The 115,044-nt window shown below is 66.8% G+C and carries 78 protein-coding genes, 27 pseudogenes and 1 riboswitch (2 of these 106 only partly in view); of the genes and pseudogenes, 55 read left to right on the top strand and 50 right to left on the bottom strand.

The features are described from left to right. Positions 1-203: the 3' end of a HoxN/HupN/NixA family nickel/cobalt transporter gene (locus tag ACPEE0_RS18290; protein ID WP_424574999.1), read on the top strand. Its footprint begins 847 nt before the window's first position; only the last 203 of its 1,050 coding nucleotides appear in the window; its start codon lies off the left edge, out of view; its stop codon occupies positions 201-203. 86 nt (positions 204-289) lie between these two features. On the opposite strand, the pseudogene ACPEE0_RS18285 reads toward ACPEE0_RS18290, so the two are convergent. Continuing rightward, positions 290-2,199: pseudogene (locus tag ACPEE0_RS18285) on the bottom strand (adenylyl cyclase). A gap of 354 nt (positions 2,200-2,553) precedes the next feature. Here ACPEE0_RS18285 and ACPEE0_RS18280 point away from each other — a divergent pair. The 6 genes and pseudogenes from ACPEE0_RS18280 to ACPEE0_RS18255 all read left to right on the top strand — a co-directional run bounded on the left by ACPEE0_RS18280 (position 2,554) and on the right by ACPEE0_RS18255 (position 10,031). Beyond that, the gene (locus ACPEE0_RS18280) at positions 2,554-3,846 is read left to right on the top strand and encodes an ABC transporter substrate-binding protein (protein ID WP_424574998.1); all 1,293 of its coding nucleotides are present in this window, start codon (positions 2,554-2,556) and stop codon (positions 3,844-3,846) included. Positions 3,847-3,848: 2 nt separating this feature from the next. Next, positions 3,849-4,841, top strand: a complete 993-nt coding sequence (locus ACPEE0_RS18275; protein ID WP_424574997.1) for a carbohydrate ABC transporter permease — start codon at positions 3,849-3,851, stop codon at positions 4,839-4,841. Continuing rightward, positions 4,838-5,764, top strand: coding sequence for a carbohydrate ABC transporter permease (locus tag ACPEE0_RS18270; RefSeq protein ID WP_424574996.1), 927 nt, complete (start codon positions 4,838-4,840; stop codon positions 5,762-5,764). Before ACPEE0_RS18275 ends, ACPEE0_RS18270 begins: the two co-directional genes overlap by 4 nt. Then, positions 5,761-7,243 (top strand): annotated as a pseudogene (locus ACPEE0_RS18265) (glycoside hydrolase family 1 protein). The gene ACPEE0_RS18270 and the pseudogene ACPEE0_RS18265 overlap by 4 nt, the downstream one beginning before the upstream one ends. Further along, the gene (locus ACPEE0_RS18260; protein ID WP_424574995.1) at positions 7,243-8,295 is read left to right on the top strand and encodes a LacI family DNA-binding transcriptional regulator; all 1,053 of its coding nucleotides are present in this window, start codon (positions 7,243-7,245) and stop codon (positions 8,293-8,295) included. Before ACPEE0_RS18265 ends, ACPEE0_RS18260 begins: the two are co-directional and overlap by 1 nt. Before the next feature lie 296 nt (positions 8,296-8,591). Then, positions 8,592-10,031, top strand: coding sequence for an MFS transporter (locus tag ACPEE0_RS18255; protein ID WP_424574994.1), 1,440 nt, complete (start codon positions 8,592-8,594; stop codon positions 10,029-10,031). 2 nt (positions 10,032-10,033) lie between these two features. Here the strand turns inward: ACPEE0_RS18255 and ACPEE0_RS18250 are convergent, their stop codons facing one another. The 6 genes and pseudogenes from ACPEE0_RS18250 to ACPEE0_RS18225 form a co-directional block, all read right to left on the bottom strand. Further along, positions 10,034-10,486 (bottom strand): DapH/DapD/GlmU-related protein, encoded by a 453-nt coding sequence (locus tag ACPEE0_RS18250; protein ID WP_133349451.1) that lies wholly within the window; start codon positions 10,484-10,486, stop codon positions 10,034-10,036. Between the two features lie 99 nt (positions 10,487-10,585). Next, positions 10,586-12,864: pseudogene (treS, locus tag ACPEE0_RS18245) on the bottom strand (maltose alpha-D-glucosyltransferase). Between the two features lie 148 nt (positions 12,865-13,012). Then, a complete protein-coding gene (locus ACPEE0_RS18240; RefSeq protein WP_407710433.1) occupies positions 13,013-13,672 on the bottom strand; it encodes a GntR family transcriptional regulator in 660 nt (219 codons plus the stop codon). A gap of 113 nt (positions 13,673-13,785) precedes the next feature. Beyond that, positions 13,786-14,817 (bottom strand): transketolase family protein, encoded by a 1,032-nt coding sequence (locus ACPEE0_RS18235; RefSeq protein WP_424574993.1) that lies wholly within the window; start codon positions 14,815-14,817, stop codon positions 13,786-13,788. Then, positions 14,817-15,710 (bottom strand): transketolase, encoded by an 894-nt coding sequence (locus ACPEE0_RS18230; RefSeq protein ID WP_424574992.1) that lies wholly within the window; start codon positions 15,708-15,710, stop codon positions 14,817-14,819. Before ACPEE0_RS18230 ends, ACPEE0_RS18235 begins: the two co-directional genes overlap by 1 nt. A gap of 35 nt (positions 15,711-15,745) precedes the next feature. Further along, positions 15,746-17,082 (bottom strand): annotated as a pseudogene (locus ACPEE0_RS18225) (MFS transporter). A gap of 181 nt (positions 17,083-17,263) precedes the next feature. Between ACPEE0_RS18225 and ACPEE0_RS18220 the strand changes: the two are divergent. The 6 genes from ACPEE0_RS18220 to ACPEE0_RS18195 are packed head-to-tail and all read left to right on the top strand — an operon-like array spanning position 17,264 to position 21,968. Then, the gene (locus tag ACPEE0_RS18220; RefSeq protein ID WP_009358772.1) at positions 17,264-18,088 is read left to right on the top strand and encodes a sugar phosphate isomerase/epimerase family protein; all 825 of its coding nucleotides are present in this window, start codon (positions 17,264-17,266) and stop codon (positions 18,086-18,088) included. Between the two features lie 35 nt (positions 18,089-18,123). Then, the gene (locus ACPEE0_RS18215) at positions 18,124-18,897 is read left to right on the top strand and encodes an SDR family NAD(P)-dependent oxidoreductase (RefSeq protein WP_009358771.1); all 774 of its coding nucleotides are present in this window, start codon (positions 18,124-18,126) and stop codon (positions 18,895-18,897) included. Between the two features lie 41 nt (positions 18,898-18,938). Beyond that, a complete protein-coding gene (locus tag ACPEE0_RS18210; protein ID WP_407710437.1) occupies positions 18,939-20,690 on the top strand; it encodes a dihydroxyacetone kinase family protein in 1,752 nt (583 codons plus the stop codon). Further along, a complete protein-coding gene (locus ACPEE0_RS18205; protein WP_407710438.1) occupies positions 20,687-21,178 on the top strand; it encodes an RpiB/LacA/LacB family sugar-phosphate isomerase in 492 nt (163 codons plus the stop codon). Before ACPEE0_RS18210 ends, ACPEE0_RS18205 begins: the two co-directional genes overlap by 4 nt. A 27-nt stretch (positions 21,179-21,205) precedes the next feature. Then, a complete protein-coding gene (locus tag ACPEE0_RS18200; protein WP_407710439.1) occupies positions 21,206-21,475 on the top strand; it encodes a hypothetical protein in 270 nt (89 codons plus the stop codon). Between the two features lie 52 nt (positions 21,476-21,527). Further along, positions 21,528-21,968 carry an SRPBCC family protein gene (locus tag ACPEE0_RS18195; protein WP_133349431.1) on the top strand — a complete coding sequence of 147 codons (441 nt, stop codon included), beginning with the start codon at positions 21,528-21,530 and terminating at the stop codon, positions 21,966-21,968. A 102-nt stretch (positions 21,969-22,070) separates the two neighbouring features. Here ACPEE0_RS18195 and ACPEE0_RS18190 read toward each other — a convergent pair. Both ACPEE0_RS18190 and ACPEE0_RS18185 read right to left on the bottom strand, forming a co-directional pair. Beyond that, positions 22,071-22,985: pseudogene (locus ACPEE0_RS18190) on the bottom strand (carboxylesterase family protein); the annotation flags it as partial. Positions 22,986-23,119: 134 nt separating this feature from the next. Continuing rightward, positions 23,120-23,497 (bottom strand): annotated as a pseudogene (locus ACPEE0_RS18185) (carboxylesterase family protein); the annotation flags it as partial. A 103-nt stretch (positions 23,498-23,600) separates the two neighbouring features. On the opposite strand from ACPEE0_RS18185, the gene ACPEE0_RS18180 reads away from it, so the two are divergent. Then, positions 23,601-24,341 (top strand): ANTAR domain-containing protein, encoded by a 741-nt coding sequence (locus tag ACPEE0_RS18180; protein ID WP_407710441.1) that lies wholly within the window; start codon positions 23,601-23,603, stop codon positions 24,339-24,341. Here ACPEE0_RS18180 and ACPEE0_RS18175 read toward each other — a convergent pair. After that, positions 24,326-24,616 (bottom strand): hypothetical protein, encoded by a 291-nt coding sequence (locus tag ACPEE0_RS18175; RefSeq protein ID WP_009357781.1) that lies wholly within the window; start codon positions 24,614-24,616, stop codon positions 24,326-24,328. The two genes, ACPEE0_RS18180 and ACPEE0_RS18175, sit on opposite strands and share 16 nt — an antisense overlap. A 187-nt stretch (positions 24,617-24,803) precedes the next feature. On the opposite strand from ACPEE0_RS18175, the gene ACPEE0_RS18170 reads away from it, so the two are divergent. From ACPEE0_RS18170 to ppsA, 3 genes are all read left to right on the top strand, one after another. Then, positions 24,804-25,094 carry a hypothetical protein gene (locus ACPEE0_RS18170; RefSeq protein WP_424574991.1) on the top strand — a complete coding sequence of 97 codons (291 nt, stop codon included), beginning with the start codon at positions 24,804-24,806 and terminating at the stop codon, positions 25,092-25,094. A gap of 161 nt (positions 25,095-25,255) precedes the next feature. Beyond that, the gene (locus ACPEE0_RS18165; RefSeq protein WP_009357779.1) at positions 25,256-26,074 is read left to right on the top strand and encodes a pyruvate, water dikinase regulatory protein; all 819 of its coding nucleotides are present in this window, start codon (positions 25,256-25,258) and stop codon (positions 26,072-26,074) included. Positions 26,075-26,222: 148 nt separating this feature from the next. Continuing rightward, positions 26,223-28,622 (top strand): phosphoenolpyruvate synthase, encoded by a 2,400-nt coding sequence (ppsA, locus tag ACPEE0_RS18160; RefSeq protein WP_407710442.1) that lies wholly within the window; start codon positions 26,223-26,225, stop codon positions 28,620-28,622. A gap of 134 nt (positions 28,623-28,756) precedes the next feature. On the opposite strand, the gene ACPEE0_RS18155 is transcribed toward ppsA, so the two are convergent. Both ACPEE0_RS18155 and ACPEE0_RS18150 read right to left on the bottom strand, forming a co-directional pair. Beyond that, positions 28,757-29,056, bottom strand: coding sequence for a DUF4193 domain-containing protein (locus ACPEE0_RS18155; protein ID WP_009357777.1), 300 nt, complete (start codon positions 29,054-29,056; stop codon positions 28,757-28,759). 126 nt (positions 29,057-29,182) lie between these two features. Further along, positions 29,183-30,040 carry an SDR family NAD(P)-dependent oxidoreductase gene (locus tag ACPEE0_RS18150; protein ID WP_407710488.1) on the bottom strand — a complete coding sequence of 286 codons (858 nt, stop codon included), beginning with the start codon at positions 30,038-30,040 and terminating at the stop codon, positions 29,183-29,185. Positions 30,041-30,188: 148 nt separating this feature from the next. On the opposite strand from ACPEE0_RS18150, the gene ACPEE0_RS18145 reads away from it, so the two are divergent. Both ACPEE0_RS18145 and ACPEE0_RS18140 read left to right on the top strand, forming a co-directional pair. Further along, complete coding sequence (locus tag ACPEE0_RS18145; protein WP_407710443.1) at positions 30,189-30,785, top strand: TetR/AcrR family transcriptional regulator; 597 nt, start codon at positions 30,189-30,191, stop codon at positions 30,783-30,785. Further along, positions 30,782-31,897, top strand: coding sequence for a DMT family transporter (locus ACPEE0_RS18140; protein ID WP_407710444.1), 1,116 nt, complete (start codon positions 30,782-30,784; stop codon positions 31,895-31,897). Before ACPEE0_RS18145 ends, ACPEE0_RS18140 begins: the two co-directional genes overlap by 4 nt. Here the strand turns inward: ACPEE0_RS18140 and ACPEE0_RS18135 are convergent. Next, positions 31,853-32,026: pseudogene (locus ACPEE0_RS18135) on the bottom strand (DUF3040 domain-containing protein); the annotation flags it as partial. The gene ACPEE0_RS18140 and the pseudogene ACPEE0_RS18135 overlap by 45 nt on opposite strands. A gap of 109 nt (positions 32,027-32,135) precedes the next feature. Between ACPEE0_RS18135 and ACPEE0_RS18130 the strand changes: the two are divergent. Then, positions 32,136-32,435: a hypothetical protein gene (locus tag ACPEE0_RS18130; RefSeq protein WP_152419555.1), complete on the top strand. Its 300-nt coding sequence runs from the start codon at positions 32,136-32,138 to the stop codon at positions 32,433-32,435. Positions 32,436-32,453: 18 nt separating this feature from the next. Here the strand turns inward: ACPEE0_RS18130 and ACPEE0_RS18125 are convergent, their stop codons facing one another. Further along, a complete protein-coding gene (locus ACPEE0_RS18125) occupies positions 32,454-33,500 on the bottom strand; it encodes an aldo/keto reductase (RefSeq protein ID WP_009357772.1) in 1,047 nt (348 codons plus the stop codon). Between the two features lie 178 nt (positions 33,501-33,678). Here ACPEE0_RS18125 and ACPEE0_RS18120 point away from each other — a divergent pair, with 178 nt between their 5' ends. The 4 genes and pseudogenes from ACPEE0_RS18120 to ACPEE0_RS18105 all read left to right on the top strand — a co-directional run bounded on the left by ACPEE0_RS18120 (position 33,679) and on the right by ACPEE0_RS18105 (position 37,822). After that, positions 33,679-34,413 (top strand): GAF and ANTAR domain-containing protein, encoded by a 735-nt coding sequence (locus tag ACPEE0_RS18120; protein WP_009357771.1) that lies wholly within the window; start codon positions 33,679-33,681, stop codon positions 34,411-34,413. A gap of 153 nt (positions 34,414-34,566) precedes the next feature. Beyond that, positions 34,567-36,846, top strand: a complete 2,280-nt coding sequence (gene malQ, locus ACPEE0_RS18115; protein WP_354176633.1) for a 4-alpha-glucanotransferase — start codon at positions 34,567-34,569, stop codon at positions 36,844-36,846. A gap of 258 nt (positions 36,847-37,104) precedes the next feature. Continuing rightward, positions 37,105-37,260: pseudogene (locus tag ACPEE0_RS18110) on the top strand (SDR family oxidoreductase); the annotation flags it as partial. Between the two features lie 46 nt (positions 37,261-37,306). After that, positions 37,307-37,822 carry a hypothetical protein gene (locus tag ACPEE0_RS18105; protein WP_424575343.1) on the top strand — a complete coding sequence of 172 codons (516 nt, stop codon included), beginning with the start codon at positions 37,307-37,309 and terminating at the stop codon, positions 37,820-37,822. Between the two features lie 76 nt (positions 37,823-37,898). On the opposite strand, the gene ACPEE0_RS18100 is transcribed toward ACPEE0_RS18105, so the two are convergent. After that, positions 37,899-40,886: an alpha-amylase family glycosyl hydrolase gene (locus ACPEE0_RS18100; protein ID WP_354176631.1), complete on the bottom strand. Its 2,988-nt coding sequence runs from the start codon at positions 40,884-40,886 to the stop codon at positions 37,899-37,901. 451 nt (positions 40,887-41,337) lie between these two features. Then, positions 41,338-42,384, bottom strand: a complete 1,047-nt coding sequence (locus tag ACPEE0_RS18095; protein ID WP_009357769.1) for a lactonase family protein — start codon at positions 42,382-42,384, stop codon at positions 41,338-41,340. Positions 42,385-42,707: 323 nt separating this feature from the next. Between ACPEE0_RS18095 and ACPEE0_RS18090 the strand changes: the two genes are divergently transcribed. Continuing rightward, the gene (locus ACPEE0_RS18090) at positions 42,708-43,478 is read left to right on the top strand and encodes a methyltransferase (RefSeq protein WP_009357768.1); all 771 of its coding nucleotides are present in this window, start codon (positions 42,708-42,710) and stop codon (positions 43,476-43,478) included. A gap of 128 nt (positions 43,479-43,606) precedes the next feature. Here ACPEE0_RS18090 and ACPEE0_RS18085 read toward each other — a convergent pair whose 3' ends face one another. Beyond that, positions 43,607-45,583, bottom strand: coding sequence for an HNH endonuclease signature motif containing protein (locus ACPEE0_RS18085; RefSeq protein WP_009357767.1), 1,977 nt, complete (start codon positions 45,581-45,583; stop codon positions 43,607-43,609). A 175-nt stretch (positions 45,584-45,758) separates the two neighbouring features. On the opposite strand from ACPEE0_RS18085, the gene ACPEE0_RS18080 reads away from it, so the two are divergent. Continuing rightward, on the top strand, positions 45,759-46,349 hold the full coding sequence (locus ACPEE0_RS18080; protein ID WP_009357766.1) for a DM13 domain-containing protein: 591 nt from the start codon (positions 45,759-45,761) through the stop codon (positions 46,347-46,349). A 170-nt stretch (positions 46,350-46,519) separates the two neighbouring features. Here the strand turns inward: ACPEE0_RS18080 and ACPEE0_RS18075 are convergent, their stop codons facing one another. The 7 genes and pseudogenes from ACPEE0_RS18075 to ACPEE0_RS18045 all read right to left on the bottom strand — a co-directional run bounded on the left by ACPEE0_RS18075 (position 46,520) and on the right by ACPEE0_RS18045 (position 54,109). Further along, a complete protein-coding gene (locus ACPEE0_RS18075) occupies positions 46,520-47,053 on the bottom strand; it encodes a hypothetical protein (protein WP_009357765.1) in 534 nt (177 codons plus the stop codon). A 121-nt stretch (positions 47,054-47,174) separates the two neighbouring features. Beyond that, on the bottom strand, positions 47,175-47,441 hold the full coding sequence (locus ACPEE0_RS18070) for a GlsB/YeaQ/YmgE family stress response membrane protein (RefSeq protein WP_009357764.1): 267 nt from the start codon (positions 47,439-47,441) through the stop codon (positions 47,175-47,177). A 133-nt stretch (positions 47,442-47,574) separates the two neighbouring features. After that, entirely contained in the window at positions 47,575-48,408 is an 834-nt protein-coding gene (locus tag ACPEE0_RS18065) for an aldo/keto reductase (protein ID WP_424574990.1), read from the bottom strand. A 29-nt stretch (positions 48,409-48,437) separates the two neighbouring features. After that, positions 48,438-50,988, bottom strand: a pseudogene (locus ACPEE0_RS18060) (rhamnogalacturonan lyase). A 248-nt stretch (positions 50,989-51,236) separates the two neighbouring features. Further along, positions 51,237-52,259, bottom strand: coding sequence for an SDR family oxidoreductase (locus ACPEE0_RS18055; protein WP_424575303.1), 1,023 nt, complete (start codon positions 52,257-52,259; stop codon positions 51,237-51,239). Further along, positions 52,256-53,227, bottom strand: a complete 972-nt coding sequence (locus ACPEE0_RS18050) for an aldo/keto reductase (protein ID WP_424574989.1) — start codon at positions 53,225-53,227, stop codon at positions 52,256-52,258. The genes ACPEE0_RS18055 and ACPEE0_RS18050 overlap by 4 nt, the downstream gene beginning before the upstream one ends. A gap of 60 nt (positions 53,228-53,287) precedes the next feature. After that, the gene (locus ACPEE0_RS18045) at positions 53,288-54,109 is read right to left on the bottom strand and encodes an aldo/keto reductase (RefSeq protein WP_424574988.1); all 822 of its coding nucleotides are present in this window, start codon (positions 54,107-54,109) and stop codon (positions 53,288-53,290) included. 197 nt (positions 54,110-54,306) lie between these two features. Between ACPEE0_RS18045 and ACPEE0_RS18040 the strand changes: the two genes are divergently transcribed. Continuing rightward, entirely contained in the window at positions 54,307-55,350 is a 1,044-nt protein-coding gene (locus tag ACPEE0_RS18040) for a helix-turn-helix domain-containing protein (protein ID WP_424574987.1), read from the top strand. Further along, a complete protein-coding gene (locus ACPEE0_RS18035; RefSeq protein WP_424574986.1) occupies positions 55,347-55,556 on the top strand; it encodes a hypothetical protein in 210 nt (69 codons plus the stop codon). The genes ACPEE0_RS18040 and ACPEE0_RS18035 overlap by 4 nt, the downstream gene beginning before the upstream one ends. A gap of 75 nt (positions 55,557-55,631) precedes the next feature. Here ACPEE0_RS18035 and ACPEE0_RS18030 read toward each other — a convergent pair whose 3' ends face one another. The 7 genes and pseudogenes from ACPEE0_RS18030 to ACPEE0_RS18000 all read right to left on the bottom strand — a co-directional run bounded on the left by ACPEE0_RS18030 (position 55,632) and on the right by ACPEE0_RS18000 (position 62,614). Beyond that, positions 55,632-55,844 (bottom strand): dodecin, encoded by a 213-nt coding sequence (locus ACPEE0_RS18030; protein ID WP_009357757.1) that lies wholly within the window; start codon positions 55,842-55,844, stop codon positions 55,632-55,634. A 109-nt stretch (positions 55,845-55,953) separates the two neighbouring features. After that, positions 55,954-56,349 carry a hypothetical protein gene (locus ACPEE0_RS18025; RefSeq protein WP_424575302.1) on the bottom strand — a complete coding sequence of 132 codons (396 nt, stop codon included), beginning with the start codon at positions 56,347-56,349 and terminating at the stop codon, positions 55,954-55,956. Beyond that, positions 56,274-57,248: a hypothetical protein gene (locus ACPEE0_RS18020; RefSeq protein WP_424574985.1), complete on the bottom strand. Its 975-nt coding sequence runs from the start codon at positions 57,246-57,248 to the stop codon at positions 56,274-56,276. The genes ACPEE0_RS18025 and ACPEE0_RS18020 overlap by 76 nt, the downstream gene beginning before the upstream one ends. 36 nt (positions 57,249-57,284) lie before the next feature. After that, positions 57,285-59,303, bottom strand: coding sequence for a pectinesterase family protein (locus ACPEE0_RS18015; RefSeq protein WP_424574984.1), 2,019 nt, complete (start codon positions 59,301-59,303; stop codon positions 57,285-57,287). A gap of 90 nt (positions 59,304-59,393) precedes the next feature. After that, positions 59,394-60,300 (bottom strand): annotated as a pseudogene (locus ACPEE0_RS18010) (carbohydrate ABC transporter permease). 9 nt (positions 60,301-60,309) lie between these two features. Beyond that, entirely contained in the window at positions 60,310-61,263 is a 954-nt protein-coding gene (locus tag ACPEE0_RS18005) for a carbohydrate ABC transporter permease (protein ID WP_424574983.1), read from the bottom strand. A gap of 46 nt (positions 61,264-61,309) precedes the next feature. Further along, a complete protein-coding gene (locus ACPEE0_RS18000; RefSeq protein ID WP_424574982.1) occupies positions 61,310-62,614 on the bottom strand; it encodes an ABC transporter substrate-binding protein in 1,305 nt (434 codons plus the stop codon). Positions 62,615-62,910: 296 nt separating this feature from the next. Here ACPEE0_RS18000 and ACPEE0_RS17995 point away from each other — a divergent pair, with 296 nt between their 5' ends. From ACPEE0_RS17995 to ACPEE0_RS17980, 4 genes and pseudogenes are all read left to right on the top strand, one after another. Continuing rightward, a complete protein-coding gene (locus ACPEE0_RS17995) occupies positions 62,911-63,777 on the top strand; it encodes a PmoA family protein (RefSeq protein WP_424574981.1) in 867 nt (288 codons plus the stop codon). Beyond that, positions 63,774-64,667, top strand: a complete 894-nt coding sequence (locus ACPEE0_RS17990) for a glycoside hydrolase 43 family protein (RefSeq protein WP_424574980.1) — start codon at positions 63,774-63,776, stop codon at positions 64,665-64,667. The genes ACPEE0_RS17995 and ACPEE0_RS17990 overlap by 4 nt, the downstream gene beginning before the upstream one ends. Beyond that, positions 64,625-64,948, top strand: a pseudogene (locus ACPEE0_RS17985) (glycoside hydrolase 43 family protein); the annotation flags it as partial. The gene ACPEE0_RS17990 and the pseudogene ACPEE0_RS17985, both read left to right, overlap by 43 nt. After that, positions 64,866-66,382: pseudogene (locus ACPEE0_RS17980) on the top strand (LacI family DNA-binding transcriptional regulator). The pseudogenes ACPEE0_RS17985 and ACPEE0_RS17980, both read left to right, overlap by 83 nt. Before the next feature lie 15 nt (positions 66,383-66,397). Here the strand turns inward: ACPEE0_RS17980 and ACPEE0_RS17975 are convergent. Further along, positions 66,398-67,101, bottom strand: a pseudogene (locus tag ACPEE0_RS17975) (FadR/GntR family transcriptional regulator). 170 nt (positions 67,102-67,271) lie between these two features. Between ACPEE0_RS17975 and ACPEE0_RS17970 the strand changes: the two are divergent. From ACPEE0_RS17970 to ACPEE0_RS17940, 7 genes and pseudogenes are all read left to right on the top strand, one after another. Continuing rightward, positions 67,272-68,755, top strand: a pseudogene (locus ACPEE0_RS17970) (four-carbon acid sugar kinase family protein). A gap of 83 nt (positions 68,756-68,838) precedes the next feature. After that, positions 68,839-69,737, top strand: a pseudogene (locus ACPEE0_RS17965) (NAD(P)-dependent oxidoreductase). A gap of 179 nt (positions 69,738-69,916) precedes the next feature. Next, the gene (locus tag ACPEE0_RS17960) at positions 69,917-71,335 is read left to right on the top strand and encodes a GntP family transporter (protein ID WP_424574979.1); all 1,419 of its coding nucleotides are present in this window, start codon (positions 69,917-69,919) and stop codon (positions 71,333-71,335) included. Then, positions 71,335-72,186: a class II fructose-bisphosphate aldolase gene (locus ACPEE0_RS17955; protein WP_424574978.1), complete on the top strand. Its 852-nt coding sequence runs from the start codon at positions 71,335-71,337 to the stop codon at positions 72,184-72,186. The genes ACPEE0_RS17960 and ACPEE0_RS17955 overlap by 1 nt, the downstream gene beginning before the upstream one ends. A gap of 48 nt (positions 72,187-72,234) precedes the next feature. Further along, positions 72,235-72,638 (top strand): annotated as a pseudogene (locus ACPEE0_RS17950) (DUF1304 domain-containing protein). 129 nt (positions 72,639-72,767) lie between these two features. Further along, a complete protein-coding gene (locus ACPEE0_RS17945; protein ID WP_009357742.1) occupies positions 72,768-74,072 on the top strand; it encodes an acyltransferase family protein in 1,305 nt (434 codons plus the stop codon). Beyond that, positions 74,041-74,370 (top strand): GNAT family N-acetyltransferase, encoded by a 330-nt coding sequence (locus ACPEE0_RS17940; RefSeq protein ID WP_035752594.1) that lies wholly within the window; start codon positions 74,041-74,043, stop codon positions 74,368-74,370. The genes ACPEE0_RS17945 and ACPEE0_RS17940 overlap by 32 nt, the downstream gene beginning before the upstream one ends. Before the next feature lie 36 nt (positions 74,371-74,406). Here ACPEE0_RS17940 and ACPEE0_RS17935 read toward each other — a convergent pair whose 3' ends face one another. Further along, positions 74,407-74,730: a hypothetical protein gene (locus tag ACPEE0_RS17935; protein WP_354176614.1), complete on the bottom strand. Its 324-nt coding sequence runs from the start codon at positions 74,728-74,730 to the stop codon at positions 74,407-74,409. Positions 74,731-74,915: 185 nt separating this feature from the next. After that, positions 74,916-75,197 carry a hypothetical protein gene (locus ACPEE0_RS17930; protein WP_424574977.1) on the bottom strand — a complete coding sequence of 94 codons (282 nt, stop codon included), beginning with the start codon at positions 75,195-75,197 and terminating at the stop codon, positions 74,916-74,918. 343 nt (positions 75,198-75,540) lie between these two features. Here ACPEE0_RS17930 and ACPEE0_RS17925 point away from each other — a divergent pair, with 343 nt between their 5' ends. From ACPEE0_RS17925 to ACPEE0_RS17905, 5 genes and pseudogenes are all read left to right on the top strand, one after another. Beyond that, a complete protein-coding gene (locus ACPEE0_RS17925; protein ID WP_424575301.1) occupies positions 75,541-77,142 on the top strand; it encodes a pyridoxal phosphate-dependent decarboxylase family protein in 1,602 nt (533 codons plus the stop codon). Then, positions 77,139-78,535 (top strand): annotated as a pseudogene (locus tag ACPEE0_RS17920) (lysine N(6)-hydroxylase/L-ornithine N(5)-oxygenase family protein). Before ACPEE0_RS17925 ends, ACPEE0_RS17920 begins: the two are co-directional and overlap by 4 nt. Beyond that, positions 78,532-79,095 carry a GNAT family N-acetyltransferase gene (locus tag ACPEE0_RS17915; protein ID WP_424574976.1) on the top strand — a complete coding sequence of 188 codons (564 nt, stop codon included), beginning with the start codon at positions 78,532-78,534 and terminating at the stop codon, positions 79,093-79,095. Before ACPEE0_RS17920 ends, ACPEE0_RS17915 begins: the two are co-directional and overlap by 4 nt. An 86-nt stretch (positions 79,096-79,181) precedes the next feature. After that, positions 79,182-80,976 (top strand): annotated as a pseudogene (locus ACPEE0_RS17910) (IucA/IucC family protein). 31 nt (positions 80,977-81,007) lie between these two features. Next, on the top strand, positions 81,008-81,781 hold the full coding sequence (locus ACPEE0_RS17905; RefSeq protein ID WP_133349355.1) for an SDR family NAD(P)-dependent oxidoreductase: 774 nt from the start codon (positions 81,008-81,010) through the stop codon (positions 81,779-81,781). On the opposite strand, the gene ACPEE0_RS17900 is transcribed toward ACPEE0_RS17905, so the two are convergent. Continuing rightward, entirely contained in the window at positions 81,749-82,870 is a 1,122-nt protein-coding gene (locus ACPEE0_RS17900; protein ID WP_424574975.1) for an FUSC family protein, read from the bottom strand. The two genes, ACPEE0_RS17905 and ACPEE0_RS17900, sit on opposite strands and share 33 nt — an antisense overlap. A gap of 250 nt (positions 82,871-83,120) precedes the next feature. Further along, positions 83,121-84,705, bottom strand: a pseudogene (locus tag ACPEE0_RS17895) (MFS transporter); the annotation flags it as partial. 611 nt (positions 84,706-85,316) lie between these two features. Here ACPEE0_RS17895 and ACPEE0_RS17890 point away from each other — a divergent pair. Beyond that, positions 85,317-85,571, top strand: coding sequence for a hypothetical protein (locus ACPEE0_RS17890; RefSeq protein WP_424574974.1), 255 nt, complete (start codon positions 85,317-85,319; stop codon positions 85,569-85,571). A gap of 125 nt (positions 85,572-85,696) precedes the next feature. Here the strand turns inward: ACPEE0_RS17890 and ACPEE0_RS17885 are convergent. Then, positions 85,697-88,212, bottom strand: a pseudogene (locus tag ACPEE0_RS17885) (ATP-dependent DNA ligase). A 40-nt stretch (positions 88,213-88,252) separates the two neighbouring features. Here ACPEE0_RS17885 and ACPEE0_RS17880 point away from each other — a divergent pair. The 3 genes from ACPEE0_RS17880 (at position 88,253) to ACPEE0_RS17870 (ending at position 90,759) form a co-directional block, all read left to right on the top strand. Continuing rightward, the gene (locus ACPEE0_RS17880) at positions 88,253-89,398 is read left to right on the top strand and encodes a Ku protein (RefSeq protein WP_009357732.1); all 1,146 of its coding nucleotides are present in this window, start codon (positions 88,253-88,255) and stop codon (positions 89,396-89,398) included. Positions 89,399-89,515: 117 nt separating this feature from the next. Next, on the top strand, positions 89,516-90,361 hold the full coding sequence (locus tag ACPEE0_RS17875) for a class I SAM-dependent methyltransferase (protein WP_354176609.1): 846 nt from the start codon (positions 89,516-89,518) through the stop codon (positions 90,359-90,361). Then, complete coding sequence (locus ACPEE0_RS17870; protein ID WP_424574973.1) at positions 90,361-90,759, top strand: SRPBCC family protein; 399 nt, start codon at positions 90,361-90,363, stop codon at positions 90,757-90,759. The genes ACPEE0_RS17875 and ACPEE0_RS17870 overlap by 1 nt, the downstream gene beginning before the upstream one ends. Positions 90,760-90,904: 145 nt before the next feature. Here ACPEE0_RS17870 and ACPEE0_RS17865 read toward each other — a convergent pair whose 3' ends face one another. From ACPEE0_RS17865 to ACPEE0_RS17845, 5 genes and pseudogenes are all read right to left on the bottom strand, one after another. Further along, positions 90,905-91,183, bottom strand: a complete 279-nt coding sequence (locus tag ACPEE0_RS17865) for an HPr family phosphocarrier protein (RefSeq protein WP_009359677.1) — start codon at positions 91,181-91,183, stop codon at positions 90,905-90,907. Positions 91,184-91,246: 63 nt separating this feature from the next. Further along, positions 91,247-93,327 (bottom strand): annotated as a pseudogene (locus ACPEE0_RS17860) (PTS fructose transporter subunit IIABC). Positions 93,328-93,329: 2 nt separating this feature from the next. Further along, the gene (locus tag ACPEE0_RS17855) at positions 93,330-94,322 is read right to left on the bottom strand and encodes a 1-phosphofructokinase family hexose kinase (protein WP_009359612.1); all 993 of its coding nucleotides are present in this window, start codon (positions 94,320-94,322) and stop codon (positions 93,330-93,332) included. Further along, the gene (locus ACPEE0_RS17850) at positions 94,319-95,125 is read right to left on the bottom strand and encodes a DeoR/GlpR family DNA-binding transcription regulator (protein ID WP_133349337.1); all 807 of its coding nucleotides are present in this window, start codon (positions 95,123-95,125) and stop codon (positions 94,319-94,321) included. The genes ACPEE0_RS17855 and ACPEE0_RS17850 overlap by 4 nt, the downstream gene beginning before the upstream one ends. A 302-nt stretch (positions 95,126-95,427) precedes the next feature. Beyond that, positions 95,428-95,685 (bottom strand): DUF6458 family protein, encoded by a 258-nt coding sequence (locus ACPEE0_RS17845; protein WP_009359610.1) that lies wholly within the window; start codon positions 95,683-95,685, stop codon positions 95,428-95,430. A 160-nt stretch (positions 95,686-95,845) separates the two neighbouring features. Between ACPEE0_RS17845 and ACPEE0_RS17840 the strand changes: the two genes are divergently transcribed. The 3 genes and pseudogenes from ACPEE0_RS17840 to ACPEE0_RS17830 all read left to right on the top strand — a co-directional run bounded on the left by ACPEE0_RS17840 (position 95,846) and on the right by ACPEE0_RS17830 (position 100,088). After that, positions 95,846-96,463 carry an alpha/beta hydrolase gene (locus ACPEE0_RS17840; RefSeq protein ID WP_009359609.1) on the top strand — a complete coding sequence of 206 codons (618 nt, stop codon included), beginning with the start codon at positions 95,846-95,848 and terminating at the stop codon, positions 96,461-96,463. Between the two features lie 425 nt (positions 96,464-96,888). Further along, positions 96,889-97,625: pseudogene (locus ACPEE0_RS17835) on the top strand (HAD family hydrolase). Between the two features lie 118 nt (positions 97,626-97,743). Further along, positions 97,744-100,088, top strand: a pseudogene (locus ACPEE0_RS17830) (glycoside hydrolase family 65 protein). A 39-nt stretch (positions 100,089-100,127) separates the two neighbouring features. On the opposite strand, the gene ACPEE0_RS17825 reads toward ACPEE0_RS17830, so the two are convergent. From ACPEE0_RS17825 to gcvP, 7 genes and pseudogenes are all read right to left on the bottom strand, one after another. Beyond that, complete coding sequence (locus ACPEE0_RS17825; RefSeq protein ID WP_407708847.1) at positions 100,128-101,426, bottom strand: MFS transporter; 1,299 nt, start codon at positions 101,424-101,426, stop codon at positions 100,128-100,130. Between the two features lie 59 nt (positions 101,427-101,485). After that, positions 101,486-102,500, bottom strand: a pseudogene (gene lipA / locus ACPEE0_RS17820) (lipoyl synthase). A gap of 23 nt (positions 102,501-102,523) precedes the next feature. Further along, positions 102,524-103,980, bottom strand: a pseudogene (locus tag ACPEE0_RS17815) (L-serine ammonia-lyase). Between the two features lie 78 nt (positions 103,981-104,058). Next, positions 104,059-105,381 (bottom strand): serine hydroxymethyltransferase, encoded by a 1,323-nt coding sequence (gene glyA, locus ACPEE0_RS17810; protein WP_009359670.1) that lies wholly within the window; start codon positions 105,379-105,381, stop codon positions 104,059-104,061. Beyond that, entirely contained in the window at positions 105,378-105,761 is a 384-nt protein-coding gene (gene gcvH, locus ACPEE0_RS17805; RefSeq protein WP_009359669.1) for a glycine cleavage system protein GcvH, read from the bottom strand. Before gcvH ends, glyA begins: the two co-directional genes overlap by 4 nt. 85 nt (positions 105,762-105,846) lie before the next feature. Beyond that, positions 105,847-106,980 carry a glycine cleavage system aminomethyltransferase GcvT gene (gene gcvT, locus ACPEE0_RS17800; protein WP_354176598.1) on the bottom strand — a complete coding sequence of 378 codons (1,134 nt, stop codon included), beginning with the start codon at positions 106,978-106,980 and terminating at the stop codon, positions 105,847-105,849. A gap of 67 nt (positions 106,981-107,047) precedes the next feature. Continuing rightward, positions 107,048-109,900, bottom strand: a complete 2,853-nt coding sequence (gene gcvP / locus ACPEE0_RS17795) for an aminomethyl-transferring glycine dehydrogenase (RefSeq protein WP_424574972.1) — start codon at positions 109,898-109,900, stop codon at positions 107,048-107,050. A gap of 160 nt (positions 109,901-110,060) precedes the next feature. Continuing rightward, positions 110,061-110,161: riboswitch (glycine riboswitch) on the bottom strand. A 206-nt stretch (positions 110,162-110,367) separates the two neighbouring features. On the opposite strand from gcvP, the pseudogene ACPEE0_RS17790 reads away from it, so the two are divergent. Together ACPEE0_RS17790 and ACPEE0_RS17785 are read left to right on the top strand one after the other, a co-directional pair. Continuing rightward, a pseudogene (locus ACPEE0_RS17790) lies at positions 110,368-111,176 on the top strand (hypothetical protein). Beyond that, complete coding sequence (locus ACPEE0_RS17785) at positions 111,160-111,909, top strand: LamB/YcsF family protein (protein WP_424574971.1); 750 nt, start codon at positions 111,160-111,162, stop codon at positions 111,907-111,909. Before ACPEE0_RS17790 ends, ACPEE0_RS17785 begins: the two are co-directional and overlap by 17 nt. A 37-nt stretch (positions 111,910-111,946) precedes the next feature. Here the strand turns inward: ACPEE0_RS17785 and ACPEE0_RS17780 are convergent. Beyond that, a pseudogene (locus ACPEE0_RS17780) lies at positions 111,947-113,294 on the bottom strand (DUF445 domain-containing protein). Between the two features lie 49 nt (positions 113,295-113,343). Here ACPEE0_RS17780 and ACPEE0_RS17775 point away from each other — a divergent pair. Together ACPEE0_RS17775 and ACPEE0_RS17770 are read left to right on the top strand one after the other, a co-directional pair. After that, complete coding sequence (locus tag ACPEE0_RS17775) at positions 113,344-114,243, top strand: glycerophosphodiester phosphodiesterase (RefSeq protein ID WP_424574970.1); 900 nt, start codon at positions 113,344-113,346, stop codon at positions 114,241-114,243. A 7-nt stretch (positions 114,244-114,250) separates the two neighbouring features. Beyond that, on the top strand, positions 114,251-115,044 hold the 5' portion of the coding sequence (locus ACPEE0_RS17770; protein WP_354177390.1) for a CoA transferase. 553 nt of this gene lie beyond the right edge of the window; 794 of the gene's 1,347 nt are visible here — the first part of the coding sequence; it begins with the start codon at positions 114,251-114,253; its stop codon lies off the right edge, out of view.

Here is a 115,044-nt window from a genome sequence, read left to right as displayed (position 1 = left end):
CCGGGATTTCGGCCGTGTCCGCGCTGTTCATTGCCGTGGTCACGCTCGGCGGCTTTGTCCATGCCGCGTTCGCGCTGGAGGATCCGGTGACCGCCTGGCTCGGCTCTATTGACCTGGGCGACGCCGGCCTCCTGCTGGTGGCACTGCTGCTGGCGGTGTGGGGTGCGTCGGCACTCCGGGAGCAGGGCGTTCGGAAGGGGTAATAGCTCATGGTGATCCGGGAACAGCAAGGTGCGGTGCCTGCCGGATGGCCTGCACCGCACCTCCAGAAGTCCGGATCAGAAGCTGCCTAGCCGCCGAATTCCGGGACGTAGCTGGGAACCCCGACGGCGTCCGTGGAAACCGGTGCGCCGGTGTCATTGATGACGTGGTCCAGCGTGCCGGCTCCCAGGTTGACCGTCAGCAGGCTGTGCAGCTTCACGCCTGGCGTCACCGGCACCTCGAAGCCGCGGGTTGCGTGGATGGTGGGGTCCACGTTGTTGTAGACATAGCTGCCGCCGCCCCACAGTTCGTGGGTTTTGACGGTGTCTGCGATCTTGTAGCCGGCCCAGCCCAGGACCCCATCGTGCTGCCAGGCGGCCTGGTTGGGGGCGTCATAGGGAAGTTCATTCTGGAAGAAGATGGTCTTGCCGTTTTCACCATTCCAGATGACGTTGTACTCCTGGTAGTGCTCCACGAACAGGCCTGTGGCAGTGACGTTGTCGCCATTGATGATCACGCCGTTCTTACCGGTGTTGGTGGTCCATCCCACGCCGTTGCCGTGGTCTGCACGCCAGGCCCAGATGTGGTCCAGGAGGACGTTGTCGCTGTTGACCTCGAGGCTGTTTGACGCCTTGCCCACGTGGGGACCGCCGATGCGGAAGAACACGTCGTGGAGCGTGGTGGGGTTGGCCGGATCACTGCGCACGGAAGAGTTGGCGGCGCCGCTGCCCTCACCGTCGCGGTCCTTGCCGATCCGCAGCAGGGCGGGTGAATTGACCTCGCCGGCATCTATTGTGACTGCGGCGATGTCCACGCCGGGAACATCCGCGACAGCCAGCGGGACGGCTCCGTTGAGCGCCGTAAGGGTGGCGATTCCCATCCCGAGGACGACGGTGTTTTCCCGTTTGACCTCGATGCTCTCATCAATGCCGTAGACCCCCGGGGTGAGCAGGAGGTTCTTGCCGCGTGCCAGCTGGGCGTTGATGGTCTTGGCGGAGTCCGAGGGGGTGGCCACGTAGAACTCGGACAGGGGGAGGCTGCGGCCCGCCGTCGGGCCGTTTTCCCAGGTGGTTCCTGACGAGTCCGTGCGGACGGACGGAACGAACACACTGTACCGGCCGTCGCCGTCCACTGTGAGGTAGGGCTTCTCACGGCTGATGGGAGTGCTGGCCAAGGTGGTGTACGGCGGGTTCGGGAAAGACTGCGCCGGCGCCCCGTCCACTCCGGAGAAGACCTGTTCCAGACCCCGTTGGACCAGTTGCCGATGCTGCTGTCGCGCACGAAGTACTGCTGCTGCGACCCGTTGATGACGTCGCCCGTCTTCGAATCGGAAATGAAGCCGCCGCTGGCGTACTGCGGTCCGGCGGTGCAGTAGTCCATGAGGGAGAGGTTGCCGCCGGTGATGTTGACCCGCCGCATGGGCGACGCCTGCGAGGCCGCCCAGAAGTTGGCCGAGCTGCGGCAGCCCTCGAGGCCCATGACGTTGATGGTGAGGTTGGACAGGGACCGCCAGAAGTTGTTCAGTGCGATGCAGTTCTCCGCGGTGAGGCAGCGGTTGTACACGTCCACGTGCCCATTGATGGTGACGTCCGTGGGAGAAGCCCCCAGGCCCGCAACCTCCGTGGAATAGCCCACCTGGATGATGAGCGGCTCCGCCGCGGTGCCGTAGGTTCCCGGCTTGAACAGCAGTGAGTAGCGTTTTGAGCCCATTTCATCGTCCACCTGCTGTGCGGCGATGGCATCAACAGTTGCCTGGATTTCCGCCACGGGCATGCTGGGGTCGAAGATCCGGACGTTGGGGCCGAAGTCCGGCTCCGTGCCCTCGGGAACAGCCGGAGGAGCGGCGGGAAAAGCAGCCGGTGCGGGGGCCTGGGGTGCCGATGCCTGGGTTGCGGCCGGTGCTTGCAGCGCGACCGGCGCAGCGGCGGCCAGGCCTCCGCCGCTGCCAATCAGCCCGGCAAGGAGGACCATCGTGCCGGCGGCCCGGCGGCCCTTCATGCGCCGCACGTGGGGGTGGTCCGGGCGGTCGGCGCGTGGCGGATGGGGAGGGTGGGCTAGCGGCATTGCTGGTCCTGTTCGTCGGTGGGATGCAGTGAGACGGCTGGACGGCGGCGAAAATGATGGGCCGTGGGAGCGCTCTCGTCGGGGAAGCGTAACACCGTGACGAAGCACCGGCAAGGGTGGTGGGAGCGCTCCTACTCTTCCTTGACAAGTTGCTGTGAGGTGGGACACCATGTGGTGAGAGCGCTCCCACCATGGACTGCCACCCGGTCCAGCCCGGCTGCTCCACCTCCCGCCTCCGGCCGTCCATGCGGACCGATGGGGCATCTTTTGACGAAGGAGTCTTCCCCTGTGAAAAACCCCAGTAAGTTCTCCGTGCTCTCGGCTGCCGCCGCCTGCCTGGCCCTGTCCCTGACGGGCTGCGGATCCTCATCCGCAGAGAAGGCCGGCGTGAACGGCGCCACCGGATCCGAGCCCGTGACGCTCACGGTCGGAACGTTCAATGAGTTCGGCTACGAGGCGCTCTTTGAGGAATACGAGGCGCTGAACCCGAACGTGACCATTGAGCACAAGAAGGCGGCAACCACCAACGAAGCACGGGACAACCTCACCACCCGCCTGGCCGCCGGCTCGGGGTTGTCCGATATCGAGGCCGTGGAGGTTGACTGGCTCCCCGAACTCCTGGAGTACCCGGACCGTTTTGCGGACTTGAGCGACCCTGCAGTGGAAGGCCGCTGGCTGGACTGGAAGGCCGAGGCCGCCACCACCGACGATGGCAAGCTTCTTGGCTACGGCACCGACTCCGGCCCCGAGGCCGTCTGCTACAACGCCGAACTGCTCAAGAAGGCCGGCATGCCCTCCGAACGCGGGGAAGTGGCCAAAATGCTGGGCACCACCTGGGACAGCTACTTCGAAGCCGGTAAGGCCTTCAAGGCCGCCAGCCCGGATTCCGCCTGGTTCGACTCCGCAGGGGCAATCTACCAGGGCATGAGCAACCAGCTGGAAAAGGTCTACGAGGAGGAAGACGGCACCGTCATCGCCACGGAGAACCAGAAGGTCAAGGACACTTATAACCAGGTCCTGAAAGCCTCTACCGAGGACGGGTTGTCCGCCCACCTCAGCCAGTGGAGCGATGACTGGGCTTCCGGCTTCCAGACGGGTGCCTTCGCCACAACCCTCTGCCCGGGTTGGATGCTCGGTGTCATTGAGGGCAACGCAGCCGGGGTCACCGGCTGGGACGTGGCCAACGTCTTCCCCGGCGGCGGCGGAAACTGGGGCGGCTCCTACCTGACGGTTCCCACCCAGGGCGAGCACCAGGCGGAGGCCAAGAAGCTGGCAGGCTGGCTGACAGCCCCCGAGCAGCAGATCAAGGCCTTCACCGCCAAGGGCACCTTCCCCAGCCAGAAGGAGGCGCTGGAAAGCAGCGAGCTGCTCGGCCAGACGAATGCGTTCTTCAACGGCGCGCCCACGGGCCAGATCTTCGCCGAACGTGCCAAGGCTGTTGAGGTCACGCCTTTCAAGGGAACCAAGTACTTCGCCATCAATGACGCCATGCAGCAGGCCCTTACGCGTGTGGACGTTGACAAGTCGGACGACGCCGCTTCCTCCTGGGAGAAGTTCGTCGCCGCCGTGAAGTCCCTCTAGGCATGGCTGTCACCGACCGGGTCAAGCCCCGGAGCGCCGGGCGTCAGCCCCTGCCTCCGGCGGACACGAAGGGTGTCCGGCGCCTGGCTTTCTCGCAGCAGGCCTCCAAGTGGGACGTGAAAGTGTCCCCCTACCTCTACATCTCACCGTTCTTTATCCTGTTTGCCCTCACGGGGCTCTTCCCGCTGGTGTACACGGCATGGGTTTCCCTGCACAACTGGAACCTCATTGGCGGGCAGGGCAAGTTCACGGGCCTGGAAAACTACGCCTTCGTTGTGGCCCAGCCCTACTTCTGGAATGCGGTGGGCAACACCTTCAGTATCTTCATCCTGTCCTCCGTTCCCCAGGTTGTCATCGCCCTGGTGATCGCGGCGGTGCTGGATGCGAACCTGAGGGCAAGGACGTTTTGGCGGATGGGTGTCCTGGTCCCGTTCGTCGTTGCGCCGGTGGCGGTGGGCCTGATCTTCAACAACCTCTTCGCAGACCAGTTCGGGCTGATCAACGAGATGTTGAAGGCGGCAGGGCTGGACCCGGTCCGGTGGCATTCCGACTCGGTGGCCAGCCACCTGGCCATCGCCTCCATGGTCAACTTCCGCTGGACCGGCTACAACGCGCTGATCTTCCTTGCAGCGATGCAGGCCATCCCGCGGGATGTGTTCGAGGCGGCAACGATCGACGGCGCCGGCCGGCTGCGGCAGTTCTTCTCCGTGACCGTCCCCATGCTGCGGCCAACAGTGATCTTCGTGGTGATCACCTCCACCATCGGCGGCCTGCAGATTTTCGACGAACCGCGGGTCTTTGACCAGTCCGGCCTGGGCGGCGCGGACAGGCAGTGGCAGACGCTGACCATGTACATCTGGGAACTCGGCTGGGGCCAGCGCAACTTCGGCAGGGCTTCTGCCGTGGCGTGGCTGCTCTTCCTGATCATCGTCCTGATCGCCCTGCTCAACTTCCTCATCACCAAGCGCATCGCAAGCCAGGGAGGCCGCAAGTGAGCTCCATTCCCATGATCGAGCAGACCGCCGGGAAGGGGGCCGCCCGGGCGGCAGCGCGGCGGGGACCGGGTGCCAGGGGTGGCAGGGGTGGCAGGTCCGGCCACGGAAGTGCCCGCAGGCCCGGCTTCCTTACTTACGGATTCCTGGGTGCCGTTCTCCTGGCGTCCCTCTTTCCGCTCTATTGGTCCTTCCTGGTGGGCAGCCATGACAACACCGTGCTGAGCCGCGGCATTCCGCTGCTGCCCGGCGGGAACTTCCTGGCGAACGCAGCGAAAGTCTTTGACAGCATTCCGTTCTGGAAGGCGATGGGCAACAGCCTCATCGTCTCGTGCGTGACCGCGGCATCCGTCGTCGTGTTTTCCACCCTTGCAGGATTCGCCTTTGCCAAGCTCCGCTTCCGCGGCAGCAAGGGGCTGCTGGTGTTTGTCATCGCAACCATGGCTGTTCCTACCCAGCTCGGCGTGGTCCCGCTGTTCATCGTGATGTCCAAGCTCGGGTGGACCGGCTCACTCTGGGCCGTCATCGTCCCGGGCATTGTTACGGCCTTCGGCGTGTTCTGGATGACCCAATACCTGCGTGACGCCCTTCCGGATGAACTCATCGAGGCCGTGCGGATGGACGGGGCGTCCATGATCCAGGCCTTCTGGCACATCGGATTTCCGGCGGCCCGTCCGGCTGCCGCCATGCTCGCGCTGTTCACCTTCGTGGCCACCTGGACGAACTTCTTCTGGCCGTTCATCGTCCTTGACCCGTCAAACCCCACCCTCCCGGTGGCCCTGCAGTTGCTGCAGGCGGCCCACTTCGTGGACTACTCCGTGGTCCTGGCCGGCGCCGTCCTGGCCACCATCCCGCTCCTGCTTCTGTTCATCGCGGCAGGCCGGCAACTCGTATCTGGAATCATGCAAGGAGCAGTTAAAGGATGAGTCCCACCCAACGTACGTTTCCGGAGGGTTTTCTCTGGGGCGCGGCAACAGCCGCCTACCAGATCGAAGGCGCAGCACACACCGGGGGGCGGCAGGACTCCATCTGGGACGTGTTCGCCCGGGTGCCCGGTGCCGTGGCGGACGGCCACAACGGCGACGTGGCCTGCGACCACTACCGGCGCTACAAGCAGGACGTGGCACTCATGGGCCAGTTGAACATGAAGGCCTACCGGTTCTCCACGTCCTGGGCCCGCTGCATGCCCGACGGCGTCACGCCCAACCCGGACGGGATCGCGTTCTACTCCCGCCTGGTGGATGAGCTGCTGGCTGCCGGAATCACACCATGGCTGACCCTCTACCACTGGGACCTGCCCCAGGCGCTGGAAGACCAGGGCGGCTGGGCCAGCCGGGACACGGCATACCGCTTCGCCGACTATGCGGCCCTCATGCACAGCGTGCTGGGGGACAGGGTCCGCATCTGGACCACCCTCAACGAGCCGTGGTGCTCCGCGTTTCTCGGCTACGCGGCGGGAATCCACGCGCCGGGCCGGCAGGAACCCGGGGCCGCCCTTGCTGCTGCACACCACCTCCTGCTCGGCCACGGCCTGGCAGCCGGGGAACTTCGCCGGCGGGACGCCGAGGCATCGCTGGGCATCACCCTGAACCTGACCGTCGCCGATCCACGCGACCCGGCCAGCAACGGCGACCGGGACGCAGCGCGGCGGATCGACGGCCAGTTCAACCGGATCTTCCTCGACCCGCTGTTCCGGGGGGGAGTACCCGGCCGACCTCCTGGCAGACGTTGCCCACCTGGAAATGGCTGACCTGATTCACGAAGGGGACCTGGACATCATCTCCACGCCCCTGGACCTGCTCGGCGTCAACTACTACCACGGGGAATCCCTCACAATGGACCCGGCAGACCCCCGGGAACAGGCGGCGCCGGAAACGACGTCGGTTCCCGGACAGGCAGCCCGCCCGGTGTCCTCCCCGTTCGTGGCTGCCGACGGCGCGCGGTCGGTGCCCCGTGGCCTTCCGGTGACGGGAATGGGCTGGGAAGTCCAGCCGGAGGGGCTGCGGCGCCTGCTCAACCGGCTGCAGGCAGAGTACACGGGCCCCGCCGGAATCCCCGTCTACATCACCGAGAACGGCGCAGCCTACGATGACGTCCCGGACGGAGCGGGCTTCGTGGACGACCAGGAGCGGCTGGGGTTCTTCGCAGCCCACCTCGAAGCTGTCCATGGCGCCATCGCGGACGGCGTGGACGTCCGTGGATACCTGGCCTGGTCCCTGCTGGACAACTTCGAGTGGTCCTTCGGCTACCACCAGCGCTTTGGCCTGGTCCGCGTGGACTATGCCACCCAGGAACGCATCCCGAAAGCCAGCGCCTTGTGGTACTCGGCGGTGGCGGCTTCCAACGCAATTCCGGCCGGCAACGCCGTGTCGCCGGCAGGGCAGGGTGTCGTATTGTCGGTGTGATGAACGAAAAGTCCCGCCGCTCCGCCCTCCTGCAGGCAGGGCGGCCCAGCCCCACGCTTGAGGACCTCGCCACGGCGGCCGGAGTGTCCCGCTCCACCGCGTCCAGGGCGATTAATGGCGGACTGAAGGTCAGCCCGGAGGCCCAGGCCGCCGTCGACGCCGCAATCGTTGCCCTTGGTTACACACCAAACCGTGCGGCCCGCAGCCTGGTCACCAGGCGCACCGGATCCATTGCGCTGGTCATCCCCGAACCCGATGCAAGGGTGATGATGGACCCCTTCTTCGCCGCCGTCATCACCGGCGTCAACGAGGCCCTCAGGGACACTGACATGCAGCTGGTGCTGCTGATGTCCCGGGCGGGGGACGATTCCGCCCGGACCATGCGGTACCTGCGCGGCGGGCACGTCGACGGCGCGATCGTGGTCTCGTTCCACGAGGCGGACGGCTGGGCGGAGACCCTCGGCACCACCGGCCTGCCCACAGTCTTCATCGGCAGGCCGTGGGCCGCGGGCTTCGGTGTCCCTTACGTGGACCTGGACAACCGCGAGGGCGGCCGGCTTGCCGCGCGGCATCTGGCAGCCATCGGCCGCACCCGGCTCGGCACCGTGGCAGGACCCGCCGACATGACCGCGGCAGTCGACCGCCTGGACGGATGGATGCAGGGCGTCCGGGAAGCGGGACTGCAGCCCGGTCCGGTCATCCACGGGGACTTCACGACGGCGGGTGGCGCCGAAGCGGCACGCAACCTTTTGGCGGCCGCGCCGGAACTTGACGGAGTTTTCGCCGCCTCGGACCTGATGGCGCTGGGTGTCATTGAAACGGTGCGGGGAATGGGCCGGAGGGTTCCGGAGGATGTCGCCGTCGTGGGGTTCGACAACCATTCCCTCCTCGCCGCCAACGGCCTGGGCCTCACCACGGTGACCCAGCCGATGGTGGATATGGCCGTGACGGCAGGGCAGCTCCTGATCCGCGCGATCGAAAACCCGGACCAGCAACTGGAACCGGTGATCTACCCCGCCGAGCTGGTAATCCGCGAAAGCACCCGGGCGTGATGCGAGATCGATGATTATTACGCGATAAGTTGCTTCTATTGCAACAGTCCTGAGGCGGACTAACCACGCGGAAAATGGAGGCTCAGGTCACAACCGGGTGCCGGGGCGGCCGGGCTGCCTTTGCCTTTCTGGCACAATACTTACCAGCCTCCCTTGGGGGATTCCGGTGTCGCCGCCGGTACTCCTGCCGATCCGTCATCCGGTACATAGACAGGACGAAGATGCTCGAACCGTCGAAAGAACAGCGCTCAGTGCGCCCAAAAACTGCCCGAAGGCTGAGGGTGGAAGACTGCATCGTGGTTGATAAGGGCGAACTGCGGAAGGCCCAGGTGGGCGCAGGCGTCGGCAACTTCATCGAGTGGTACGACATCGGGGTCTACGGCTACCTCGCGGTGACCATGACTTCTGTCTTCACGGAGGGCATGGACGAGCGGATGGGGCTGCTTGTCACGCTGCTGGGTTTCGCAGTCTCGTTCATCGTGCGTCCCCTCGGCGGAATGATCCTTGGCCCGCTGGGCGACAGGATCGGCCGCCGCAAGGTGCTCTTCGCCACGATGGCCATCATGGCCGCCGCCACCACCGGAATTGGGTTGCTGCCCACCGCAGGCGAGGTGGGACTGTGGGTCATCATTCCCCTCTACTTTCTGAAGATGCTTCAAGGGTTCTCCACGGGCGGAGAGTATTCCGGTGCCGCCACGTACATCTCCGAGTTCTCGCCCGACAAGAACCGGGGTTTCATGACCTCGCTCCTGAATTCGGGATCCATGCTGGGGTTCGCCGCAGGCGCCAGCATGGTGGCCGTCACCACGGCCGTCACCACTTCCATGTGGGGCAGTTCCGCCATGCTGGACGGGGGCTGGCGGATCCCGTTCCTGATCGCCCTGCCCCTGGGCATCGTGGCGATCGTCCGCCGCCGCCGCCTGCCGGAATCGCCGAGCTTCGAAGTGGCCCACGTGAAAGCCGGTACCCAGGAGGTCGACCCCATTTTTGTCCGGCATAACCTGCCAAACATCATTAAGCACTACTGGCCGCAAATCGTTATCGGCTGTGCCCTCATTGCCGCCGACGGCAGCTCCGGCTACATGCTTACGAGCTACATGCCTACCTACCTGGAAACGCAGGTTGGATCGGACGCTGTGCATACGGCCATTGCCGCTGTGGTGGTGCTGGTCCTCCTGGCCGCCATGATTCCACTCGTGGCACGCCTGTCTGACCGCATCGGCCGCCGTCCCATTTATGCCGTTGCGACTATCGGCAACCTGGTCCTGCTGGTTCCGGCGTTCGCCCTGATGCAGCTAGGGACGCTGTGGTCGATTTACCTGGCAATGTTCATGGTCGCGCTGCCGTGCGCCTTTTTCCTGGCGCTGACCGCCGCCGTCATGTCCGAGCTGTTTCCCACGGCATCGAGGTTCGGTTCTGTGGGCGTCACCCACAACCTCTCCATTTCCATCTTCGGCGGTACCACGCCCCTGGTCAGCCAGATCCTGGTCGAAACAACGGGCAACCTGTACGCCCCGGCGTTCTATGTCATGTTCTTTTCCGCGGTGGCGCTGGTGGCCCTGGTGAAGATGCGTGAGACCGCGGCACGCCCCCTCCTGGGATCGGTGCCCGTGGTCACCAGCCGGGCCGAGGCGGAAAAGCTGGTGGCGGGCCAGGACTCCGATGACCGGATCGACACCTCCACCATGATGCTGACCCAGGAACCTGCGCCGTCCGAGCCTGTCGGCGCCCGCTAAGCTCAGGCGGCAATCCTGCCTTTGCTCCTGCGGTGTTGCCGGTGCCTGGCGCGGGCCGCGGCCGGCGTGCGGGCGTCAACGAGTACCTGCTCGCCGTCCGCCACCATGGCGTCAGCTTCCAGGTGGACACCGTGCTCGATGAGCACGCTGGATCCGATCCGGGAGTGGCTGCCAATGTGCACGCGGTTTCCAATGACCGTGCCGCGTCCGATGCGCACGCCGTCGCCGATCACCGTCCGGTCGCCGATGGTGGCGTCACGGTCAATCCAGCTGCCGTGCCCGATCCGGCACCCGTGTCCGATCCGCGCACCGTTCTCGACGTACGTCATGGAGCCGATGCGGGTGCTGTCGGCAACCGTGGCGCCCGGAGCCACCAGGCCGCCACCGTTGGCACGCCGGACGTAGCGGGTGACCTTGCCGGCGTCGTCCTCAACTGATTCAAACTTCGCGTTCATGAAATCCCTCAGTACCACGCGGTAACTTACCGTACAGTCAGTTAACGGTCCGGAACCCAAACAGATTCCCGCGCTACCCGTAAGCACGCCGGCGCCGCATCAGTCGTCCGCTGCGGCCGCCTCCGCTTCCGTCAGCAGCAGCGCCGTCCCCTGGAATGCCGGCAACTCCAGGAAGAAGCTGCCCAGGTCATCCACCTGGCCGATGGCCTCGCCGCTGAACAGGTCCTGCACCGTGGAGCCCGGCACCAGATGGCTTGACTGGATGCTGCCGGCCACGTCCTGGTCGGAGAAGTTCAGCACCGTGACCTCAAGCGCGCCGCTTCCCAGCCTGGTCACCTGGACCAGCAGGCCGCGGTGGGACACGTCGGGGACGTCGACAAGGGTGCCGGTGGCGATGCCGTGCTCCTCCCGGACAGCCAGGACCCGCTGGAGCCGCCGGGCAAACGAGTTGGAGTCCTGCAGCTGCTCCGGCAGCCCACCGTACAGGCTGCGTGCCCGCGGCATGCCCGACGACGAAGACTTCGCATCCGGGCTGGTGCCCATGATGTCGTGGGCGCCGCGGTTGATCCAGCGGGTATCGCCCTGCGCCGTCAGCTCGGCAACGCTCTCCCGGTCAAGGGCGGTGATCCCGGCAAGGTCCCAGCCGGACAGGGCAAAGACGCCGGGCTGCAGGGCGTTGTACATCGCCAGCAGGATGTGGGCGTCCCGGACCTTCGCTTCCTGCTCCGGCGTGATGGACTCCGGATCCCGGATTCCCAGCGCCGCCATGATGAAGCTCACCGTGGTGCAGGCAATGCCGTTGGTGGTGAACACCGCGTTGTAAGGGCCGTTCTCCCCGGTCAGGCGCTCGCGCATGGTCTGCTGGACCTTCTCGGCCAGCTCGGCGCCCGTGAGCTCTTCGCCGGCAAGCTCGAACATCTCGTCCCGGTGGCCCGAGGCGAAGTGCATCAGCTCATAGGTGAGTTCGTCATGGTTCTGCAGCGCGTGGACCAGTGACGCCTGGTCCACGCCGATTTCCATGGACAGCCGCATCGTCAGCCGCAGCAGCTCGGTGTCTGCCGTGACCAGCGCGTAGTGGTAGGCGGGCCGGGTGATGAAGTCGTAGGACAGGTCAGGGCCGGCTTCGGACGTTGCCTTGATGTCGTCGATGGTCAGGTTGAGCTCCTGGAAGGAGAACCCGCCCACCTTGCGGATCATGGAACCGATGAGCTGGTTGGCAGCCTCGGACAGCGGGTGTCCCTCGGACCAGCCGGGCTGTTCCTCGGCACTCTTTTCCACGCCCAGGAATCCGTTGGCATCCAGCCGCAGCGCCCCGGTGCCCAGGTCGAGCAGCGAGTGCAGGGCATCGCCCACCACCAGGCGCATCCCGGCGAAGGTGGGGTCCAGCCAGTTGATGGACGGCTGGCCGGCCTTGAAGTAGTGCAGGTAGACCCAGCGGCGGGTCTTGCCCGTGGTGTCCACCACCGGACGGGTGGCGCTCCAGTTGGTTTCCTTGACGCCGGGCTCGTAGAAGATCACCCGCTGCAGCCGGCCGATGATGTATCCGGCCTTCTGCAGCGCCTGTTCGGATTCCGGGCTGAGGTTTACCGAGTCCTGGCCGTCGGGAACGTCCGGCAGCAGGTGCCAGTCCTCCTCGGGGATGTCCACCATGTGGTAGATCCCCGGGTAGTCCCGGAAGTTCATTTCGGCGAGGCGGAAGTCCGCGCCCTTGCCGGTGTGGCCCGGCACGATGTCGTCGATGATGGTGCCGCCGTGGTCCGCGGCCACCTCGCACATCCGGCGGAATTCCTCCTCCGTCCCGAAGACGGGGTCGATGGCCATGCTGATCCGGTCGAAGTGGCCGTCAACGCTGGGCGTCTGGGTCCAGCCGCTGATGCCGCCGGCCAGCTTGACCGGGCCGGTGTGGATGGCGCGGATACCGATCTCGCTGAAGGCGTCCCACATGTTCTTGTCGCCGAGGGCGCTGAGGAAGGATTCGCCGGGCCGCGTGATAAAGGACAGCGGATACGCGGTGAACCACACCGGCGCGCGCTCGACGGCGGCACGCGGGTTCGGGTGCGCATACGAGTTCTGCCACATGCTGGCCTGCCCGGAGAGCTGCCGCGCAAGGGTATTCGCGTCGCCGAGCATTGCCTGTTCCGCAGCCACTCCACGTAAGCGGTGTTGCGGCCGTCGAACTCGAAGGACGGCCGGGTGGCGAGGTACTGCCGCCGGCGGGCAATCGGCCGGAGCGCCTTGGGCCGGGCAGGGTAGAACTGTTCGTCGTAGGTGATTTCCGGCTCTGCTGCCGGTTCGGCCTCGGCCGGAACTGCCTGTTCATCCTCGCCGGCAACGGTGTCCGCTTCAAGAAAACCGTCGCTGGCACTGACTTCCCGCATAGATTCCTCCTACAGGTTGTTCCCATGGTCCCTGGGCATCATTCCAGGTCACCCTGCTCCTGCCAACGTACCCCAGAGGGCCGGGAGTATTCGCGCGGAGGGAGCAGCCGGCGCCAAAAAAGACGCCGGCACGCCAGGCCCGCGGGAGCTAGGAGACGAGGTTTGCGGCCGCCGTGTCCATGTGCTCGAGGATGGTTTTCCTGGCCAGCGCGGCGTCCCCGGTGTCGATGGCGGTGACGATGTCCCGGTGCCGGTCCACGCTCATGTTGCTGACGCCCTTTTCCAGCCCGGCGAACATGATGGACATCCGGATGGAGCCTTCCAGGGACTCCCAGGAGTGCAGCAGCGTCTCGTTGCCGGTGAGCCGGCAGAGGGTGCGGTGGAATTCGAGGTCGGACTCGATCCGCTCCTCCAGGGTTCCGCTGGCGGCCGCGCCCATCGCGTCGATGGCCTGGTGCAGGGAGTCCGTGACCTGCTGCCGGTCAGGCAGTTCACACAGGGTCCGGGCGGCGAGGGACTCCAGGGCGGCGCGGACCGCGTAGATGTCGCGGATTTCCTTTTCGTCCAGGTGGCGGACGGAGAGCCGGCCGCGGGGACCGGCCGAGACCAGGCCTTCCTGCTCCAACTGGCGGAGGGCTTCGCGGAGCGTGCCGCGGCTGATCTGCAGCATCTCGGACAGCTCGGTTTCCACCAGGTGGCGCCCGGGTTCCAGTTCGCCGCTGGTGATGGCGGTCCTCAAGGCCGAGAGTGCCTGCTCGCGCAGGCTCTTCTTTTGCAGTCCCAGCAGCGGGGCGGTCAGTCCGGCCATGGCCTCTGTCCTCAATGTTGTACGTTGACTGTTTACAGTCGGTGGTTTCGATAGTACGGCAGAAAGCACGGCTCCGGCCGGGACCGGAACCGTGCTTTTGCCAGGGCGCTGACTCAGCCGAGTTCGGCGAGCACCTTCGCCACGATGCGGTCGGAGGCCAGGCCGTAGCGGTCGTGCAGGGTGGGCAGCGCGCCGGCGTCGAGGAACTGGTCCGGCAGCGCGACCGGCACCACGCGCTTGCCAAGGCCTGCGGTGACGACGGCGGAGGCGACCGTTTCGAACAGGCCGCCCACCACGGAGTGGTTCTCCAGGGTGACGGCGAGCCGGTCCGTGTTGATCTCCTTGAGGACGGTTTCGGCGTCGAACGGCTTGATGGTGGGGGTGTGCACGACGGCGACGTCCACGTTGTGTGCCGCCAGCGCCTTGGCTGCCTGGAGGGCGCGCATGGTCATCAGCCCGGAGGAGATGAAGACAACGTCGTTGCCGCCGCGCAGCACCTTGGCCTTGCCGAGTTCGAACGTGTAGCCGTATTCGTCCAGGACAGTGGGCACGTTGCCGCGCAGCAGCCGCAGGTAGGTGGGCCCCTCCGAGGCTGCGAGCTGCGGCACGGCCTGCTCGATGTCCACCGAGTCACAGGGGTCCACGATGGTCAGGTTGGGCATGCCGCGGAAGATCGCCATGTCCTCGGTGGCCTGGTGGCTGGGACCGTATCCGGTGGTCAGGCCGGGCAGGCCGCCCACGATGTTGACGTTCAGGTTCGGTTCCGCCGCGTCCAGGCAGAGGAAGTCGTAGGCGCGGCGGGCGGCGAACACGGAGTAGGTGGACGCGAACGGCACCAGCCCGGTTTCGGCCAGGCCTGCGGCTGCACCAAAGAGCAGCTGCTCGGCCATGCCCATCTGGAAGAACCGCTCCGGGAAGGCCTTGGCGAAGATGTGCATGTCCGTGTACTTGCCCAGGTCCGCGGTGAGGCCGACGATCTTGTCGTTTTCCTGCGCAGCCTTCACCAGGGCGTGCCCGAACGGCGCGGATGCAGTCTTCTGCCCGGGGTCGGCGAACGACGCGATCATCGCCGACGTCTTCAGCTTCGGTTTGGCAGGTGCTGAATAGGCTGCTGTGGTGTTGGGTGCCTCGGTGGTGGTGCTCATCAGGCAGCCTTTCCTTCAAATCCGGCGGTGAGCTGCTCGCGGCAGATCTGCCATTCGTTCTCTTCGATGCGCATGAAGTGCGCCTTCTCGCGGTTCTCGAGCAGCGGCACGCCGCGGCCCACCTTGGTGTCACAGAGGATCACCGAAGGACGTCCGACGGCGGCGGCCTGGGCGGCTGCGTTGTCGAAGGCGGCCAGGAGCGCGGCGACGTCGTTGCCGTCCACCCGCTGGGTGTACCAGCCGAACGATTCCCACTTTTCGGTGACCGGTTCTGTGCGGAGCACCGTGTCGGTCTTGCCGTCGGCCTGCAGGGCGTTGATGTCCACCATCGCGGTGAGGTTGCCCAGCTGGTGGTGGTGCGCGCCCATCGCCGCTTCCCACGTGGAGCCCTCGTCCAGTTCGCCGTCCGAGAGGAAGTTGAACACCCGCGAGCCGGAGCCCTGGTAGCGCAGCCCCAGGGCCATGCCGACGGCGATGGTCAGCCCGTGGCCCAGGGAACCGCCGGAGATTTCCATGCCCGGGGTGTAGGTGGACATGCCGGACATCGGCAGCCGCGAATCGTCCGAGCCGTAGGTTTCGAGTTCCTCCACCGGGACGATCCCGGCCTCTGCGAGGGCGGCGTAGTGGCCGATGGCGTAGTGCCCGGTGGAGAGCAGGAACCGGTCCCGGCCCTCCCAGTGCGGGTCCGCGGCGCGGAAGCGGAGCTGGTCCCCGTACACCGTGGCGAGCATGTCCGCGGCGCCGAGAGCCTGGCCCACGTAGCCCTGGCCCTGCACCTCACCCATGTTCAGGGCGTGGTGCCGGATCCGGTACGCGGCTGCGCTGATCTTTTCGATGCGCTCCCGCGTCACCTGGCTTTCCGCAGCCCGGTCCTGGACGGTCTCTACTGGCATTGCTGACTCCGTTTTTGTTTCGTGCGTGACGGTCATTAGACGCTTACGGTGTTGGGCGTGCTTTTGGTGGCTTCATCCGCCAGCTGCCGCTCCCGCTTGCCCAGGTTTCCCGCGTGGCGACGGCGGCCCACAGGCCTACAGCGGCGTAGAGGCCGAAGAGCAGTGCCGGGCCCATCCAGCCGAAGCTGACGAAGAGCAGGGTGGTGACGAACGGGGTGAAGCCGGAGACCATGGCGGAGATCTGGTACGCCAGGCTGGCACCGGAAGCGCGGGTCTTGGCCTGGAAGAGCTCGGGGAACCAGGCACCCTGGGCGCCGGCGAGGGAGTTCTGGCAGACGGCGTAGGAGATGGCGATGGTGGCGATGACGAAGAAGAACAGGCCGGTATTGACCATCAGGAACATCGGGACCGCGAACAGGACGGCGAACGCGCAGGACCAGATGTAGACGGGACGGCGGCCAATCCTGTCCGTCAGGCGGGCCCAGGCTGCGGTGGCGAAGATGCCGATGAAGGATGCGATGCAGAGGGCGACGAGGGTCTGGGTCTTGTCCGCCAGCTGCTCGGTGTGCAGGTAGGAAATCATGTAGGTGATGGACACGGCGTAGCCTGCAGTCTCGGCGACGCGCAGGCCGATGCCGCGGACGATGTTGCGCCAGTCGGTCTTGATGACCTCGACGATGGGCGACTTGACGATGTCGCCGCTGTCCTTGACCTCGTCGAAGACCGGGGACTCGGGAACCTTGGAGCGGATGATCAGGCCGACCACCACCAGCACGATGCTGGCCAGGAACGGAACGCGCCAGGCGAGCTCGCCGCCAAGGTTCACGCTGACCAGGAAGACCAGGTTGGCCAGCAGCAGGCCTACCGGGAAGCCGGCCTGGACGATGCCGGTGTACTTGCCCTTGGCCTTCCACGGTGCATGCTCGTAGCTCATTAGGATGGCGCCGCCCCATTCGGCACCGAACGCCAGGCCCTGCACGATCCGGACGAACACCAGCAGGGCGGGGGCCAGCAGCCCGACCTGGCTGTAGGTGGGCAGCAGGCCGATCAGGAAGGTGGCCACACCCATCAGGATCAGCGACGTGACCAGCACGGGCTTGCGGCCCACCTTGTCGCCGAGGTGGCCGCCGATGATGCCGCCCAGTGGGCGGGCCGCGAAGCCGACGCCCAGCGTGGCGAAGGCGGCCAGCGTGCCCGTGACCGGATCGCCGGTGGGGAAGAAGGCAGTGCCGAAGTACAGCGCGGCGGCGGTGCCGAAACCAATGAAGTCATAGGTTTCGATGACTGCGCCCACACCGGAGCCAATGGCAACGCGCTTGGCGTCCTTGGTTCCGTGAACCGGACCGCGCATGTTCAGAGCATCTTTGCTCATGGTGGTTCCCTTTCGGAGAGCGGCTGAAGGGGGAGTCGCCGCTGTCGACGGTTAACAAATGATAGACCCAGTGTGACCGTCGTCATGCTCAATGTCAACAGTCGACTTCAGGGGTTGACTGTTGACAGTGAATCCGCATACTGTGGTCGGCATCACTACTGCACGAACCAAGGGATCAACGATGTTCCATTCCAGACTCGGGTGCTCATCCATCAGCTTTCGGCACCAGGAGCTCGCCACTGCGCTGTGCACCATGGCCGGACTGGGGTTCGAGGAAATCGACCTGGGCGCCCTGCCCGGTGTCTGCGACCACGTCCCGTACCAGCTGGACGCAGCCGCCGTTGCCGCCGTCTCGGAAACCGTCCGGGCATCCGGCCTCCGGGTGCGTTCGGTGAACGGAGACATCGGGGACCTGAACGCCGTGCTCGACGGCGACGGGCGGGCAGCACGGCAGGGCCACCTTGACGCCCTGCTCACCCTGGCGGCAAACACCGGCGCCAAGGCCCTCGTCCTGCCGTGCGGCGCGCTGGACCACAACCCGGTGCGCAGCGTCGAAGCGGACCTCGACCGCATTGCTGCCGAGCTCACGGGTGCGGAACGGCGGGCGTCGGAGTTCGGCGTCGAACTCTGGACCGAGTCGCTGCACTTCCTCCGGTTCTGCTGGAACCTGGACCGCGCGGGACAGCTGGCCGACCGGCTGGCGGGATCCAGCGTCGGAATCGTGATGGACTTCAGCCACGTCACGGCCGCCGGCGAAGACATCCAGGCCTACCTGGACCGGCACCGCGGCCGCATCAGCCACGTCCACCTGCGCGACGCCGTGCCGGGAAACATCAACCTCAGCATCGGCAACGGCGTAGCCGATTTCGCCGGCGGCCTGAAGCGGCTCGCCGCGGACGGGTACACCGGCCACTACTCCCTCGAACTCGAGACGCGGGACGTCACGCACGACGAGCGTCCCGCCGCGGCAGCGAAAGCTGCCAGCTTCATCACCGACCTTCTCTAAGGCACAACCCACCACCAGCCACAAGGAGTACCACCATGAGCACCATCCAGCGCACCGCAGTCCTCACCGGGGCCACCTCGGACCGGGGCATCGGCCTCACCACCGCACGCCGCTACGCCAACGAAGGCTGGGCAGTGGTAATCCTGGACCTCGACGGCGAGAAGTCCGCCAAGGTCGCCGCCGAAATCGGCAACGAATTCAACGTCCCCGCCTTCGGACACGAGATTGACGTCGCCAGCGAAGCATCCGTCACGGCTGCCCAGGCCGCCGTCGCAGCCGAAGTCGCCGCAGGAAACCTGCCGCCCGTCGGGGCACTGGCGAACATCGCCGGCATCACCTCGCCCGTGCCGTTCCTGGAGACCACCCTCGAGCTGTGGCACAAGGTCATGGACGTCAACGCCACCGGCACCTACCTGGTCACCAAGGCCTTCCTGCCGGGCATGATCGACAACGGCTGGGGCCGCATCGTCAACATGTCCTCCGTCTCCGCCCAGCGCGGCGGCGGCGTCTTCGGCAAGGTTCCCTACTCCGCCGCGAAGGCCGCCATTCTTGGCTTCACCAAGGCCCTGGCCCGCGAGCTGGGCACCACCGGTGTCACCGTCAACGCCATCACCCCGGGCGCGGTGGACACCAACATCCGCGTGGGCAGCACCGAGGAACAGGAAGCCGCCATCAACGCCGGCATTCCGCTGGGCCGCAACGCCACCACCGAAGAGGTCGCCGCAGCCATCACCTTCCTCTCCTCCGAGGACTCCGCCTACCTCACCGGCACCACCCTCGACATCAACGGCGGAAGCCACATGCACTAACAGCCCTGCCAGCGAAACATCCGGACGCCAGAGAGCCCACCATGACAAAGATTTTCAACGACCCCTCCGACTTCGCCGAGGAAGCCCTCGCAGGTTTCTGCGACGTGCACGCCGGCCTGGTGCGCCAGGTCCCCGGCGGCGCCGTCCGCCGGTACCGGCCCACGCAGCCCAAGGTTGCGGTGCTGGCCGGCGGCGGCTCCGGGCACTACCCGGCTTTCGTCGGACTGATCGGACCCGGCTTCGCTGACGGCGCCGTGGTGGGCAACATCTTCACCTCACCCTCCGCCCAGCAGGCCTACTCGGTGGCCAAGGCGGCCGAGTCCGGAGCCGGCGTCGTCTTCACCTACGGCAACTACGCCGGCGACGTGATGAACTTCGGCATGGCCAGCGACCGGCTGGCCGCCGAGGGCATCGCCGTGGAAAACGTGCTGGTCACGGACGACATCGCCAGCGCCCCGCCGTCGGAAGCCGGCAAGCGCCGCGGCATCGCCGGGGACTTTCCCGTCTTCAAGGTGATGGGTGCCGCCGCCGAGCGCGGTGACCGCCTTGCGGAGGTGGTCCGGCTGGGCCGCAAGGCGAATGACCGGACCCGGACCATGGGCAGCGCCTTTGCAGGCTGCACCTTCCCGGGCGCCGAAACGCCGCTGTTCACCCTGCCGGAGGGGCAGATGGGCCTTGGCCTGGGCATCCACGGGGAGCCCGGCCTGCATGACACGGACCTGCCGTCCGCCAGGGAGCTGGGCCAGGAACTGGTGTCGCGGGTCCTCGCCGAAACTCCGGCGGGGGCGGGGGAGCGGATCGCCGTCATCCTCAACGGGCTGGGCTCCACCAAGCACGAGGAGCTTTTTGTCCTGTGGGGCACGGTGGCGCCACTGCTGCGCTCGGCCGGGTACACGCTGGTGATGCCCGAGGTGGGGGAGCTGGTGACCAGCCTGGACATGGCGGGCGTTTCGCTCACCGTCACCTGGCTGGACGACGAACTGGAACCGCTGTGGGTTGCGCCGGCCGAGACCCCGGCCTACCGCCGCGGCAACGCGGCCCGGGTTTCCGGCGCAGACACCGCGGCGGAAGCGGCCGACGCCGGAAAGGCCTCGGCGGCGTTCACCGCCACGGACGCCTCCCGCAGTTACGCCTTCCTGTGCGCCGCGGCCATCGACGCCGCGCGTGCTTCGCTGCACGAGGCTGAGGAGCGGCTGGGCCGCATGGACGCCATCGCCGGCGACGGCGACCACGGGCGGGGCATGGTGCGCGGGGTGGATGCCGCTGCGGCAGCCGCCTCCGCCGCGCTCGGCCAGGGCGCCGGTGCCGGCGACGTCCTGGCTGCCGCCGGGGACGCCTGGGCTGACAAGGCCGGCGGAACCTCGGGTGTCCTGTGGGGCGCCGGACTGCGTGCCTTCGGCGAAACAGTGGGGAATTCGGCTGTTCCTTCGGCCACGGACCTCGCCGCCGGTGTCACCGCGTTCGCTGACCGGATTGTCCAGCTGGGCAAGGCCGAGGTGGGCGACAAGACCATGGTGGACGCGCTGCTTCCGTTTGCCGGCAGCCTTGCCCGCCTCGTCGGCGAAGGCATGGAACCCGCTGCCGCCTGGCAGGAAGCTGCCCGCGTCGCCGCCGCGGCTGCCGCGGCAACGGCGGACCTGCTGCCGCTGAAGGGACGCGCCCGGCCGCTCGCGGAAAAGAGCCTGGGCACCGCGGACCCCGGAGCAACATCGCTGGCCATGGTCTTCGGCGTGATGGGTCCGCACTTCACTGCCGTTCCGGCAGCACAGGAAACCGTTGGAGCAAAAGCATGAACAAGGAAGGACACAGCATGGGACTGCGCGTCATTGTCGGTGCCGACGAGGCAGGGGTGGACTACAAGGACCGCGTCCTGGCAGACCTCCGGGAGGACCCGCGGATCAGCGAAGTCATCGATATCGGGGTCAACCTGTCCGACGCCCCGGACGCCTTCACCAGGCCCTACCCGTACGTGGGCATCACCGCCGGCGAAATGATCCGCGACGGCGCCGCCGACCGGGCCATCCTCTTCTGCGGAACCGGAATCGGCGTGGCCATCGCTGCGAACAAGGTGGAGGGCATCCGGGCAACGGCAGCGCACGACTCGTTCTCCGTGGAACGCTCCGTCCTGTCCAACGACTGCCAGGTCCTCACCATGGGCCAGCGGGTGGTCGGCATCGAACTGGCACGCCGGCTCGCGAAAGAGTGGATCGGCTACACGTTCGACCCGGCCTCGGCATCCGCGGGCAAGGTCAAGGTCCTGACCGACTTCGAGGCCTGCTAGCCGGGCACGCGGGACGGGAAGTACAGCATGAAGTGGATGCGCTGCCACGACTGGAGCCGCCTGGTGGGGATTCCCGTGGAGATCCGGAAGGACTTCACGCTGGTCCGGGCGGGGATGGTGGAGGACGTCATGCCTGATTCCTCGGCCTTATGGCTGGCCGCGGACGCCATGGCGGGGAGGGCCCTGTTTGCGGCCGCCGAGGGCTACGAGGTGTGGATCAGTCCGCGCGAACTGGGCGGGAAGCTGTGCTACAAAATGGCCGCCGTCCGCCTGCCCGTGCCCCTGCCGGGTCCGTAGCGGGCACATATTGGGGGTGTGCTTGCCGCGGGTGCCTTCCTAGACTGGGGTGATGATCACAGTCACCGGAAGCGTGGAAACCAAACTGTCCGCCGAGAAGGCCTTTGCCTTCATGAAGGAGTTCGAAAACACCAGCAAGTGGGACCCCAACACTCCGGTGATGGACAAGCTGACCCCGGGACCGGTGGCGGTGGGCCACCGCTACCATGCGGAGTCCGAGTTCCGCGGGAAGCGGCAGACCCTGGAGTACGAGGTCATCGAGTTGACGGACAACCACATCAAGCTCCGCGGCGAGAACAAGAGCGTCACGGCGTTCGACTCCGTGGACGTGAGCCCGTCCGGCTCCGGCTCGGTGGTCAAGTACACGGCCGAGTTCAGCATCAAGGGCCCGGCCAAAATCATCCAGCCGCTGCTCAAGCCCGCCTTCATGCAGCTCCGCGACCCGGCACTGAACGGGATCCGGGATACCCTCAACGCCCAGGCTGCCGGCTGACCTGTTCGCGGCGAAGAACTCCCGGATCTCCCGGCGGGGATCCTGCTCCACCCGGGGCGCGGCGTCGAGGACCATGGTGTTGCGCTCCGGCCCGTACTCCGGCCAGTCCAGCCCAGGCAGGCCGGGTGAGCCGGTGCGGGCGAAGGCAGCCCAGGCGCCGCTCATGGCGTCGCTCAGTTCCTGGGGTGCCTGCCCCCGGGTGAGGAAGGCGGCCTCCGGCGAGTCCAGGTGCCGGAAGACGAACGGGATTTCCAGCGCGTGGCACGCCCCGAGTTTCCCGCCCATGGCAGGGCTGCGCCACGTGAAGAGGTAGGCGAAATTCCGCCCGGTCGATCCCTGCCGCGCCGAGTCCTCCCGGGCATCGAGCAGGTTGTTGCTGGGCTGGCGGTACACAGAGTCAGCCACGGCGGCTTCCAGCAGTACCTTCCCGCCGGGCTCCGCCGACAGGACCCGCGACAGGGCCTCCGCGTAACCGGCGGTCCGCCCAGGGGCGATGCCGGCTGCCGCAAGCACCGCCGCTGCCCGCTCGGGATAGCCGGGGTCAGCGGGATCGGCCGGGCGCATCTCCACGCTGAAGGACCCCTCGTTGAGGTTGGTTCCGAGCAGCAGGTCCACGTCTCCATTCAGCCCCTGCCGCACCGCCTCCAGCGGCGGCCGGGGCAATGACGGGATCCCCGCCGTCGGCTGGAACGGCAACGGAACCGCAAAGGTCTCCCGGGCCGTGCGCCGTCCCAGTTCTTCCTGTGCCTCGAGCAGCCTCGCGATCGGGAGCGTGAGGATGTCCCGGGCTGACCCGGCGTCAAGGCCGCACAGGGTGAGGAACTCCCGTGCGATGCGGGCTGAAACTTCCGGGGTTCGGAACCGTTCGGCGGTGCCGCTCTGCAGGATGGCGCGGCGGAAGAGGCCTTCCGACGCGGGCATGCCCAGCAGGGTGCCGATGGCCGCCGCCCCTGCCGACTCCCCGAAGACCGTAACGTTCCCCGGATCCCCGCCGAACCCTGCGATGTTGTCCCGCACCCACCGCAGCGCCTCCAGCTGGTCCAGAAGCGCAACGTTGGAAGAGTCCTCGTAGCCCGGCCCAGGAGTTCTGCCAGGTTCAGGAAACCGAGGGCTCCCAGCCGGTAGTTGATGGCCACCACTACGGTGCCGGTGGCTGCTGCCAGGGCGCCGCCGTCGTACATCGCGTCACTGTTGGCACCGCTGAGGTAGGCGCCGCCGTGGATCCACACCAGCACAGGACGGCCAGGCCCTCCCGTGCCCGGAGTCCAGATGTTGAGGTTGAGGCAGCCGTCTTCGCTCCAACTGCGCGGCCGGGAGCCCGGTGGAGCCGGGGACTCGGGGTTCTGCGGTGCAGCCGGTCCCGGTCCGGTGCAGTCCAGCACTCCTGCCCACGGAGCGGCCGGAACAGGGGGCCGAAACCGCTCCGGCGCCTCCGCATAGCGAATCCCCAGGAAGCGGTGGATTGCCGCGCCATCAACGGCAAGGGTGGTGCCGGCTGCCGTGCCGCAGCGGCCGGTGGCAAGTTTCATGATTGACACGTTACGGCGTCCGCCCGGGTAGGGTGGAACGTACCGTCTGGCAGTGGGCGGCCATGATGCTGTGGCCTAACTGTGTCCGGAAGGGAGCCTTGCAATGAACAGCGACGTTTGTGACGGCACCTCCTTCGCCGATGTTGCGGTACGCCTGCAGGACCTGATGCTGGGTAACCAGCCGGTACCCCAGATGCTCGACGACCTGGCGGGATATACGGCGCAGAGGCTTGGCGGGCCGGGCCGCGAACTTGCCTGCAACATCACGCTGGCCCGCCCCAAGAAGCCGGTGGCAAGGGCAGCCAGCAGTTCCGTTGCCAGGCTGATGAACCAGCTGGAAGGCGCATACGCCGACAGCCCGGGTGCCACTGCGGCGCGGCTTTCCCAAACAGTGGTGGTTCCGGACCTGCGCCGGGAAGGCCGCTGGCCGGAGTACGTCCTCGCCGGCCGCAGGCAGGGCGTGCTCTCTGTGGTCAGCCTTCCGCTGCTTCTCGACGGCGACCAGGGACTCCTCAGCCTCTACTCCCCGCAGCCCGCGGAGCCCGGCAGCACGGCATCTGCGGAGGCCTTTGTTGCGCAGGCATCGAAGGGACTGAGGCTTGCCCTGCGGATGGCCAAGCTCCAGGACACCAAGGACGGCCTGAGCGCCGCGATGCAGACACGGACCGTCATCGACCTGGCGACCGGAGCCATCATGGCGCAGAACCGGTGCGGCCAGGCGGCCGCGTTCAAGGTACTGCGGGAGGCGTCCAACACCCGGAACATCAAGCTGCGGGAGATCGCCTCCGGAGTGATCTCCACCGTGACCGGAGGCGCAGAGACCTTCACCTACTTCGACGAATAGGGATCCTGCGGCTTGGAATCCAACTGTTCCAGTGGCGAGTCGCTGAACGGTGCCCGCACGCCAAGACCGGCGGCGGCGCAGTGTTCGTTGACAGCCTGGGACAGTGCGTCCCGTTCCTTCTCCGAGAGCCCCGCCGCGCCTGCAGTGTAGTCCCGGATCTGCTGTTCCGAGGCGTCGCCGCCCAGTGCCACGTAGTCCAGCCACAGTTCGCCCAGGTCCAGGTTGTGCCTTTTGATCACAGCGCCGGTCAGGGCCTGCTGGTCCACCTCATCCATCGTCCCTCCCGCATTCGTGATGATCTTCCTGAGAGGACTTCGTAGCGGGACGGGTGATGGATGGCCCGGGTGGAAAGAAATTTTTCTTCCGCCGGGCGGTTAGGGAAACTGCTGGGACTTTTGCCTCTAGCCGGCAGCTAACGGAGCAGCGACGCTGAGTGTCTGGAGCAACGGGATCAAGGAGGGAATGATCATGGACACCTGCGATGTCTGCGGCAACCACGAGGGCCGCATGTTCACCGTGACCATGGCCAGCCAGACCGGGACGTTCGACAGCTTCGAATGTGCCATCCATATGATGGCGCCCGCGTGTGAACACTGCGGTTGCCGGATCCTGGGGCATCCGGTTGAGAGCGAGCCCGGCATCTACTGCTGCCTGCACTGTGCAAAGGAAGCAGGGAACCCGCACCGGGCCGCGAAGCCGCAGCATTCAACTGTCGCGGTGCCGGCGCCGGGTGCCGCCGGGGGCCAGGGCTAGCACGGTAACAGCTTTACCCGGGCACGGCCTGAGATCACGGGGTGTGCGGGAGAGACGCCGGCGCCATTGTCCGGTGCTGGTGCCCGCACAGAAGCGGGGCAGAGCCGTCACGCTGAGGGCCGGAGCGCGGGGCCCGTGCCGTGGTGATGGAGAATCTGTCCATGACCAATGACGCTCCACGCCCCGTGTACTTTCTTTCGGACAGCACGGGCATCACTGCGGAAACGCTCGGAAACACCCTGCTGACGCAGTTCCCCGGCAACAACTTCGACCGCATCACCGTCCCGTTCATCACCACGGCCGAGCAGGCGAGGGCCGTGGTGACCACCATTGACGCCGTTGCCGACGCGGGCCTGCGGCCGCTCGTCTTCTCGACGGCGGTCAGCAGCGAGATCCGCTCCATCCTGGAGACGTGCAAGGCCGCCGTGGTGGACCTGATCGGCACCCACGTCCCGCAACTGGAGGCTGCCCTGGGCACCCGGGCGAGCGGGGAACCGGGGCGCGCGCACGGCCTGGGCAACGCTGCGCGCTACCAGTCCCGGATGGCCGCCGTCGAATACGCCATGGAGCACGACGACGGGCAGAGCCTGCGTGCCCTCGAAAAGGCCCAGGTGATCCTGGTTGCCCCTTCCCGCTGCGGCAAGACCCCCACCACCATGTACCTGGCGCTGCAGCACGGCATCTTCGCCGCGAACTTTCCACTGGTGGACGAGGACTTCGAGCGGGAAGGCCTGCCCAAGCCGCTGCGGCCGTTTGTGTCGAAGTGTTTCGGCCTCTCCTCCAACCCGTTGCGCCTGAGCCAGATCCGCACCGAGCGCCGCAGCGGCTCGCCCTACGCTTCCCTGCGGCAGTGCGGCTACGAACTGCGCAGCGCCGAGCAACTCTACATGGCGCACAGGATTCCGTTCCTGAATTCGGCCACCGTATCGGTGGAGGAGATGGCGGCAACCATCCTGCAGCGGATGAACCTCAAGCACTAGGGAAAGCCGAGCCGCCGGCCCTGTGGTGCAAATCATATGGAAAGAGCCACCAATACCTGTCACGGTGGACAGGATTTGCGCCCATAAGGCAGCAAAAGCCACACGGCGACGGGTACACCACTGCCATTAACTGCGAAGGAGCAGCGACATGACACAAGACATCCTCTGGTTCTCAGAGCTCGGACTGAAGGACCTCGAACGGGTGGGCGGAAAGAACGCCTCCCTCGGGGAACTGGTCCAGAACCTGAGCTCAGCCGGGGTACAGGTCCCGGACGGGTTCGCCACCACCGCGGATGCCTACCGCACCTTCCTTGCGGACCCGGGCCTGGACCAGACGATCGCCGACCGGCTGGTCGGGCTGGACACCGACGACGTCACCGCCCTGGCCGCGGCCGGCCACGACATCCGGGACCTGATCCGCCAGACCCCCTTCCTCCCAGGCTTCGAAGCGCAGGTCCGGGACTTCTACCAGCAGCTGGTGGACAAGCACGGCGGGTCCGATGACCTGTCCTGGGCCGTCCGTTCCAGCGCCACCGCAGAAGACCTTCCGGACGCGTCCTTCGCCGGGCAGCAGGAAACCTTCCTGAACGTCCGCGGTATCGAGAACATCCTGGTGGCGATCAAGGACGTGTTCGCCTCGCTCTACAACGACCGGGCCATCGCCTACCGCGTCCACCACAAGTTCGAGCACGCCGACGTGGCACTCTCCGCCGGCATCCAGCGCATGGTGCGTTCCGACGTCGGGGCCTCCGGCGTCATGTTCACCATGGACACGGAGTCCGGCTTCCGCGACGCGGTTTTCGTCACGTCCTCCTACGGCCTCGGCGAGGCTGTGGTCCAGGGCGCCGTCAACCCGGACGAGTTCTACGTCTTCAAGCCCGCGCTGGAAGCCGGCCGGCCCGCCATCCTCAAACGGGGGTTGGGCGAAAAGGCCCTCCAGATGACCTACACCTCCAGCCGCGAGGTGGGCCGCACCGTCGACTTCGTGCCCGTTGAGGCATCCCTGCGGAACAAGTTCAGCCTCAACGACGACGACGTGGAGCAGCTCGCGCGCTACGCCGTCGCCATCGAAAAGCACTACGGCCGGCCCATGGACATCGAGTGGGGCAAGGACGGCGTGGACGGCGGCCTGTACATCCTGCAGGCCCGGCCGGAGACCGTGCAGTCCCGCCGCTCCACCGGCAGCCTGAGCCGCTTCCGGCTCAACGGCACCAGCCGCGTGCTGGCCGAGGGGCGCGCCATCGGGCAGCGGATCGGTGCCGGCAACGTCCGCATCCTCACCGGCATTGAGCAGATGGCCGCCTTCAAGACCGGCGATGTGCTGGTGGCCGACATGACCGATCCCGACTGGGAACCGATCATGAAGCGGGCCGCCGCGATCGTGACCAACCGTGGCGGACGCACGTGCCACGCAGCCATCATCGCCCGTGAACTGGGCATCCCCGCCGTGGTCGGCACCGGCAACGCCACGGAAATCCTCGCCGACGTCCCCGCTGTCACTGTTTCCTGCGCCGACGGCGAAACCGGTGTGATCTACGAGGGGATCCTGGATTTCACTGCCGAGGAAACGGAGATCGCCCAGCTGCCGGACGCCCCGGTCAAGGTCATGATGAACGTGGGCACCCCGGAGCAGGCGTTCACGTTCGCGCAGCTGCCCAACCAGGGCGTGGGCCTGGCCCGGCTGGAGTTCATCATCAACCGCCAGATCGGCGTCCACCCCAAGGCGCTGCTCAACCTGGACGACCAGCCGGCGGACATCAAGGCCGAAATCAACGAGCGGATCGCCGCCTACGGCAGCCCGCGCGACTACTACATCAAGCGCCTGGCCGAGGGCGTGTCCATCATCGCCGCGGCCTTCGCCCCGGAGCCGGTCATCGTGCGGATGTCCGACTTCAAGTCCAACGAGTACGCCAACCTCATCGGCGGCCCGGCCTACGAGCCGCACGAAGAGAACCCGATGATCGGCTTCCGCGGCGCCTCACGGTACCTGGACCCGTCCTTCCGGGACTGCTTCGATCTGGAGTGCGAGGCCCTGGCCTATGTCCGCAACGAGATGGGGCTGACGAACGTCAAGCTGATGATCCCGTTTGTGCGGACCCTGGACGAGGCCCGCGGCGTCATTGAGCTGCTGGCCGAAAACGGGCTGAAGCGCGGCGAGAACGGCCTGGAAGTGATCATGATGTGCGAGCTTCCGTCCAACGCCCTGCTCGCCGACGAGTTCCTTGACTACTTCGACGGGTTCTCCATCGGATCCAACGACATGACCCAGCTGACCCTGGGCCTGGACCGTGACTCCGGGATCGTGTCCGGCGGCTTCGACGAGCGGGATCCCGCGGTCAAGAAGCTCCTCAGCATGGCCATCAGCGCCTGCAACGCCCGCGGCAAGTACGTGGGCATCTGCGGCCAGGGCCCCAGCGACCACGCCGACTTCGCCGAGTGGCTGGTCCAGGAAGGCATCAGCTCCGTCTCCCTGAACCCGGACACCGTGGTGGACACCTGGCTCCGGCTGACAGGAACGACGGCGGCCGAGCTCACCGCAGTGGGCTGACCGCTGGGGCGATAGCGTTCAAAACTTACGGGCTGGTTGGGACCTGCATTAAGGTCCCGGCCAGCCCCTTTCCTGCCGGCGGCTGCCAGGCCTTGTGGGCGTTGAAACCCAAACCTGGCCGGCCTCCGCCCCCTTTACCCCTCGCACTCCTTGCAGTACTTCTTGCCGTCCTTTTCCCGCGCCAGCTGGCTGCGGTGGTGGACCAGGAAGCAGGACATGCAGGTGAATTCGTCCTGCTGCACAGGGACCACCTGGATCAGCAGTTCCTCGTTCGACAGGTCGGCGCCGGGCAGCTCAAAGCTGTCCGCGAGGTCAGTCTCGTCAACGTCAGGGGTGGCCTCCCGACGTCCCGGCTTCTCGGTCTTCAGCTCCTCCAGGGCGACGTTCGGTTCTTCTTCCGGAGTCACCCGCGGAGCGTCGTAGTCAACTGCCATTGATGCGTTCTCCTGTACGGCTGTGGTTTGCCCAGATTGTTCTGGACAGAGCGAAAACCCAAAGCGGCCGGAAGTTATTCCCGCCAGTTCCGGAGGGCCAATATAGCTTCAACACCGGTGCTCCGGCTACTTGTGCACGCCGTCCCATCCGGCCAGCCGCGAGCACTCGGCCCAGAGCCGGTGCCGGGCCTCCACGTCCGACCCCATTCCCGGGGTGGGCAGTTCCTTCCGCTGTGCCCACAGCTTGCCGGTAACGGCGGCTGTCTCCGCGGCGGTAGCCAGCCACAGGGGCGTGTCCGCGGCCTGCTCCGCCGTCTTCCCGAACCTGTTGGTGATCCACCGGAACGGCCCGCCCACGTCCTTCAGCAGCCCGGTATTCCTGACCAGCCCGGGGTGGACCGCATTGGCCACGACGCCGGTGCCGCGCAGGCGCTCCGCGAGCTCCTGGGTGAGCAGCACGCGGGCCAGCATGGTGGGCGGCGTGGAGCGCAGGTAGCTGTATTTGCCTTTGGCGGTCTGCAGGTCGTCGAAGGCCAGGCGCGTGTTGCCGTACCTGGAGGCCACGTTCACAATTCGCGCCGATCCCGCGGACGCTGCGGCTTTCTTCAGGGCATCCAGCAGCAGGTTGCTGAACAGGAAGTAGGACATGACGTTGGTGGCGAACGTCAGCTCCAGCCCCTCCGCCGTCACATGCCGTTCCTTCCGGAAGACGCCGGCCGCGTTCACCAGCACATCGAGCTGCCCGTAGCGGGCGCGGACCTGGTCCGCAGCCGCCTGGATTGACGATTGCAGGGACACGTCACAGGCGAGGGGCTCCAGCGTGGTCGCCGGGACGCGCGCACGGATATCCTGCACCGCCTCCTGGGCGCGGGCGTAGTTCCGGCCAATGACGACGACGGCGGCGCCTTCCCTGGCGAGGCCCGCGGCAACTGCCTTGGCCAGGCCTCCCGTTGCTCCCGTGACCAGTGCAATCCGGCCATCCATAGCTGCCACGGCTACCGCCTCCTGACGCGTCCTTACGTTAATCCCAGCACGGAACTCCGGGCGTGACCATAGCGGGCAAGAGCCGCGCTCGCCGTGAATGGCAGTGGTAGGTAGACTGGTCTACCTACCACTGTTTCGAGGAGTGCCCATGCCTGCACCGGACGTTTCAGTCCCGCCCCGGCGTCCAGCGCGCCAGCTGCTGCTGGACGCAGCCGCACGCCTGTTCTATGCGAACGGGGTGGCCGGCACCGGCATCGACACCATCACTTCGGAAGCGGGAGTGGCAAAGAAAAGCCTGTACAACAACTTCGCTTCCAAGGCCGACCTGGTGGCTGCATATCTGGAAGCCCGGCACGCGGAATGGCTTGAGCTGTACCGCAGCCGTCTGGAAACCGCGGGGAACGCCGGGGGCCGGGTCCTGGCTGTCTTCGATGCCTACCTGGACCATGCCAATGCCGCCTATGAACACGGATTCCGGGGCTGCGGGCTCCTGAACGCCGCCGCCGAACTCCCGGCGGGGGACGCAGGCCGGGAAGCGGTGCGGCGGCACAAGGAACAGGTGGAGGAACTGCTGGCAGCGCATGCACTCGAGCTTCTGCCCGGCCAGAAGGCCCGCGCCGCAGAGTTGGCACGCCACCTGTCATTCCTCCTGGAGGGGGCCATGGCGCGGGCAGGGCTGGAAGGCGGGGATGCCCGGCTCAGGGATGCGAGGCTCATTGCTGCCCGGATGCTGGCGGAGCTGTGACGGCAAGAACCGCGGCGGCCGATGCACCGCTCTGGGGAGCCCTGTTCGTGGCGGCCGCGTCCGTCCTGTGGGGAACCACCGGGACGGCCGCCACCTTCGCGCCGTCCGTCAGTCCGCTCGCCATCGGTGCTGTCGCCATGGGGATCGGCGGGCTACTGCAGGCGCTGTATGCCGCCCGATCCATCACCGACCACCGGGGCGGACTGGCGGAAAGGTGGCGGCTGGTGCTCCTGGCCGCAGCAGCGGTGGCCGTCTATCCCCTTGCCTTTTACAGCTCCATGCATCTGGCAGGCGTAGCCATCGGAACCGTCGTCTCCATTGGCTCGGCCCCTGTGGCCGCAGCTCTGGTGGAGCGGTTCGCGGACCGCAAGCCGCTGACCCGGCGGTGGGTTGCCGGTGCGCTGCTGGGAGTGGGCGGTGCTGCCCTGTTGTCCTTTGCCGGGCACAGTCCTGCAGGCGCGGGGCCGGGCCTGGAAGGCGGAGATTCTGGAGCGTCCGCCGCCGGCATCCTCCTGGGCCTGGTAGCCGGTGGCACGTATGCCCTGTATTCGTGGGCCGCGCACCGGCTGATCAGTGGCGGGATCCCCTCACGGGCGGCGATGGGAGCGGTGTTCGGGCTGGGCGGGGTGCTGCTGATGCCGGTACTCGCCGTGACCGGCGCCCCGCTTCTGCAGTCGTGGACCAACTTTTCGGTGGGCGCCTACATGGCGCTGGTTCCGATGTTTGCCGGCTACGTCCTGTTCGGCTGGGGGCTTGCCCGGATCCGCGCCAGCACCGCAACCAGCATCTCCCTGCTGGAGACGGTGGTGGCCGCCGTCCTGGCCGTCCTGGTGGTGGGGGAGCGCCTTCCGGCGCTCGGCTGGCTTGGCGCCGCCGTCGTCCTGGCGAGCCTGTTCATCCTGACGCCGGGCACTCCCCGGGGATCGGGGCGCCAGCAGCATCCGGCCCTAGCCGGTGGGCTGTTCTCGCCGCCGGCTCCTGCCTGGGAAGGGCCGGTCCAGGAAGACAAAGGCCCCGGCGCCCAGCAGCAAAAGGCCGAGGACGACGGCGGCGGCCGCCTGGCTGCCGATTCCCACCAGGAGCACGACAAGTCCGGGCAGGCACGCGGCTAAGCCGGCGAAGAGCCTCGCCGGGAGGCGGCGGGCGGGATAGCCGGAGAGCAGTTCCATGGCCAGGTGGGGATCGTCGGCGATCAGCCGCAGTTCCAGCTCGTGAAGCAGCCTCCGCTCCTCTTCGGACATTGGCATGGCATGCCCCTGAATTCCATGAAAGCGGGTATCGGTACTGACCGTAGGAGCCTTGTCTCACTTAGTCAAGACCCGCCTTGCGGCATGCCGCTAGGGTAAAGGCATGACTTTGGGGGACAGCAGCAGTGGCCGGTCCGGCGGACGGATTTGGCGGGGATTCCTGGTGCCGCTGATCGCGGTGGCCAGTGCCGTCATCGGCATATTGGTGGTGCGGGTCCCGCGGCAGGACGTGGGCTGGTTTGCCTACGCGCCGCTGGCGAACGACACCTTTTCGTCGAACAGCCTGGTTTTCATGGACGGCACGGCAAGGCTCGGCTACGCGCTGATCCTCGCCGGAATGCTCCTGCTGGCATTCTGGGCAGGCTACCGGTTCGCCCTCCGCCGCACCGGGCGGCAGAGGTAGCCAGGGGCACGAGGCCGGCTACCGCCGTCGTAATTCCGCGAACTCAATGGCCGGGACAATGGCGCCCGCGTCCCGCTCCACGAAATTGGTGCCCGGCGGGACGATGTCATCGATGGCGTCCAGCACGTCCTCACCCAGCCGGATCCCGGCGGCGCGGAGGTAGGCGTACAGGTGCTCCTCGCTGCGCGGGCCAATGATCACGCTGCTGATGGCCGGATGGGCCAGGGCAAAGCCGACGGCGAGATCAACCAGCGGGAGCTCCAGCTTGTCTGCCAGCCGGGCCAGGGCGTCAGCCGCCAGCAGCTTCCGCTCACTGGAGGGGCCGGAGATGTCGTACCGCCCGGGCAGGGAATGCACCCGGGTGGCCGGCCGGCCGGACTCCAGCACGAAGCTTCCGGACAGCCAGCCGCCGGCCAGCGGTCCATAGGCAAGGACACCCAGCCCGTACTGCTGCGCGATGGGCAGCACGTCCCGCTCGTTGCCGCGGACCAGCATCGAGTACGGCACCTGGTTGCCGAGCGGCGGGATCAGATGGTTGGTGGTGGCCAGCCACTGCGCCTCCACCAGCTGCGCCGGCGTGAAGACGGACGTGCCGTAGTAGAGGATCTTGCCCTGCCGGATCAGGTCGTTGAGGGTGGTGATGGTTTCCAGGACGTCGGTGTTGTAGTCGGGCCGGTGCGCCTGGTAGAGGTCGATGCGGTCCGTCTGCAGCCGGCGGAGGCTGCCTTCCACTGCCTGGGTGATCCAGCGGCGGGAGTTGCCGCAGTGCGCGGGGTTGGCGCTCATCTGCCCATGGAACTTGGTGGCAAGGAAAACATCATCGCGGCGTCCGCGCAGTGCCCGGCCCACCACCTGCTCGGACTGGCCCTGCGAGTAGACATCGGCGGTGTCGATCGCCGTGATGCCTGCGTCCAGTGCGGCGTGGATGATCCGGATGCTTTCCTCGGCGCCGGTGGGCGCCCCGGACGGTCCGCCGGTCCCTTCGCCGAAGTTCATGGTGCCCAGCGTGAGTGCGCTGACGGGGGTTCCCGACCGCCCGAACACCCGCAGTTCGTTGAGGCTCATCCCCGGTCTCCTCCCGTTGGCTTGCTTGCCCTTGACCCGTCATGAGGCTACCCAGATCCGCCGGTTGCCTGAAGATTCCTGCCTTAGTCCTTCGCTTTTCGACGCACGAAGTAACGGAGGGGGCCCGGATGACGTTTTGTGGCGCGCGCGCAGCCCGCGATCTCGCTTATATTGAGGGATGGCCACCCCCAGTAAAGACGAGCAGTTCGTAAAGCTGCACGACCTGATTATTGGCAGCACCAATGTGAGCGATTTCCTCACGGAGCTGTCCACAGTGGCGGCCGCGACCCTGAGCGAGTCTGCCGGCACGCACATTGAATGCGGGGTGACCCTCCGGCGGCGTAAACGCAGCACCACGGTGGCGGGCAGCAGCGAGCGGGCAAGGGAACTGGACGCGCTGGAACAGGACCTGGGGCAGGGGCCGTGCCTCACTGCCCTGGAGAGCATGAGTTTCGTTGTCCTGCCCGACGTGGAGACCGATACCCGCTGGCCGGAGTACCGGAAGGTCCTGGCGGAGAACGGCTGCCGCAGCGTGCTGGGCGTCCCCCTTGCCCTGGACCAGAACCAGAGCGCCGCATTGAACTTCTTTGCCAACCAGCCCGGCGTCTTTTCCGAGGCTGTGATCAGCCGGGCCGAAGGGTTTGCCGACCTGGCCGGCCGCGCGCTGCGGCTTGCCCTGCGCATCGCGGATGCCCAGAACCTCGCCGAAGACCTCTCGGCCGCGATGCAGAACCGCACCACCATCGATCTCGCCTGCGGCGTGATCATGGCACAAAACCGGTGCTCCCAGGACGAAGCCATCGCGCTGCTGACCAAGGCCTCAAGCCACCGCAACCAGAAACTGCGGGACCTGGCGGCGGAAGTCCTTGCCCGGGTGAGCGACGGAGCGGTCAACACGCACTTCGAGCCGTGAGGCGGGCGCCCACCCATGTGACGGCAGCCGCATTTCGCCTCTGCCCCGCCCTGCAATAATCTGAACCAACGGTTGTGCACGGGGGTGCGAGCGCCCGGTACAACAGGCAGCACTGTAAGTTCGATCCCTTCACACCAGACGAGGCGGACACGCATGACGGCTTCAGACCAGCAGCACGCACCACGGCCAGCGATGCCGGCCGATCCACCGGGCTTCGTTCCGGCTGCGGGGGAATCTGCCCCGGGAAGTGCTGCCGGCGGGCCCGTCACAGGGGCACGCGTGGACCCCCACCTGCTCCAGCAGTTGGCGGATGCGCACGGCGTGGGAACTTCGTTCCAGGGCTGGGATGGGCTGCCGCACTCGGTGGCCGAGGAAACACTCATCAAGGTTTTGGCTGCCTTGGGCGTCCAGGCGCACACCAACCAGCACATCCAGGAAGCGCTGGCGGAAGCGGCACTGGCGCCGTGGCGGCGGATGCTGCCACCCGCCGTCGTAATCCAGCAGGGCGAGCCGGCGCAGGTCCCCGTGCATGTGCGGGAAGGAGCCGCTGCCAGCCTGGCCATCACGCTGGAAGGCGGGGCCGGGACGCGGGAAGCGGAACAGCAGGACGTCTGGGTGCAGCCCGTGGACGTGGACGGTGTGTCGGTGGGCCGGGCAACCTTCGCCCTCCCGCAGGACCTGCCGCTGGGCTGGCACACGCTTGTGGCCGAGTCGGAAGGCACCACCGCGTCCGCCACGCTGGTGGTGGCTCCTGCCCGGCTTGAGACGGCAAAGGAACTGGAGAAGCGCCGGGGCTGGGGCCTGGCAACGCAGCTGTATTCCGTCCGGTCCAAGCGGTCATGGGGCATCGGCGACTTCTCGGACCTGGCCGACCTTGCCGCGCTGAGCGGTGCCCGCGGCGCCGACTATGTGCTGGTCAATCCGCTGCATGCGGCGGAGCCCGTTCCGCCGGTCCAGCCTTCGCCCTATTCGCCGTCCACCCGGCGGTTCTTCAACCCGCTCTATATCCGGATTGAGGCCATTCCCGAACTGGCCTACCTGAAGCCGCGCAAACGTGCCCAGCTGGAAAAACTGCACGAGGAAGTGGCCGGACTCAACAAGGACGGCGGGCGGCTGGACCGGAATTCCGTCTACGCCGCAAAGCTGCAGGCACTGGAACTTCTGTACCACACCCGCCGTTCGCCTGCCCGGCAGGCAGCGTTCGACGAGTTCTGCCGGATTTCCGGCAGCGGACTCGACGATTTCGCCCTGTGGTCCGCCATCCGCGAGGACCTCGCCCCGGATGCTCCGCTGTGGACCGACCCCGCCACCGCCTTGGGCACCCCTGAAGCGGAAGCGCTCCGGGAAAAGCTTGGCGACCGGATCGGCTTCCACCGCTGGCTGCAGTGGATTTGCGACGAGCAGCTCGAGAATGCCCAGCAGGCCGCGCTGAGGTCGGGCATGCGGCTGGGTGTGGTCCACGACCTTGCAGTCGGCGTGGACCACAGCAGTGCCGACGCCTGGACCCTCCGGAACGTGCTGGCGCCGGCCACCAGCGTGGGTGCGCCGCCGGACATGTACAACCAGCAGGGCCAGGACTGGGGCCAGCCGCCGTGGCACCCCGTTCGGCTGGCGGAGGCCGGCTACCAGCCCTTCCGCAATATGCTCGCCACCGTGCTGCGGCACGCCGGCGGCATCCGGGTGGACCACATTCTCGGACTGTTCCGGCTCTGGTGGATTCCGGTGGGCAACGCCCCCGGCGACGGCGCCTACGTCCGCTACGACCACGAGGCACTGATCGGCATCCTGGCCCTTGAGGCGCACCGCGCCGGGGCCGTGGTGATCGGCGAGGACCTCGGCACCTTCGAACCGTGGGTGCGGGACTACCTGGCCGCGCGCGGCATCATGGGCACGTCCATCCTTTGGTTTGAGTACGACGGCGATTCCCCGCTTGCGCCCGAAAAGTACCGTACGCAGGCGCTTGCCAGCGTGAACACCCACGACCTTCCGCCCACCGCCGGCTACCTGGCCGGCGACCATGTGGCGCTGCGGAGCAGGCTGGGCCTGCTGGAACGCTCCGAAGCCGAAGAGCGGGCCGAGCACAACGCGTCCTTGGAAAAGATGCTCGCCATGCTGCGGGAGCGGGGCTACCTTCCGGAGGACGGGACCGGCGGCTCCGGTGGTCCCGGACCATCCGGCTCCGAGGAGCGCACCATCGAGGCCCTGCACCTGCTGCTCACGCAGACGCCGTCGGTCCTGCTGGGCGTGGCCTTGGTGGACGCAGTGGGGGAGCGGCGCGTGCAGAACCAGCCCGGAACCACCGAGGCGCTGTACCCGAACTGGCAGGTCCCGTTGGGCGGCCCGGACGGCAGTCCCGTTGTCCTTGATGACCTCCCCGCTAACGCGCGGTTCAACAGCCTGCTCGCTGCGGTGGAGGAGGCTCTGCACGGCTGATCAACCCTGAGGAGGGCGCCATGAATCCCCACCCGTTCCCCGACGCCGCAAGCCCGGCCAAGGAGCCGGACGGGCGTGGGCCCATCCTGCTGGTTGGCGGCACCGGGTTCCTGGGAGCCAGGTGGTCACCGAGCTGCTGAAACGTGGGAAACAGGTGCGCGCCCTGGTCCGGCCAGGTTCGGATGCGTCCCGGCTGGAGGCCGCCGGCGCAGACATAGCCCGCGGAGACATGATCGACCCGACTCGCTCGACCGCGCGATGTCCGGTGTGGATGCTGTGGTTACCTCGGCCGCCGGCTACACCAGGCACAGCAAGGGGGATACGCCCGATATCGATACGAGGGGCAATTCCAACCTGGCCGAGGCCGCGCACCGCGGGGGCGTCCGCCGGTTCGTCCTCACCAGCATCCTCACCTGCGACCAGACCCCGGACGTCCCGCACTTCTGGCACAAAAAAGCTCATGGAGGACAGGCTCGAGCAGCTTGGTGTTCCGTTCGTCGCGCTGCGGCCCGGCGCCTTCCTGGACCAGGTCACCCGGTTCGGCGGGGACCCCATCGCCAAGGGCAAGCTCATGTGGATGGGCTCGCCCCGCGTCCCCACCACGTTCGTGCTGACCCCGGACCTTGCCGGTTACCTGGCAGAAGCCGTGGACGCTCCCGGCGTTGACGGGCAGCGGATCGATATCGGCTGGGACCGTCCGCTCGGCATGCAGGACGTCGCCGAAATTGCCGCCCGCCTGACCGGCAAACCCATCAAGGTCCGCTCCATCCCCATGCCGGTCCTGAAGGCGGCGGGATTGGTAGTGGGCCGCTTCAATCCAATGGTGAAGGACCTCGCGGCCATGATCGCCTGGTTCCAGTCCGGGCGCTATGTTGCCGACACCAGGCGGCAGGCGGAGGTCTTCGGGCCGCCGCCATCGGCCGAAGACGCCGTCCGCCGGTTCATCGGCATCCTGGGCCACCCCGTCAAGGGCTGACCGGGAACGAAGGAAGGCTCCCGCCCCGTCCCGATATCGGGAACAGGGCGGGGAGCCTTCCACATGGTGATTGTGGCTAACCCGCCGTGATCACGTGGTTGAAGTGGTCGTAGCGGAAGGTGACCGGGCCGCCGTCGTGCTCAAAGGCGATGTTGGCACCTGGCGAGGCGCCGCCCGCCCCGTAGCTGACGTCCCAGGAGCGGTTCAGCGCCGCCTTGAACTCGTAGCTCCCGGCGGGCAGGTCCGGAACGCTCAGCTTCCACACCAGGTCTGCCGGGTCCAGCACCAGCTGGGCCTGGTCACAGGCGGGCTCCCAGTCGGCGGTGCAGCCAAGCTCGCTGTTCATGCTGCCAGCGGCGGCAACTGCCCCCGGCTGCTGGGAGGCGTAGACCGCGCTGAGGACGTGCGTGCCGTTGTCGTAGCGGAACGTGACGGGTCCGCCGGGGTGGTCCAGCACGAGGTTAGGCCCGTTGAACTGGCCGCCGTCCCCGTAGTTTTCATCCCAGCCGCCATTCAGTGCTGCCTTGTACTCGTATTTGCCTGCCGGCAGGTCCACCGTCAGGCGCCAGATGTTGTCGGCCGGGTCCAGGGCCATCATGGCCTGGGTGCAGGCCGGCTGCCATGCTTCAGCGCAGCCCATCGCCTGGTTCAGCGATCCGGCAACGGTCACCGAGTCAGGCTGCGGAGCATCGCCCACGGTGACCGTGCGCACCCCGCTGGCAACAGTAAAGCCGGGGCCGCTCATCGAAGCACGGTACTTAACCTCGGTGCCGTCCGCCAGGCTGGAGACGTCGTCCGTAGCGGAGTACACGGGCGAAGAAGCATCAGATCCGACGGCCGTCCACTCGCCGCCCGCCACGCTGCGCTCAAACGACACACTGTGGCTGGCCTTCTCGGGATCGGCCGTGGCGCTGAGTTCCACCATGCCCTTGACGCTGCTGCCCTCTTCGGGTTTCTGCAGCGTGAGGACGGGCGCCGGGACGTTGGCCGAACGCGTTTGGCTGGTGGCCGTGTGGCCGCCATTGTCCAGGACGGTTGCGCGGTACTCCACCGCGGTGCCGGCGTCGAAGCCCGCGACGTCGTGGAAGACCTGGTAGGGAGCGGTGTCGTCAGTGCCGATCGGTTCCCAGTTGCCGCCCGCTGTCTTCGCTTCGAAGGTGACCTCATAGAATGAGGAACCGTCGACGTCGGCCGTCACATTAAGGCGTCCATTGTCACCGGGTGCCGCTGCAGGCTCCTGGAGCACGACGCCGGGCGCGGCCTTCGAATGCGGGATCCGGCCCGAAGATTCGTAAACCACGGCGGACAGCGGCGGGACGGTGACCGTCAGCTTTCCGTCCTCCGACGTCTTGGTTTCTGCTGCCGCATCGCCATAGATGCGGGTGTAGTTCCGCTTGGCGATATAGGTGGGAACCTCGGCCGTCTGCGCCTGCTCACTGTTGTTCAACGCCACAACGTATTCGCGCTGGTCCTCAGCGTCCGTCCGGGAGAAGGCGTAGATGCCCGCGCCCTCGGACGCGTAGCGGTGCTGGTGCGCGCCGTCCCGCAGGGCGGGGTGTTCCTTGGTCAGCGCCGCCAGTTCGCTGATCTTGGCATACAGCGGGTGGCCGGTGTTGAAGTTGTCCTGGGCGTGGGTGGCGTCAGTCCCCAGCAGGTCATCGTCCAGGTACTCAGGCACCTTGCTTGCGAACAGGGTCTGCCGCGCGTCCTGGTCTCCGCCGGGGCCGGTGAAGCCCTGCTCGTCGCCGTAGTAGATCACCGGGTTGCCGCGGGAGAAGTACATCAGCTCGTGGGCAAGCCGGTCGCGGGCCACCTGCTCGGCGTCGTCCGAGCCCGGGTTGTCTGCCGCAATGAAGCTGCCGATGCGGCCCATATCGTGATTACCGAGGAAGGTGGGCAGCTGGTAGACGTTGGAGTCCGCATCCGTGTACCAGTCATCGCCGGCGAAGAACGTTGCCAGGTTGCGGGTGTCCTGGCTCTTCGAGGCAAAGTTGCGGGCGGCGTCCTGGAACGGGAAGTCCAGTACCGCCTGCATCTGGTTCCGCGTGGTGAACTGCGAGGTGAAGCTCTTGGTAGCGTCGAAGACCTCGCCGAACATGAAGAATTCTTCCTTGCCCTGTTCCTTCGCGTAGGCGAGGACGTCCGGGCCGAATTCCTGCCAGAACTCGTTGTTGACGTGCTTCATGGTGTCGATCCGGAAGCCGTCCACGCCGAAGTCGCCGATCCAGGTCTTGTAGATGTCCTTCATGCCTTCCACCACCGTTGGGTGCTCCGTGAAGAGGTCATCAAGGCCGAAGAAGTCGCCGTAGTAGGCGTCCTCGCCCGCGAAGGTGGTGTCACCGCGGTTGTGGTAGAGGGTGGGGTCGTTCAGCCAGGCCGGAACCTTCAGGTCCTTTTCGCTCTCGTCCAGGACGGGCTTGTAGGGAAAGGAGGTGGTGGCGTCCAGTTCCGGGAAACTGCCTGTACCGGCATAGTCGCGGTCATCGAATTCCTGGCCATCCGCCGTCTTGTACGGAACTGCATCCTTGGAGACGTAGCCTTTGCGTGCACCTTCCTCATAGCCGATGACGTCTGCCGTGTGGTTGGTGATTATGTCGAAGTAGACCTTCATGCCCCGGGCGTGGGCAGCGTCGATGAGCGCCTTGAGTTCGTCGTTGGTGCCCAGGTGCGGATCGATCTGGGTGAAGTCGGTGATCCAGTAGCCGTGGTAGCCAGCTGATTTGTCTTCAGGCTGGACGGCCTTGTTCTTGAAGCTGGGAGTAAGCCAGATGGACGTGGTGCCAAGCCCCTGGATGTAGTCGATCTTGTTGAGGAGCCCAGCCAGGTCGCCGCCGTTGTAGAACCCCTTCCTGGCTGGATCGAAGCCCGAGACCATGGGATCCGGGCCAAGCCCGCCCTGGTCATTGGCCGTGCTGCCGTTGCTGAAGCGGTCGGCCATGACGAAATAGAAGTTCTCGTCCGTGACCGGGGCCCGGAGTGAGTGGAGGGCTGATGACGCTCCCGGATGCTTTGGACCCTCTGTGGTGCCGGGGGCGGCGGCTGCGGGTAGGACTGCTGCGGACACGGCAACTGCTGCTGCAACCACTCCCGCCGCGGAGCGGATGCCCGCCGACCGGATGGAGGACGGGGTTGTTCCTGTTCCTGTTCCGGTTCGTCTGCGATTCTGGCTGGTGGTTCTGGCGCGCGACAAGGCGCTATTAGGGGTGCGGGATATCAAAGGGTGAGACCTTCCTGGTGTAGCGGCGCTGCTGTTCAGGCTTGCCGGAGGCAGGGCGTTCTGCTGGGTGCGGGTTCACCAGGCGGCAAGCCCTGTGAACCACGTCACAACTGTAAGCGCTTGCACTGAATAACTCCAGCGTTTGGGTAATGTCCGTGCGGGGTCGCTGGAGCCATTGCCGAAAGCACCCGTCGAGTGCCCGGGCGGCGTCAGCGTGCGTACCCGGGGGCGACAGTCCGTGGTTCCGGGACGGCGCCAGCCCGAATGCCCGCAGCCGTCAGCCCGAGTGCCCGGGGCGTCAGCCAGCCGGGATGAGGGCTGTGGGTGAGGGGGTCCGGACGTCGTGGAGGAGTGGGCCCGGCAGCCCGGTGGCAGGATCCAGCGCGAACGTGGCGACATTGTCCGACCGTTCATGGGCCACGTGAAGCCAGTTTCCCCTTACCAGGTGGTGCCGCGGCCAGTCACCGCCGCTCGGCATGTCGTGCACCGGCAGGAGCTCCGTCCCGCCACCGGCCACCTCCAGGGTGCTGACGATATTGGTGCCGCGGACGCCCACATAGGCGTAGCGGCCGTCCTTACTAAGGGAGATCTCGGCCGCAGAGTCCCCGGACTGGCTGCCGCCGGAGGTGGCCGGTCCACGGAACACCAGCTCAAAGGTCCCGGCCTCCGGCCGGATGATAAAGACCTCAACGGAGTATTCAGAGACGACGAAGACGTTGCCGCTGGCATGCTGCACCAGATGGCGGGGACCGCTGCCGAACGCCAGCGCCACCTCGTGGTCGGCAACAAGCCCCGTACCCGGGACGTAGTTCCAGACACGGAGGGTGTCATGCCCAAGATCGGTGGTCATGATGCGGCCGTCCTGAAGCATCAGGCTGGCATGCGCGCGGCTTGGCCGCGGCCGGCCCGGTGACAGGCTTGCGTGCGGGTCCGCCGAAGGTGGCGCTGCGAACCGCCCTGTCATGCCGCCGTCGGCATCCAGTTCGTACAGGAGGACCTGGCCGTCACCCCAGCAGGCAGCGGTAACAAAGCGGCCCCTCGGGTCAACGGCCACATGGCAGGTGGCCTCACCGGCGGGCTGCGGCGGACCGAGCGGTTCCAGGCCGAACTCGCCGGTCCTGCGGTACGCCTGGACCATCTGGCGTTGCTCAGCCACCGCATAAACGACCGGCAGGGACGGATGTACGGCAATGAACGACGGCGACTGCGCCTGCACGGCCGTGCCCAGCCACTCCAGGCTGCCGTCCTGATGCGCGCGGAGGGCACCGATGCCCTCGGCGCGGCCGCCTCCGTCCGATGTGTAGGTTCCGGTCCAGATGATGGTGTCGCTAGTGGCGGAGGTCATGCCTCCATCCTGTCAAGGATTTGGCTTCGCTCCATGGCGACCCGGCCTCAGCTAGCATGGAATTTCCAGTCACGGCACCAGGAGGTGAATCCGATCAACGCGTTACCTGTTTCGGGTTCATCCTGGTGCTGCTGTCCGGGCCGTCTGGCCTGACTGGCGCATGCAGGGTGCCCACCGGCTCACCGAAAGGCGTTCCCATGCCACCTGCTGAATGGTCTACTGCTCCTGTTGCATTACCTCCCGCTTCCCTGACTTTTGCTGGAATTGTCTCCGCCCTGCGGGGAGCCGGCTGTGTTTTCGCTGAGGAGGAGGCCGCGCTCCTGATGGCCGAATGTTCCGGCCCCGCGGAACTGGCCCGCGGGGTGCAGCGGCGCCGCGCAGGCATTCCGCTTGAATATGTCCTGGGCTGGGCCGAATTCTTCGGTCAGCGGATCGAAGTAGGGCAAGGTGTCTTTGTGCCCCGTCGGCGGACCGAGCTGCTCGTCCAAACGGCTTTGGAACTGCTTGCCCCGACCGACCCCGTTCCCGTCAGCACCGTTCCGTCCAGCCCTGTTCCGGTCGGCCACGCTCCGTCCGCCCACGCTCTGTCCAGCGTTGTAGTCGATCTCTGCTGCGGGTCCGGGGCCGTGGGTGCCACCCTGCTGGCTGTGCACCCAGATCTGGAACTCCACGCCTCCGACCTAGATCCCGCTGCTGCGGCCTGCGCCCGGCGGAACGTCGAAAAGATGGGCGGCCGCGTGTACGAGGGGGACCTGTTTGCTGCCCTTCCCGTTTCGATCCGGGGCCGCGTGCAGGTGCTTGCAGTCAACGCTCCGTATGTGCCCAGCGACGCGATCAGGACCATGCCTCCTGAGGCGCGGCTTCACGAACCCCGCCTTTCCCTCGACGGCGGGCCCGACGGGCTCGACATCCACCGCCTTGTGGCTGCTTCCGCCCCCGGATGGTTGAGTGCTGACGGGCATCTTCTCATTGAAACCAGTGAGCAGCAGGCAGCGGGAACAGCATCAATCGTTGCATCGGCTGGCCTTGCTGTGAGGACCGTTCGATCGGAAGAACTGGACGGCACCTTAGTGGTCGGGACCAAAGGAAGCTAGCACCGCCAAGATCTGGCATCATGCCGAGCTGGCACTGACAGGGGAGCCGCCCGCGAGGTATGCCACGCGGGGGAGGGCGAGAAGTGGGCCAAACAGGGTAGGGCACCAAGCTGAAGGGACGGTACGGTTCACTCCCGCAGGTGGGGGAGTGGTGGGGGTTTGAAGTAGTTGTTTTGCCGGGGGCTTTGGTTGGGGTCGACGTGGGGCGGTGGAATGAAGCTTGGGGTGCCGTGCTGGATGGCGATGGCCCACTGTTCTTTGTGGATCAGGTGGTGGTGGAAACTGCAGAGCAGGACGCCGTTGTCGGTGGTGGTTTCGCCGCCGTGTGACCAGTAGGTGATGTGGTGGGCTTCGCACCACGGAGCGGGGATGGTGCAGTCCGGGAAGGCGCATCCTTGGTCGCGGGCCGTGAGGGCGAGGCGTTGGGCGGGGGTGAACAGCCGGGTTTTGCGTCCCAGGTGCAGGATTTCGCCGTGAGTGCCCAGTACTGCGGGGATGATGTCGGCGTCGCAGGCTATTTTGCGCAGCGTGGTGGCGGCCGCTGGTCCTGTAAAGGCGAAGTTTCCGGTTCCGTGCCGGTCGGGCGTACGGTCCTGGCCTGGGCGCGCGCGTGTTCCTGACCCGTCCGTATGGGGCCCAGCCAAACTAGCTCCACCAGTACTAGCCCTACCCGCAGTGGTACTGCCTGCACTGTTTCTGTCCGCATCGGCTGCACCGGTGCCGGTAGCGGCGGCGGTGGTGGTGGGGAAGAGGTCCTGGTAGTTGATGGTTGCGATGATCTGGGGACGGTTGCCGCCTGTGGTGGGCAGCTGGTTTGTGGTCAGCCCTGCTTTGACGGCGGAGACAAGCCCGTCCAGCTGTTGCTGGGGGCGGGAGCGCCGTTCCAGGCTGATGTCCAGGTCCCGGTGCGGGTCCACGGTGGCATCCGGGTTGTCTGCCGGGACCTGAGCCTGGCTGCTGCTCGTGAGGTTTTCCGTTGTCTGGCTGGTGCTGGTGTTGGGGGTGGTGGTGCGGGGGTTGGTGGCGGTGTTCATGACGGTGGCGAGGTATTCGTACTGGTCGGTGGTGGCGAAGATTTCGACGTGGTGCAGGCCGTGGCGGGGTTTTCGGATGAAGGCTCCCTGGGTGTGGCGGAGCGCTTCTTCGGAGGGTTCGGCACCGTCGGCGTCGATGGTGTCAGCCCATCGGCGGGCCAGACGGGCGAGGAAGTCGGGGTCGGTGGTCCTGGCGGCGGTGGTGAGGTGGTTTTCGATGTGCTCGAGGATTTCCGGCGTGGCTTGATGTTGGAGCCGGTCGAGGGTTGCGGTGATGATGGTCGCGGCGTGAGAGGACACTGCCGGTGCTGCGGCTTCACCGCCTGTGGGAGCAAGCGCGGCGGCGAGGTGGGTGCGCAACGGTGGGACGGGTTGTCCGGTGAGGCTGCTGGCTGGCAGGACCTGGTGGGCGAGGGCAAGGCGGCGGCGGGCTTCGCGGATGGGGATCCGGAGCCGGAGCCTGAGGAACTCGGCAGTGTTCCGGCAGCCGTCGTCGGCCGGGGATGTCACCGGCGGATCCTGTTGACCTGCTGCGGGCGCGGCTGCGGGTTGAAGAGTGCTGGAGGCGGGCCAGTCAACGTCGGTTTCGTTCAGTGTCTCGACGCCGTTGGCGTCCCAGCCGGTCATCCAGCCCCGCCCCGGCCGGTCCGTTGTTGCGGCGCTGGTGCGGGTCCGGCTGGTTCGGGCGGCCGCGGCGGCGGCGATGGCTTGGGTGCGGGTGCGGTCCACGGCTCCGGCGGACTGAACCTGCAAAGACTCCAGACGCCGGGAAAGTTCCTCAATGTGGGCCGCGTAATGAGCTGCTTCGGCATAGTCCGCGGCTGCCAGGGCTTCCGGTGCAGCGGCTGCCGCCGTGGTGAGCAGTGCACCGATCGCGGCCAGCCCCAGCGGGTCCTCGGCCGGGCGGGCAACCGGACCGGCGGTAGCCTGGTGCGCCGGAAGGTGACTCAGCCGCCCGGGCCGCCTGCCGGCGTCGTGCGCAATAAACGGGCGGCGGTGCTGCGGCGCAACCAGCGGAAGAGTGCCGGCAGTACTGCCGAACTCTGCAAGCTGCTCCCCAATGGCCTCCATGGGACAACTCTCCCAAAGACCACCGACAAAACAGCCGGTTCGAGAGGGCTATGTGGAAAACCCGCTGAACGGGGGTCGCATGCTGTTCCGGAATGGGGAAGGGAAGCCACGAGATTAGGGCGGGACGGTCCGGGGCGTCGTTGCGCCGGGTGGCGATTACGCGGACGATGGAGCCATGGGCAGAAACCGCGGCCGGTTGGGCCGGCGATCGAAGGTCATCCTGGCGGTTCTGGCAGCCGCAGCCCTGGTCGTGGGGCTTGTCGTATTCAAGCCGTGGCTGCTTTTCATAGATGTGCGGGTGGACGAGCAACTACCGTTTGTAGCCAGCCAGACCACGCCGCCGCAGCCTTCTCCTTCAGGCCTTCCGGGCGGGGATGCCATCGAACCCCAGGCTCCTCCGGCGACGCCTCCCGGGCCCCGGCAATTGGCCGTGGGCACGCTGATCAGCCACGAACACGCCACCACAGGCACTGTCCGGATCGTTGAACAGCCCGACGGCAAAAGGCTGCTGACCCTGGAGAACCTGGACACGTCGAACGGTCCGGATGTCCACGTCTGGTTGAGCGCTGCCAAAGTAGTTGAGGGCACAGCCGGCTGGTTTACCGCGGGTTCCGCCGAGTACTACGACCTGGGCCTGATCAAGGGAAACCAAGGCAACCAGGTCTACGACATTCCCGCGGACGTTGATCTTGCGCGGTACAAGTCAGTGGACCTGTGGTGCGTGCAGTTCAGCGTTTCCTTTGGCGCCGCGGACCTGGTGACCTGAGCCCTGAACACCTGACCGCCAAGGCCTGCCAGCACCGACCAGCAAAAATGCCGGCCGCCGCGTCCCCCAAGGATCGCGACGGCCAGCATGGCGATTCAGTTTAGCACACGGAAGTCAATGCCCCATTGTCAAGGGTGCTTCCCGTGTCATGATCTGACGCAGAGAGTGCCTCAGGCCTTCGAACCACCCTCATCGGATGTGGTTCCCAGGTTCGTAGTTTCCGGGTGGGTGCTGTGCGCGGGGATGTGGTCCTCGCCGAGGTCACCCGCATCGCTCAGGGTTCCGGACGTTCCCGCTGCGCCTCCCGTGGTGCCGGATGTTCCAGTCGCCGCGGTTCCGTAACTGCCTGGGGCGCCGTTGCCTATGGTGCCAGTACCTGTGCCGCTTGCGGTGGCAGCCGTGGAAGTGCCGGCGTCGGACGTTGCGGGTTTGCCGTCACCCGAAGACCCGGACGCGCCTTCACGATGCATTGCGGAGCCAAGCACGGTCCCCGCCCGGCGTGCCGCCTCGGTCAGCTGGTCGGCCACCTCCGGGGCCTTTTCCTTGATGGCATCCGTGGCGACATGCACTTTGTCCTGGACGGGCTTGCTGTCCCAAATTCCTGCGGCGCGTGCCTTGAGCTTGTCGTACGCAGCGCGTCCGGACCGGGATCCGAGGACGTAGCCGGTGGCAATTCCGATACCCAAAAGAAGCTTGTTTTTCACGATGAACTCCTGCTCCGTGAGAAGGTTTTCAAATCCGGCCAGCCGGACGGCGTATGGCCGGGAATATGAAAACCGGCCCGGGGGATTTGTCCCGGGCCGGTTTCCTGGCTTGCGGGCTAGGTTAGCCGCGAGCGCTGCGCTTGGTGACCATGCCGTAGACCAGCAGCACGATGAGAGCGCCGCCGATGGCCAGCAGCCACGTCTGCAGCGAGAAGAACTCCTGCAGTCCGGTGCCGAAGACCATGCCGCCGATCCAGCCGCCGAGGAGTGCTCCTACGACGCCCAGAACCAGGGTGATGAGCCAGCCGCCACCCTGACGGCCCGGAAGGATCGCCTTAGCGATCGCACCAGCAATAAGTCCGAGAATCAGAAATGCAATAAATCCCATTTTTTCGTTCCTCTTCCTAAGTAAAGGAGGCCTCCGGATTCCGGAAGCACTTCATCCTTCTGACTCAATAGTAATCATGCTTACTATCTGTTTGCCAACCCCGGAAGTTGGAAAAAGTGCATTTCAGGGCGTTTTAGTGCCCCGTGACGTCCGAATCATTGCCGGCCCCGGGACCCTCGTCCAGGATCGCCAATTCCGCTAGATCCTGCGGATCCAGGGTGAAATCGAAGATGTCCAGATTCTCCTTCATCCGGTCCGGATTAGCGGTCTTGGGAATCGTTACCAGTCCGTGTTGAACGTGCCACCGCAGTACCAGCTGGCCGGGCGTTTTGCCGTGCTTTTCGGCCAGTTGGGTGAGGATGGGCGCGTCCAGCAGACCGGCCCCGGACCCGCCCAGGGGGCTGTAGGATTCGGTGACAATTCCGTGCTTCTGGTGGAACTCCCGCTCCACGGTCCGTGTCACCGCCGGCGTCAGCTGGATCTGGTTGACGGCAGGAACCACGTCGGTTTCTGCCATCAACCGCTCCAAATGGGCAGGCTTGAAGTTGGACACTCCAATGGAGCGCACCTTTCCTTCCGCCTGGAGCCGCTCGAACGTCTTCCAAGTGGAGATGTACTCATCCCGGGCCGGCAGCGGCCAGTGGATCAGCAGGAGGTCCACGTAATCCAGCCCCAGCCGCCGCAGCGAACCCTCCAGCCCTTCCACCGCCCTGTCGTTGCCCTGGAACTGGCCGTCGAGCTTGGTGGTGATGAAGAGCTCGCTCCGATCCACGCCGCAGGCACGGACGCCGTTCCCCACCCCTTGCTCGTTGCCGTACTTCACGGCCGTATCGATGTGCCGGTACGCGGCTTCCACGGCCTGGACGACGGCGGCAGCGGCCTGGTCGTCGTCCAGCGGCCAGGTGCCAAGACCTACCTGCGGGATGGAGTAGCCGTCATTGAGTTTGATCAGCGGTGCAAGTGTCATGAGAACAGTCTCTCCCGTAGGGTGCCGTCCTAGCTCCCAAAAGCCCGGAGAATGTTTCCGGCGTTGTAGTCAGGACCGTCCGGGCGGTGTCCGAAACCTTGTCCGGTCCCTTCTGCTGGGCCAGGAAGTCCACGAACCGCTCCAGCGTCCGGGCAGCCTTCTCCGGGTCGCCGTCCTCTACGGCCTTTGCTGCCTGCCGCACGTTTTCCGTGAGCTGGCTGGCCACCGGGCCTGCAACATCACCTGATTCCGTCAGGTCCTCCAGCGCGTGCTGCAATGCCTTCACGCTGCCGGGGAGCCAGGCTGCGCGGAGCGGCACATCGCCGAACTCCATGTCCGAGGCAAAGTAGAAGTCGGTGTAGGAGGGCTGGTTGTAGGTGGTGTTCTGCCGGGCAACCTCCGCGCGGTACTGGGGATCGTGCATCAGCGTGTAGAGCTTGTGGTTGGTCACCTCGGTGCTCATGTACATCCGCAGGGCGGTGCTGTCCGCGGTCCGGACGAGCATCTCCTCCCGCCAGTCACCCACGACGTCCACCACCAGGCTGGGTGTTCCCTTGGTGCCGTTGTTGGTGCGGGTTCCCTCCGCGGTCAGCAGCCGTCCGCGCTTCCAGTCGTCGATGGTGGGGGTCTGGTCGCCGGAGCCGTTGACGATCTGCGTGGTCATGTCCGCTGCCCACTTGATGCTCATGTTGGTGCCGGGCTGGGATGTGGAGAGCTTGGTGCCGTCGGCGGACTGCATGCCGATGGCCCAGTTCTCGATGCCGGGTACGGCGGGGTCAACGTCGCCGATCATGCCGCGGCCGGTGTCCTTGCCCGAGTAGGCGCCGAACAGCACCTCGCCCGTGCCGGCGTCGCGCATGGCGTAGCCGTAGGGTGCCCACGTGCCGCCCTCGTGCACGGTGAAAATCTCCTTGCCGGGCCGGTTGGGGTCGATGTCCGTCACGTGCATGGCGTCGCCGTGGCCCAGCCGCGCCTCTTCACCCGGGGTTGCGCTGCCCTCCGGCATGGTGTCGAACGAGCTGTACATGACGGAGCCGTCGTCGTCGATGGTTGCGGCGCCGTAGACGATCTCCTGCTTGCCGTCGCCGTCCACGTCCGAGGCGCTCAGCGAATGGAAACCCTGCGTGGTGAGCTTGCCGTACTCCGGATCGGTGCCGTCACGGCCGTGCGGGGAATCGTTGAACGGGTTGGTCATGGGTGCCCAACCCGAGTCGATGTTCCAGACCGGGGAGAGGTTGGTACCGTCCCAGGTGTAGGTGGCCAGAGTGGTGCGGGTGTAGTAGCCGCGGGCGAAGACCGCTGCGGGCTTTTGCCCGTCCAGGTAGGCGACGCCGACCAGGAACCGGTCCACGCGGTTTCCCGGCTCGATGCGTGCCATGGCGTAGTCGCCCCACATCAGGCCGTCGTCGTGCCGGCCCGGCTCATAGGCCACCGTCTTCAGTTCCTTGCCCGTGGCGCCCTCGAAAACGGTGAGGTATTCCGGGCCGGAGACGATGAAGCCCTCGAAGGCCCGAAGGTTGTTCCGTGCGCTGCGGGAGGGGGCGTAAACGTCCATGAAGTAGTCGGCCAGCGCTTTGGCGTCGGATGTGGACAGCGGGTACTGGTACTTCGGCGCGATGCCGAAGGCTTCCTCGAGGGTGGCTGGCCAGTTGCCGGCCTTTACCTCGGGGTGCTCGCTCCAGCCCTGGAACATCTCCACGACGTGCTGGTAGTAGTCCGCGGCGCTCATCCGGTAATCGTCGGTGCTGGCGTAGCCTGCTTCGATGTCGGACTGAAGCAGCGTGATGAACTGCTGGGATGCGACACTGCCGTCCGCGTTGTAGTTGGTGCTCTTTGTCCCCGGCGCCGTCTTCATCATCATCTCGGCGCGGCCGTCACCGTCGAAGTCGTTGACGAGCAGCTGCGTGTAGTGCGCGCCCGAGCGGATGTTGACGCCCAGGTCGATCCGGTGCAGGAGCGTGCCGTCCGCCTTGTAGGTGTCCACGTAGGTGTTGCCGGTGTAGCCCACCTGCGAGACGTCCTTGGAGTTGTTGGGGTCCCACTTCACGATGAACTCATACTGGCCATCGCCGTCCACGTCGGCCACCGAGGCATCGTTGGCGGAGTAGGTGTAGGCCTGGCCGGCCGGCGTGACGCCGTCCGCCGGCTTCTTCAGCGGAATGTCCTTGAAGTTCCCGCCCAGGAGGTGGCGGTGGCGCTTTCGTCCAGTTCAACGCCTTCGACGACGGCGCGCACCTGGTACTTCGAGGCGGCGGTTCCGGAGGTGTCCAGGTAGTTGGTGCTGTCCGTGACCGTTGCCAGCTTCTGGCCGTCCCGGTACACGTTGAAGTCGGTGCCGGTCAGGCCTGTGGCGGACGAACCGGTGGCTTCGTGGCCCAGCAGCCGCCAGCTGAGGAAGACGCCCTCGGACGTGCCGGCGGCCACCAGTCCCCGGTCCAGGTGATCCAGCTGGACCGCCGGGTTGCCCGGCTTGGGGGAGGGCCCGACGGCGGAGGCCGGGGCTGCGAGGCAGCCGAACGTCAGGGCAACGCCCAGGGTGCCGACCGAGAGCAGGCGCAGGCTTGTCTTGGTGGGATTCATCGGTGAATCCTTTCAATTTTGTATCGGGAAAACGCTTCCCCAGTAACCTAGGGTAGGGGGTGGGGGTAAAACAAGCCTTGAAATCGCGCCAGAAGCACGCTATTTAGAACGTTGTAGAATTGGGTGCTCCGCCGGGCACGCTGGAATGCTTCGGGAACGCCGATCCTGATCGGCGTTTCCGAAGCATTCCGGCGATTTCGCGGACAGCGGCTAACGGAGGCAGGCTCAGCTCCGCTTTGCGCGGAGGTTCACATGCTGCCGCGGGCCCACGCCGTGAGCTTGTCCGTGAGCTCCATGTAGCCCTGGTCCACCACCTGCAGCTCCGGGTGGGAGTCATGCCACTGAACGATCTCCCGGGCACCGTCGGCGAAGGGGATGGTGGCCGCGTAGTCCGGCACGAGGGCTTTGATCTTGCTGTTGTCGAAGATGACCGAGTGGGAGCGGTCGCCCAACAGATTGGCGCCGATCTCGGGGTTCTGTGCGGCGATGGTCTCCGATGCCACGTGGACAAGTTCCGGTTCCGCCACGCCCGCGGCCCTGGCGAAGAGCCGGTAGACCTGGTTCCAGGGCAGGTACTCGTCGGACGTGATGGTGTAGCTCTCGCCCAGCGCCTGGGGCAGGCCGAGCAAGCCGACGAAGGCCCTGGCGAAGTCCCGGCTGTGGGTCAGGGTCCAGAGCGAGGTGCCGTCCCCGTGAACCATGACGGGCAGGCCGGCGCGCATCCGGTGGATGTCGGTCCAGCCGCCCACCATGGCAATCTTGGTGCGGTCGTAGGTGTGCGAGGGGCGGACCACCGTCAGTGGAAAATCGTCATCCCGGTAGGCGCGGAACAGCAGTTCCTCGCAGGCAATCTTGTCCCGGGAGTACTTCCAGAACGGGTTCTTCAGCGGTGTGGACTCAAGGATCGGCAGCCGGGCAGGGGGCTTCTGGTAGGCGGACGCGGAGCTGATGAAGACGTACTGCCCGGTCCTGCCCCGGAACAGGTCCAGGCCCGCCTGCGCCTGGTCCGGCGTGTAGGTGATGAAATCGGCAACGGCGTCGAACTCCCGCCTGCCCAGCACCTCCCGGACGCCCTCCTGGTCCCGGATGTCCGCTTGCAGGATCTCCGCCCCTTCCGGGACTGGCCTGGTGGACCGGCCCCGGTTGAGGATGGTGAGCCGGTGGCCCAGCCCGACGGCGCGTTCCGCTGCCGCCGTGCTGATCACCCCGGTGCCGCCGATGAAGAGAATGTTCCGCGGCGCAACCGGTCCGGCTTCAGGGTGTGGGATCACCACGCGTAGTCCTCCGGGGCTGTCCTGTGGCCCGGGAAGATGGCATCCAGTTGCTTCAGTGCATCGGCGTCCAGTGTGACGTTTAGTGCCCGGATGGCGGCGTCCAGCTGTTCCTGGGTCCGCGGGCCCACGATCGGGGCCGTCACTGCCGGCTGGTGCAGGAGCCATGCCAGTGCGATGTCGCCTGGCTCGTGGCCCAGCTCGTCGGCAAAGTCCTCGTACTGGCGGATCTGGTCTTCATGCTTCTTCAGGGTTTCGGCCGCGCGTCCCTCGGTGCGCCGGACGCCGTCGCGCTCCTTCTTCAGCACCCCGCCCAGGAGTCCACCCTGGAGGGGTGACCACGGGATAAGCCCCAGCCCGTACTCCTGCGCGGCGGGGATGACCTCGAGCTCCACCTGCCGCATGAACAGGTTGTAAATGGACTGCTCGCTGACCAGGCCGGTGTAGTTCCGCCGCCGGGCGGCCTCCTGCGCCTGGGCAGATCGCCAGCCGGCGAAGTTGCTGCTGCCGGAGTAGAGGATCTTGCCCTGCTGGACCGCCACCTCAATGGCCTGCCAGATTTCGTCCCACGGGGTATCCCGGTCGATGTGGTGGAACTGGTAGACGTCGATGTAGTCCGTCTGCAGCCGCTTGAGGCTCGCGTCCAGGGCACGGCGGATATTGAGGGCGGACAGCCTGGACTCATTGGGCCGGTCCGTCATGGTGCCGTAGAGCTTGGTGGCCAGGACGGTGTGTTCGCGGCGCTCGCCGCCCTTGGCGAACCAGCGCCCGATGATCTCCTCGGTCCAGCCGCGGTGCCCCGCGCCGCCGTAGACGTTGGCGGTGTCGAAGAAGTTGATGCCGTTCTCATGGGCGGAGTCCATGATGCCGTGGGCATCGGATTCCTCTGTTTGCGGTCCGAAGTTCATGGTGCCGAGGCAGAGGCGGGAGACCTTGAGGCCGGACCGGCCCAGGTGGGTGTATTCCATGGAAAGTCCTTTCAGCGATTGTGCCCGGGTGGCGCGGCGGCTGGGCCGGCCGGAATGCGGCTAGAGCTGGGTGAAGGATGCGACGGCGGGATCGGAACCCAGGCGGGCGCCCGATTCGAGGGCGCTGATGGCGGAGAGCTCGTCGTCGGAGAGCGTCAGGGACGATGCCGCGAAATTCTCCCGGATGCGGCCCGGGTCCACGGACTTGGGGATGACGATGTTGCCGGCTGCCAGGTGCCAGGCGAGTACCACCTGCGCGGTGGTGGCGTTGTGGACGTTGGCGATGGAGGTGACGGCGTTTCCGTTGAGGTCCGCGCCCTGTCCCAGCGGACTGTACGCCTCCACCTCGATCCCCAGGCTCCGGCACTTCCCGGCAAGCTCTGCCTGCTGGTAGCTCGGGTGCAGTTCGATCTGGTTGACGGCGGGGACAATTTCGGCGGACTCGAGCAGGGTGTCAAGGTGCTCGGAGAGGAAGTTGGACACGCCGATGGCCCGGATTTCCTTGTTCTCGTAGAGCCGCTCCATCTCCTTCCAGGCCTGCACATAGAGGCCCTGCGACGGAACCGGCCAGTGGATGAGGTAGAGGTCGACGTAGTCCAGGCCCAGTGCCTTGCGGCTGTTCTGGAAAGCCTCCTGGGCGCGCCCCTGTTCGCCGTTGCGCAGCTTGGTGGTGATAAAGATGTCCTCGCGGGCAATGCCGGTGGCCGCAATGGCGGCGCCGACGCCTTCCTCATTCTGGTAGGCGGCGGCAGTGTCGATATGGCGGTAGCCGGCCGCCAACGCGTCCTCGACGGTCCGCTGCGTGTCTTCCGGCGGGACCTGGAATACGCCGAAGCCAAGCTGGGGGATGGTGACGCCGTTGTTCAGTGTCAGCTCTGACATTGGTGCTCCTTGCAGGTGCTGGTGCTAATGCTGGATTGGGGTGCCGTGTGCTCGACGCGGAGAAAGCGGTTTCCGCTGGCTCTGTTCCGAGCCTATGCATTTTTTGCCGCCAAGTCAGCAGCTAAGGATGATCCTCTTTTTCCTAGGACTGCCAGTCCTACCTTCGTTGTAGAACGTGCCGGCGAACGCCGGGCACAATGGTCACCATGGGTCAAAGCGCCGAATTCGGAAAATTCCTCAAAGCCATGCGGTCACGGCTGAGCCCGGAAGTGGCCGGAGCCGGTTCAACTCCGGGGGCGCGCAGGGTTCCCGGGCTCCGGCGCGAGGAAGTGGCGCGTTTGGCCGGAGTCAGCACTGACTACTACGTCCGGCTGGAGCAGGGCCGCAACATCCACCCCTCACGGACAGTGCTCGACGCCGTGTCGCGGGCGCTGCGGCTGGACAGCAGCGAGCACGCCCACATGCTGGATCTGTTGGAGAACTGCGCCGGAACACCCCGGCCGTCCGGGTCCACGGTGCAGGGCGTCCGGCCGGCGCTCCGGAACCTCCTCGACGCCGTGGGGGACGTGCCCGCCATGGTCCTGGGCCGGCGCAGCGATGTCCTGGCCGGGAACCGGATGGCGTTCCTGCTCTTTACTGATTTCCCCGCCCTTCCGGCCGCCGAACGCAACCTCACCCGCTGGCTCATCCTCGATTCGGGGGCCCGGGACCTGTTCCGGGACTGGAAAACGGTGGCGGCGGAGGCAGCCGGAGCGCTCCGGCTGGACGTAGGGCGGCACCCCAACGATCCCCAGGCCAGCCAGTTGGTGGGCGAGCTCGCGGTCCACAGCGAACACTTCCGGCAATGGTGGGCCGGACACCGGGTGGCGACGAGGGCAGCGGGGACCGTGCGGCTGCACCACCCGACAGTAGGGGACCTGGAACTGAACTTTGAAAACCTGGCTCTTCCGGACGACCCCGACCAGACGCTGCGGATCTATTCCGCCCGGCCCGGCTCGCCGTCGTCGGACGCGCTTGCGCTGCTGGGCAGCCTTGGTGCGCCCGGGGCGGGGCAGCAGCGGGAGGGGATTGACGTCGTCGCAGCACCCAGGAGACCGGGGAAGGGTAGCGGCGCCGGGCCGGCTGTACATTTGTCCAGAGGAAGGCGGCGATTCTGGCCAGCCGCCCATTGGTGGGGTGGGGCGCTGTTCCTAGGCTGGAGGAACATACTCTTCGCCCACCAAGGATGGTCTCAAAGATGAAACGCATCGCCCTGCTGAAGGAACGCCAGGCAGGTAACGCCGGCAACGCCTCGTCCACCGCCACCGGCTCGCACTGCCCGGTGTCCGGACTGTGGAGCCCGGACCACGACCCGCACACTGTGCTGTCCTTCTTCGAAGGACATGTCTTCCCTACGTTCGACGGCGTCCCTACAGTCTGGCGGCGCCGCACCGGCAGCATCAGCTGACGCGGTCGCTCCCGCAGCGCACAGACAGAAGGCCGTGAAACCTGTTTCACGGCCTTCTGTATGTTAATGAAGCGCTCAGTGTTCCTCGAGGCGGAAGCCGATCTTCATGGTGACCTGCCAGTCAGCGATCTTGCCTTCCTCCAGGTGTCCGCGGATCTCCTTCACCTCGAACCAGTCAAGGTTCCGCAGCGTCTGGGAAGCCTTGGCGATCCCGTTCCGGACGGCGTCGTCCACACCCTGATCCGACGTGCCGACAATTTCAGAAATGCTGTACGTGTGGTTGGACAACTTCGCTCCTCGTGATCATCGTTGCTCCCGGTTGCGGGCCGTCCTTGAAGACTAGTAGGACAACGGTGGGCTGACCAGCCCTTATCCGCATCCGCCCGCCCAGGCCGGTTCAGGACCGCAGGCCGGAACCTGCACCACGCTCAACCCGTTCCCGTGCCGCCGGGGCAGGTTCAATCGGCAGGTGCGGCCCTGGCGATCCCGAAACTTCCGGTGCCAGCATTTGGCCCGGATTGGCCGAGTTGTAGGCGTCGAGGACGCTGATGTGCCGTCCATTCACCCACGTGCCCTCTTCGTCGATGCCGGTGCCGCCGAAGTCCCGGAGGATCCGGTCAGGAGAAATGCCCTCAGCCAGCTCAAAGGTATTGTTGCGCGCGATGATGCTCGACTCCACCCCCGCGCCCCACGAGTACTGGTAGCGGCCAGGACTGGTCACCCGGTACACGTTGTTATAGACGTGCGCCTGGCCAAACCGGACCCGGGGCGCGCGCTGCTCGAGATCAACCAGTTCGTTGTGGTGCAGCGTGACCCGGAGCTTTCCCGGTCCCCGGTGGCACCGTCCCCGTTGCCCCACAGCAGCGATTTGTCATGCCCCACCATCCTGCTCCACGAAACGGTCACCAGGTCCGCCTGCCGGACGACGTCCAGGAGGCCGTCGTGCCGCAGGAAGGGCTCGCCGAAATATCTCGGCTGTTCGGCGTCAGCCGTCGCGCCGTCATCCAGGGTTAAGTGGTCCAGCCACACGTGTGTGGATCCCGACACCACGAGGTTGTCCCACTCGGTCTTCCAGGTCTCCCCGTTCCAACCGGGGAAGCAGTCATAGGCGTCGGAGATCCGGAGATTGCGGACGATCACGTTGTCCACCTGGTCGATGTTCACGGTAAAACCCGTGAGCTGGACGTTGCCCAAGCCGATGATGGTTGTATTGGCACCGACGTCCATCCGGATCTGTTTCTGCTGGTTGGCGCTCGATGCCTTGCGGGCATCTTCGAGGGGTCCGGATGCCTTCCCGTTCCAGTGGTCAGGGTCGAATGCCGCGAGGTAGGCGTCCAGGGAATAACCGTTGGTGGCGTAGTCCCGGCAGGTGATGGGAGTGCCGTCAGAGGCGGTATTCGCGTTGATGTCCCCCTTGACGTAGACGATCTTGGGCTTGTCTCCCGCCACGGCTGCGGCGAGCTCATCCCTCGTTGAAACCTCGTGCACATCGTCGGGTGCTGCGTTGGCGCCCCCGGTGGTGCCGCCGTCAAAGGACGCCCAGCCGTCACCCGGTGCCAGGGTCTGCCGCCCGGGATCGGACGTGGGATCGGCTTCCATGACTTGAGGTGCCGGCGTCGGCGCGGGTGCGGGCACAGCCGCGGTGAGGGCGGCCGCGGCGGCAATCGCGATGGACACGGGTGCGGTAATCATCCTTCGATCCCCTTGGAGTGGTGCGTGCCGGCCATCTCAGCGCAATCCCGCCGGGGTCCAGCCACCCAGGAAGGCTTCCTTGGTGAACCTGGCCGCGTCTGCGTCCGAAAGCTGCGGGTGGAACTCGTTGATAAAGGCGCCGGGCCCGGTGTTCCTGTACTCGGCAAACCGGCCTTCGGTCCACACGTGGCCACCCATGTCGGCCCAGCCCTGGACGGCGATGTGGTTGCCCAGCACGGAGTCGCGGATGACGGCCATCGGGTGTGCGTCGGGGTCGCTGCTGGCGAACCAGGGCCTGCCCAGGCTCACGGTGCCCGGAGCCGCATCGGAGGTGAGGGTGCTGTTGGTGATCAGGAATCCGTAAGGATTGGAGTTCTTGGTGCTGGGGGCAACGATGTAGCCGTTGTTCGTGTCGCTGCCGCGGTCCACGGAGTGGATGGTGCAGCGATCGAAAACTGCCGTTCCCCGGCCGTAGAGGAAGTCCACGTCGCCTTCGATGTAGCAGTTCTTCAGGTACGTCCGCGCGGTGGCGTCCCGCCCGGCAGTATCGGCGAGGTAGGTGTCCTGGTTGCCGAGGAACCGGGTGCCGTCGAACACCACGCGGTCGGCGACGCTGCGGACAGCCAGCGCCTGGCTGTTGCCGTTGGCTGCCTCGTCGTACGCGTTCTCCACTGTCAGGTTCCGCACGGTGGTGTCCGTGGCGGAGATGGTCATGGTGGCGGAACCGACCGCGCCCCAGGTCCCGCCGAAGAATTTCGCACCGTTCGAGGGGGTGTCGTAGGTGATGACGACGTCGGCCGGGTTGGCTGTTGCGCCCTGGATGGTGAGGTTGGGGCGGTCTGCCCAGACGTTCACCACCTCGCGGTAGGTGCCGGGTTTGACGGTGATGGTGCGCGGCTGGGTGTTGCCGGCGGGGATGGAGCCGATGGCGGCCTGCAGGCTACCGAAGTCGCCGGTGCCGTCCAGGGCGACGGTGATTTCCGCCGTCGTCAGGGCTGCGTTGTTTGTCCGCGGTCCGGCGCCGGCGCTGACGAGGTCCGGGATGCGGGCGGCGTCGTCTTCCTGGTACGGGTAGAAGGCGGCGGGATCGAAGGCGGAGCCCACGTTGTCCTTGCGGCCGCGGGTGGAGTTGAAGATGTTGTCCCGGTTGACCACCTCGGTGCCCGGGTCTTTGGCCACAATCGGGTCCTGCACGGCTGTGAAGTAGTTGCCTTCCAGGACCACCTTGGCCGCATTCCGGCCCATCATGCCGTACTGGCCGATGTCCTGCAGGTAGTTGTTGTAGACGTGGGCGGCGGCGGTGTTGTCCAGGCTGAAGTTCCGCTGCGTGGTGTTCCGGATCCAGTTGTGGTGGATGGTCATGCGGGTGACGGCGTTGGCGGACCAGCCCACGCCCAGGGCCTTGTTGTTGTCCGCGAAGACGTTCCAGGAGTACGTCAGGAAGTCCGAGTCCTTGCGCGTGTCGATCAGGCCGTCGCCCATCCGTTCGAACTTCATGTGGTCCACCCAGACGTGGTGACTGGTGTCCAGCTGGATGCCGTCCCGGTCATTGTCCGGGCGCTTGCCGTCCCAGTCGCCGGGAATGTACGAATCACGGACGGTGAAGTTCCGGAAGATAACGTTGGAAACGTTGATGAGCTTGAACCCGGCGTTCACCACCTCGGCGCCGGCGCCCACCCCGATGAGACTCTTGTTGGCCGCGACGGGGATCTTGACGTACTGGGCGGCGTGCAGGGAACCGTCGATGAAGATGACCAGCGGCTCGGGGGCGGAAGCAAACTCCTGCAGCTGGGCGATGGTGGTGGCGGTGACAATCTTTCCCGCCTGTCCGCCGGTGGTTCCGGGAAGCCCGTGGCCGGGCAACGAGGCGAAGCCGTCCGGAGTCCCCTTCCACAGGGCTGCGGGATCAAGCGTGGCGGGGTCCTGGGCGGACGGCGCGGCGGGCACCCGGGTGTCGCCGGCCGGAAGGGCAGGGGCGGCGGTTGCCGGGGCGGGGGCAAAACCGCCAAGGATGACGACGGCGGTTGCCGCGCCTAAGAGACGTCGCAGACTCATGCAAAATTCCTTTGTTTTGTGCCCGGGCAGCCTCCGGCCAGGGCGGTTTCACTCGGGGTGTCAGGTGATGCGCGCGGAAAACGGGGCGGCCTATTTGAGGCCGGTGGTGGCGATGCCGTTGATGAGGTACTTCTGCCCGGCGATGAAGAAGCCGATGATCGGGGCGATGGAGACCACGGACATGGCGAACATGGGCCCCCCACATGCTCTGGCCTTCCGAGTCCATGAAGGCCCGCAGCGCCAAGGGAACGGTGTACAGGTCCTGGTTCTGGATGTAAAGCAGGGGGCCGAAGAACTCGTTCCAGGTGGAGATGAAGGTGAAGATGGCGGTGGTGGCCATGGCGGGGACACACAGCGGCAGGATGACCCGGAGGAACGTGCGGAACGGGCCGCATCCGTCAATCTGCGCGGCATCGTCCAGTTCCTTTGGCAGCGCCTTCATGAACTGGACCATCAGGAAGATGAAGAACGCGTTGGTGGCCATGAAGTTCGGCACGATCAGCGGCAGGTAGGTATCCAGCCAGCCGAGCTGGGAGAAGATGATGTACTGCGGTACCAGCAGGACGTGGCCCGGCAGCATCAGAGTGCCCAGCATCAGCGCGAAGAACAGCTTCCTGCCCGTGAACTCCATCCGAGCGAAGGCGTAGGCCGCCAGGGCGCAGGAGAAGATGTTGCCCACGATGGAGAAGACCACCACGATCATCGAGTTGAAAAGGTAGACGTGGAAGGGCTGGTCCAGGGCCGTCCAGCCCTGGGCATAGTTGCTGAAATCCCAGTTCTCCGGCCACAGTCCCAGCTGCCGGAAGATGTCGTTGCTGGGCTTGAGGGAACTGGAAATCAGCCACAGCAACGGATACAGCATCACCAGGCCCACCAGGCAGAGGATCAGGTGCCGGGAGAACCGGGTGCCCGGCGTTCCTGCCAGGGCGTCTTCCGGATCCGCCTGCCTGGCCCGCTTGTCTTGCTTGTGCTTTGTCGGTAATTCGAGGAGTGCCATGGGATTGCCTTAGTTGTCGTAGAAGACCCAGAACTTGGATGCGATGAAGTTGATGGCGGTGAAGATCGCAATGATCATCAGCAGTAGCCAGGCCATCGCCGAGGCATACCCCATCTCGAATTCGGTGAAGCCCTTTTGGTAGAGGTACAGGTTGTAGAAGAGCGTGGAGTCCGCCGGCCCGCCCGTGCCGCCGCTCATCACGTAGCCCTGCGTGAACGTCTGGAACGAGCCGATGAGCTGCATGATCAGGTTGAAGAAGATGATGGGGCTGATCAGCGGAATGGTGATGCTGCGGAACTGCCGCCAGCGGGACGCACCGTCAATCGAGGCGGCCTCGTAGTACATGGTGGGCACCTGCCGCAGGCCTGCCAGGAAGATCACCATGGGCGAGCCGAAGGTCCAGACGTTCAGCACAATAAGGGTGCTCAGGGAGAAGTCCGGGTCCGTGACCCAGGCCGGCCCCTGAATGCCGAACAGGCCCAGGAATCCGTTGACGATGCCGTCATTACCGAAGATGTACCGCCACAGCATCACGATGGCAACGCTGCCGCCCAGCAGGGACGGCAGGTAGTAGACGGAGCGGTAGATGGCAAGCCCCTGCAGGCCGCGGTTGAGGACCAGGGCAATTGCCAGGGCGACGGCCAGCGAAATGGGCACGGAGACGAAGGTGTAGATGAAGGTGACCTTCAGGGACTGCCACAGCCGCGGGTCCCCGGCCATCGCCTGGAAGTTGGCCAGGCCCACGAAATTGGGCTCCATGAACAGGTTGTAGTCCGTGAACGCCAGGTACAGGGACGCGAAAAACGGGATGATCGTGAACAGCATGCCCAGGAACCACGGCAACAGGAACAGGTAGCCGGAGCGCTGGTTCTTCCGCCGCGGCGTTCCGCGGGACGGGCGTCCCGGTGCGCCCGCGCCGAGGGCTGCGGCCGCACCGGGGGCTTGCTTGGTCAGCACTGACATCCGTCAGGCTCCTATCTGGTGTGGGGGTGCCGGCAAGCGGACGGACCTACTTGTTGATTGCTGCATTGCTCTTCTCAAGGAAGGTTTTGGCGGCATCCGCGGGGGTGATCCGGCCGAATTCGACCTCGGTGGCGAGCTGCTTGAGGGTGTCCGCCACAACGCTGGCACCCTTGGGGTAGACGTATGCCGGGGCCAGTTCGTCTTCCTGGATGGCGGCCACCATGTCCACGAAGGCGGTGTCGTCCTTGCTGAGTTTCGGCTTGATGGCCTCAGCAATCTCCGGATTGATGGGGACGCCGCGCTGGGTGAGCGTTTCGGCGGCCCCGTCTGCATCGTTCACCAGAAAGTTCAGGAGTTTTGCAGCCTCCTTGGGGTGCTTCGACTTGGCTGCGATGGACCAAAGCATGCTGGGGTCCGCCGAGTAGCCACGGCACTCCAGGGTAGTTTCACCGGGCATCCGGAGCAGCACCACGTTGCCGCCGGCAGCCTCGTTGTAGGCCTTGTAGTTGTTGATCGGGATGATCTGGGAGGCGACGGTTCCCTTGGCCAGGTAGGACTGTGCGGCGGAGCCGCCAATCTGTTCGAAGAAGCCTGCCGGCGGATAGCCGCCGGCTTCCCGCAGGTCAACGCTGTACTGGAACCAGTCCCGGATGGTTTCCTCGCTGACCCCGAGCTTGTTGTCCTTGGTGTAGAAGTCCTCGCCGCGTTGCCTGGCGAACAGGATGGGGCCGGTTTCCGTGGCGACGTCGTAGCCTGCCCCATAGACCTTGCCGCCGGTCTTCTGCGTGACCTCGGTGGCGAACTTTGCATAGTCCTCCCAGCTCCACGTCTTGTCGTCCGGGATGGTGACGCCGGCCTGGTCCGTGATGGTCTTGTTCACCACCATGCCGATGGTGGTGACGCCGGTGGCAAGGCCGTAGAGCTTGCCGTCCACCTCGCCCCGGCTCTGGATGGTGTCCGGGATGTTCGCCAGGTCGAGTTCCGGCATGGATCGAAGGTCTGCCAGGGTGCCGCGCTGGGCGTATTCCAGCAGGCTTCGGTTGGCCATGTTGAGTACATCAGGTGGATTGCCCCCGGCGAAGCGGGTGGCGAGCTTATCGGCGTAGGGGCCGCTGTCCTGGTATTCACTCTTGACGGTGATGCCCGGGTTCTTCTCTTCGAAGACCTTGATGGCCGCGTCGGTCATCTTGGCCCGGTTGGCGTCACCCCAGTAAACGAAGTTGAGTTCCACGTTGCCGCCGGCCGCGGGGGCCGCACCTCCGCCGCAGCCACTCAGGGCCAGCCCGGCTGCCGTTACAGCTGCGCCCAGGAACATCCTGCGGGGCATCCCGGCGGTTGTTGTCTTCTTCATTGAATGACGCCTCTCTTTTGCTGTCCGCGGACGGAGCGTGATGTGGAGTTGGCCCGGAAACTTTCTGTTTCCGGAAGAAGTGCATGCGACTGGCTTTTCTTATAGAAGCGAAATGCAGCAAGCAGAAGAAATAAGTGAGTAAACGATTTCTAGCAAGGTGCGAGTGTGGCTGTCAACACCTTTTTAGAAACTTGCGTACAGAAAATAACAGAAATTTTCTCTAGGTATTGCCGTTTCTTTCCGGGGTGCCTAGGCTGATCTGCATTCCGCAAAACCATCACCCGGAAGGAGGCCCCATGTCGCGTGACGCACCTGATTTCGACGCCCTGGTGGGCCACCGCAGCGGACGCGGCCTTCCGCCGTCGAACTCACCACGGCCGTATCTCCATCCGGTCCGCTCGCTGGCGGGCACCACGCTGACCGCGGCGGGGCCGGAGGACCATCCGCACCACGCCGGGTTGTCCATCGCCTTCTCGGACGTCAACGGCACCAACTTCTGGGGCGGCTCCACGTACACGTCCACCCATGGCCCGGCCATGCTCTCCAACCACGGGTGGCAGGAACCGTCCGGCTGGAGCCGGACAGCCGGCGGCGCAGACGGTTCCGTCACCTGGTTTTCCGGGCAGGGCATGGAGCTGGCCACTGAGCACCGAAGCATCCGCTGCTTTCGGCACCCGGCCCCGGGCACGTGGAGCCTGTCCATCCGCTCGGCGCTGCTTCCCGCAGGCGGCGTCGCGCAGCTGGAGGTTTCGTCGTCGGCCGTCAAGGGGCGTGTGGGCGCAGGTTACGGCGGGATCTTCTGGCGCTTTCCCGAGGACTGCGCCGGGCCAAGAGTCTTCTCGGCATCGGGGGACGGCGTGGCGGCAGCCCACGGAAGCCAGTCACCCTGGCTCGCCATCAGCACAACCTCAGGCGGATCCCCGGCCAGCGTTGTCCTGGCCCAGGAAAACAACCGCCCCTGGTTCGTAAGGACGGACGGCTATCTTGGTGCCGGCCCGGCCGTTGCCTGGTCCGAAAAGGCCGTCGTCAACGCTGCAAATCCCCTGGTGCAGGCACTCCACGCCGTCATCCACGACGGCCACCTTTCCGCCCCGTCCCAAGCCCTTGAACTCCTCGAGCAGCACCCCGACCTCCAGACCTCCCGCCCCGACAGGACGCCATGACATCCCGCAACGCAGTCCCCGTGTACACCAACCCCGTCCTCAACGCCGACTGGCCGGATCCTGACGCCGTCCAGGTCCGCGGCGTCTACTACCTCATCGCCTCCAGCTTCAACCGCGTGCCGGGACTCCCCATCCTGAAGTCCCGGAACCTGGTGGACTGGGAACACGCCGGGCATGCACTGCCGCACCTGCCCCAAGGCAGCCACTACTCCCTGGTCCGGCACGGCAGCGGCGTGTGGGCTCCTGCACTGCGGTACCACGATGGCCGCTTCTGGATCTTCTATCCGGATCCGGACCACGGCATCTTCGTCCTGAGCGCCGAAAAGGCGGAAGGCCCCTGGACCGCCCCGCACCTGCTGTATCCCGGACGTGGGCTGATCGATCCCTGCCCGCTGTGGGACGACGACGGCCAGGCATACCTCGTCCACGGCTGGGCGAAGAGCCGGATCGGCATCAAGAACCGGCTCACGGTCCACCGGATGAGCCCGGACGCAAGCCGGCTGCTGGACAACGGAACCCACGTCATCGACGGTGACGAGCTTCCCGGCTACACAACGCTGGAGGGGCCGAAGTTTTACAAGCGGGACGGCTGGTACTGGATTTTCGCCCCGGCCGGCGGTGTGGCCACCGGCTGGCAGTCCGTGTTCCGGTCCAGGTCGCCCTTTGGTCCCTACGAGGGCCGGCGCGTGCTGGAGCAGGGCAGCACCGCGGTCAACGGGCCCCACCAGGGTGCATGGGTGACCTCGCCCCGGGGCGAGGACTGGTTCCTGCATTTCCAGGACCGCGGGCCGTATGGGCGGGTGGTCCACCTCCAGCCGATGGGCTGGGACGGGACGGCTGGCCCTGGATGGGTACACCGGCGTCAGACGGCGGCCCGGGCACCCCAGTGACCAGCCACCCCTACCCCGCGGGTACTTCGCCCCGGGATGTGGCACCGCCCGCGAGCGACGACTTCACGTCACCCTGGTTGGGGCCGCAGTGGCACTGGCAGGCCAACCCGCGTGACGCATGGTGCTACCAGGGCGGTGGCGGGCAGCTGGTGCTGCGGCCGCAGGCCAATGATCCCGTGAACCTGCGGGAGCTGCCCAATGTGCTGGCCCAGATCCTGCCCGGCACGCCCTCGACGTTCACCACATCCCTTGAACTGCGGGACGTTCCGCCCGGAACGCGCGCCGGCGTGGTGGTGCTGGGACAGAGGTACGCCTGGCTGGGCATTGTCCGCACAGCCGAAGGCTACGTCCTGGGTGGCGGCACCGGGGGAGAGGAGCCCGCTGAACAGGCGATGGGACGGCGGACCGTGCTGCCGGCGCCAGGATCGAGCTCCAGATCCGGACGGACGGTACGCCGCGGTCAACCTTTGCCTGGCGGGCGGGTCCGGCGGAGCCCTGGGAGGTCCAGGGCTGGAACTTCGAGGTGGTGGAAGGCAAGTGGATCGGCGCCGAACTTGGCATTTTTGCGGCGTCGCCGTTGGGTTCCCGGGAAAGCGGCAGTGTTATCGTGGGACCCGTGCGGGTGGAGACCGCGCCCGTCAGGCGCGCCACTGCTCCGCAACTCGCCGCCGCAACCACATGACCCCAAGGACTGCTCCGTTGACAGCCACCCCGCGACCCAAAATTGCCGACGTCGCGGCGGCCGCCGGGGTTTCGGTGCCCACCGTGTCCAAGGTGCTCAACGGCCGTACCCACGTCTCGGAAGCCACCCGGGCCAAGGTGCAGCAGGCGCTGGAGGAACTGGACTATTCCAAGCGCAGCACCCCTGCCTCCCAGCCCGGCATGCTCCAGCTGGTGGTCAACAACTTTGACTCCCCGTGGATCCTGGAAACCATGGCCGGCGTCGAGGCCGCCGCGGACCGGCTGGGTTACACCGTGTCCTACGCACGGGCTGACCACTCCACCCCTGACCGCTGGCGGAAACTGCGTGAGCCGTCGGTGAACCGCCTGGACGGTGTGCTGCTGCTGGCTCCCCGCAAGGGGTCGCGGCTGGTCGGCATGGTGCGGACGCTCAAGATCCCGGCGGTGGCCATCGACCCCGAAAGCGCGGGGGACCTGCCCATCCCCAGCGTCAGTCCGGCGTCGTTCTCCGGCGCGCTGACCGCCGTCGGGCATCTGCTGTCCCTGGGGCACCAGCGGATCGGCATCATCACCGGCCGCAAGCACAGTCCCGGGCACGGGCGTGCCCGCTACGCTGCCTACGCGGCGGCACTGCACGAGGCGGGCCTGCCCGTCCTGCCGGAGCTGGTGCGCGACGGCGACTTCAGTATCGAGTCCGGCATGCGGCTCGGTGCCGACCTGCTGGACCTCCCCAGCCGCCCACGGCGATCTTCACGGGGAGCGACCTGCAGGCCATCGGGGTGATGAACGCGGCGGGGCAGCGTTCCCTCCATGTGCCGGGGGACCTCAGCATTGTGGGTTTTGATGACATCGCACAGGCGGCGCTGATGTCGCCGCCGCTCACCACGGTCCGGCAGCCGCTGGCGCAACTGGCATCCATGGCCGTGGGCATGCTCACGGAACAGCAGGACCAGCCGGGTGCCATGGCGCCCACCGCCCTGGAAGTGGCCACTGAGCTGGTGGTCCGCGGGACCACGGCCCCGCCGGCCTCCTGACCTTCTGCCTGGGGGTTACTTGCTGCCCAACACCAGGGTTTTCAAGTCGTCCAGCGTCTGCTGCATATGCGCATCCATCGCCTGGCGCGCCTTTGTGGCGTCACGTGCCTGCAGCGCATCCGCGATGTTCTGGTGGTGTCCGATGGCGTGCACCTGGATTTCCGGCACCGCCGATGTTTCCGCCCGGCGCTTCTCCAGGACCCGGTGCAGCGGTTCGAACAGCACGGACACGAAAACGTTGCCGGACGCGCGCAGTATGACGTCATGGAAGGCGAGGTCGGCCTCGACAAACGCTGCGACGTCGTTGACTTCATGGGCTGCCTTCATGGCCGAGATGTAGGCAAACAGCGCCTCGGTGTCCGGCTCCGAGATGCGGCCGGCCGCCAGCTCGCATGCTCCGGTTTCCAGCATGCGGCGGAGTTCGATGAGCTGGACGGAGGCTTCGGCCTCGTTCTTGCCTTCCGATGCTGCCCGAAGGACGGCTTCCAGGGACGTCCAGCGGCTCAACGGGTTAACGAACGTTCCGCGGCCGCGTTCCACACTGAGGATGTGCTGGGCCTGGAGGGTCTTCATGGCCTCGCGCACGGTCATCCGGCTGACTTCGTGGCGGGCGCTAAGCTCGTGTTCGCCGGGGACGGTGGCCCGGGCGGAAATTCGCCCTCGATGATGCGGTCCAGCAGCTCGTCGGCCACGACGCCGACCAGCGATTTCCTTGCCATTCCTGCCCCCGATCCTTGCCGTGGCCTCTGCCCGGCGGATATGTCCGACAAGTCTACTTGCGCGTCTCTATGTCGTATGCCACACTAGCATTCAAATGCAAGATGTCAGACATCTTACAGATCCCAAAATGACGATCCGCCGCCCGGATTACTACACAACGGAGTGCACTGTGACGCTTGAAGCAGATGTTCTGGCCGCCTACCCAGCGGAAGTACAGATCCCCGCCAGCCTCGTGGCAGACACGCTGGCCGCGTCCAACGCCGAGGTTCCCCGCGTGCTGGTGGTGCTCGACGACGACCCCACCGGGACGCAGTCCGTGGCCGATCTCCCCGTGCTCACCCGCTGGGACGTCGAGGACTTCACCTGGGCTTTTGGCCAGTCCAAGCCGGCCGTCTACGTCCTTACCAACACCCGCAGCCTGGACCCCGCCGAGGCTGCCGCCCGCAACGAGGAAGTGGTCCGCAACGCACTCGCCGCTGCCGGCTCTCCGGACACGCTCCGGCTGGGCTTCGTCAGCCGCAGTGATTCGACCCTCCGCGGCCACTACCCCTGGAACCCGACGTCATCGCCGCCACCGTTGCCAAGGTAAGCGGCGAGGGCACCGACGGTGTGGTCCTGGTCCCGGCATTTCCCGACGCCGGCCGGGTCACCATCGGCGGGGTGCACTACATGCGCGGCACCGGTGAATCCGCAGGAACGCTGACGCCGGTCTCCGAGACGGAGTTCGCCAGGGACGCCACCTTCGGTTTTGGCACCTCCGTCATGGCGGACTACGTGGCGGAAAAGTCGCAGGGCCGCTTTGCAGCGGACTCCGTCATCGTCCTGGACCTCAACATCATCCGGGCCGGCGCCGCGGCACAGGACCCTGCGATTTCCGCAAAGGCCATCGCCGACGCCATCGAAGGCGCCGCCGATTCCACCCCGATCGTGGCTGACATCGTGACCGAAAACGACCTCCGCGCCCTGGCCCTGGGCCTTGAGGAAGCGGAACGCCGCGGCAAGAAGCTCCTCTACCGGGTAGGTCCTCCGTTCGGCCGCGCCCGGATCGGACAGGACATCCGTACCGAGCTGACCGGCGCCGAGGCCTACGCCGGCAACACCCCGTCCGAGGCCGGCGGCCTCATCGTGGTCGGTTCGCACGTGGGCGTTACCACCCGGCAGCTCAAGGCCCTGACCGAACAGCACAGCGCCGCGCGCATCGTCGAGATCGACGTCGAAAAGCTCCTGGCCGGTGAGGCGGAAGCCGCTTCCCACCTGGACCTGACCGTGGACACGGTGGTCGAAGCCCTCCGCGGCGGCGACGTCATCGTCCACACCAGCCGCCTGCTGATCAAGACAGACGACCCCGCCGAAAGCCTGCGGATCGCGCGCACCGTTTCCGCCGCCGTCGTCGTCGTAGTCAACCGCACCCTGAAAACCTTCCCGCCGCGGTTCGTCATCGCCAAGGGCGGCATCACCTCCTCAGATGTCGCCGCGCACGGCCTGGAAATCCGCCACGCCATCGTCCGCGGCCCCATGCTCCCCGGCATCGTCAGCCTCTGGGAACCGGTGGACGGCCCCGCCAAGGGCATCCCGTACATCGTCTTCGCCGGCAACGTGGGCGACGACCAGTCCCTCGCCGACGTCACCCGCAAGCTCAGCAACACCTTCTAGTCCTTCCGGTGGTTGAGCCCGTCGAAACCGGATTTCGACAAGCCCAATCACCGAACCGCCGTCAACCTTCAACGGAGAACACCATGACCAGCAATTACACCGTCACCGTCCTGGGCCTCGGCGCCATGGGCCTGCCCATGGCCACCCGGCTCGCCTCCCAGCTGACCGTCCACGGTTTCGACATCGCCGAACCGCGGCTGAAGCTCGCTGAAGAAGCCGGCATCGCCACCTTCGGCAGCGCCCGCGAAGCCGCCAAGGGTGCCGACGCTGTCCTGCTGGCCGTCCGCAACGGCGAGCAGCTCAACGACGTCCTCTTCGGCGAGAACGGCGTGGCCTCCGTGCTGGAGGCGGGCGCCGTCGTCATCCTCGGCAGCACCGTGGGCACCGACGCCATTCCCGCCACGGTGGAGAAGCTTGCCGGATACGGCGTGGAACTGGTGGACGCCCCGCTGTCCGGCGGGCCCAAGCGCGCCGGCGAAGGCGACCTGCTGATCGTCGTCGGCGCCTCCCCGGAAGCCCGCGAAAAGGCAGCACCCGCCCTGGAACTGCTCGCCTCCACCCTGAGCGTGGTAGGCGACAAGCCCGGCGACGGCCAGGCCCTCAAGACCGTCAACCAGCTTCTCTGCGGCGTCCACATCGCTGCCGCAGCGGAGGCCATGGCCCTTGCGGACGCGCTCGGCCTGGACCAGGCCAAGACCCTCGCCGCCCTCGAAGCCGGCGCGGCCGGGTCCTTCATGCTGTCCAACCGCGGCCCCCGGATCCTCGAGGCCTACAACGAGGAAGGCGCCGAGGTGCTGTCCCGGCTGGATATCTTCGTCAAGGACATGGGCATCGTGGGCAAAGCCACCCGCGCGGCCGGGCTCGCGGCCCCGGTTGCCGCAGCCGCCGAGCAGCTCTACCTCCTGGGCCAGGCCAGGGACTCGCCGCCGCCGATGACTCCGCCGTCATCAAGGTGGTCGCCCCCACCAAGCGGACCATGTAACCCGTTCCATCCCCCCATCGAGTTTTTGGGCAGATAAAGCGACCTAACCTCCGTCCAAGTCGCCATATCTGAGCAAAAACTTCTTCCCCCAAGAGGTACGACGACGGCGGTCCCCCTCCGCCGTCGCCGCACCTGCCAAGCTCGCTAGGCTTAACTGGCGATGTCAAAGGAGACGCACGATGAGCGCACTGGCTCTTCTGGCCATAGCAGCAGCAGGGGTCGCCCTGCTCCTGCTGGCCGTCATTAAATTCAAGATTCCGGCATTCCTGGCCCTGCTGGTGGTCAGCGTTTCCGTGGCGCTGGTCGCGGGAATTCCGCTGCCGGATGTCATCAAGACCGTGACCGAAGGCATGGGCGGAACACTCGGTTCCGTGGCCATCCTGGTGGGCCTCGGCGCCATGCTGGGCAAGATGATCGAAATTTCCGGCGGTGCGCAGTCGCTGGCCGGGAAGTTTACCCAGCTGCTCGGACCCCGCAGGGTTATCGCAGCCCTGACCGCGGCCGCGTTCCTGCTGGCGATCCCCGTCTTCTTCGACGTCGGATTCATCATCCTGATCCCCATCATTTACGGCTTCGCCAAGGCGGCAGGCGTCAACCCGGTCAAGATCGGCCTGCCCGTTGGTGCCATCATGCTGGCCATCCACGTTGTTGTTCCGCCGCACCCGGGCGTGGTGGGCGGCGCCGGCATCCTCGGCGCCGACATCGGCTGGACCACCATCCTCGGCCTGGTGCTGTGCATTCCGGTGGGTGTCCTGGGCTACTTCGTTGCCCGCAAGCTCAACCGCCGCGAGTTCTCCATGCTGCCCGCCACCGCCGAGCAGTTCCGCCTCTTCGGCACCGGAAACTCGCAGATTGAACAGGAAGCCGCCCAGGGCACGTCCAAGGTTGCCGTCAAGACCGAGGTCCGGACTGCCCCCAGCCCTGCCATGATCATCACCCTGATCGTCCTGCCGATCCTCATGATCATGGTGGGCACCGTCGGCGCCGTCATCCTGCCCAAGGACTCCTTCCCCGCCCAGCTGGCTGCATTCATCGGCGCCCCGCTGATCGCACTGCTGACTGCCCTGGGCCTTGCCTACTACTTCCTGGGCATCCGCCGCGGCTGGTCTTCCCAGCACACCGGCGAAGTGATGGATTCGGCGCTGGCCCCCACGGCCATCGTCATCCTGGTGACCGGCGCCGGCGGTGTCTTCGGCAAGGTCCTCACCGTCTCCGGCATCGGCAAGGCACTCGCCGAGGGGCTGCAGACCGCGGGCCTGCCGGTCATCGTGATGGCTTTCATCCTTGCGGCAATCCTCCGCGCTTCCCAGGGCTCCGCCACGGTTGCCATCATCACCACGGCAGGCCTGCTGGCCGCTTCAGTGGCCGACGGCGGCTTCTCGCCCATCCAGACCGCGCTGATCCTCATCGCCATCGGCTTCGGCGCCTTCGGCCTCAGCCACGTCAACGACTCCGGCTTCTGGATCGTGACCCGGTACCTGGGGCTCTCGGTTGCTGACGGGCTCCGCACCTGGACCGTCCTGACCACCATCCTCGGCCTGGCAGGCTTCGCCCTGACGTTCGTCGCCTGGATCCTGGTGGGAGGCCTGGGCGTCTGATGCGCACCCGTTTGGACCATCTGGTCACCTCTGCCCTGCAGCAGGGCTCGGCCGTCCCCGCGTTCACCTGCTACGACTTCACCACCGCCCTGGCAGTGGTGGGCGCCGCGGAGGAATCCGGCCGCGGCGCCATCCTGCTGGTGGCGCCCAAGACCGCCGCCACCCCCAACGGCCTGCGCCTCATCTCAGCACTGCGCGGGCTGGCGGACGCCGCGTCCGTGCCCGTTGCAGTGCAGCTTGACCATGCCATGGACCTGAACGTGATGGCCGACGCCGTCGCGGCGGGGGCGGATTCCGTCCTCGCCGACGGTTCCTCCCTTCCCTACGAGGACAACATCGCGCTTGTGGTTTCCGCCCGCGCCCTGCTGGGTCCCGACGTTGTCCTGGAAGCGGAGCTTGGCGGCCTCGCCGGCGACGAGGACCGTGCCTTCGGGGCCGACCAGTCCGGCGCCTCCGTGGCAGGCCTCACCGATTCCGCCCAGGTGGAGGACTTCGTTGCCCGGACCGGTGCCCAGCTGCTGGCCGTGGCGGTTGGCAATGTCCACGGCAAGTACAAGGGCGAGCCGCAGCTGCGCTGGGACGTCCTGCAGGACATCGCCGTCAGGACGCACATCCCGCTGGTGCTGCACGGAGCGTCCGGCATCCCGGCGGAGGAGTTGGTGAAGGCGGCCGCCATGAACGTGGGCAAGGTCAACTTCAACACCGAGCTCCGCACCGGCGTTCTGGCCACCCTGCAGGAACAGCTGCCCGGCCACCGTGCCGACGGCGAAAACCTGCAGGCGCTCCTGGGCCACTGGACCGGGACCGCCAAGGAATTCGCTGCTGGAACGCTGGCCACGCTCACGCGGTAGCCGTGGGGCTGGCCGGTAGCCGGAATCGGGGGAGGCTAGGATCAAGCAATGATCCTGGCCTCCCTCCTTTTTGCCTTCCTGGCGGCGGCGCTCCACGTCTTCATATTCACCATGGAGTCGCTGACCTGGACGCGACCGGCCACCTGGCGGCGTTTCGGCGTGGCTTCGCAGGCCGACGCCGAGACCACCAGGCCGCTTGCCTTCAACAGGGTTTCTACAACCTGTTCCTGGCTGCCGGGGCCTTGATCGGCATAGCCTGCGTGGCGCTGGGGTCCGAGGGCTCGGCGCAGTCCGTGGCGGGCTGGACCCTGATTTTCGCGAGCTGCGGTTCCATGCTGCTGGCCGCGCTGGTCCTGGTTTCCACCGGCCGGAAGTACGTCCGGGCCGCTGCCACCCAAGGGACCCTGCCGCTGTTCGCCGTCGTCCTCGGCCTGCTCGCATTGGCGCAGTAGAGCCGCTCCTGCCCGCTCAGTCAGGAGTTTTTGTCCAGATCTGGCGGGTTGGGAGGCGCGGAAGCCACCGTATCTGGACAAAAACTCGTGACCCTTTAACACCACACGCAACAGGCGCACAATGGTGCTGTGAGCAGCGGGAAGCCTCGCCCGGCTCCGGCTGAGGGCCGCGACGCCGCCATCGACCTTGTGCGCTTCGTCTGCCTGGCCCTGGTGGTAATGGGCCACTGCATGATGGTGAGCCCCGTCCTGCACCCCGACGGCACGGTGACAACGCAAAACACCCTCGCTGAGCAGGACTGGTTTGTTCCGGTCATCTGGATCTTCATGGTCATGCCGCTGTTTTTCGTGACCGGCGGCATTACCGGCCTGCAGTCCTGGCGGCGGCTCAGCGAGGGCGGCGGAACTGCATCCCAATTTGTCCGGGCAAGGCTCCTGCGCCTGGTCCGCCCCGCCACCGCGCTGCTGGCGGTAATGTTCGTGGCACTGGGCGCGGCAGCGCTGCTGGGTGTGCATCCGCAGGTGGTCCAGCTGATGGCGGCCGGCGCGGGCATGCCCCTGTGGTTCCTGGCCGCATACCTTGCCGCCCAGCTGAATATTCCGCTCCTCGCCGCCCTGCACACCCGCGCCCCCTGGCTCACGTTCATGGCGTTGACCGCGCTGGTGGTAACCGTTGACTGCCTCCGCGGGGCGCTTCCCGGGCTGGCGCACGCCAACCTGGTGTTCCTGTGGTGCGCCGTCCAGCAGGTGGGCTTCCTGCTGGCTGGCGGGCACTGGTCCAGGGTGTCGCGTTCCGGGCTGCTGGCCGTTGCCCTGGGTGCCAATCTGGTCCTCGGCGCAGTTACGGGTTTGGGACTCTACCCGGGCAATATGCTGGTCAACCTCAACCCGCCCAACCTCTGCCTGCTCCTGCTGGGCATCACGCAGGCGGCCCTCCTGGAGCTGGCGCGGCCAGTGCTGGTCCCGGTGTGCTCCGTGGGGTGGGTCAGCAGGCTCATGACGGTGGCAGGAAGCCGCTCCCTGACGGTGTATCTGTGGCACCTGCCGCTGCTGGTGGGGATGTCGGGGCTGCTGCTCCTCACCCCGTTCCCCAAGCCCGCCTCCGGCACGGCGGAGTGGTGGTGGGCGCGGCCCCTGGTCCTGCTGGCGCTGGTCCTCCTGCTGCTGGCCGCCGTGGCGGCCTTTGGCCGGCTGGAGGAACGTCCGACGACGGTTCCCGGCACCCGCTGCCGGCCCGCCAGGGTGGTCGCCGCCGTCGTCGTGGTCTTCCTTCCGGTGGCGGCCGCGGCCTTCAGCGGCCTGACGCTGGGACTGCTGGGTGCGGGCGCAGCCTGCTTCGCCGCTGCCCTAATGCTGCTGCTGTGGCATTGCCAGCGGGGTGAAGTAGTGCCAGTGTCGAACCATGACCGAGAACACGATGTCCACCGAGGATAGGTTCGCCCCCGATGTCACCCTGCGGCGCAACGATGCGCAGCACCGCTACGAGCTACTGGTAGGGGGCAAGCTGGCCGTGCAGTCGTTTTTCCGGGACCTGCCCGGGCATATTGACTTCACCCATACCGAAACCAGCCAGGACTTCGAAGGCCGGGGCCTGGGCAGGGTGCTGGCCCACTTCGCCCTGGACGACGTGGTGGCCACGGGCAAGCGGATCATTCCGCACTGCCCGTTCATCTCCGGCTACCTGCGCAAGCACGAGGGGTACGAGCAGTTCGTCGACTGGCCGGAGGGGTAGCAGCCGGACCAGTAGATCTGTGCGCCTGGACGCAGGTCAGCTGGCGAGGGCCTGCGCGCTTGCGCCTGCGCCGACGCCGGGGTCATCGATGGTGAAGCCGCAGGCGCAGCGGTACGTCACTACGTTCCCGGGAACAGTTGACATGCCGATGGGTACAACGCCCGTTCCGTCAACGTAGACGGGCTGGCGGACGGGAAGCTCATCGGGGTCAATGCGCTCCATGGGCATGCGGCAATGCATGCGCGAATTCAGGGTGACCATCAATTCCATATCCAGGGGCTGGAGGGGTTCCACGGGAGAAAGGTCTCCCAGCGTGCGTTCCCCAAACGCCGTCAACTGGTCTTCGGTAGCGGTGGCCATGATGTTCATCCTTGGGCTTCTTCACGAGGCTGCCGGCGTTGGCAGCCCCGCCGCGAACTGCTTGCGGAGGTTCATTTACCCCATTACCTAAGCATGCTTACTAATGAACGGGCAAATCCGCTGTGGCCCGCGACACATGCCGGGGAGGCCGGTTTCCTGCCCTTGCCCCGCTCGGAAGCTGCTGCCTACGCCCGCTTGCGCTGCCACTGCAGCGCGTGCCATAGCAGTAGGCTGATGAGCGCTGCAATCCCCGCGAAGACCGCATAGGGTGCAAAGGTAAACACCAGGAACTGCGCCGGCATGCCGCCGCTGCCCGGGCCCACGAAGGTGTCCGCGTTGGCGAAAATCCACGCCCCGCCGCCAATGAGTATGACGGTGAGGAGCCATAGGGCGGCGATGAACGGGTTGATGGCGGGCGTGCTGCCGCCTTCGGTGTTGCGGGCTGCCTGTTCGTTGTCCTCAGGCATAGGATTCCCGTCCCGGTCCACTTCCCGAAAGCCGATGGCTTGCGACGGTGCCTGCTCCATTGCTTCCCCCAAATCTCGACGCAGCGGTCAGTGCTGCCGTGAGTCCACCCTAGCTGCAAGCCCGCCAGGCCGCGCCCTGCCCGCCTCCGGCCGTCGGAAGGGGCATTTTGCGCTAGATCCCCCTCTGCGTGCCAGTCAATGACGCACGAAGGAGCGGCGGAACCCTTGAAATTCCGGGGCTGAAGAGAAATAGAGCACAAAAGTTTGATTAAAAGGGTCACCTAAGTAAGGCTTACCTCTGTAATTCCCCCAGCTCCTGACCGAAGGAAGACGAGTGTCGCTGATGCCCCGCCTTGACGAGTTACCCGTGGATGACCACCGCAGCAGCGGTGTGGACACAAAACCCGAGCCGCCGGGGCAGGACTTCGGCTCCCGGGTGGAACTCGCGCTGGGGGCAACCAACCACCTGTTCAACGCACGGAACTCGCCCCGCTATGTGGCGCAGGTGCTGCAGGGCGTCAACGCGGTGGCCACCAAACTGGAGCGCACCACCAGGCCGTTCACCGGCGTCGGGCCTTCGGAAATGAAGGCGCGCGTGGGCGCCGTGGACCTGGATGCACCGCTCCCGGACACCGCGGCCGCGCTCCAGGAACTCGAGGCCGTCTACCTCCGGGACGCCATCTACTTCCACGATGCCAAGTACGCCGCCCACCTCAACTGCCCCGTGGTGATCCCCGCCCTGGTGGGCGAGGCCATCCTGTCCGCGGTGAACTCCTCGCTGGACACGTGGGACCAGAGCGCGGGTGCCACCATGATCGAGCGCCGCCTCATCGATTGGACGGCGGAGCGCCTGCACCTGGGCGACAACTCGGACGGCATCTTCACCTCCGGAGGCAGCCAGTCCAACCTCCAGGCGCTGCTGATCGCGCGGAACCACGCGGTTGCCGGGCTCCGGCAGGATCCCGCGTGCAGCGGCCTCCGCCTCCCGGCCCTGCTGGACACCCTGCGGATCTTCACCTCGGCGGACAGCCACTTCAGCATCCAGAAGTCAGCCTCCATGCTGGGCCTCGGCTTTGACGCCGTCATCAGCATCCCCTGCACCCCCGACCACAGGATGGACCCCGCGGCCCTCGCCGAGGCCATGGCGGAAGCCCAGGGTGCCGGCCTGACCGCCATGGCGGTGGTGGCCACCGCAGGGACCACGGACTTCGGCGCGGTGGACCCGCTTGCAGACCTTGCCGCCCTCGCCAAGGCTTACGGCGCCTGGTTCCACATCGACGCCGCGTACGGCGGCGGACTGATGCTTTCCGGACGCTACCGGCACCTGCTGGACGGCACCCGCCTGGCGGATTCGGTCACCGTTGACTTCCACAAGACCTTCTTCCAGCCGGTCAGCTCCAGCGCGCTCCTGGTCCGCGAGTCCGCCATGCTCCGCCACATCACCTACTACGCCGATTACCTGAACCCGGAAAGCGCCGCCCTGGCCGACATCCCCAACCAGGTGGACAAGAGCATCCAGACCACGCGCCGGTTCGACGCGCTCAAGCTGTGGCTCACCCTGCGGATCATGGGTGCGGACGCCGTCGGGGCCCTGTTCGACGAGGCGATCGACCTTGCCGCCCGCGTGGGCTCCCTCCTCGAGGCCGACGACGACTTCGAGCTCGCCGCCGCACCGCAGCTCAGCACCCTGGTGTTCCGCTACCGGCCCGTCCTGGACAGCGGTGAACGGCTGTCCGAGGACACCGCCGACGCCATCAACCCCGCCATCCGGGCGGCGGTCTTCGCGTCCGGCCAGGCAGTTGTTGCCGGCACCAAGGTAGGCGGCCGGCATTACCTGAAATTCACCCTCCTCAACGCCGAGGCAACGCTCGAGGACATCGCCGAAATCATCGGACTCCTCCGCGCCACCGGCGCCGGACTGCTGCAGAGCGAGGTATCCGCATGAGCACCCATGACAACCGCAGGATCTACGACTTCGCCGCCATCGGCGTCGGGCCCTTCAACCTGGGCCTCGCCGCACTTACGGAGCCGGTGGAGGGCGTGGAGGGCATCTTCCTGGAGCAGCGCGAGTCCTTTGACTGGCACCCCGGGATGATGCTGGAGCCCGCCCACCTCCAGGTGCCCTTCATGGCGGACCTGGTCACCCTGGCGGACCCCACCTCGCCGTATTCCTTCCTGAACTTCCTGAAGCAGACGGGCCGGCTGTACCGCTTCTACATCCGGGAAAACTTCTATCCCCTGCGTGCCGAGTACAACCAGTACTGCCAGTGGGTGGCGGGCCAGCTGGCCTCCGTCCGTTTTGGCACGGCTGTGCTGGATACGGCGTACGACGGCGGCGTGTACCGCCTGACGGTGTCGGGTCCGGACGGGACGGAGGTCCTGTTCGCCCGGCGGCTGGTGCTGGGAACCGGGACTTCCCCCTACGTGCCGGAAGCAGGCGCCGGCATCGTTGCCGGCGCGGCGGACGGGAGCGGGGGAGTGGCCTTCCACAACGCCGACTACCTGGCCCGGAAAGCCGAGCTGCAGCAGCGGCGCAGCATCACCATCCTGGGCAGCGGCCAGAGCGCCGCCGAGATCTACTACGAGCTCCTGCAGGAAGCCGACGTCCATGGCTACCAGCTGAACTGGGTGACCCGCTCCGGCAGGTTCTTCCCGCTGGAGTACACCAAGCTGACCCTGGAGATGACCTCGCCCGAGTACGTGGACTACTTCCACGGACTGCCGCAGGAGCGCCGGGACCACCTCAACAAGACGCAGAAGAACCTCTACAAGGGGATCAACTCGGACCTGATCGATGCGATCTACGACCTGCTCTACGCCAAGAGCCTTTCCGGCATGGTCAACAGCCAGCTGCTGACCCACTCCACGCTGACCGGCGCGCAGTGGGACCCGGCCGCCGGCACGCACACCCTGCAGTTCCACCACGGCGAACAGGGTGCCTCCTACACCCTTGACAGTGAAGCCGTGGTGTTCGCCACCGGCTACGGCTACCGGGAGCCGGCGTTCCTGGCCGGGGTGCAGGACCGGATAGCCCGGGACGGCGCCGGCAGGTTCGACGTGGACCGGAACTACAGCACCGGTGTGGTTCCCGGTGAGATCTTTGTCCAGAACGCGGAGCTGCACACCCACGGGTTCGTGACCCGGACCTGGGCATGGGTGCCTACCGCAACTCCTGCATCCTGCGCGAAATCACCGGCCGCGAGGTCTATCCCGTCGAGCGCAGCATCGCGTTCCAACAGTTCGGTTCCCCCGCCGTCGCTGGGCCGGCCGGCGGTGTCCCGGCCGGTGCTGCCCTGCAGGGGACGGTTTCCGGCGTTGAAGCGGAGGTGCCGGCATGAGGTTCACGTTCCGCTGCCTGGACGCGCAGGCCGATGCGCCGCTCCTGCACAGCTGGGTGACCCGGCCGTACGCCACGTTCTGGGGGATGCTGTCCGCCAGCGTGGCTGACGTGGCGGAGGAGTACGCCAAAATCCAGTCAAGCGGCCACCACCACGCCCTGCTGGGGCTCGACGGCGGCGTCCCCGCCTTCCTGATGGAGGAGTACCTGCCGGAGTCCTCGCCGCTGGCCGGCCTGTACGCCGTCCAGCCCGGCGACGTCGGAATGCACCTGCTGGTGGCGCCGCCGTCGGGCAACCCCGAATCCGGCTACACCACCGCGGTGATGGACGCCGTCCTCGGCCGCTTGTTTGACCGGCCGGAGGTGGAGCGCGTGGTGGTGGAACCGGATGCCCGGAACACCAGGATCCACGCCCTCAACGAACGGCTCGGGTTCCAGGCCGCCGGGCTGGTCACCCTGCCGGACAAGGAAGCCCTGCTCAGCTTCTGCACCCGCACCGACTACCTGGCCGCCAGAGCGGCACTGCCGTCCACCCGTACCCTGCAGGGAGCATCACTGTGACTGTCCACACCCACACTGTCCAGAACCAAACTGTCCAGACCAACACCTTCGCACCCGTCCGCGGCGGTACCCCCGGCGCCGGCACCATGAACGCCGCTCCGCACCTGGATGCGGAGCGCTGGAGCAGGGCCAACCGGCATCTGCTGCGCAAGGCGCTCGCCGAGTTCTCGCACGAGCGGATCCTTACTCCCGAACCGGTGGATGGCGAGCCTGGCAGCTATCGCCTGCGCAGCGGCGACGGAACCCACGAGTACCGGTTCGCCGCCCGCGTCCTGGAGCTGGAGCACTGGTCCATCGATGCCGCTTCCATCCGCTACTTCCAGGACGGCACCGAAGCTCCGCTGGACGTGCTGGGCTTCATCACGGCGTTCCACGGGAGCCTGGGGATCAACATCCAGATGCTCCCGGTCTACCTGGAGGAAATCAGCAGCACCCTGGCCAGCCATGCGTACAAGCAGTGGGCCGGCCAGCCGTCCGCCGCGGAACTCGCGGCCGGAATCACCGGCGGGGCAGACGTTGCCGCCGACTTCCAGGCCATCGAGCGGAGCATGACCGAGGGCCACCCCTGCTTTGTGGCCAACAACGGCCGGCTGGGGTTTGGCATCAGCGACTACCACGCCTTCGCCCCGGAAACCGGCGCGGCGGTGCAGCTGGAGTGGATCGCCGTGCACCGCAGCCACGCGGTCTTCACCTCAAGCGCCGGGCTGGATTACCGGGCGCACCTGGACGCCGAGCTTGGCCCGCTGGCAGTGGACTTCACCAGCGAACTGCAGCTGCAGGGCCTCGACCCGGAGCAGTACTTCTTTATGCCTGTCCACCCGTGGCAGTGGGAGAACAAGCTCACCGTGACGTTCGCGGCTGAAATAGCAGGCCAGCGCATCGTCTACCTGGGGACGGGACGGACCAGTACCAGGCGCAGCAGTCCATCCGGACGTTCTTCAACACCAGCGCCCCGGCGCTGAATTACGTCAAGACGGCCATGTCGGTGCTGAACATGGGCTTCATGCGCGGGTTGTCGCCGCAGTACATGAAGGCCACACCCGCCATCAACGACTGGCTGCGGAGCCTGATCGAGGCGGACGGCGCCCTGCAGCAGCGTGGCTTCACCATGATCGGTGAGATCGCCGCCCTCGGCTACCACAACGGCTACTATGAGGCCGGCTCGGCCAGCGGGTCGCCCTACCGGAAAATGCTGTCGGCCCTGTGGCGGGAAAGCGCGCTGCCCCTGCTCCGGGACGGCCAGCAGCTGGCCACCATGGCCTCGCTGCTGCACGTTGATGCGCAGGGCCTGCCGATGGTGTCCGCACTGATTGACCGCTCCGGGCTGGCCCCCGCGGACTGGCTGCGCCGCTACTTCGAGGCGTACCTGGTGCCGCTGGTGCACTGCCTGTACAAGTACGAGCTGGCCTTCATGCCGCACGGCGAAAACGTCATCCTGGTCCTCCAGGACGGGTGCCGGTGCGGGCCGTCATGAAGGACATCGCCGAGGAAATCGTGGTGATGGGGGACCGGCTGGACCTGCCGGACGAGGTGTCCCGGATCAAGGCCGCCATCCCCGACGGCGAAAAAGTCTTGGCCATCTTCACGGACGTCTTCGACTGCATCTTCCGGTTTATGGCGGCGCTGCTGGAGGATGCCGGAACCCTGGACCAGGAGGAGTTCTGGCGGACCGCTGCCACGGCCGTCAGGGAATACCAGGCACAGCACCCGGAGCTCGCTGACCAGTTCGCCCGGCACGACCTCTTCGCGGCGGACTTCGAGCTGTCCTGCCTGAACCGGCTTCAGCTCCGGAACAACCAGCAGATGCTGGACCTCACGGACCCGTCCGGCGGACTGCAGATGGCCGGACGCCTGGCCAACCCGCTGGCCCGCTTCGCCTGAGGATGCCCCGGCAGGTGGCTAGGCTTGCAGCATGACGGCTAAAACCTCCGGAACCACAGCACTGATCACCGGGGCCAGCGCGGGCCTGGGCGCCGAGTTCGCACGCCAGCTCGCCGCCCAGGGCACCAACCTGGTGCTGGTGGCGCGCAACCGGGCCCGCCTCGAGGAAGCCGCGGCGGGCCTGGAACGGCGCTACGGGATCACCGCTGAGGTGCTCCCCGCCGACCTGACGGACGACGCCGGAGTGGAAGCCGTCGTCGCACGCCTCGCCGATCCGGAGCGGCCAGTGGGCATCCTGGTCAACAACGCCGGAATCGGGCTGCTGCACAACTTCGAGGACAACCGCATCTCGGAGGAGAAGAAGCACTTGAAACTGCACGGCGAAACCGCCATGGTGCTGACGCACGCCGCACTCAAAGGCATGCTGGAACGCCGCAGCGGCAGGATCATCAACGTGGCCAGCATCGCCGCGTTCCTGCCGCGCGGCACCTACTCCGCGGCGAAGGCCTGGCTGGTGAGCTTCAGCCGCTGGGCCAACCTGGCGTACCGCAGGCAGGGCATCAAGGTCACCGCCGTCTGCCCCGGCTTCACCCACACCGAATTCCACGACCGGATGGGCATGGACAAGTCGGTGGCCCCCTCCTGGGCGTGGCTGCACGCGGACCGCGTGGTGCGTGAGGGCCTGGCGGACAACGAGCGCGGCAGGCCGGTGTCCATCCCGTCCAAGAGGTACAAGCTGGTGGCTGCGGTGGCGCGGGTGGCGCCGGCGAAGCTAGTGGCGGGACCTGCGCGGAAGCCGAAATAGGGGCGGAAACCGGAAGAGCGGACCCAGCCCCAGCAGGGCGGCGGAACTCCGGGTTCCGGACCGGCGCACCGCGATGACCACCAGGATTCCCAGCAGCGCCCCCACCAGGGTCTCCACGCCGCGTTCCAGGATCAGGAGCGCGGGGTCGATGGGCGCCGCGAGCTGGGTCATCAGCAGGATAACGGGCGTGAAGGACACCATGGCGAAGCCGTAGTGGCGGGCCATGAACAGCTCGGTGGTGAACTGGAACAGGATCACCAGCAGTGCCAGCAGGATGGCCTGCTGCCCGGGGAACAGCCCGGTGAGTGTCCACGGCTCCGGGAGAATGACGACGGCGGTGACCGCCAGCCCGACGAACGTCCCCACAATCCGGTGGATGCCGCGGCGGACACTGCTGGGCAGGTCCGCACCCGCCAGGGGAACGGCGGCCGCAGCCATCGCCCAGTGCGGGTGGCCGCTGCCGCTGAGGACGCCGAGTGTTCCGGCCGCTCCCACGGCCAGCACATACCTCGCTGCGTGGGTGAGCATCTCTTGGCGGCCTGGCCCGGCCTGCCGGTTCCGTGTGGCGCCCGGCTGCCAGGTGCGGCGGCGGAACCAGCCGCCGAAGCCGATAACCATGGAGAACGCGGCGGAGCCCGCCGCGATCAGCAGCGCGGCGTACCAGGGAACAGCCATGGGAACAGATGCGCAGGCACCCAGGGCGAGGATGCCGAAGAACGGGCCGTTGGGCTGGAGCCGGACCCGGTCCGAATAGGCGGACCCCAGTCCGGCGAGCACGGCCTCCACCGCCACGAGCCACCAGGAGTGCAGGTGGTTGACGGACAGGACAACGCCCACGGTGACGCCGCCCAGGAGCACGAGGGCAGCCTGGGCCTGGTGGATGAGCCGCAGCTGGTGCGGTTCGGCCCGTCCGTACATACCGGTCAGTGCGCCGAACACTGCGTACATGATCAGGTCCGTCCGGCCGGCCGCGAGAAGAAGCAGCGAGGGGATCGCCACGCCGGCGGCCACCCGCAGCGCGGCCAGGTGGTCATTGCTGGCGGGTTCCAGCCGGTGGAGGGCGCGCACCTGCTCCGCTACGCGCTTCATGTCCTACCGTCCCTGTCTTTTCCGCTGCCTGGTTTTCTCCTGATCCCCCGGAAATTATCGCGGGCCCTTGCCCGGGAGTCATGTCCGCCGGTAGCGGGCGGTCATACTAGGACATCCGCGCGCTGCAGTCCCCGGACACGGCGAAGGCCCGTCCTGCATGCCTCCCCCAAGGAGGCATGCAGGACGGGCCTTGTGAGCGCGGGCTACAAGAGGGGCTAGACCCGGCAGGAACCTTTTTGTCCGTGGAGTTGTCCGGGGAGCCCTTGCCGGCGGCAACTGAGTCCTGGATGTCCTGGGTTTCGAACGGCAGCTCGTCCAGGTCGATCAGCGGGTTCTCGTCCTGGGTTGCCACCAGTTCCTTGGCCTCGTCCTGGGTGTCCACGCTGGGCATGGAGCCCGGGAGCGGACGCTGGGCTGATTCCTTCAGGAAGTAGATGGCCACGGCGCCCACCAGGGAGGTGCCCATCAGGTAGTAGGCAGGCATCATGTCGTTGCCGGTGGCGCTGATCAGGGCCGCCACGATGAACGGGGTGGTGCCGCCGAAGATGGCCACCGAGAAGTTGTAGGCGATGCCCATGGCGCCGTAGCGGCTGGACGTGGGGAACTGCGCCGGCAGCGCCGAGGCAAGGTTGGCCACGTAGAACGTCACCGGGAAGGCGATCAGGGCCAGGCCGGCCAGGGTGGACCAGACTTCACCGATGCCGATGAGCATAAAGGCCGGAGTGGCCAGGATGACCGTGCTCAGCGCGCCGATCCACAGCACCGGCCGGCGGCCGATCCGGTCGGACAGCTTGCCCGTCAGCGGGATGCAGAGGCTCATGACCACCAGTACCGGGATGGTCAGCAGGGTGCCGTGCACCTCGTCATAGCCCTTGGACTCGGTGAGGTAGGTAGGCATGTAGGAGGTCAGGGCGTAGCCTGCCGTGTTGGCGGCGGCCACCAGGATCATTGCGACGATGATGGAGCGCCAGTAGGCCTTGACGATTCCCACCGGACCCTTGGCAGCAGCGTCATCGGAGGCGGCAGCGTTCTTGGCGATGTCCTCCTGGGCGTCCAGGGTGGCCTGGAACTGCGGAGACTCCTCGATCTTGCTCCGGAAGTAGATGGCGATCAGGCCCAGCGGACCGGCAACCAGGAACGGGATACGCCAGCCCCATTCCTCCATGGCGGCCTGTCCCAGCCCCAGCTGCAGGGCAGAGACCAGTGCGGCGCCGAGGGCGAAGCCCAGGTAGCTGCCCATGTCCAGGAAGCTGGCGAAGAAGCCGCGGCGCTTGTCCGGGGCGTACTCGCTGACGAAGGTGGTGGCACCGGCGTATTCGCCGCCGGTGGAGAAGCCCTGGACGATCTTGAGCAGGACCAGCAGGCCGGCAGCCCACAGCCCGATCTGCGCGTAGCCGGGCAGCAGGCCGATGGCAAACGTGCTCGCGGCCATCAGCATAAGGGTGGCGGCAAGGATCTTCTGCCGGCCCATCTTGTCGCCCATCCAGCCGAAGATCACGCCGCCCAGGGGACGGGCGATGAAGGTGGCAGCGAAGGTTCCGAGCAGGAACAGGGTTTGCGTGGTGGGGTCGGATTCCGGCAGGAAGACAGGCCCCATGGTGGTGATGAGGTAGCCGAAGACGCCTACGTCGTACCATTCCATGGTGTTGCCCACGATGGTTCCGCCGAGTGCTTTCTTGAGCATCGGCTGGTTCACCACGTTGACGTCGGATTCCTTGAGCCGGCGGCGCGGCAGCCGGCGTGGTTTTTTTCGCAGCTTTGTGGGCTGTCAGGTCTGTTCCGCTGGCGTTCCTGGCGCCTGCTGAAGAGTCGGTCATGCTTCGGTCTGTGGGCATTTGGGCAACTCCTGTGGAGGTCATTTGCTTGCGACTTGTAGCTGCCCCGCTCTGGGCAGGCCTTCAATTTTACGGGATTTCCATGGCGCGCGGCCCCCGAATGCCGTAGGATCGACCCTTTTGGGCCCGTTTGAGCGCGCTGTTTGCTGTGCCGTTTCCCGGTTTTTCCCGCGCCATCACAGGGAATACGCGTCCATGTGGCCATCGTTACCAAATCTTTTTCCGCGCAGGGGCCTTTCCAGCCGCTTTTGACGGACGTCCCCACTGTAAGTGTGACCGGGGCCACGCTCTCCTGCCCGCCCTAAAGGCTGCGATTCGGGCCAGGTTCGGACGCCGCCGTCGTGCTTTCCAAAACCGGGTGCAAAGGGGTTCACAGGCGGCTGCCGGGTGCCTATGGTGGAGCAATGGAAAAACCTTCTTCTTAGCAGGCGGACCCGTGTGCCCGGACAGAGTCCGGCTGCACCCCGCCGTTCCTTTCAGGCCTGCGCACCGTGAGCCGGGGATGTCCCGGCAGCAGGCCGGCTGCGCAACTCCGCTGGCACGTCCAGCGGTTCCCCGGGGCCGCCGGGCCGCCGGGCAACACATCAGTTCACTGCGGAAAGGAAGATCACATGGCTGACAACCGTGAAACCCACATCAAACCCGAGTTGGCAGACCACCTGGCGGCGGCCATGGACGCCCCGGACCTGCCCGGACCGGCGATGGCCGGCAGGACCGCAATGCCCAAGCAGGCCTCGTGGCCGGACGGCAACGGGAAGCGCCGGCACCCGAAGGAGCGCGGCTCCGGACAGGGACGGATGGGCCACGAGGCAGCGGTGACGGCCGTGCACCGCACCAGCAGGCCGCAGATGCCGCACTCGTCCTAGGGCTGGCCGCAACAGCCATCGACACGGAAATTGCCTGGCAATCCCATTATTTGGGGGCGCCAGGCAATTTCGTGCCGGGGACAAATTTTCGTGTCGCGGATGATTCTTCGCGTTGCCGGTTCGCCTCACGCCTCGCGGACTACCTCGGACGGATCCTTGTCCAGCCGCCAGCCGCGCCACCGTGGATGCCGCAGCCGTCCGGGGCCGGTCCACTCGCTGTACGTCACCTCACCCACCAGTTGCGGCGCCACCCAGTGCGCGTCCGCGGCATCGGGGCGGGGGACCTCGTGGAAGGGCGACGTCTTCCTGGCCAGCCGCTCCACCGTCTGCCGGAGTTCGGCGAGCTCGCGGGTGCTGAACCCGCTGCCCACCCGGCCCACGTACTGCAGCTTGTCGCCGTCGGGGATGCCCACCAGGAGCGATCCCACCGTGTCCTGGCGGCCGCCCTTGCCCGGGCGCCAGCCGCCCACCACCACTTCCTGGGTCTGTTCGATCTTGAGCTTGATCCAGGTGCGGGTCCGCTGCCCGCTCACGTATCGGCTGTCCGTCCGCTTGGCCATGACACCCTCGAGCCCCAGCTCGCGCGCGCTCTCCAGGATGTGGTCAATCCGGTCGTCCAGCACGAGCGAGAGATCCACGGGGCAGCCGGACGGGCGGTAAAACCCCTCCAGCCGCTCGCGCCGTTTGCTGAGCGGCAGCCGGCGGAGGTCCGTTCCGCCGTCGGACAACAGGTCGAAGAGGACGAGCCGGACCGGGATGGCAGTGCGGGCTTTTGCGACGTCGGCAGGCCGGTTGAGTTTCATGCGTCCCTGGAGCAGCCCGAAGTCGGGCCTGCCGTCCCCGCCGACGGCGACGATCTCGCCGTCGGCCACGAAGGGCTGCTCCGGCCAGCAGGAACGGTCCGTGAGCTCGGGGTAGGTGCGGGTGACGTCGTTGCCGTTGCGGCTGAAGATGCGGACGCGCTGTGCGTCGGCCACGAGGATGGCCCGCACTCCGTCCCACTTGAGCTCGAACTGCCAGTTGCTGCCCTGCAGGTCTGCCTCGTCGCCGGCAGTGGCCATCATGGGGCTGAAATCTGTGGGGGAGGGGGCGGCGCTTGCCTCGGTGATGGCGTCCGCGGGGGCCGCGTACCGCCGTCGTCCGCCTGCCTGCTCCTTGTCCATGAGGTGGATAAGCCACTGCCCCTCGGCATCCTTGCCCTGGCCGCGGCCGGTGTGGATCAGCGCGAACTTCTTTGGACTGCCCAGCCCGCCTCCCTCCGAACCGTGGAGGGTGACGATGACCTCGCGGCCGTTGATCCACTTATGCAGCTCATAGGTGCCGGTATCCCAGATGGTCATCTCACCGGCACCGTATTCCCCTTGGGGATGGTGCCGTGGAACGTGAGGTAGTCCATCGGGTGGTCCTCGGTCTGCACGGCCAGGTGGTTCTTGCCCCCGGATTCGGGGACGCCCTTGGGGATGGCCCAGGACACCAGGACGCCGTCGTGCTCCAGGCGGAGGTCGTAGTGCAGCCTGCTGGCGTGGTGCTCCTGGATGACAAAGGCGTCGCCGCTTCCCGCCGCGCCGCTGAAGGGCTCCGGCGTGGCCTTCGGATCACGCATGGACCGGTACTTGGCCAGGCGGGGATTCGCGTCGTGCCCGTCGGAGCCCGCCGCTGACCCGCCCTGCGTCGGCCTGCTGTGCTTGGACCCGCCGTGCTTCGATCCTCCGTGGGCACCGGCGCCCGAGGGGGAGTTGGCCGGCTGCCCGGACGCGCTGACGACGGCGGCGAACGGGTCCTTGCCGTCCTGCACCCGGCGCAGGACCTCGTGGTAGTCCAGGTGCTTCAGCCGGCTGGAGCTGATCTCCCGCCACGTCCGTGGCGCGGCCACCATGGGCGTGGGCCGGCCCCGCAACGAGTACGGCACGATGGTGGTCTTGGCGGCGTTGTTCTGGCTCCAGTCCACCAGCACCTTGCCCTTCCGGAGCGTCTTCTTCATGTCGCTGACGGCGAGGTCCGGATGGTCGGCCTCCAGGGCGCGGGCGAGTTCCCGGGCGAAGGCGGAGATCTGGTCCGAGCTCTGGGTCCCGTCCAGCGGCGCATATAAGTGGATGCCCTTGCTGCCGCTGGTGACGGGCACAGGGTCCAGCCCCACGTCCTCCAGGATGGACCGGGCCAGCAGGGCCACCTCGCGGCATTCGGGCAGGCCCGCGCCCTCACCCGGGTCCAGGTCCAGGACCAGGCGGTCCGGGTTCAGCTGGTTGCCGTGCGAATCCACGCACCACTGCGGCACGTGGATTTCCAGCGAGTTGATCTGGCCGAACCACGTCAATGTGGCTGCGTCGTTGACCAGCGGGTAGTAGATGGTCCGGTCCTTGTGCGTGACGGCGGCCCGCGGCAGCCAGCCTGGGGCCGAATCCTCGAGGTTCTTCTGGAAGAACACTTCGCCGGGATGCTCCGCGGTGCCCACCCCGTTGACCCAGCGTTTCCGGGTTGCCGGCCGGTTGGCGGCGGCGGGAATCAGGACATGGGCCACGGCGGCGTAGTAGGCCAGGACGTCCGCCTTGGTGGTTCCGGTCTGCGGATAGATGATTTTGTCCAGGTTGGTGAGCGTGAGTTCGCGGCCCGCCACCCGGACACGCTCCTTACCCGCGGGCATGGGTCTTCACCTCCGGCCCGGACTGATGTTGACTGTAGGAATGAGAGCCATCTGGAAGGGTGCCATTGCATTCGGGCTGGTCAACGTGCCCGTCAAGGTCTATAGCGCCACTGAGGATCATGACATCAGTCTGCACCAGGTTCACAATGCCGACGGCGGAAGGATCCGCTACCAGCGCCGGTGCGAGGTGTGCAGCGAGGTCATCGACTACTCGGACATCGAGAAAGCGTACGAGGAAGACGGCCGGACGGTGATCCTCACCAAGGATGAGCTCAAGTCCATTCCTGCGGAGAACAGCCACGAGATCGAGGTGGTGCAGTTCGTCCCGTCCGAGCAGCTGGAACCCATGATGTTCGAGAAGAGCTACTACCTGGAGCCGGATTCCAAGTCGCCCAAGGCGTACGTGCTGCTGCGCCGGGCGCTGGAGGACACGGACCGGGTGGCCATCGTGCAGTTCGCGCTGCGGGAGAAGACGCGGCTGGGCGCGCTGCGCATCAAGGACGACGTCCTGGTCCTGCAGTCGCTGTTGTGGCCGGACGAGGTGCGCGAAGCCAACTTCCCCGCCCTGGACACGTCCATCAAGATCTCCCCCCAGGAACGGGAGATGTCCGCCGCGCTGGTCGAGTCCATGGCGGCGGACTTCGATCCCGAATCCTTTACTGACGATTACCAGGTCCAGTTGCGCACGCTCATCGAGGCCAAGCTTGAGCAGGGGGAGTCGCTGGATACGGAAGCAACCTTCGGCGTGGAAGCGGGCGAAGGCGGCAAGGGCGAAGTCATCGACCTGATGGAGGCGCTGAAGCGGAGCCTGGACAAGAAGCGCGGGGGCGGGGCAGCTGCCGCTGCCGGGGACTCGGACGGGGAAGAGGAAGAAGAGGTGCCGGCCAAGCCTGCCCGCAGGGATTCGGGATCGCGCGCGTCTTCCGCCGCGAAGTCTGCGGAATCCGCAACCACCAAGTCCGGCACTGCAAGATCCACGACGGCGAAGACCACCGCCTCGAAGTCCACCGCCTCGAAGTCCACGGCGTCCAAACCGGCCGCCACGAAAACGTCCGGCACCAAGGCTGCAGCCTCGAAGACGACGGCGGCCAAGGCCGCGGGGACCAAGAGCACGGGCACCAAGACGTCGGCAGAAAAGACCACGGCGTCGAAGCCCGCCGCCAGCAAAGCCCGCAAACCCGCATAATCCCGCAGGTCCCTTTACAGCCAGTGCCCGCACGTCCACAATGGCTGAATCGCAGCCTCCGCTGTGCACACAGCGTGCTGCCAGTCATCCCGAACGGAACGGCAGAGGGGCGCGGACATGAACGACCAAACGGAAGCGGCGGAGGCGGACCGGGCTCTCAAGCAGAAGCAGCGGGCCATGTGGGCGTCCGGGGATTACCCGGCCCTGGCGGATGAGCTATTACTGGAACTTGGCGCCATCCTGGTGGAAGCCTGCGGAATCACGTCCCGCCACCGCGTACTGGACGTGGCGGCAGGCTCCGGCAATGCCGCCATTCCGGCGGCGATGATGGGCGCCAAAGTCGTGGCCAGTGACCTCACCCCCGAGCTGTTCGAGGCTGGCCGCCGGGAGGCGGCGAACAGGGGAGTGAGCCTGGACTGGCAGGAGGCCGACGCCGAGGCGCTGCCGTTCGGGGACGCCGAGTTCGATGTGGTGATGTCATGCCTGGGCGTCATGTTCGCGCCCAACCACCAGAAAGCCGCCGACCAGCTGGTCCGTGTCTGCAAACCCGGCGGGACCATCGGACTGCTGGGCTGGACGCCGGAAGGATTCATCGGCCGGATGTTCGCCACCATGAAACCCTTCGCGCCGCCGCCCCCGCCCGGCGCGCAGCCCGCGCCCCTCTGGGGCACCGAGGACTACATCAGGGAGCTGCTGGGCGGCAGCATCACCGATGCCAAGGCCCGCAAGCAGACCCTCGCAGTGCGCAGCTTCCACCAGCCGGCCGACTTCGTCCGCTACTTCAAGTCCCACTACGGCCCCACCATCTCGGTCTACAAGTTCATCGGAGAGGACCCGGACAAGGTCAAGGCACTGGATGCCGCGCTCACGGAACTGGCCGACTCCTTCGGCGACGCCCACGGCGACACCCCCTTCCAGATGGAATGGGAGTACCTCCTGTTCACGGCGAAGAAGGCGCAGTGATGGCGGGCGGCCATGTAGCCACCTCGACCGTCACCATCGACGCTCCTGCCAGTCGGGTCTGGGACGTCATCACCGAACCTGCCGCCATCAAGGAGTTCATGTTCGGCGCCGACGTGGTCACCGACTGGACCGTGGGCGGGCCCATCGTGTGGCGCGGCCGGTGGGAGGGCAGGGACTACGAGGACAAAGGCTTCATCCTGGAAGTGGAACCCGGGCAGCGGCTGGTCCACACCCACTACAGCCCGCTCAGCGGCGACGCGGACATCCCGGAGAACTACCACACCCTTACCTGGACCCTCGAGGCGCTGGACCAGGGACCCGGCTCACGCTTGCCCAGGACAACAACGCCACGGAAGAGGCAGCCGCACACTCAAAGGGCATGTGGGACAAGCTGGTAGGCGACGTGAAGGCGATCGCCGAGCGCGGCTGACCGCCGTCCCCGCCAGGCGGGCAGGCGCGTTAACCAAACGGCCGCCGTCGGACTTTCCCAAAGGGAAGGCCCGACGGCGGCCGCCGGTTCAGTGCTTGAAAGCAGCGTGTCTGCTACTCGGCGTCGTGGTCCGTTTCCAGGATCTGGACCAGGCGCTCCAGCGCAACGTCGGCGCCGTCGCCCTCGGCGCGGAGGACCACCTTGTCGCCGTGGGAGGCGCCCAGGCTCATGAGCGACAGGATGCTGGCCGCGTCCATGGCCTCGTCGGCGGGCTCGCCTTCCTTGGCGATGGTGATGTCAAGGTCGAACTCTCCGGCAGCCTCGGCGAAAATCGCGGCAGGGCGGGCGTGCAGGCCCACGCGGCTGGCGACGGTTGCGGTGCGTTCTGGCATTGTTGCTCCTTTGTCTTGCGGCTTGCTGTGTTGCTGTGCCGGGGTAGTAGTGGGTGGACCGGATCAGACCGTTGCTGGAACGGTTTCCACCGTAGCAGTGGACTTGGGGGCTGCCCAGCGCTTCAGCGCGATGACGGCCAGTGCACTGACGATGGCTCCGGCGATGATCGAGACCACGAACATCAGGACGTTGCCGATCGCGAAGAACACGAAGATGCCGCCGTGCGGGGCCTGCGAGGTGACGTTGAAGGCCATGGTCAGCGCGCCGGTGAGGGCGCCGCCCAGCATGCTGGCGGGAATGACGCGCAGCGGGTCGGCAGCGGCGAACGGGATGGCGCCTTCGGAGATGAAGGAGGCACCCAGCAGCCAGGCGGCCTTGCCGTTTTCACGCTCGGCCAGGGAGAAAAGCTTCTTGTCCAGAACGGTGGCCAGGGCCATTGCCAGCGGCGGAACCATGCCTGCAGCCATGACGGTGGCCATGATCTGCCACGGCGCCTGGTTGTCTGCGCTGCCGGCGCTCAGGCCGGCGACGGCGAAGGCGTACGCCACCTTGTTCACGGGGCCGCCGAGGTCGAAGCACATCATGAGGCCCAGGATGATTCCGAGGACGACGGCGGACGCGCCGGTCATGCCGGACAGCCAGCCATTGAGGGCGGTGGTGAGTCCGGCGATGGGGCCGCCGAGCACCAGGAACATCAGGCCGGAAGCCACGATGGAGGCGAGCAGCGGGATGATGACCACGGGCATCAGGCCGCGCAGCCAGCGGGCCACCTGCCAGGTGCCGATCAGGTGCGCGATGTAGCCGGCCAGCAGGCCGCCGACGATGCCGCCCAGGAAGCCGGCGCCCATGAAGCCTGCCACTGCGCCTGCGACGAAGCCGGGGGCGATGCCGGGCCGGTCGGCGATGGCGTAGGCGATGTAGCCGGCCAATGCGGGCACCAGGAAGTTCATGGACAGGGCGCCGATCTTGAAGAACACGGCGCCCAGGTAGGCGGCGAGCCCGCCCTCGGGGAGGTTGCCGAAGCTGTTCTCCAGGACCACCTTGTCCGCAACATCGGTGATGTCGTAGCCGCCCAGCAGGAAGCCAAGGGCGATCAGGAGGCCGCCGCCGGCAACGAACGGGATCATGTAGCTGACGCCGGTGAGCAGGGCCCTCTTCAGCTTCTGGCCGATGTGCTCACCCTTTTCGGCCTCGGCACGCTCGGCCTGCTCTTCGGCGCCGAAGTGCGGAACGCGGCGGGCGTGCGGATCGGTGGCCGCTGCGAGTGCTTCCTGGACCATCTTGGCCGGCTCGTCGATGCCGCGCTTGACCGGGGCGTTGATGACGGGCTTGCCGGCGAAGCGCTCCTTGCCGCGCACGTCAACGTCCACCGCGAAGATCACGGCGTCGGCGGCAGCAATTACGGCCGGGTCCAGCGGCTTGGCGCCGGAGGAACCCTGGGTCTCCACCTGCAGGTCCACGCCGGCTTCCTGCGCGGCGGCCACCAGGGAATCGGCGGCCATGTAGGTGTGGGCGATGCCGGTGGGGCAGGCGGTGACGGCAACAGGCGCTTGGGTCCGGAGGCAGCGGCCGGCGAGGCGGCACCTGTGGCAGTGGACCCGGCAGCAGCGGCACCCGCGGCGCCGGCACCGGCTGCAGCCGCTCCGGCCGTCGCGGCGCCGACGGGGGCAGCGGCGGCCTGGGCTGCCGGCTTGTCAGCCAGGGCGCCGTCCACCAGCTCCACGATCTCCTGCTGGCTGGTGGCGTTGCGGAGGGCTGCCGTGAAGTCCTTCTTGATGAGGGACCGGGCCAGCTTGGAGAGCAGCTTCAGGTGCTCCTGGTCCGCGCCGTCCGGGGCGGCGATGAAGAAGATCAGGTCCGCCGGGCCGTCCTTGGCGCCGAAGTCCACCTTCGGGTTGAGGCGGGCCATGGCCAGGGTGGGTTCGGTGACCGCGGCCGAGCGGCAGTGCGGGATGGCAATGCCGCCGGGGATACCGGTCGCGGTCTTCTGTTCGCGGGCGAAGGCGTCGGCGAAGAGGCCTTCAACCTCGGTTGCGCGTCCGGCGGCAGCTACCTTGCCTGCCAGGTGCCGGATCACCGACTCGGGCGCGTTGCCCAGGTTCTGGTCGAGCTCGACCAGTTCAGTGGTGATGAGCTGAGTCACTGTCAATCCTTTCGAAGGGCCGTGATGGTTACGGCATCCGGGGTTGTTTGGTGGACTGCCGGAACCGTTGAACCGGGCAGGGAGGCGGCAGCGGCACCGTGGGCCACAGCCTGACGAAGGCAATCGGCCGGGGACGCACCCTGGCCGTGGGCGAGCAGATAGCCGGCCAGCGCGGAATCACCCGCGCCCACCGTACTGACCGCGGAGACCGGCGGATGCGTGGCCAGCCACGCGCCGTCGGCCGTTACCAGGACAGCTCCCTTGGAACCGAGAGTTGCCAGCACAGCACCCACACCCGCTCGAACGACGGCGGCAGCGGCTGCCGCTGCGGCCGCCGGGTCCGCTTCCAGTTCGTCAGCGGTGGCCGGGGCAAAGCCGGCCGCGGTGGCCAGCTCTGCCAATTCTTCGGCGTTGGGCTTGAGGAGGTCCGGCATGCCGGCCGCGCCGCCGGTGAGGGCTGCGGCGAGTGGCTGGCCGGACGAGTCGACGGCGATCAGCGGCGTCCGTTCCGGAGACGCGCCGTCGGCGGATGAACGCAGGCGTTGGGCCGCCGTCGCGTAAAAATCAGCCGGGAAGCCCGGCGGCAGGGAACCGGCCAGGACCACCCAGCTGGCACCGCGGGACGTCTCCAGGAGCAGCTTGAGCAGGGCCTCCTGCTGGTTTGCATCCAGGATGGGGCCGGGCTCGTTGATCTTGGTGGTCACGCCGCCGGGCTCGGTCAGGGCAACGTTGGTGCGCAGCGGCTCGTCGATGGGCAGCGAGGCGAACGGCACGGCGCTCTCACGGAGGCCGGCAAGGACGGGATCGCTGTCCGCACCCGGGAGCACAGCCATCGATTCGAGGCCGGAGGCCACCAGGGCGCGGGAAACGTTGACGCCCTTGCCCCCCGACTCCTGGCTGACGGAGACGGCGCGCTGCACTTCGCCGCGTTCCAGCGGGCCGGGCAGGGCCACGGTGCGGTCCAGGCTGGGGTTGGCGGTGAAGGTGACGATCATGCGATCACCACGTCTACGCCGGCTTCTTCCAGTGCGGCTGCCAGTTCAGGTCCGGGTTCGCTGTCTGTAATCAAGGTGTCCAGGTCTTTCAGGGAGGCGAACTGGACCAGGGTTTCCGTGTCCAGCTTTGAGGAATCGGCCAGCACCACAATGCGGCGTGCCGAATGGACGAAGGCTGCCTTGACGGCGGCTTCTTCAGGATCGGGAGTGCTGAGGCCAAAATCCGCGTGGATGCCGTTGGTGCCCACGAAGGCGATGTCCGGGCGGATTCTTGCCGCGGCGTCGACGGTGGCCTGGCCCACGGCCACCTGGGTGATGCCGCGCACCCGGCCGCCCAGGATCTGCAGCGCTATGCCGGGGACGTTGGAGAGTTTGGCCGCGATGGGGACGGCGTGGGTGATGGCCACGAGTTCGGGCCGGGGTTCTGCTGAATCGGTTGGCTCGGCAGCGGGGCGGCGGGAAAGCATGTCCGCCAGGACTTCGGTGGTGGTGCCGCCGTCGAGCAGGACGCTGGCGGCCTTATTGCGGGGGATGAGGGCCAGGGCGGCCTCTGCGATCCTGATTTTCTGGTCGGGCCGCTGGATGGCGCGCTCGGTGATGCTTTCCTCGGTGGTGCTGAATCGGTCTGCCGCCACGGCGCCGCCATGGACGCGGCGTACTGTGCCTGCGGTCTCAAGGGTGGCCAGGTCCCGGCGGACGGTTTCGGTAGTGATGCGGAAGCGCTCGGCCAGGTGGGTCACGCTGACCCGGCCGCTGCCGGCAACAAGCTCGGCAATCTTTTGCTGGCGCTCCTCGGCGAACACATACCCTCCGTTGCGTAGGTTGCTGGTGCTGGGATTTTCGGTGCCGCTGCCCTGGGCTTCCGAAGCCTGGGGTGACTGGCATCACATGATGTTGGGTTACTTGACTTTATCTTTGCTTCTGTTGGTTTGTCAATGGAAACCAACATGAAACAAAATGCCGCCCTTCCACTCGAGAGTTGCCGCCCTCCCGGTCAACGCTCCAAGGGGAAAGCCGGGCCGGACCATGACGGTCCGGCCCGGCTTTCCGGGAGTGAAGGGCACTCGGTGCCCGGACATTTCCTGCTGTTTGCGCTTCCGCTGGGCTAAAGCCCGCCGTCCCGGCTTTCGTTGCGGGTGATGCGCTCGCCGGTGTTCGGATCCACCACCGAGCGGGTCTCACTGACGCGCCGGCTGCGGCCCGGGGGGGCGAGGATGAGGGAGGCAATCAGCCCGATAACGCCCACGGCCATCAGGATGTAGCCGATGAGCACCTGGTCCACGAAGGGGATGAGGCCGGGGGCTACCGCCCAGGCCAGGATGGCGCCGAGGGCGATAAGGAAAATGGAGGATCCGATTCTCATGTCTTGCTCCTTCTGGTCGAGGATGGGCGTTGGCTTAGCCCGCGACAGATGCTAAGCATGCTGTCAGTTAATTCGAACGCTACAGCCCGGCGGGACCCTGATCAACGGTTTGGGGGCCGCTGCGCGTCTCATCTGTGTAACGGCTGGCTAGGCTGGTGCGATGGAAACGGTTGTGTGGTCCAAGCCCGAGGACCAGCGGGCAGGCACGCCTTTGCTGGTGATGATGCACGGCTACGGCACGGACGAGTCCCGCATGGTCCGGCTCTTCGACTACCTTCCCCCCGAATTCACCTGCGCCGCCCTTCGCGCGCCCATGCCGATTGGCGACCATTACGGCTGGTTCCTGCTGGACTATTTCCTGGTCAACGACTTCGCCGATGTCATCTCCGCCACCAATGCCGTTCACGGGTGGGTCAATGCCGTCAGGGGCCAGCACACGAGCGTCAGCCTGATGGGGTACTCGCAGGGCATGGCCATGGCGAGTACGCTGCTGCGGCTGCACCCGCAGGCCTATGCGTCGGTGGTGGGACTGTCCGGCTTCGTCCTGAACAATGAACTGCTCGCCCTGACAGACTCCTTCGACCCAAAGCCGCCCTTCTTCTGGGGCCGCGACAAGGCGGACCTGGTGATCAACGACGACGCCACCGCCTATACCGCTGACTGGCTTGAGAAGAACACCCTCCTGACCAGCCGGACGTATCCCGGAATGGGGCATGCGATGTCAAAGGCCGAGATGGTGGATGTCAGCGCCTTCCTCCGCCACTACATCCTCCGCTGAGCGCGGAAACCCGGCGTTCAGCCCTGCGAATTCCGTCACATCCAGGCTGGCGCCAGCAGTTGCAAAAAAAACAGTTGCCAGCCAAATTTGTAAGCGCTTACACTCGTCTACGGCCCTTAGTGTGGCCTTGAACTGGGCGGACAAGGAGGCGAAGGACATGCAGGCAGCAAGCCGGGGCGATGCGCCGGTGCCGTCCCGGCCCGGGCGGGCACCCCACGGCAGCATGAGGCTGAAAGTTTCCGTTCCGCCAAGTTGTCCTTCACTGGCAACGGGCACATGATGGAAGACGTATCTGGACCAGCAGGGACCTGCGCGCCGCAGCAATTTTCGCCGGCAGCCGCCTGTGCTGGTCATCCGGGCGCCGAAGCCACCTCCCCCACACTCCGTCTTCACGGCTGCCTGCCGTCTGAAAGGACAAACCGCCCATGACTGCATTGCCTGCAACAGAGACTGCCGCCTGGACCGGCGCTTCTGCCATCCTGTTCGACCTGGACGGCGTGCTGACCCCCACGGCCACCGTGCACGAACAGGCCTGGCAGGAACTGTTTGAAGGCTACCTCGCCTCACAGCCGGAGGTGGCGGGCTACCGCGAAAGCGACTACTTCGACCACATCGACGGCAAGCCGCGCTTCGACGGCGTCCGCGACTTCCTGGCCTCGCGGGGCATCGTGCTTCCCGAAGGTCCCTGGACGATGATCCTGCAAACTCCACCGTCCAGGGCCTGGGCAACCGGAAGAACCGCATCTTCAACGACATCGTCAGCGGCGGCGTCGAACCGTTCGAGGGCTCGGTGCGCTTCCTCCAGGCCGCGCTGGAACGCGGGCTGAAGGTCGCCGTCGTCTCTTCCTCCCGCAACGCGCCGGCGGTCCTGGAAGCCGCCGGGCTTAGCCACCACTTCGCCGTGGTGGTGGACGGCGTGCTGGCTGCCAAGGAGGGCCTGCCTGGCAAACCCAGCCCCGCCACCTACGAATACGCTGCCCGGCTGCTGGGCCTCCCCACCGAGGAATGCGTCGTGGTGGAGGACGCCGTATCCGGGGTCCAGGCGGGCCAGGCAGGAGCGTTCCACTCGGTCATCGGTGTGGACCGCGGCGCCGGCCGGCAGACCCTCCTCGACGCCGGGGCAACGCTGGTGGTCCAGGACCTGCAGGAACTGGTTCCCTAGCCACTGGCGGCAGGACGGCAGCTGTTCCCCGCAGCAGCCATCCAGGCGCCGCACCCCCTTCGAATAACATCTGCCGGCACAGCCGGCAGCTCAGTAACGCCAAAAGGACCCCAACACCATGGCACTCATCACCGCGGACCGCGAGCGGTTCCCGAATAACCCCTGGCAGCTCGTCGAAGCCCGCCACGAGCCGGGCGACGCCGGTACCCTGGAGACGCTTTTTGCGCTCGGCAACGGGCACCTGGGAATCCGCGGCGCGCACTGGGCCGCCGCGGACGCCGAGCTGCCGGGCAGCTTCATCAACGGGCTGCACGAAATCTGGGACATCAAGCACGCCGAAAACGCCTTCGGCTTCGCCCGGACGGGCCAGCGCATCCTGTACATCCCGGATGCCAACAACTTCACGGTAGTTGTTGACGGAGAGGCCCTCAGCCTCGCCGAATCCGAGGTGGTCGACTACCGGCGGACCCTCGACTTCGCCACCGGCGTGTACGAGTGCCGGATCACATGGCAGTGCCGCTCCGGCGCCACCGTGACCACCACCGAACGCCGGGCAGTGGGCTTCGCGTCCCGCGGCAGCCTGGGCATCTCCCTCTCCGTCGCCACGGACCAGGATGTGTCACTGGACGTGACCTCCTCCGTCATCAACCGGCAGGACCAGCCGGTCGAGGACCACTCCGTCCATGATCCGCGCCGCGCGGGCCGCCACGCGGGGCGCGTGCTGCTGCCGCTGCGGCTCGACGGCGGCGACGGATCGCTCCGGCTCGCCTGGGAAGCCGCGGAATCCAAGCAACGCGTGGGCATCGCCGTGGACCACTGGACCTCCACCGGCTACCAGCCGTTCGAGACCGTGGTGGACCAGGATGACAGCACCGTCAGGTATGTCCTGGCGGTGAGCCCGGACCAGCCGTTCACCCTGGAGAAGAGCGTCAGCTACGCCGCGGGCGCCGCGGTCCAGGACCCCGCCGCAGATGCTGCCGACGCGGCTGAAGCGGGGCTGCGGCCGGTCCAGGACATCTTTGCCGAAAGCGAAGACCACTACCGCCGCTACTGGGCCACCTCGGACATCGTGGTGGACGGCGGCACCCCGCAGCTGCAGCAGGCCATCCGCTGGAACCTGTTCCAGCTGGCCCAGGCAACCGCGCGGGCAGGCGTGGCCGGCATCCCGGCCAAGGGCGTGACCGGTTCCGGTTACGAGGGCCACTACTTCTGGGACCAAGAGGTGTACCTCCTGCCGTACATGACGTACACCAACCCCGAGGGCGCCCGGCAGGTCCTGAATTCCGGCACGGCATGCTGCCTGAGGCGAAGATCCGGGCCAAGGAACTCAGCGTGGACGGGGCGCTGTTCCCATGGCGCACCATCAACGGGCTGGAAGCCAGCGCCTACTACGCCGCGGGCACCGCCCAGTTCCACATCGCGGCCGCTATCGCCTTCGCCACCAACCGTTACCTGTGGGCCACGGGCGACACCGCGTTCCGCGACGGGATGGGCGCCGAGTTGCTGATCGAGACCGCCCGCATGTGGATCTCACTGGGCTTCTTCGGCAAGGACGGGCTCTTCCACATCCACGGCGTCACCGGCCCGGACGAGTACACGGCAGTGGTCAACGACAACCTGTACACCAACGTCATGGCCCGTTTCAATCTGCGGGCCGCTGCCGCCCTGGAGCACGCCGGCATCACCCAGGAGGAACGCCAGCTCTGGGAGGCCGCCGCCGACCTGATGCAGCTGCCGTTCGATGACCGGATGCAGGTGCACTCCCAGGACAACGACTTCATGACCCTTGAGGCCTGGGACTGGACCACGCCGCGGTCCAAGTACCCGCTGCTGCTGCACTTCCACCCGCTGGTGATCTACCGCCACCAGGTCCTCAAGCAGGCGGACACGGTCCTGGCCATGTTCCTCCAGTGGCAGGACTTCACGGCCGAGGAAAAGCAGCGCGCCTTCGACTTCTACGATCCCATCACCACCGGCGATTCCACCCTGTCCGCCTGCGTGCAGGGGATCATGGCGGCCGAGGTGGGCTACTCCAAGGAGGCCCTGGAGCACTTCACGAACGCCGTGTTCATCGACCTGGACGACACCCACGGGAACACGATCGACGGCGTCCACATCGCCTCCACCGGTGGGGTGTGGAGCTCGCTCGTGTGCGGCTTTGCCGGCCTGCGGGACCAGGGTCCCGCGCCGTACTTCGATCCGCGGCTGCCGGCCGAATGGAACGCGCTGACCTTCCACCTCAAGATCCGTGGCCGCCTGCTGCTGGTCCAGCTCACGGCCGGCTCCATCACGCTCAGCGTCCAGGAAGGCGAACCGCTGGAGGTGGACGTCCGCGGGCAGGTGCAAACCGTCGGCGACGATCCCGTCCGGGTAGCCCTGGATCCGGTCACCGAGCCGGAGCCCACCGTCTTCCCGAGCGGCCTTCCCACGGCAAGCATCCCGGTAGTGCGGGGCAAGAGCTGACGTCCGACGGCGGGAGGAGGCGGCGGCCGGACGGCCGCCTTAGTCTCCTGCCGCCGTCGAGCGTTCCACTTCCGGTTCCCGGTCCAGGGGGTGGGTGAGTTCGTCGGCCTGCATCCTGGCGACGGCAAAAGCGATGACCGCCATGACGGGGCAGACGCCGCCGGCCACCAGGAAGATCAGCCAGATGGGCAGCACCTCCGCGGCCGGGCCGGCCAGGGCCATGGACACCGGCATCAGCGCCAGCGAGACGAAGAAATCGAGGCTGGAGACCCGGCCCAGCAGGTGCGGCGGAACCCGCCGCTGGAGCAGCGTTCCCCAGATGACCATGCCCACGCTGCCGGTCACGCCCCACACGAACAGGGCTGCCGCGATGACCCAGAAGTTGTCCATGAGCCCGACGGCGGCCAGCGGCATGCTGCCGGTTCCCCAGGACACCATCATCACCGTGAGGTAGCGCCTGGGCAGCCGGAGCGAGGCGGTGACGAGGGAACCCAGCGCCGCGCCGACACCCATGATGGCCAGCAGGAAGCCGAACATGCTGGAATCGCCGCCCAGCTGGTCGCGCACCACGAACGGAAGCAGCACCTCGATGGGGCCGATCAGGAAGAGCACCGAGATGCATGCCCAGATCAGGGTCCACAGCAGCCACGGCGTCCGCAGCGTGTAGCCGACGCCCTCGCGCAGGTCATGGAAGAAGGACTGTTTCCGTTGCGCCCCATCGGGATGCCCGCCGGGGTGCCCCGCCAGGGTATGGCGGGCCAGGAAGTTCAGCACGATGAAGGCCAGCAGGTGGCACATGGCCACGCCCGTCACCGCGTGCGACGGCGAGAGCGCGGCCACCAGGATGCCAGCGACGGCGGGGCCCGCCGCCTGCTGGAGGACCGGGCGCATGGTGCCTTCCATGCCGTTGGCAGCCAGCAGGTCCTCGGCAGGCAGGATGCGCGGCAGGATGGCCGAATAGGCCGGGAAGAAGAAGGCGGCACCGACGCCGAGGACGAACGCGCCTGCAGCGACATGCCACAGCTGCAGCCAGCCCGTCATCGCCAGTCCGCTGATGGCGGCGATGACTGCCAGGTTGGCGCCCTCGACGGCGATGATCAGCTGGCGCTGCGGGATCCGGTCGGCTGCGATGCCGCCGGCCAGAACGAAGGCCACCAACCCGACGCTTCCGGCGGCCGCCACCAGGGAGAGCTCGAGGGGCCCGCCGCCGAGCTGGATCACCTGGTAGACCATGGCCACGGCCCACATCCCGGACCCGAAGATCGAGATGGCCAGCGCCGCGATCAGTACCCGGTACTCACGGTGGGCAAAGGGGCGCAGGGCTTTCGGGGCGGGCATAAGCCCAGTTTAAGCCCGCCCTTGCCGGCCTGGTGCCCCAACCTGCACCAGGCAGGCGCTTATCCCGCGAGGAGGCTGGCGGCTTCCTGGCGGGTGGTGCCGGAGTCCTGGATGCCGTCGGCGATGTGGGCGAGTTCGGCGGGGATGTCGCGGCCTTTTTTTGCGCATGGCGGTGGCCCAGAGCCTGCCGGCGCGGTAGGAGGAGCGGACCAGGGGGCCGGACATGACGCCGAGGAAGCCGATTTCTTCGGCTTCGTGCTGGAGGTCCAGGAATTCCTGGGGCTTGACCCAGCGGTCCACGGGCAGGTGCCGTTCGGAGGGGCGCAGGTACTGGGTGATGGTGATCAGGTCGCAGCCGGCCTGGTGGAGGTCGCGGAGGGCTTCGCTGATTTCTTCGCGGGTTTCGCCCATGCCCAGGATGAGGTTGGATTTGGTGACCATGCCCTGGTTCCGGCCTTGGGTGATGACGTCCAGGGAGCGTTCGTAGCGGAACGCGGGGCGGATGCGCTTGAAGATCCTGGGCACGGTTTCGACGTTGTGGGCGAAGACTTCGGGTTTGGAGTCGCAGATCGCGGTGATGTGCCCGGGGTTGCCGGAGAAGTCGGGGATGAGCAGTTCGACGCCGGTGCCGGGGTTCAGTTCGTGGATTTTGCGGACGGTTTCGGCGTAGAGCCAGACGCCTTCGTCTTCGAGGTCGTCGCGGGCGACGCCGGTGACGGTGGCGTAGCGGAGTTGCATGGACTGGACGGAGCGGGCCACCTTGGTGGGTTCGAAGCGGTCCAGGGGTGAGGGTTTGCCGGTGTCGATCTGGCAGAAGTCGCAGCGGCGGGTGCATTCGGAGCCGCCGATGAGGAAGGTGGCTTCCTTGTCTTCCCAGCATTCGAAGATGTTGGGGCAGCCGGCTTCCTCGCAGACCGTGTGCAGGCCTTCTTTTTTGACGAGGTTCTTCAGTCCGACGAACTCCGGGCCCATCTGGACCTTGGCCTTGATCCACTCGGGCTTGCGCTCCACCGGGACGACCGCGTTGCGCTGCTCGATCCGCAGCATCTTCCGGCCTTCGGGTGCCAGTGTCATGGTGTTGTTTCCTTTGTTGGGGTTCAGCATTCGACGACGTTGACGGCGAGGCCGCCCATGGCGGTTTCTTTGTATTTGTCGCTCATGTCCTTGCCGGTTTCGCGCATGGTGATGATGACTTCGTCGAGGGAGACGCGGTGGGTGCCGTCGCCCCAGAGCGCCATTTTCGCGGCGTTGATCGCTTTCGCGGCAGCGATCGCGTTCCGTTCGATGCAGGGCACCTGGACCAGCCCGCCGATCGGGTCACAGGTCAGGCCCAGGTTGTGTTCCATCGCGATCTCCGCGGCGTTTTCCACCTGCGCCGGGGACCCGCCCATCACCTCGGCCAGGCCCGCCGCGGCCATCGACGACGCCGACCCGACCTCGCCCTGGCAGCCGACCTCCGCCCCGGAAATCGAGGCCTGTTCCTTGTACAGCACCCCCACCGCGCCCGCGGCCAGCAAAAACCTGACCACCACACCGTCCCGGTCCTGCCGGGTGGCTTTGTCCATGCCCGGCGCGAAATGCAGCGCGTAGAACAGCACCGCCGGGATAATCCCGGCCGCCCCGTTCGTCGGCGCCGTGACCACCCTGCCGCCGGTCGCGTTCTCCTCGTTCACCGCCAGCGCCACCAGGTTCACCCACTCCTGCCAGTACCTGGGATCGAACGGGCCCGCGTCCCACGCAGCATCCCGGTCCTGGCTGTCGCCGCCGGGGTTTGCGCTTTCCTTCTTGAGTCGTTCGTACCAGTCCGGGGCGCGGCGGCGCACGTTCAACCCGCCCGGCAACACCCCGGACCGCTTCAGCGACGTGGCCACGCAGTTCTCCATCACGGACCAGATCTGCAACAGCCCGGCCCGGATCTCCTCCCCGGTCCGGGAGGCTTTCTCGTTGACCAGCATCACATCGGCGATGCCCAGCCCGGTGTCCCGGCAGTGCGCCAACAGTTCCGCAGCGGTCCGGAACGGCAACGGCAGTTCCTGCTTGGAGGCCTCAAGTTCCTGCTGCGCGGCGTCCTCTTCGCCTTCCCGGACGATGAACCCGCCACCGACCGAGAAGAACGTCGCCGCATGCAGCACCTCCCCGGCCGCGTCCGTGACCGTAAACGTCATCCCGTTCGTGTGCCGCGGCAGCACCGTCAACGGCCGCAGGACCATGTCCTTCACCCCGTACGGCAACGGCACACCCTGCCCGCCGGCCCCGGCGAGGTTCAACACCCCGGTCTCCGCAATCGAGGCCAGCCGCTCCTCCACCTCACCGGGCAGGATCAACTCCGGATGGAACCCCTCCAACCCCAGCAGGATGGCCGTCATCGTCCCGTGCCCGTGCCCCGTCGCCGCCAGCGACCCATACAAATCAACCCGCAACCCCGCCACGGACCCAGCCCGCCCGAAGCCTTCAGCTCCTCCGCGAACACCGCAGCAGCCCGCATCGGCCCCACAGTGTGAGAACTTGAGGGACCAATGCCAATAGAGAAAAGGTCGAATACGCCGACTGCCATGAGGGGATTCCTTACTGGAGATGTGAAAGGGGTTTCGACGGGCTCAACCACCGGTGGTTGAGCCCGTCGAAACCGGGTTCAGGACAGTGGTGCCACGTCCGGGTAGAGCGGATGCGCCGACGCCAGGACCTCGACGCGGTGACGCAGCCCCGAAAGGTCCGCGTCGGCGTCGGCCGTCAAAGCCGCGGCGATGATGTCCGCGACCTCGCGGAAGGCGTCCCCGCCGAAGCCGCGGGTGGCCAGTGCGGGGGTGCCGATGCGCAGGCCGGAGGTGACCATCGGCGGGCGGGGGTCGAAGGGGACGGCGTTGCGGTTGACGGTGATGTCGATCGCGGCGAGCCGGTCTTCGGCCTGCTGGCCGTCGAGTTCGCAGTTCCGCAGGTCCACGAGGACCAGGTGCACGTCGGTGCCGCCGGAAACCACGGTGATGCCCTTGGCGGCAACGTCGGGCTGGACCAGGCGCTCGGCGAGGATCCGGGCGCCGGCGAGGACGCGCTCCTGGCGCTCCTTGAACTCGGAGGACGCGGCGATCTTGAACGCCACGGCCTTGCCGGCGATGACGTGCTCCAGCGGCCCGCCCTGCTGGCCCGGGAACACAGCCGAGTTGATCTTCTTGGCGATGTCGGCGTCGTTGCTGAGGATGATCCCGCCGCGCGGACCGGCGAGGGTCTTGTGCGTGGTGGACGTGGTGACGTGTGCGTGCGGCACGGGGGAGGGGTGCAGCCCGGCGGCGACCAGCCCGGCAAAGTGGGCCATGTCCACCATGAGGTAGGCGCCCACGGAATCGGCGATGCGGCGGAACTCGGCGAAGTCCAGCTGCCGGGCGTACGCGGACCAGCCGGCCACGATCAGCGCCGGCTTGGTTTCCTGGGCCAGGCGCTCCACTTCGGCCATGTCCACGGTGTGGGTGTCCTCGCGGACGCCGTACGGCACCACGTTGTAGAGCTTGCCGGAGAAGTTGATCTTCATCCCGTGCGTCAGGTGGCCGCCGTGGGCCAGGTTCAGGCCCATGATGGTGTCGCCGGGCTTGATCAGCGCGTGCATCACCGAGGCGTTCGCCTGCGCGCCGGAGTGCGGCTGCACATTGGCGAAGTCCGCGCCGAACAGGGCCTTGATCCGGTCGATGGCGAGCTGCTCGATGACGTCCACGTGCTCGCAGCCGCCGTAGTAACGCTTGCCCGGGTAGCCCTCGGCGTACTTGTTGGTGAGCACGGAGCCCTGTGCCTGCATGACGGCGACGGCGGTGTGGTTCTCCGAGGCGATCATCTCCAGGCCGTCGCGCTGGCGGCCCAGTTCGTCGTCGATCTTGGCCGCGATCTCCGGGTCCAGGGCGGACAGGTCCGCATTCAGGCTGGGGGAGGCCACCTGTTCGAACGCGCCCACTTCTGCCGGGGCGCTCACAGCTCGCCGCCGTTTGCTGCCGCGTACTCTTCGGCGGACATAAGCGGGCCTTCCTCGGTGACGGCGACCTTGAAGAGCCAGCCTGCGCCGTAGGGGTCGGTGTTGATCAGCGCTGGGTCGGAGACCACGCCGTCATTGATTTCGGTGACCTCACCGGTCACCGGGGCGTACAGGTCGGATACGGACTTGGTGGATTCCACCTCGCCGCAGGTTTCGCCGGCGGTCACGGTGGAGCCGACCTCGGGCAGGTCCACGTAGACGATGTCGCCCAGGGCATCGGCGGCGACGGCGGAGATGCCGATTCCGGCAGGCCCGGATCCGTCAGCAGCCACCCATTCGTGCTCGGCGGAGTACTTCAGTTCAGCAACAACTTTGCTCATTATTTTCGGTCTTTCTGTTGGTGTAGGGGTTTCGACGGGCTCAACCACCGGGACGGTGATCGAGCCTGTCGAGATCCAGGCCTGGTTACTTGTTGCGCTTGTAGAAGGGGAGTTCGACGACTTCGAAGCGCTCGGGCTTGCCGCGGAGGTCGATGTCCAGGACGGTTCCGGGGGCGGAGTGTTCGACGGCGACATAGGCCATGGCCACCGGGTAGCCGAGGGTGGGGCTCGGCTGGCCGGAGGTCACCTCGCCTACCAGGGTGCCGTCCTGCAGGACCGGGTAGTGCGCGCGGGCTGCACGGCGTCCGGTGCCTTTGAGGCCCACGAGCTTTTGGCCCACGGTGGAGCCGACGCCTGCGGCCTTGATGGCAGCCAGCGCCTCCTTGCCCACGAAGTCGCTTTCCTTGGCAAGGGAAACCACCGGACCGAGTCCCGCAGCGTAGGCGTTGACGTGGCGCGAGAGTTCGTTGCCGTAGAGGGGCATCCCGGCTTCGAGGCGGAGTGAGTCGCGGGCGGCAAGGCCTGCGGGGATCAGCCCGTGTTCTTCGCCGGCAGCGAGCAGTGCCTCCCAGAGCGCGGGTGCGTCCACGTTGGGAATGTAGATTTCGAAGCCGTCCTCGCCGGTGTAGCCGGTGCGGGCAATCAGCAGGTCCTGGACAGAGCCGTTGACCGCGACGCCGGCCTCCACGGCAGCGTAGTACTTCAGCTCAGTGACCAGGGCGTGCTGGTCGGCCGGGACGAGTTCCAGCAGGATGGCCTGGGCTGCCGGGCCCTGCACGGCAATCAGCGAGGTTTCCGCTGAAGCGTCCTCCACGACCACGTCGAAGCCCGCGGCCCGGTCACGCAGTGCCGCGGCAACCACGGTGGCGTTGCCAGCGTTGGGGACCACCAGGTAGCGGTCATCTGCTCGGCGGTAGGAGATCAGGTCATCGATGATGCCGCCGTCGGCGTCGCAGATCAGCGAGTACTTGGCCTTGCCCACGGCCACGGCGGACAGCTTCCCCGCAAGGGCGTAGTCCAGGAATGCTGCGGCTTGGGGGCCGGTGACCCAGACTTCGCCCATGTGGGAGAGGTCGAACAGCCCCGCGCTCTTGCGGACCGCGTGGTGTTCGGCCAGCTCGGAGTTGTATTTGAGGGGCATCTGCCAGCCGCCGAAGTCGGTGAAGGACGCGCCGGCTTTCTTGTGCTGCTCGTAGAGAGCGGTGTAGTTCTCGGTCATGGGGATCCTTTCGGGCCGGAGGTTGAGCTTGTCGAAACCCGGGTTTCGACAGGCTCAACCACCGAAATCAGTTTTCGAACTCGGAGAGCGGCGGGCAGGAGCAGATGAGGTTGCGGTCGCCTGCGGCGCCGTCGATCCGGCCGACGGGCGGGAAGTACTTGTCCTGCCGGAGGTGGTGGACCGGGAACGCGGCCTGCTCACGCGGGTAGGCACGGTCCCAGTCGGAGGACACGACGGCGGCTGCCGTGTGCGGTGCCCGGCGCAGCGGGGAATCGGCCACGGCGAAGTCACCGGCGGCCACCTGGTCGATTTCCTTGCGGATGGTGATCATCGCCTCGATGAACCGGTCGATCTCGGCCAGGTCCTCGGACTCGGTGGGTTCCACCATCAGCGTCCCGGCCACGGGGAAGGACAGGGTGGGGGCGTGGAAGCCGAAGTCGATGAGCCGCTTGGCCACATCCTCCGCGGTGACCCCCGTCTTCGCGGTGAGCTCGCGCAGGTCCAGGATGCACTCGTGCGCCACGAGCCCGCCCTCGCCGGTGTAGAGCACGGGGAAGTACTCGTTCAGCCGGGACGCCACATAGTTCGCCGCCAGCAGCGCCGACTTGGTGGCCTCGGTCAGGCCCTGCCCGCCCATCAGCTTCACATACGCCCACGAAATGGGGAGGACACCGGCAGAGCCAAAGCGTGACGCCGAGATGGCAACGCCGTGGCCTTCCTCATGAGCGGCCTTATTGGCATCACCGGGCATAAACGGCGCCAGGTGCGCCTTCGCTGCGACGGGTCCGACGCCGGGTCCGCCGCCGCCGTGCGGGATGCAGAATGTCTTGTGCAGGTTCAGGTGCGAGACGTCCCCGCCGAACTTGCCCGGCTGCGCCAGGCCCACCAGGGCGTTCAGGTTCGCGCCGTCGATGTACACCTGCCCGCCCGCGGCGTGCACGGCATCGCAGACCTCACGGACATCCCCGTCGTACACCCCGTGCGTGGACGGGTAGGTGATCATGATCGCCGACAGGGCATCCTTATGCGCCTCGATCTTCGCGTACAGGTCAGCATGGTCGATCGTGCCGTCGGCCGCCGTGGCCACCACGACGACCTTCATCCCGGCCAGCACCGCCGACGCGGCGTTGGTGCCGTGCGCGGAGGCAGGGATCAGGCACACGTTGCGCTGACCCTCACCACGGGAGCGGTGGTAGCCGCGGATCGCCAGCAGGCCCGCGAGCTCGCCCTGCGACCCCGCGTTGGGCTGGATGGACACCTGGTCATACCCGGTGATCTCGGCCAAATCAGCCTCCAGGCCCGTGATCAGCTCACGCCAGCCCTCGGTCTGCGAATCCGGGGCGAACGGATGGATCGAGGCGAACTCCGGCCACGAAATGGCTTCCATCTCGGCCGTAGCGTTCAGCTTCATCGTGCAGGAACCCAGCGGGATCATGGTGCGGTCCAACGCCAGGTCCCGGTCGGACAGCTTCCGGATATACCGCAGCAGCTGGGTCTCCGACCGGTGCGTGTTGAACACCGGATGCTGCAGGAAGTCCGAAGTGCGGAGCACGGCTGCGGGCAGCTCGAAGCCCTGCGCGTCCCCGACGGGACCGGCGCCGAAGGCGACGGCAACGGCGGACAGCGTTGCCGCCGTCGTCGTCTCATCGATGGAGACACCCACGGTGTCCTCGTCGATGAAGCGGAGGTTGATGCCCCGGGCCTCTGCGGCGGTCAGGACCTTGCGGGCCTTGCCCGGCACGCGGACGGTGAGGGTGTCAAAGAACGAATCGGTGACGAGTTCCCGGCCCACGGCCGCCAGCGCTGTGGCGAGGATCCGGGCGTTGTGGTTGACCCGCTCGGCGATGGCCTTCAGCCCGTCCGGGCCGTGGTAGACGGCGTAGAAGGACGACACGATGGCCAGCAGCGCCTGGGCGGTGCAGATGTTGGACGTGGCCTTCTCGCGGCGGATGTGCTGTTCGCGGGTCTGCAGGGCCAGACGGTAGGCGGGGGCGCCGGCGTCGTCCTTGGAGACACCGACGATGCGGCCGGGAAGCGTGCGTTCCATGCCGGTCCGGATCGCCATGTACGCGGCGTGCGGGCCGCCAAAGAACAGCGGGACGCCGAAACGCTGGGTGGAGCCGACGGCGATATCCGCACCCTGCTCACCGGGAGGGGTGATCAGGGTCAGGGCCAGCAGGTCGGCGGCAACCGTGACAAGTGCGCCGCGCTCCTTGGCCGCCGAGATGGCCGCGGACTGGTCCCAGACCCGGCCGGACACGCCGGGCTGCTGGAGGACGATGCCGTTGATGGCGCCGTCGGGAAGGCCCTTGGAAAGATCGGCGACCTCCACGTCGAAGCCCAGGGCCTCGGCCCGGCCCTGCACGATGGCGATGGTCTGTGGCAGGCAGTCGGCGTCCAGCACCGTCTTGCCGTCCTTGGCGTCCTTGTTTTTGTTGGCCCTGCGCATCAGCAGGACGGCCTCGGCAACCGCGGTGGCCTCGTCCAGCAGCGACGCGTTTGCGACCGGAAGGGCGGTCAAGTCCTGGACCATGGTCTGGAAGTTCAGGAGGGCCTCAAGCCGGCCCTGCGAAATCTCGGGCTGGTACGGGGTGTAGGCGGTGTACCAGGCCGGGGATTCCAGGATGTTGCGGCGGATCACCGGGGGTGTCACGGTGTCGTAGTAGCCCTGCCCGATCATCTGGACAGCAGTCTTGTTCCTGGCGGCGAGCCTGCGCAGTTCGGCAAGGACCTCCACCTCGCTGAGGGCCCCGCCAAGCCGGAGCGCGTGCTCCTGGCGGATGGCTCCCGGAACGGCAACGTCCACGAGCCCGTCCACGCTGTCGTAGCCGATGGCCTTGAGCATGGTGTCGACGTCGGCCTGGCGGCGCGCGCCGATATGGCGGTCGGCAAAGGCCGATGGGTTGGATTGAATCGTCATGAGGAACTCCAGGTCTGGCCGGCCACGAATGGCACGGCATGGATGGGTTCCTCCCCGCTCTGTATTGGACCTGAGAGATTCCGAGGACACCTGCTCTTGGCAGGGCACTCTTGCACCGTCGGTGAGTCCGGCAGGAAACCGGACTGCTTTCCAGAGTCGCCTCGCCGTGACGGTACATGGGCCTGAGAGATTCCTGGGGAGGATTTGCTCCTACGGCGCCTGTCCGGTGGTGGTCCGGGAGGGCTCTCCCGTCACAGCTCGAAAGGCAGTATTCAAATGTGGGTGATTCGGCTCACAAGATACACGCTGTTGCTGGCCGCTGGCAAATCGGGGCGCGGCAGCACCGTTGCAAAGGCGGTTCGGGCGGCGGGCCACGGCGCAGAAGTTAAGCATGCTTAGTGTTGATCCACTTAGGATGGAGGAGCACGGCAGCCTTCCCGCTGCAGGTCGATTTGAATGAGGTGACCATGGCCAGGCGCAGCAATCCCGCAGTACGAATCGCACAGGAAACCGCCCACAACGCGGTGTTCGACGCCGAGGGCAATCCCAAGCCCGGTGTCCACAACATGCTGCTGAAGGCGGTGGAAATCCAGCGTCCGTTCGTGGTGGCCTATGTCCGGCGGCTGCAGAAGAGGCATCCGCGTGCCACCGCCGCCCAGCTGGCCGACATCCTGGAGCGCGACTACCTGCGCGCCGTCACCGGCGGCGGGGCGGTGGTGGGTGCCACCGCCGCGGTGCCCGGTGTGGGGACGGTGGCGTCGCTGGGGCTTTCCGCTGCAGCCACTGTCGGATTCCTGGAAGCCACAGCCCTGTATGCCACCTCGCTGGCCGAACTCCACGGCATCCGGCTGACCAACCCGGAGAAGGCCAGCACCATGGTTATGGCCATCATGCTGGGTGAGGAGGGGACCGCACTCCTCAGCACACTGAGCGGCCAGGTGGCAGGCCGTGAAATGAACCCACCAGGGCCTGGGGCAGCGTGCTGTCCAAATCGTTGCCGATGCCGGGCTTCAGCAGCATCCGGAACCGGATCCAGAAGGCCTTCCTCAAGAACCTGCTTAAGCGCCAGGGCACGGCGCTGTTCGGCCGGGCCCTGCCCTTCGGGATCGGGGCGGTGGTCGGCGGAGCGGGTAACCTCATGATGGGCCGCGCCGTGGTTTCGAACGCCAAGGAAGCGTTCGGCCCGATGCCGGACACCATCCCCGGGGAGCTGACGGCAGCCGCAGCTCCTGACAAGCAGACGCTGGAAGGCAACACCTTTGGATCTCAACGCTGACCTCGGCGAATCATTCGGCTCCTGGAAGATGGGGGACGACGCTGCGATGTTCCAGCTGGTGACCAGCGCCAACGTAGCCTGCGGGTTCCACGCCGGCGACCCCATCACCATGCTGGACAGCTGCCGGGCAGCCTACGAGCTCGACGTCACTGTCGGTGCGCACGTGGGGTACCGGGACCTGGCAGGCTTCGGCAGGCGTTCGCTGGATGCCAGCTTCGATGAGCTGTTCGGCGATGTGCTGTACCAGCTGGGGGCGCTCGACGGTGTTGCGCACGCCGTGGGTGCCTCCGTGGACTACGTGAAGCCCCACGGGGCGCTCTACAACCGGCTGGTGCACGACGCCGGGCAGGCGGAGGCCGTGGTGGCAGCCGTCAGCGCCTACGATCCCGGGCTGCCCATCCTGGGGCTGCCGGGTTCGGAACTGCTGAAGCAGGCGCGGGAGGCCGGGCACCCGGTGTTCGTCGAAGCCTTCGCTGACCGCGCCTACCAGGCAGACGGAACGTTGGTCCCGCGCTCGCAGGAAGGCGCCGTCCTGCAGGACGTCGATGCTGTGGTGGAGCGGGCGGTCCGGATGGCCACCAAGGGCGAAGTGGTGGCCGTGGACGGCACAGTGGTGCAGGTCCGGCCCGATTCGCTGTGCATCCACGGCGATACCCCGGGCGCCGTGGAGATGGCCGCGGGAGTGCGGGCAGGCCTGGTTGCTGCCGGCGTTGAACTGGAGTCGTTCGCCTAAGCGGCACTAGGCGGCAGGCCTCCGCCGGCAGCGGCGCTCAGCCGAAGACGAGTTGCGCCGCCGTGAAGATCGCCAGCCCGGCCAGTGACCCCACCACCGTGCCGTTGATCCGGATGAACTGCAGGTCCTTGCCCACCTGGAGCTCGATTTTCTGCGACGTTTCCTCGGCGTCCCAGCGCGCCACGGTGTCGGTGATGACCCCGGCGATATCCGAGCGGTAGGTCCGCACCAGGTATCCGGCGGCGTCGCCGATCCAGGCGGATTGACCTTGCCGTCGAGTTCAGGATCGTTGACCAGCCGGGATCCGAAGTCCCGGACCGCGGCCTTGAACTTGATGGTCAGGTCGCTGTCCGGATCGTCCACGGCACCCAGCAGGGCGTTCTTCACCGTTCCCCAGGTCCGGGAGGCGAGTTCGCGGACCTCGGGGTCCCCAGGACCTGGGCCTTGATGTCTTCGGCGCGCGCGATCATGGCCGGATCGTGCTGCAGGTCCTGGGCGAGGTCGTTCAGGTACTTGTCGATCTGCTGGCGCACCTGGTGGTTCGGGTCCGCCTGCACGGCCCGGACGAACTTCAGGATTTCGACGTACACCTTGTCGCCCACCAGGCCGTCCACGAACTGCGGCACCCAGGTGGGGGAGCGGTCCGAAACAAGCCGGGTCACGGTTTCGTGGTTGTCGTCCACCCAGTCCGCTGCCCGGTCCACGAGCAGGTCAACGAGCTTGTGGTGGTGTCCGTCGTGGAAGATCCGCTCAGCCATCCTGCCCACCGGAGGTCCCCACGGCGGAGCCAGCAGGTGCTTGCGCACCATGCCCTCGATGACCGCCTGGACGTCGTCGTCGTTCAGGACCTTGAACGCGCCGCGGATGAGCGCCGCGCCTTCCTTGGCCACCCGGTTGGCACCGGCAGGCGTGGCGAGCCATTCGCCGGCCCGGCGGGCGATGTTGACGCTGGCCAGCTTCTCCTGGACCACCTGTTCGGACAGGAAGTTGGTCTCCACGAATTCGCCCAGCGAAGCGCCGATCTGGTCCTTCCGCCGCGGAATGATTGCGGTGTGCGGGATCTTGATGCCCATCGGGTACTTGAACAGCGCCGTCACGGCGAACCAGTCCGCCAGGGCTCCCACCATGCCGCCCTCCGCGGCCGCCCGCACGTACTGCAGCCAGGGGTACTCGTCCTGCAGCGCAAAGGCGACGACAAAAACCACGGCCATGGCGACCAGCAGGCCCAGGGCCACCAGCTTCATTTTCCGCAGCGCTGCCGCCTTTTCGGCATCGCCCGGGCTGAGGTGATGGACGACGGCGGCACGCGCCCTGGGGCGGCCTTTCGCCTGAGGCGGGGGCCCGGTGAGTGCTTCCTGGGTAGTTGGCTCAGAGTTCACCTGCATGTGCCAAGCCTAGCCCCGCAGTTCGGTCCGGGTCGGCTACCGTGTCTGCATGACGATTGAGGAGCCACTGCCGCAGCGGCCGCTGGTTTTTGCGCACCGCGGCGCGAGCGCCGCTTTCGCCGAACATACCCGGGCCGCCTACCTGCAGGCACTGGCGGACGGTGCCGACGGCGTTGAGTGCGATGTCCACCTCACCCGCGACCAGCATGTGGTCCTGCTGCATGACGCCAACCTGGACCGCACCTCGGACGGCACGGGGCCGGTGGCCGAGCGGACACTGCGTGAACTGCGGCACCTCGATTTCTCGTCGTGGAAGGGCGTGCGGATCCCGGAGGCGTACGGGGCCCGGTCGGCGCAGTTCCTCACCCTGCCCGAACTGTTGGACATCCTCCGGGGAGCCGGGCGGCCGGTCAGGCTCGCCATCGAACTGAAGCATCCAAGCCCCTACCAGCTGAAGCTGGAGGACAGGGTCCTGGAGCTGCTGCGCCGGGAAGGCTGGGACCCTGCCGGCTCCACCGTGGACAACGTGGCGGTGACCTTCATGAGCTTCAGCCCGGACTCCGTCCGGCACCTGCTCCGGTCCGTCCCCGCCCAATACATCTGCCAGCTGGTGGATGACATCAACATCCACGAAATCCGCGGCGGGCTTGGCCTGGGCCCCATCACCGGCGGGGCCATCGCCAACCTGATGAAAGCCACGCAGCTGGAAGGCGAGCGGATCCTGGACGGCCGTGTGGCAGGGTTGGCTGGGCCGGGCATCGATTATGTCCGCGGGCATCCGGCAACCATTAAGCGCTGGCTGGCTTCCTGCCGGCGGTTCCGCGTCTGGACGGTGGACTCCCCGGAGGATGTGGCCCTCTGCCAGGAACTCGGGATCCACGAACTCACCACCAATGTGCCCGCCCGGGTCCTGAGCCAGCTCCAGCTGGCCTCGCCGCAGGGACGGTAGGCCGGCCGTGGGCAAGCGGGCGGACGACGCCGGGCCCCGCCGCTGGTGGGCCGGACCCTTGGACGTGGAGGGCCTCGCCGTGGGCGCCGTTTCCGCCGCCGCCGCGGCCCTTGACGGGTACACCGGCGGGCGCGGAAGGTTTTCCACCACGCCGGCGCTGACCGCCGCCGCCTTCAATTCGTCCGGGCACCTGCGGATCGCCGGGCGGAAGCTGCAGGGGTTTGCCCCGCTGTCCGGCTTCCGGCGCACTCGGGACGGCTGGATCCGGCTCCACGCCAACTACCCGCACCACGAGCAGCGCCTGCTGCAGGCCCTCGGCGCGCGCTCCCCGGCCCAGGTGGATGCCGCGCTCCGGACCATGGCGACCCTTGAGGCGGAGGCAGCAATCCAGTCAGCGGGCGGAATCGCTGCTGCCGTCCGGACCCGCAGCGAGTGGCTGGCCTCCCCGATGGGTGAGGCTGCCGGTTCCGGCCCATGGATTTCCCTGACGTCCTCCGACGGCGAAACCACACCCATGGGCCTGGCCGGGATACTGACGCCGGAGCCTGTGCCGGCAGGCCCTCCAGCCGTTAACGGGAAAACCACCCGGCCCCTTGCCGGCGTCCGTGTCCTGGACCTGACCAGGGTCATCGCCGGCCCGGTGGCCACGCGCCTCCTGGCTGCGCTCGGCGCGGACGTCCTGCGGATCGACCCGCCCCGGCTGCCGGAACTGTCCGACCAGTTCGTGGACACCTGCTTCGACAAACGCAGCGCCGAGGCGGACCTGGCCCTCCCGGAAAACCAGGAGCGGCTGCGCGACCT

Source organism: Arthrobacter sp. SD76, assembly GCF_049726125.1.
GTDB lineage: Bacteria > Actinomycetota > Actinomycetes > Actinomycetales > Micrococcaceae > Arthrobacter > Arthrobacter nitrophenolicus.
This window is presented reverse-complemented; position numbering and strand designations above follow the sequence as displayed.

Bases quoted from the DNA above. Each gene is read 5' to 3' on its own strand.
- ACPEE0_RS18165 (WP_009357779.1), top strand. From the start codon at position 25,256: ATGACCAATGACGCTCCACGCCCCGTGTACTTTCTTTCGGACAGCACG.
- ACPEE0_RS17905 (WP_133349355.1), top strand. From the start codon at position 81,008: ATGACGGCTAAAACCTCCGGAACCACAGCACTGATCACCGGGGCCAGC.
- ACPEE0_RS17915 (WP_424574976.1), top strand. From the start codon at position 78,532: ATGAGGTTCACGTTCCGCTGCCTGGACGCGCAGGCCGATGCGCCGCTC.
- ACPEE0_RS17775 (WP_424574970.1), top strand. From the start codon at position 113,344: ATGACGATTGAGGAGCCACTGCCGCAGCGGCCGCTGGTTTTTGCGCAC.
- ACPEE0_RS18170 (WP_424574991.1), top strand. From the start codon at position 24,804: ATGATCATGGACACCTGCGATGTCTGCGGCAACCACGAGGGCCGCATG.
- ACPEE0_RS18125 (WP_009357772.1), bottom strand. From the start codon at position 33,500: ATGAGCCTCAACGAACTGCGGGTGTTCGGGCGGTCGGGAACCCCCGTC.
- ACPEE0_RS17825 (WP_407708847.1), bottom strand. From the start codon at position 101,426: ATGCCCGCCCCGAAAGCCCTGCGCCCCTTTGCCCACCGTGAGTACCGG.
- ACPEE0_RS17925 (WP_424575301.1), top strand. From the start codon at position 75,541: ATGCCCCGCCTTGACGAGTTACCCGTGGATGACCACCGCAGCAGCGGT.
- ACPEE0_RS17900 (WP_424574975.1), bottom strand. From the start codon at position 82,870: ATGAAGCGCGTAGCGGAGCAGGTGCGCGCCCTCCACCGGCTGGAACCC.
- ACPEE0_RS18260 (WP_424574995.1), top strand. From the start codon at position 7,243: ATGAACGAAAAGTCCCGCCGCTCCGCCCTCCTGCAGGCAGGGCGGCCC.
- ACPEE0_RS18120 (WP_009357771.1), top strand. From the start codon at position 33,679: ATGGCCACCCCCAGTAAAGACGAGCAGTTCGTAAAGCTGCACGACCTG.
- gcvP (WP_424574972.1), bottom strand. From the start codon at position 109,900: ATGACGATTCAATCCAACCCATCGGCCTTTGCCGACCGCCATATCGGC.
- ACPEE0_RS18195 (WP_133349431.1), top strand. From the start codon at position 21,528: ATGATCACAGTCACCGGAAGCGTGGAAACCAAACTGTCCGCCGAGAAG.
- ACPEE0_RS18095 (WP_009357769.1), bottom strand. From the start codon at position 42,384: ATGACCTCCGCCACTAGCGACACCATCATCTGGACCGGAACCTACACA.
- ACPEE0_RS18210 (WP_407710437.1), top strand. From the start codon at position 18,939: ATGACAAAGATTTTCAACGACCCCTCCGACTTCGCCGAGGAAGCCCTC.
- ACPEE0_RS18220 (WP_009358772.1), top strand. From the start codon at position 17,264: ATGTTCCATTCCAGACTCGGGTGCTCATCCATCAGCTTTCGGCACCAG.
- malQ (WP_354176633.1), top strand. From the start codon at position 34,567: ATGACGGCTTCAGACCAGCAGCACGCACCACGGCCAGCGATGCCGGCC.
- ACPEE0_RS17990 (WP_424574980.1), top strand. From the start codon at position 63,774: ATGACATCCCGCAACGCAGTCCCCGTGTACACCAACCCCGTCCTCAAC.
- ACPEE0_RS18085 (WP_009357767.1), bottom strand. From the start codon at position 45,583: ATGGAGGCCATTGGGGAGCAGCTTGCAGAGTTCGGCAGTACTGCCGGC.
- gcvT (WP_354176598.1), bottom strand. From the start codon at position 106,980: ATGACCGAGAACTACACCGCTCTCTACGAGCAGCACAAGAAAGCCGGC.
- ACPEE0_RS17840 (WP_009359609.1), top strand. From the start codon at position 95,846: ATGGAAACGGTTGTGTGGTCCAAGCCCGAGGACCAGCGGGCAGGCACG.
- ACPEE0_RS18040 (WP_424574987.1), top strand. From the start codon at position 54,307: ATGGTCACCATGGGTCAAAGCGCCGAATTCGGAAAATTCCTCAAAGCC.
- ACPEE0_RS18175 (WP_009357781.1), bottom strand. From the start codon at position 24,616: ATGGATGAGGTGGACCAGCAGGCCCTGACCGGCGCTGTGATCAAAAGG.
- ACPEE0_RS18130 (WP_152419555.1), top strand. From the start codon at position 32,136: ATGACTTTGGGGGACAGCAGCAGTGGCCGGTCCGGCGGACGGATTTGG.
- ACPEE0_RS17960 (WP_424574979.1), top strand. From the start codon at position 69,917: ATGAGCGCACTGGCTCTTCTGGCCATAGCAGCAGCAGGGGTCGCCCTG.
- gcvH (WP_009359669.1), bottom strand. From the start codon at position 105,761: ATGAGCAAAGTTGTTGCTGAACTGAAGTACTCCGCCGAGCACGAATGG.
- ACPEE0_RS18070 (WP_009357764.1), bottom strand. From the start codon at position 47,441: ATGGGATTTATTGCATTTCTGATTCTCGGACTTATTGCTGGTGCGATC.
- ACPEE0_RS17845 (WP_009359610.1), bottom strand. From the start codon at position 95,685: ATGAGAATCGGATCCTCCATTTTCCTTATCGCCCTCGGCGCCATCCTG.
- ACPEE0_RS17955 (WP_424574978.1), top strand. From the start codon at position 71,335: ATGCGCACCCGTTTGGACCATCTGGTCACCTCTGCCCTGCAGCAGGGC.
- ACPEE0_RS17935 (WP_354176614.1), bottom strand. From the start codon at position 74,730: ATGGCCACCGCTACCGAAGACCAGTTGACGGCGTTTGGGGAACGCACG.
- ACPEE0_RS18090 (WP_009357768.1), top strand. From the start codon at position 42,708: ATGGCCGAATGTTCCGGCCCCGCGGAACTGGCCCGCGGGGTGCAGCGG.
- ACPEE0_RS18240 (WP_407710433.1), bottom strand. From the start codon at position 13,672: ATGGCCGGACTGACCGCCCCGCTGCTGGGACTGCAAAAGAAGAGCCTG.
- ACPEE0_RS18215 (WP_009358771.1), top strand. From the start codon at position 18,124: ATGAGCACCATCCAGCGCACCGCAGTCCTCACCGGGGCCACCTCGGAC.
- ACPEE0_RS17875 (WP_354176609.1), top strand. From the start codon at position 89,516: ATGAACGACCAAACGGAAGCGGCGGAGGCGGACCGGGCTCTCAAGCAG.
- ACPEE0_RS18275 (WP_424574997.1), top strand. From the start codon at position 3,849: ATGGCTGTCACCGACCGGGTCAAGCCCCGGAGCGCCGGGCGTCAGCCC.
- ACPEE0_RS18065 (WP_424574990.1), bottom strand. From the start codon at position 48,408: ATGACACTTGCACCGCTGATCAAACTCAATGACGGCTACTCCATCCCG.
- ACPEE0_RS18000 (WP_424574982.1), bottom strand. From the start codon at position 62,614: ATGAAGAAGACAACAACCGCCGGGATGCCCCGCAGGATGTTCCTGGGC.
- ACPEE0_RS18155 (WP_009357777.1), bottom strand. From the start codon at position 29,056: ATGGCAGTTGACTACGACGCTCCGCGGGTGACTCCGGAAGAAGAACCG.
- ppsA (WP_407710442.1), top strand. From the start codon at position 26,223: ATGACACAAGACATCCTCTGGTTCTCAGAGCTCGGACTGAAGGACCTC.
- ACPEE0_RS18180 (WP_407710441.1), top strand. From the start codon at position 23,601: ATGAACAGCGACGTTTGTGACGGCACCTCCTTCGCCGATGTTGCGGTA.
- ACPEE0_RS18020 (WP_424574985.1), bottom strand. From the start codon at position 57,248: ATGATTACCGCACCCGTGTCCATCGCGATTGCCGCCGCGGCCGCCCTC.
- ACPEE0_RS18200 (WP_407710439.1), top strand. From the start codon at position 21,206: ATGAAGTGGATGCGCTGCCACGACTGGAGCCGCCTGGTGGGGATTCCC.
- ACPEE0_RS18235 (WP_424574993.1), bottom strand. From the start codon at position 14,817: ATGAGCACCACCACCGAGGCACCCAACACCACAGCAGCCTATTCAGCA.
- ACPEE0_RS18080 (WP_009357766.1), top strand. From the start codon at position 45,759: ATGGGCAGAAACCGCGGCCGGTTGGGCCGGCGATCGAAGGTCATCCTG.
- ACPEE0_RS17995 (WP_424574981.1), top strand. From the start codon at position 62,911: ATGTCGCGTGACGCACCTGATTTCGACGCCCTGGTGGGCCACCGCAGC.
- ACPEE0_RS18050 (WP_424574989.1), bottom strand. From the start codon at position 53,227: ATGGAATACACCCACCTGGGCCGGTCCGGCCTCAAGGTCTCCCGCCTC.
- ACPEE0_RS18205 (WP_407710438.1), top strand. From the start codon at position 20,687: ATGAACAAGGAAGGACACAGCATGGGACTGCGCGTCATTGTCGGTGCC.
- ACPEE0_RS18145 (WP_407710443.1), top strand. From the start codon at position 30,189: ATGCCTGCACCGGACGTTTCAGTCCCGCCCCGGCGTCCAGCGCGCCAG.
- ACPEE0_RS18250 (WP_133349451.1), bottom strand. From the start codon at position 10,486: ATGAACGCGAAGTTTGAATCAGTTGAGGACGACGCCGGCAAGGTCACC.
- ACPEE0_RS17940 (WP_035752594.1), top strand. From the start codon at position 74,041: ATGACCGAGAACACGATGTCCACCGAGGATAGGTTCGCCCCCGATGTC.
- ACPEE0_RS18015 (WP_424574984.1), bottom strand. From the start codon at position 59,303: ATGAGTCTGCGACGTCTCTTAGGCGCGGCAACCGCCGTCGTCATCCTT.
- ACPEE0_RS17865 (WP_009359677.1), bottom strand. From the start codon at position 91,183: ATGCCAGAACGCACCGCAACCGTCGCCAGCCGCGTGGGCCTGCACGCC.
- ACPEE0_RS17890 (WP_424574974.1), top strand. From the start codon at position 85,317: ATGGCTGACAACCGTGAAACCCACATCAAACCCGAGTTGGCAGACCAC.
- ACPEE0_RS18035 (WP_424574986.1), top strand. From the start codon at position 55,347: ATGAAACGCATCGCCCTGCTGAAGGAACGCCAGGCAGGTAACGCCGGC.
- ACPEE0_RS18230 (WP_424574992.1), bottom strand. From the start codon at position 15,710: ATGCCAGTAGAGACCGTCCAGGACCGGGCTGCGGAAAGCCAGGTGACG.
- ACPEE0_RS18105 (WP_424575343.1), top strand. From the start codon at position 37,307: ATGGAGGACAGGCTCGAGCAGCTTGGTGTTCCGTTCGTCGCGCTGCGG.
- ACPEE0_RS18150 (WP_407710488.1), bottom strand. From the start codon at position 30,040: ATGGATGGCCGGATTGCACTGGTCACGGGAGCAACGGGAGGCCTGGCC.
- ACPEE0_RS18045 (WP_424574988.1), bottom strand. From the start codon at position 54,109: ATGTCAGAGCTGACACTGAACAACGGCGTCACCATCCCCCAGCTTGGC.
- ACPEE0_RS17870 (WP_424574973.1), top strand. From the start codon at position 90,361: ATGGCGGGCGGCCATGTAGCCACCTCGACCGTCACCATCGACGCTCCT.
- ACPEE0_RS17855 (WP_009359612.1), bottom strand. From the start codon at position 94,322: ATGATCGTCACCTTCACCGCCAACCCCAGCCTGGACCGCACCGTGGCC.
- ACPEE0_RS17930 (WP_424574977.1), bottom strand. From the start codon at position 75,197: ATGCCTGAGGACAACGAACAGGCAGCCCGCAACACCGAAGGCGGCAGC.
- ACPEE0_RS17880 (WP_009357732.1), top strand. From the start codon at position 88,253: ATGAGAGCCATCTGGAAGGGTGCCATTGCATTCGGGCTGGTCAACGTG.
- ACPEE0_RS18005 (WP_424574983.1), bottom strand. From the start codon at position 61,263: ATGTCAGTGCTGACCAAGCAAGCCCCCGGTGCGGCCGCAGCCCTCGGC.